The sequence below is a fragment of the Calidifontibacillus oryziterrae genome (assembly GCF_000331575.1).
In the GTDB taxonomy this organism is placed as follows: Bacteria; Bacillota; Bacilli; order Bacillales; family Bacillaceae_J; genus Calidifontibacillus_A; species Calidifontibacillus_A oryziterrae.
On record NZ_KB223527.1, the window covers coordinates 505,869 to 621,211 of the forward strand.

General features: G+C 36.4%; 128 protein-coding genes (2 of these 128 cut by a window edge). 12 read left to right on the forward strand and 116 right to left on the reverse strand.

The window, feature by feature from the left end; genetic code table 11:
* The 4 genes from D612_RS18315 to D612_RS0111045 all read right to left on the reverse strand — a co-directional run.
* Positions 1–1,198: the 5' portion of a sensor domain-containing protein gene (locus D612_RS18315; RefSeq protein WP_017755532.1), read on the reverse strand. The gene continues 506 nt to the left of window position 1, outside the view; 1,198 of the gene's 1,704 nt are visible here — the first part of the coding sequence; the start codon lies at positions 1,196–1,198; its stop codon lies beyond the left edge, outside the window.
* A 195-nt stretch (positions 1,199–1,393) separates the two neighbouring features.
* Positions 1,394–1,762: a universal stress protein gene (locus D612_RS18320; protein ID WP_071591171.1), complete on the reverse strand. Its 369-nt coding sequence runs from the start codon at positions 1,760–1,762 to the stop codon at positions 1,394–1,396.
* Between the two features lie 209 nt (positions 1,763–1,971).
* A complete protein-coding gene (locus tag D612_RS0111040) occupies positions 1,972–2,181 on the reverse strand; it encodes a YgaP family membrane protein (RefSeq protein WP_017755534.1) in 210 nt (69 codons plus the stop codon).
* A gap of 74 nt (positions 2,182–2,255) precedes the next feature.
* Complete coding sequence (locus D612_RS0111045) at positions 2,256–2,927, reverse strand: Crp/Fnr family transcriptional regulator (protein WP_017755535.1); 672 nt, start codon at positions 2,925–2,927, stop codon at positions 2,256–2,258.
* A 284-nt stretch (positions 2,928–3,211) separates the two neighbouring features.
* Here D612_RS0111045 and D612_RS19485 point away from each other — a divergent pair, with 284 nt between their 5' ends.
* Complete coding sequence (locus D612_RS19485) at positions 3,212–3,379, forward strand: hypothetical protein (protein ID WP_017755537.1); 168 nt, start codon at positions 3,212–3,214, stop codon at positions 3,377–3,379.
* Between the two features lie 27 nt (positions 3,380–3,406).
* On the opposite strand, the gene D612_RS0111060 is transcribed toward D612_RS19485, so the two are convergent.
* Both D612_RS0111060 and D612_RS0111070 read right to left on the reverse strand, forming a co-directional pair.
* A complete protein-coding gene (locus D612_RS0111060) occupies positions 3,407–3,682 on the reverse strand; it encodes a hypothetical protein (RefSeq protein WP_017755538.1) in 276 nt (91 codons plus the stop codon).
* 384 nt (positions 3,683–4,066) lie between these two features.
* Positions 4,067–5,071 (reverse strand): DUF2515 family protein, encoded by a 1,005-nt coding sequence (locus D612_RS0111070; RefSeq protein WP_233275018.1) that lies wholly within the window; start codon positions 5,069–5,071, stop codon positions 4,067–4,069.
* A 116-nt stretch (positions 5,072–5,187) separates the two neighbouring features.
* On the opposite strand from D612_RS0111070, the gene recU reads away from it, so the two are divergent.
* Both recU and D612_RS0111080 read left to right on the forward strand, forming a co-directional pair.
* The gene (gene recU, locus D612_RS0111075; RefSeq protein ID WP_017755541.1) at positions 5,188–5,793 is read left to right on the forward strand and encodes a Holliday junction resolvase RecU; all 606 of its coding nucleotides are present in this window, start codon (positions 5,188–5,190) and stop codon (positions 5,791–5,793) included.
* Positions 5,794–5,818: 25 nt separating this feature from the next.
* Positions 5,819–8,347, forward strand: a complete 2,529-nt coding sequence (locus tag D612_RS0111080; protein ID WP_017755542.1) for a transglycosylase domain-containing protein — start codon at positions 5,819–5,821, stop codon at positions 8,345–8,347.
* Positions 8,348–8,374: 27 nt separating this feature from the next.
* On the opposite strand, the gene D612_RS0111085 is transcribed toward D612_RS0111080, so the two are convergent.
* The 17 genes from D612_RS0111085 to D612_RS0111165 all read right to left on the reverse strand — a co-directional run bounded on the left by D612_RS0111085 (position 8,375) and on the right by D612_RS0111165 (position 24,686).
* The gene (locus tag D612_RS0111085; RefSeq protein WP_017755543.1) at positions 8,375–8,761 is read right to left on the reverse strand and encodes a YpoC family protein; all 387 of its coding nucleotides are present in this window, start codon (positions 8,759–8,761) and stop codon (positions 8,375–8,377) included.
* Positions 8,762–8,767: 6 nt separating this feature from the next.
* Positions 8,768–9,412, reverse strand: coding sequence for an endonuclease III (gene nth, locus D612_RS0111090; protein ID WP_017755544.1), 645 nt, complete (start codon positions 9,410–9,412; stop codon positions 8,768–8,770).
* Positions 9,413–9,723: 311 nt separating this feature from the next.
* Positions 9,724–10,422 carry a DnaD domain-containing protein gene (locus D612_RS0111095; protein WP_017755545.1) on the reverse strand — a complete coding sequence of 233 codons (699 nt, stop codon included), beginning with the start codon at positions 10,420–10,422 and terminating at the stop codon, positions 9,724–9,726.
* Positions 10,423–10,535: 113 nt separating this feature from the next.
* Positions 10,536–11,828 (reverse strand): asparagine--tRNA ligase, encoded by a 1,293-nt coding sequence (gene asnS / locus D612_RS0111100; RefSeq protein ID WP_017755546.1) that lies wholly within the window; start codon positions 11,826–11,828, stop codon positions 10,536–10,538.
* Between the two features lie 41 nt (positions 11,829–11,869).
* Complete coding sequence (locus tag D612_RS0111105) at positions 11,870–13,054, reverse strand: pyridoxal phosphate-dependent aminotransferase (protein WP_017755547.1); 1,185 nt, start codon at positions 13,052–13,054, stop codon at positions 11,870–11,872.
* A 14-nt stretch (positions 13,055–13,068) separates the two neighbouring features.
* Positions 13,069–13,587, reverse strand: coding sequence for a cell wall elongation regulator TseB-like domain-containing protein (locus tag D612_RS0111110; RefSeq protein ID WP_017755548.1), 519 nt, complete (start codon positions 13,585–13,587; stop codon positions 13,069–13,071).
* A 262-nt stretch (positions 13,588–13,849) separates the two neighbouring features.
* Positions 13,850–16,660 carry an ATP-dependent DNA helicase DinG gene (gene dinG / locus D612_RS0111115; RefSeq protein ID WP_017755549.1) on the reverse strand — a complete coding sequence of 937 codons (2,811 nt, stop codon included), beginning with the start codon at positions 16,658–16,660 and terminating at the stop codon, positions 13,850–13,852.
* A gap of 68 nt (positions 16,661–16,728) precedes the next feature.
* Positions 16,729–17,115, reverse strand: coding sequence for an aspartate 1-decarboxylase (gene panD / locus D612_RS0111120; RefSeq protein WP_017755550.1), 387 nt, complete (start codon positions 17,113–17,115; stop codon positions 16,729–16,731).
* 14 nt (positions 17,116–17,129) lie between these two features.
* Positions 17,130–17,975 carry a pantoate--beta-alanine ligase gene (gene panC, locus D612_RS0111125; RefSeq protein ID WP_017755551.1) on the reverse strand — a complete coding sequence of 282 codons (846 nt, stop codon included), beginning with the start codon at positions 17,973–17,975 and terminating at the stop codon, positions 17,130–17,132.
* Positions 17,976–17,979: 4 nt separating this feature from the next.
* Positions 17,980–18,813, reverse strand: a complete 834-nt coding sequence (gene panB / locus D612_RS0111130; protein ID WP_017755552.1) for a 3-methyl-2-oxobutanoate hydroxymethyltransferase — start codon at positions 18,811–18,813, stop codon at positions 17,980–17,982.
* 290 nt (positions 18,814–19,103) lie between these two features.
* A complete protein-coding gene (locus D612_RS0111135; RefSeq protein WP_017755553.1) occupies positions 19,104–20,084 on the reverse strand; it encodes a bifunctional biotin--[acetyl-CoA-carboxylase] synthetase/biotin operon repressor in 981 nt (326 codons plus the stop codon).
* Positions 20,054–21,271 (reverse strand): CCA tRNA nucleotidyltransferase, encoded by a 1,218-nt coding sequence (locus tag D612_RS0111140; RefSeq protein WP_017755554.1) that lies wholly within the window; start codon positions 21,269–21,271, stop codon positions 20,054–20,056. The genes D612_RS0111135 and D612_RS0111140 overlap by 31 nt, the downstream gene beginning before the upstream one ends.
* Before the next feature lie 5 nt (positions 21,272–21,276).
* Positions 21,277–22,413 carry an N-acetyl-alpha-D-glucosaminyl L-malate synthase BshA gene (gene bshA / locus D612_RS0111145; RefSeq protein ID WP_017755555.1) on the reverse strand — a complete coding sequence of 379 codons (1,137 nt, stop codon included), beginning with the start codon at positions 22,411–22,413 and terminating at the stop codon, positions 21,277–21,279.
* Complete coding sequence (gene bshB1, locus D612_RS0111150) at positions 22,410–23,129, reverse strand: bacillithiol biosynthesis deacetylase BshB1 (RefSeq protein ID WP_017755556.1); 720 nt, start codon at positions 23,127–23,129, stop codon at positions 22,410–22,412. Before bshB1 ends, bshA begins: the two co-directional genes overlap by 4 nt.
* Positions 23,130–23,144: 15 nt before the next feature.
* Complete coding sequence (mgsA, locus tag D612_RS0111155) at positions 23,145–23,543, reverse strand: methylglyoxal synthase (protein ID WP_017755557.1); 399 nt, start codon at positions 23,541–23,543, stop codon at positions 23,145–23,147.
* Between the two features lie 10 nt (positions 23,544–23,553).
* Entirely contained in the window at positions 23,554–24,354 is an 801-nt protein-coding gene (dapB, locus tag D612_RS0111160; protein WP_017755558.1) for a 4-hydroxy-tetrahydrodipicolinate reductase, read from the reverse strand.
* Entirely contained in the window at positions 24,354–24,686 is a 333-nt protein-coding gene (locus D612_RS0111165; RefSeq protein ID WP_017755559.1) for a nucleotide pyrophosphohydrolase, read from the reverse strand. The genes dapB and D612_RS0111165 overlap by 1 nt, the downstream gene beginning before the upstream one ends.
* 197 nt (positions 24,687–24,883) lie before the next feature.
* Between D612_RS0111165 and D612_RS0111170 the strand changes: the two genes are divergently transcribed.
* Positions 24,884–25,759, forward strand: coding sequence for a YitT family protein (locus tag D612_RS0111170; protein WP_017755560.1), 876 nt, complete (start codon positions 24,884–24,886; stop codon positions 25,757–25,759).
* Between the two features lie 27 nt (positions 25,760–25,786).
* On the opposite strand, the gene D612_RS0111175 is transcribed toward D612_RS0111170, so the two are convergent.
* The 38 genes from D612_RS0111175 to D612_RS0111360 all read right to left on the reverse strand — a co-directional run bounded on the left by D612_RS0111175 (position 25,787) and on the right by D612_RS0111360 (position 60,090).
* Positions 25,787–26,464 (reverse strand): zinc metallopeptidase, encoded by a 678-nt coding sequence (locus tag D612_RS0111175; protein ID WP_017755561.1) that lies wholly within the window; start codon positions 26,462–26,464, stop codon positions 25,787–25,789.
* Positions 26,465–26,535: 71 nt separating this feature from the next.
* Positions 26,536–27,318: a sporulation protein YpjB gene (gene ypjB, locus D612_RS0111180; protein ID WP_017755562.1), complete on the reverse strand. Its 783-nt coding sequence runs from the start codon at positions 27,316–27,318 to the stop codon at positions 26,536–26,538.
* 57 nt (positions 27,319–27,375) lie between these two features.
* Positions 27,376–27,969: a lipoprotein heptaprenylglyceryl N-acetyltransferase LhaT gene (gene lhaT, locus D612_RS0111185; RefSeq protein WP_017755563.1), complete on the reverse strand. Its 594-nt coding sequence runs from the start codon at positions 27,967–27,969 to the stop codon at positions 27,376–27,378.
* 115 nt (positions 27,970–28,084) lie between these two features.
* On the reverse strand, positions 28,085–28,852 hold the full coding sequence (locus D612_RS0111190; RefSeq protein ID WP_017755564.1) for a menaquinol-cytochrome c reductase cytochrome b/c subunit: 768 nt from the start codon (positions 28,850–28,852) through the stop codon (positions 28,085–28,087).
* A 31-nt stretch (positions 28,853–28,883) separates the two neighbouring features.
* Positions 28,884–29,558 carry a menaquinol-cytochrome c reductase cytochrome b subunit gene (gene qcrB, locus D612_RS0111195; protein ID WP_017755565.1) on the reverse strand — a complete coding sequence of 225 codons (675 nt, stop codon included), beginning with the start codon at positions 29,556–29,558 and terminating at the stop codon, positions 28,884–28,886.
* A gap of 14 nt (positions 29,559–29,572) precedes the next feature.
* Positions 29,573–30,073 (reverse strand): ubiquinol-cytochrome c reductase iron-sulfur subunit, encoded by a 501-nt coding sequence (locus tag D612_RS0111200; RefSeq protein WP_205619892.1) that lies wholly within the window; start codon positions 30,071–30,073, stop codon positions 29,573–29,575.
* Positions 30,074–30,210: 137 nt separating this feature from the next.
* Positions 30,211–30,675 carry a DUF2487 family protein gene (locus D612_RS0111205; RefSeq protein WP_017755567.1) on the reverse strand — a complete coding sequence of 155 codons (465 nt, stop codon included), beginning with the start codon at positions 30,673–30,675 and terminating at the stop codon, positions 30,211–30,213.
* A 98-nt stretch (positions 30,676–30,773) separates the two neighbouring features.
* A complete protein-coding gene (locus tag D612_RS0111210) occupies positions 30,774–31,337 on the reverse strand; it encodes a ReoY family proteolytic degradation factor (protein WP_017755568.1) in 564 nt (187 codons plus the stop codon).
* Positions 31,338–31,432: 95 nt separating this feature from the next.
* Positions 31,433–32,698 carry a tetratricopeptide repeat protein gene (locus D612_RS0111215; RefSeq protein ID WP_017755569.1) on the reverse strand — a complete coding sequence of 422 codons (1,266 nt, stop codon included), beginning with the start codon at positions 32,696–32,698 and terminating at the stop codon, positions 31,433–31,435.
* 88 nt (positions 32,699–32,786) lie between these two features.
* Entirely contained in the window at positions 32,787–33,698 is a 912-nt protein-coding gene (locus D612_RS0111220) for a hypothetical protein (protein ID WP_017755570.1), read from the reverse strand.
* 76 nt (positions 33,699–33,774) lie between these two features.
* Positions 33,775–35,076, reverse strand: a complete 1,302-nt coding sequence (gene aroA, locus D612_RS0111225) for a 3-phosphoshikimate 1-carboxyvinyltransferase (protein WP_017755571.1) — start codon at positions 35,074–35,076, stop codon at positions 33,775–33,777.
* A gap of 52 nt (positions 35,077–35,128) precedes the next feature.
* A complete protein-coding gene (locus D612_RS0111230) occupies positions 35,129–36,229 on the reverse strand; it encodes a prephenate dehydrogenase (RefSeq protein WP_017755572.1) in 1,101 nt (366 codons plus the stop codon).
* 12 nt (positions 36,230–36,241) lie between these two features.
* Positions 36,242–37,339: a histidinol-phosphate transaminase gene (gene hisC, locus D612_RS0111235; protein WP_017755573.1), complete on the reverse strand. Its 1,098-nt coding sequence runs from the start codon at positions 37,337–37,339 to the stop codon at positions 36,242–36,244.
* Between the two features lie 35 nt (positions 37,340–37,374).
* Entirely contained in the window at positions 37,375–38,187 is an 813-nt protein-coding gene (gene trpA / locus D612_RS0111240) for a tryptophan synthase subunit alpha (protein ID WP_017755574.1), read from the reverse strand.
* A 2-nt stretch (positions 38,188–38,189) separates the two neighbouring features.
* The gene (trpB, locus tag D612_RS0111245; protein WP_026092470.1) at positions 38,190–39,380 is read right to left on the reverse strand and encodes a tryptophan synthase subunit beta; all 1,191 of its coding nucleotides are present in this window, start codon (positions 39,378–39,380) and stop codon (positions 38,190–38,192) included.
* Entirely contained in the window at positions 39,380–40,024 is a 645-nt protein-coding gene (locus D612_RS0111250) for a phosphoribosylanthranilate isomerase (protein ID WP_017755576.1), read from the reverse strand. Before D612_RS0111250 ends, trpB begins: the two co-directional genes overlap by 1 nt.
* Positions 40,024–40,782 carry an indole-3-glycerol phosphate synthase TrpC gene (trpC, locus tag D612_RS0111255; protein ID WP_017755577.1) on the reverse strand — a complete coding sequence of 253 codons (759 nt, stop codon included), beginning with the start codon at positions 40,780–40,782 and terminating at the stop codon, positions 40,024–40,026. The genes D612_RS0111250 and trpC overlap by 1 nt, the downstream gene beginning before the upstream one ends.
* Positions 40,775–41,812 carry an anthranilate phosphoribosyltransferase gene (gene trpD, locus D612_RS0111260; protein WP_017755578.1) on the reverse strand — a complete coding sequence of 346 codons (1,038 nt, stop codon included), beginning with the start codon at positions 41,810–41,812 and terminating at the stop codon, positions 40,775–40,777. Before trpD ends, trpC begins: the two co-directional genes overlap by 8 nt.
* A complete protein-coding gene (gene trpE / locus D612_RS0111265) occupies positions 41,805–43,325 on the reverse strand; it encodes an anthranilate synthase component I (protein WP_017755579.1) in 1,521 nt (506 codons plus the stop codon). The genes trpD and trpE overlap by 8 nt, the downstream gene beginning before the upstream one ends.
* 341 nt (positions 43,326–43,666) lie before the next feature.
* A complete protein-coding gene (aroH, locus tag D612_RS0111270) occupies positions 43,667–44,035 on the reverse strand; it encodes a chorismate mutase (protein ID WP_017755580.1) in 369 nt (122 codons plus the stop codon).
* 3 nt (positions 44,036–44,038) lie between these two features.
* A complete protein-coding gene (aroB, locus tag D612_RS0111275; RefSeq protein ID WP_017755581.1) occupies positions 44,039–45,121 on the reverse strand; it encodes a 3-dehydroquinate synthase in 1,083 nt (360 codons plus the stop codon).
* A gap of 1 nt (position 45,122) precedes the next feature.
* Positions 45,123–46,295: a chorismate synthase gene (gene aroC, locus D612_RS0111280; protein ID WP_017755582.1), complete on the reverse strand. Its 1,173-nt coding sequence runs from the start codon at positions 46,293–46,295 to the stop codon at positions 45,123–45,125.
* A gap of 115 nt (positions 46,296–46,410) precedes the next feature.
* The gene (locus tag D612_RS0111285) at positions 46,411–47,184 is read right to left on the reverse strand and encodes a CheR family methyltransferase (RefSeq protein WP_026092471.1); all 774 of its coding nucleotides are present in this window, start codon (positions 47,182–47,184) and stop codon (positions 46,411–46,413) included.
* A 516-nt stretch (positions 47,185–47,700) separates the two neighbouring features.
* Positions 47,701–48,147: a nucleoside-diphosphate kinase gene (ndk, locus tag D612_RS0111290; RefSeq protein ID WP_017755584.1), complete on the reverse strand. Its 447-nt coding sequence runs from the start codon at positions 48,145–48,147 to the stop codon at positions 47,701–47,703.
* Positions 48,148–48,233: 86 nt separating this feature from the next.
* On the reverse strand, positions 48,234–49,196 hold the full coding sequence (hepT, locus tag D612_RS0111295) for a heptaprenyl diphosphate synthase component II (protein WP_017755585.1): 963 nt from the start codon (positions 49,194–49,196) through the stop codon (positions 48,234–48,236).
* 23 nt (positions 49,197–49,219) lie between these two features.
* Positions 49,220–49,933 (reverse strand): demethylmenaquinone methyltransferase, encoded by a 714-nt coding sequence (locus D612_RS0111300; RefSeq protein ID WP_017755586.1) that lies wholly within the window; start codon positions 49,931–49,933, stop codon positions 49,220–49,222.
* Positions 49,934–49,936: 3 nt separating this feature from the next.
* Positions 49,937–50,749 (reverse strand): heptaprenyl diphosphate synthase component 1, encoded by an 813-nt coding sequence (locus D612_RS0111305; RefSeq protein ID WP_017755587.1) that lies wholly within the window; start codon positions 50,747–50,749, stop codon positions 49,937–49,939.
* A gap of 79 nt (positions 50,750–50,828) precedes the next feature.
* Complete coding sequence (gene mtrB, locus D612_RS0111310; protein WP_017755588.1) at positions 50,829–51,059, reverse strand: trp RNA-binding attenuation protein MtrB; 231 nt, start codon at positions 51,057–51,059, stop codon at positions 50,829–50,831.
* Between the two features lie 87 nt (positions 51,060–51,146).
* Positions 51,147–51,704, reverse strand: a complete 558-nt coding sequence (gene folE / locus D612_RS0111315; protein WP_017755589.1) for a GTP cyclohydrolase I FolE — start codon at positions 51,702–51,704, stop codon at positions 51,147–51,149.
* Between the two features lie 252 nt (positions 51,705–51,956).
* Entirely contained in the window at positions 51,957–52,229 is a 273-nt protein-coding gene (locus tag D612_RS0111320; protein WP_017755590.1) for an HU family DNA-binding protein, read from the reverse strand.
* Positions 52,230–52,603: 374 nt separating this feature from the next.
* Positions 52,604–54,082 (reverse strand): stage IV sporulation protein A, encoded by a 1,479-nt coding sequence (gene spoIVA, locus D612_RS0111325; protein WP_017755591.1) that lies wholly within the window; start codon positions 54,080–54,082, stop codon positions 52,604–52,606.
* Between the two features lie 187 nt (positions 54,083–54,269).
* Positions 54,270–54,989: a hypothetical protein gene (locus tag D612_RS0111330; RefSeq protein ID WP_017755592.1), complete on the reverse strand. Its 720-nt coding sequence runs from the start codon at positions 54,987–54,989 to the stop codon at positions 54,270–54,272.
* Positions 54,990–55,029: 40 nt separating this feature from the next.
* Complete coding sequence (locus D612_RS0111335; RefSeq protein WP_017755593.1) at positions 55,030–55,230, reverse strand: DUF2768 domain-containing protein; 201 nt, start codon at positions 55,228–55,230, stop codon at positions 55,030–55,032.
* 567 nt (positions 55,231–55,797) lie between these two features.
* On the reverse strand, positions 55,798–56,832 hold the full coding sequence (locus D612_RS0111340; protein ID WP_017755594.1) for an NAD(P)H-dependent glycerol-3-phosphate dehydrogenase: 1,035 nt from the start codon (positions 56,830–56,832) through the stop codon (positions 55,798–55,800).
* Positions 56,833–56,926: 94 nt separating this feature from the next.
* Positions 56,927–58,237 carry a ribosome biogenesis GTPase Der gene (der, locus tag D612_RS0111345; RefSeq protein ID WP_017755595.1) on the reverse strand — a complete coding sequence of 437 codons (1,311 nt, stop codon included), beginning with the start codon at positions 58,235–58,237 and terminating at the stop codon, positions 56,927–56,929.
* A 159-nt stretch (positions 58,238–58,396) separates the two neighbouring features.
* Positions 58,397–58,582 carry a capping complex subunit for YIEGIA gene (locus D612_RS0111350; RefSeq protein WP_017755596.1) on the reverse strand — a complete coding sequence of 62 codons (186 nt, stop codon included), beginning with the start codon at positions 58,580–58,582 and terminating at the stop codon, positions 58,397–58,399.
* Entirely contained in the window at positions 58,579–59,475 is an 897-nt protein-coding gene (locus D612_RS0111355) for a YIEGIA family protein (RefSeq protein ID WP_017755597.1), read from the reverse strand. The genes D612_RS0111350 and D612_RS0111355 overlap by 4 nt, the downstream gene beginning before the upstream one ends.
* Positions 59,476–59,478: 3 nt before the next feature.
* Positions 59,479–60,090, reverse strand: coding sequence for a YphA family membrane protein (locus D612_RS0111360; protein WP_456058822.1), 612 nt, complete (start codon positions 60,088–60,090; stop codon positions 59,479–59,481).
* 115 nt (positions 60,091–60,205) lie between these two features.
* On the opposite strand from D612_RS0111360, the gene D612_RS19080 reads away from it, so the two are divergent.
* Positions 60,206–60,337 (forward strand): YpzI family protein, encoded by a 132-nt coding sequence (locus D612_RS19080; RefSeq protein ID WP_017755599.1) that lies wholly within the window; start codon positions 60,206–60,208, stop codon positions 60,335–60,337.
* Between the two features lie 20 nt (positions 60,338–60,357).
* On the opposite strand, the gene fni is transcribed toward D612_RS19080, so the two are convergent.
* The 14 genes from fni to D612_RS0111435 form a co-directional block, all read right to left on the reverse strand.
* Positions 60,358–61,419, reverse strand: coding sequence for a type 2 isopentenyl-diphosphate Delta-isomerase (fni, locus tag D612_RS0111370; protein ID WP_017755600.1), 1,062 nt, complete (start codon positions 61,417–61,419; stop codon positions 60,358–60,360).
* Positions 61,420–61,434: 15 nt separating this feature from the next.
* Positions 61,435–62,571 (reverse strand): 30S ribosomal protein S1, encoded by a 1,137-nt coding sequence (gene rpsA / locus D612_RS0111375; protein ID WP_017755601.1) that lies wholly within the window; start codon positions 62,569–62,571, stop codon positions 61,435–61,437.
* 129 nt (positions 62,572–62,700) lie between these two features.
* Positions 62,701–63,282 carry a lysophospholipid acyltransferase family protein gene (locus tag D612_RS0111380; protein WP_017755602.1) on the reverse strand — a complete coding sequence of 194 codons (582 nt, stop codon included), beginning with the start codon at positions 63,280–63,282 and terminating at the stop codon, positions 62,701–62,703.
* A 4-nt stretch (positions 63,283–63,286) separates the two neighbouring features.
* On the reverse strand, positions 63,287–63,955 hold the full coding sequence (cmk, locus tag D612_RS0111385) for a (d)CMP kinase (RefSeq protein ID WP_017755603.1): 669 nt from the start codon (positions 63,953–63,955) through the stop codon (positions 63,287–63,289).
* A gap of 64 nt (positions 63,956–64,019) precedes the next feature.
* The gene (locus D612_RS19645; protein ID WP_017755604.1) at positions 64,020–64,196 is read right to left on the reverse strand and encodes a YpfB family protein; all 177 of its coding nucleotides are present in this window, start codon (positions 64,194–64,196) and stop codon (positions 64,020–64,022) included.
* 58 nt (positions 64,197–64,254) lie between these two features.
* On the reverse strand, positions 64,255–64,911 hold the full coding sequence (locus tag D612_RS0111395; RefSeq protein ID WP_017755605.1) for a flagellar brake protein: 657 nt from the start codon (positions 64,909–64,911) through the stop codon (positions 64,255–64,257).
* 91 nt (positions 64,912–65,002) lie between these two features.
* Positions 65,003–66,352 (reverse strand): germination protein YpeB, encoded by a 1,350-nt coding sequence (gene ypeB, locus D612_RS0111400; RefSeq protein ID WP_017755606.1) that lies wholly within the window; start codon positions 66,350–66,352, stop codon positions 65,003–65,005.
* A 14-nt stretch (positions 66,353–66,366) separates the two neighbouring features.
* The gene (gene sleB / locus D612_RS0111405; protein ID WP_017755607.1) at positions 66,367–67,191 is read right to left on the reverse strand and encodes a spore cortex-lytic enzyme; all 825 of its coding nucleotides are present in this window, start codon (positions 67,189–67,191) and stop codon (positions 66,367–66,369) included.
* 165 nt (positions 67,192–67,356) lie between these two features.
* Positions 67,357–68,052, reverse strand: a complete 696-nt coding sequence (gene prsW / locus D612_RS0111410) for a glutamic-type intramembrane protease PrsW (protein ID WP_017755608.1) — start codon at positions 68,050–68,052, stop codon at positions 67,357–67,359.
* A gap of 94 nt (positions 68,053–68,146) precedes the next feature.
* Positions 68,147–69,112: an asparaginase gene (locus D612_RS0111415; protein WP_017755609.1), complete on the reverse strand. Its 966-nt coding sequence runs from the start codon at positions 69,110–69,112 to the stop codon at positions 68,147–68,149.
* 109 nt (positions 69,113–69,221) lie between these two features.
* Positions 69,222–70,208 (reverse strand): YpdA family putative bacillithiol disulfide reductase, encoded by a 987-nt coding sequence (locus tag D612_RS0111420; protein WP_017755610.1) that lies wholly within the window; start codon positions 70,206–70,208, stop codon positions 69,222–69,224.
* A 364-nt stretch (positions 70,209–70,572) separates the two neighbouring features.
* Complete coding sequence (locus tag D612_RS0111425; protein WP_017755611.1) at positions 70,573–71,838, reverse strand: Glu/Leu/Phe/Val family dehydrogenase; 1,266 nt, start codon at positions 71,836–71,838, stop codon at positions 70,573–70,575.
* 97 nt (positions 71,839–71,935) lie between these two features.
* Entirely contained in the window at positions 71,936–72,859 is a 924-nt protein-coding gene (locus tag D612_RS0111430) for a D-alanine--D-alanine ligase family protein (protein ID WP_017755612.1), read from the reverse strand.
* Positions 72,860–72,987: 128 nt separating this feature from the next.
* Positions 72,988–73,593: a genetic competence negative regulator gene (locus D612_RS0111435; RefSeq protein ID WP_017755613.1), complete on the reverse strand. Its 606-nt coding sequence runs from the start codon at positions 73,591–73,593 to the stop codon at positions 72,988–72,990.
* A 288-nt stretch (positions 73,594–73,881) separates the two neighbouring features.
* Here D612_RS0111435 and D612_RS0111440 point away from each other — a divergent pair, with 288 nt between their 5' ends.
* From D612_RS0111440 to cotJC, 3 genes are read left to right on the forward strand one after another with little or no spacing between them, the layout of a single operon-like run.
* Positions 73,882–74,118, forward strand: coding sequence for a spore coat associated protein CotJA (locus D612_RS0111440; protein ID WP_017755614.1), 237 nt, complete (start codon positions 73,882–73,884; stop codon positions 74,116–74,118).
* On the forward strand, positions 74,111–74,374 hold the full coding sequence (locus D612_RS0111445) for a spore coat protein CotJB (RefSeq protein ID WP_017755615.1): 264 nt from the start codon (positions 74,111–74,113) through the stop codon (positions 74,372–74,374). Before D612_RS0111440 ends, D612_RS0111445 begins: the two co-directional genes overlap by 8 nt.
* A gap of 48 nt (positions 74,375–74,422) precedes the next feature.
* Positions 74,423–74,992, forward strand: a complete 570-nt coding sequence (gene cotJC, locus D612_RS0111450) for a spore coat protein CotJC (protein WP_017755616.1) — start codon at positions 74,423–74,425, stop codon at positions 74,990–74,992.
* Positions 74,993–75,025: 33 nt separating this feature from the next.
* On the opposite strand, the gene D612_RS0111455 is transcribed toward cotJC, so the two are convergent.
* From D612_RS0111455 to D612_RS0111465, 3 genes are all read right to left on the reverse strand, one after another.
* Entirely contained in the window at positions 75,026–75,469 is a 444-nt protein-coding gene (locus tag D612_RS0111455) for a DUF2663 family protein (protein ID WP_017755617.1), read from the reverse strand.
* Positions 75,470–75,574: 105 nt separating this feature from the next.
* Positions 75,575–76,270 (reverse strand): LysM peptidoglycan-binding domain-containing protein, encoded by a 696-nt coding sequence (locus D612_RS0111460; RefSeq protein ID WP_017755618.1) that lies wholly within the window; start codon positions 76,268–76,270, stop codon positions 75,575–75,577.
* Positions 76,271–76,285: 15 nt separating this feature from the next.
* Positions 76,286–76,873 carry a CPBP family intramembrane glutamic endopeptidase gene (locus tag D612_RS0111465; RefSeq protein WP_017755619.1) on the reverse strand — a complete coding sequence of 196 codons (588 nt, stop codon included), beginning with the start codon at positions 76,871–76,873 and terminating at the stop codon, positions 76,286–76,288.
* Positions 76,874–77,106: 233 nt separating this feature from the next.
* Here D612_RS0111465 and D612_RS0111470 point away from each other — a divergent pair, with 233 nt between their 5' ends.
* Positions 77,107–77,355: a ferredoxin gene (locus D612_RS0111470; protein WP_017755620.1), complete on the forward strand. Its 249-nt coding sequence runs from the start codon at positions 77,107–77,109 to the stop codon at positions 77,353–77,355.
* A 149-nt stretch (positions 77,356–77,504) separates the two neighbouring features.
* A complete protein-coding gene (gene serA / locus D612_RS0111475; protein ID WP_017755621.1) occupies positions 77,505–79,079 on the forward strand; it encodes a phosphoglycerate dehydrogenase in 1,575 nt (524 codons plus the stop codon).
* A 236-nt stretch (positions 79,080–79,315) separates the two neighbouring features.
* Here the strand turns inward: serA and D612_RS0111485 are convergent, their stop codons facing one another.
* The 15 genes from D612_RS0111485 to D612_RS0111555 form a co-directional block, all read right to left on the reverse strand.
* Positions 79,316–80,518 carry a GerMN domain-containing protein gene (locus tag D612_RS0111485; RefSeq protein ID WP_017755623.1) on the reverse strand — a complete coding sequence of 401 codons (1,203 nt, stop codon included), beginning with the start codon at positions 80,516–80,518 and terminating at the stop codon, positions 79,316–79,318.
* On the reverse strand, positions 80,511–81,044 hold the full coding sequence (gene sigX, locus D612_RS0111490; RefSeq protein ID WP_017755624.1) for an RNA polymerase sigma factor SigX: 534 nt from the start codon (positions 81,042–81,044) through the stop codon (positions 80,511–80,513). Before sigX ends, D612_RS0111485 begins: the two co-directional genes overlap by 8 nt.
* Before the next feature lie 168 nt (positions 81,045–81,212).
* Positions 81,213–82,997, reverse strand: a complete 1,785-nt coding sequence (locus tag D612_RS0111495) for an ATP-binding protein (RefSeq protein WP_017755625.1) — start codon at positions 82,995–82,997, stop codon at positions 81,213–81,215.
* The gene (locus D612_RS0111500; protein WP_017755626.1) at positions 82,997–83,716 is read right to left on the reverse strand and encodes a response regulator transcription factor; all 720 of its coding nucleotides are present in this window, start codon (positions 83,714–83,716) and stop codon (positions 82,997–82,999) included. Before D612_RS0111500 ends, D612_RS0111495 begins: the two co-directional genes overlap by 1 nt.
* A 141-nt stretch (positions 83,717–83,857) precedes the next feature.
* Positions 83,858–85,042 carry a cytochrome c biogenesis protein CcsA gene (gene ccsA / locus D612_RS0111505; RefSeq protein WP_026092473.1) on the reverse strand — a complete coding sequence of 395 codons (1,185 nt, stop codon included), beginning with the start codon at positions 85,040–85,042 and terminating at the stop codon, positions 83,858–83,860.
* A 1-nt stretch (position 85,043) separates the two neighbouring features.
* Entirely contained in the window at positions 85,044–86,654 is a 1,611-nt protein-coding gene (gene resB / locus D612_RS0111510) for a cytochrome c biogenesis protein ResB (protein WP_017755628.1), read from the reverse strand.
* Positions 86,655–86,673: 19 nt separating this feature from the next.
* Positions 86,674–87,195 carry a thiol-disulfide oxidoreductase ResA gene (gene resA, locus D612_RS0111515; protein ID WP_017755629.1) on the reverse strand — a complete coding sequence of 174 codons (522 nt, stop codon included), beginning with the start codon at positions 87,193–87,195 and terminating at the stop codon, positions 86,674–86,676.
* 59 nt (positions 87,196–87,254) lie between these two features.
* The gene (locus tag D612_RS0111520; RefSeq protein WP_017755630.1) at positions 87,255–87,989 is read right to left on the reverse strand and encodes a pseudouridine synthase; all 735 of its coding nucleotides are present in this window, start codon (positions 87,987–87,989) and stop codon (positions 87,255–87,257) included.
* A 171-nt stretch (positions 87,990–88,160) separates the two neighbouring features.
* Positions 88,161–88,691 (reverse strand): spore maturation protein, encoded by a 531-nt coding sequence (locus tag D612_RS0111525; RefSeq protein WP_017755631.1) that lies wholly within the window; start codon positions 88,689–88,691, stop codon positions 88,161–88,163.
* Positions 88,691–89,287 (reverse strand): nucleoside recognition domain-containing protein, encoded by a 597-nt coding sequence (locus tag D612_RS0111530; RefSeq protein WP_017755632.1) that lies wholly within the window; start codon positions 89,285–89,287, stop codon positions 88,691–88,693. Before D612_RS0111530 ends, D612_RS0111525 begins: the two co-directional genes overlap by 1 nt.
* The gene (locus D612_RS0111535; RefSeq protein ID WP_017755633.1) at positions 89,280–90,422 is read right to left on the reverse strand and encodes a D-alanyl-D-alanine carboxypeptidase family protein; all 1,143 of its coding nucleotides are present in this window, start codon (positions 90,420–90,422) and stop codon (positions 89,280–89,282) included. The genes D612_RS0111530 and D612_RS0111535 overlap by 8 nt, the downstream gene beginning before the upstream one ends.
* Before the next feature lie 135 nt (positions 90,423–90,557).
* Positions 90,558–91,463 carry a superoxide dismutase gene (locus tag D612_RS0111540; RefSeq protein WP_017755634.1) on the reverse strand — a complete coding sequence of 302 codons (906 nt, stop codon included), beginning with the start codon at positions 91,461–91,463 and terminating at the stop codon, positions 90,558–90,560.
* Between the two features lie 385 nt (positions 91,464–91,848).
* On the reverse strand, positions 91,849–92,238 hold the full coding sequence (locus D612_RS0111545; protein WP_017755635.1) for a hypothetical protein: 390 nt from the start codon (positions 92,236–92,238) through the stop codon (positions 91,849–91,851).
* 41 nt (positions 92,239–92,279) lie between these two features.
* Positions 92,280–92,864 carry an SMC-Scp complex subunit ScpB gene (gene scpB, locus D612_RS0111550; RefSeq protein ID WP_017755636.1) on the reverse strand — a complete coding sequence of 195 codons (585 nt, stop codon included), beginning with the start codon at positions 92,862–92,864 and terminating at the stop codon, positions 92,280–92,282.
* Complete coding sequence (locus tag D612_RS0111555; protein WP_017755637.1) at positions 92,854–93,621, reverse strand: segregation/condensation protein A; 768 nt, start codon at positions 93,619–93,621, stop codon at positions 92,854–92,856. Before D612_RS0111555 ends, scpB begins: the two co-directional genes overlap by 11 nt.
* 199 nt (positions 93,622–93,820) lie before the next feature.
* On the opposite strand from D612_RS0111555, the gene D612_RS18325 reads away from it, so the two are divergent.
* The gene (locus D612_RS18325) at positions 93,821–93,916 is read left to right on the forward strand and encodes a YjcZ family sporulation protein (protein ID WP_017755638.1); all 96 of its coding nucleotides are present in this window, start codon (positions 93,821–93,823) and stop codon (positions 93,914–93,916) included.
* A gap of 97 nt (positions 93,917–94,013) precedes the next feature.
* Positions 94,014–94,553, forward strand: a complete 540-nt coding sequence (locus D612_RS0111565) for a DUF309 domain-containing protein (RefSeq protein ID WP_017755639.1) — start codon at positions 94,014–94,016, stop codon at positions 94,551–94,553.
* On the opposite strand, the gene D612_RS0111570 is transcribed toward D612_RS0111565, so the two are convergent.
* The 23 genes from D612_RS0111570 to D612_RS0111680 form a co-directional block, all read right to left on the reverse strand.
* A complete protein-coding gene (locus D612_RS0111570; protein ID WP_017755640.1) occupies positions 94,550–94,939 on the reverse strand; it encodes a GNAT family N-acetyltransferase in 390 nt (129 codons plus the stop codon). The two genes, D612_RS0111565 and D612_RS0111570, sit on opposite strands and share 4 nt — an antisense overlap.
* Before the next feature lie 167 nt (positions 94,940–95,106).
* Complete coding sequence (locus D612_RS18770; RefSeq protein ID WP_017755641.1) at positions 95,107–95,955, reverse strand: S-layer homology domain-containing protein; 849 nt, start codon at positions 95,953–95,955, stop codon at positions 95,107–95,109.
* Between the two features lie 116 nt (positions 95,956–96,071).
* Complete coding sequence (locus tag D612_RS0111580) at positions 96,072–96,509, reverse strand: peptidylprolyl isomerase (protein ID WP_017755642.1); 438 nt, start codon at positions 96,507–96,509, stop codon at positions 96,072–96,074.
* A gap of 135 nt (positions 96,510–96,644) precedes the next feature.
* Positions 96,645–97,115 (reverse strand): C40 family peptidase, encoded by a 471-nt coding sequence (locus D612_RS0111585; protein ID WP_017755643.1) that lies wholly within the window; start codon positions 97,113–97,115, stop codon positions 96,645–96,647.
* 217 nt (positions 97,116–97,332) lie between these two features.
* Entirely contained in the window at positions 97,333–98,997 is a 1,665-nt protein-coding gene (locus tag D612_RS0111590; RefSeq protein ID WP_017755644.1) for a glutamine--tRNA ligase/YqeY domain fusion protein, read from the reverse strand.
* A 495-nt stretch (positions 98,998–99,492) separates the two neighbouring features.
* Complete coding sequence (lysA, locus tag D612_RS0111595; protein ID WP_017755645.1) at positions 99,493–100,815, reverse strand: diaminopimelate decarboxylase; 1,323 nt, start codon at positions 100,813–100,815, stop codon at positions 99,493–99,495.
* 163 nt (positions 100,816–100,978) lie between these two features.
* Positions 100,979–102,484 carry a spore germination protein gene (locus D612_RS0111600; RefSeq protein ID WP_017755646.1) on the reverse strand — a complete coding sequence of 502 codons (1,506 nt, stop codon included), beginning with the start codon at positions 102,482–102,484 and terminating at the stop codon, positions 100,979–100,981.
* Positions 102,453–103,040 (reverse strand): stage V sporulation protein AE, encoded by a 588-nt coding sequence (locus tag D612_RS0111605; protein WP_017755647.1) that lies wholly within the window; start codon positions 103,038–103,040, stop codon positions 102,453–102,455. The genes D612_RS0111600 and D612_RS0111605 overlap by 32 nt, the downstream gene beginning before the upstream one ends.
* Positions 103,041–103,052: 12 nt before the next feature.
* Positions 103,053–103,406, reverse strand: a complete 354-nt coding sequence (gene spoVAE, locus D612_RS0111610) for a stage V sporulation protein AE (RefSeq protein ID WP_017755648.1) — start codon at positions 103,404–103,406, stop codon at positions 103,053–103,055.
* Positions 103,406–104,416 carry a stage V sporulation protein AD gene (spoVAD, locus tag D612_RS0111615; RefSeq protein ID WP_017755649.1) on the reverse strand — a complete coding sequence of 337 codons (1,011 nt, stop codon included), beginning with the start codon at positions 104,414–104,416 and terminating at the stop codon, positions 103,406–103,408. Before spoVAD ends, spoVAE begins: the two co-directional genes overlap by 1 nt.
* 36 nt (positions 104,417–104,452) lie before the next feature.
* Positions 104,453–104,911, reverse strand: coding sequence for a stage V sporulation protein AC (spoVAC, locus tag D612_RS0111620; protein ID WP_017755650.1), 459 nt, complete (start codon positions 104,909–104,911; stop codon positions 104,453–104,455).
* A gap of 31 nt (positions 104,912–104,942) precedes the next feature.
* The gene (locus D612_RS0111625; protein WP_017755651.1) at positions 104,943–105,386 is read right to left on the reverse strand and encodes a stage V sporulation protein AB; all 444 of its coding nucleotides are present in this window, start codon (positions 105,384–105,386) and stop codon (positions 104,943–104,945) included.
* Positions 105,376–105,999: a stage V sporulation protein AA gene (locus D612_RS0111630; protein WP_017755652.1), complete on the reverse strand. Its 624-nt coding sequence runs from the start codon at positions 105,997–105,999 to the stop codon at positions 105,376–105,378. Before D612_RS0111630 ends, D612_RS0111625 begins: the two co-directional genes overlap by 11 nt.
* A gap of 291 nt (positions 106,000–106,290) precedes the next feature.
* A complete protein-coding gene (sigF, locus tag D612_RS0111635; RefSeq protein WP_017755653.1) occupies positions 106,291–107,046 on the reverse strand; it encodes an RNA polymerase sporulation sigma factor SigF in 756 nt (251 codons plus the stop codon).
* A 12-nt stretch (positions 107,047–107,058) separates the two neighbouring features.
* On the reverse strand, positions 107,059–107,499 hold the full coding sequence (spoIIAB, locus tag D612_RS0111640; protein ID WP_017755654.1) for an anti-sigma F factor: 441 nt from the start codon (positions 107,497–107,499) through the stop codon (positions 107,059–107,061).
* A gap of 1 nt (position 107,500) precedes the next feature.
* On the reverse strand, positions 107,501–107,851 hold the full coding sequence (gene spoIIAA, locus D612_RS0111645; RefSeq protein ID WP_017755655.1) for an anti-sigma F factor antagonist: 351 nt from the start codon (positions 107,849–107,851) through the stop codon (positions 107,501–107,503).
* 106 nt (positions 107,852–107,957) lie between these two features.
* Positions 107,958–109,136 (reverse strand): D-alanyl-D-alanine carboxypeptidase family protein, encoded by a 1,179-nt coding sequence (locus tag D612_RS0111650; protein WP_017755656.1) that lies wholly within the window; start codon positions 109,134–109,136, stop codon positions 107,958–107,960.
* Positions 109,137–109,346: 210 nt separating this feature from the next.
* Positions 109,347–110,648 (reverse strand): pyrimidine-nucleoside phosphorylase, encoded by a 1,302-nt coding sequence (locus D612_RS0111655; protein WP_017755657.1) that lies wholly within the window; start codon positions 110,646–110,648, stop codon positions 109,347–109,349.
* A 25-nt stretch (positions 110,649–110,673) separates the two neighbouring features.
* Complete coding sequence (locus tag D612_RS0111660; RefSeq protein ID WP_017755658.1) at positions 110,674–111,495, reverse strand: purine-nucleoside phosphorylase; 822 nt, start codon at positions 111,493–111,495, stop codon at positions 110,674–110,676.
* A gap of 21 nt (positions 111,496–111,516) precedes the next feature.
* Positions 111,517–112,347 carry a purine-nucleoside phosphorylase gene (locus D612_RS0111665; RefSeq protein WP_017755659.1) on the reverse strand — a complete coding sequence of 277 codons (831 nt, stop codon included), beginning with the start codon at positions 112,345–112,347 and terminating at the stop codon, positions 111,517–111,519.
* Between the two features lie 23 nt (positions 112,348–112,370).
* Positions 112,371–113,543, reverse strand: a complete 1,173-nt coding sequence (deoB, locus tag D612_RS0111670) for a phosphopentomutase (RefSeq protein WP_017755660.1) — start codon at positions 113,541–113,543, stop codon at positions 112,371–112,373.
* Positions 113,544–113,614: 71 nt separating this feature from the next.
* Positions 113,615–113,842, reverse strand: a complete 228-nt coding sequence (locus D612_RS0111675; RefSeq protein WP_017755661.1) for a YqzK family protein — start codon at positions 113,840–113,842, stop codon at positions 113,615–113,617.
* Between the two features lie 236 nt (positions 113,843–114,078).
* On the reverse strand, positions 114,079–115,343 hold the 3' portion of the coding sequence (locus D612_RS0111680) for a glycine--tRNA ligase (RefSeq protein ID WP_017755662.1). It continues 124 nt past the right edge of the window; only the last 1,265 of its 1,389 coding nucleotides appear in the window; its start codon lies beyond the right edge, outside the window — the gene reads right to left on this strand; the stop codon is at positions 114,079–114,081.

A 115,343-nucleotide genomic window follows, 5' to 3' on the forward strand; every position in this document is an offset into this window, starting at 1 on the left:
TTACAAGTAACTTAATATCCTGACATGCCTTGTCAAGAACCCATTCTTCTATTGGAATAATTAACCCTGTTTCTTCAGCTATCGGAATAAAATCTGCAGGTGAGACGATTCCCCGTTCTGGGTGATTCCATCTTATAAGAGCTTCGTAACCAATAATGTTATTTGTTAAATAATCAAGCTGAGGTTGATAATAAAGCTCAAATTCATTTTTTGCTAAAGCAAGGCGAAGCTCTTTCTCTAATTTACTCTGAACGCTTTTATTTTGTAATGATTTATCATAAACGTGAATTTGACCTCTTTTTTCTTTGGCTTTATACATGGCTGCATCAGCCGACCGTAATAACTGGTCAAATGTGGTGCCATCATCAGGGTAGCAGGCTATACCAATACTTGTAGTTAAAGTATACATCTGCCCGGTAATTTTGATCGGATCTTTTATAAGTGATAATACTTCCCTAGCGATCGCTAATGCTTCATCAATATCTTTAATATCATGAATAAGGACAACAAACTCGTCTCCACCCATTCTTGCTACAAAATTGCACCTTGGCACCTGCTTAATTCGCTCTGCCACAGTTTTTAATACTTGGTCACCACATGAATGACCAAATTCATCATTTATAAATTTAAACTGATCAAGGTCAAAAAACAAAAGTGCACTTTTTTCATGTTTATCACTATAAACAAGCTCAACGAATTTCTTTTCAAAATAACGGCGATTTGGCAATCCTGTTACTTCATCATGAAAAGCTAAGTATTCGATAAGCTCCTCCTGCTTCTTTCGATTCGTAATTTCCCTCTCAAAGCCAAAATGGCCTTCAAAACGTCCTTCATCATCATAAAAAGCAATATACGTACCTTCAATAACAATATCTAATCCGTCACTTGTTTTTTCTTCAAATTCCAAGTGCAATTTGCCATTATCTAGCATCTTTCTCCATAAACTCTTTCCATACTCGACGTTATCCTTAAAAATTTGGCGAGGAGTTTTACCAAGCATTTCATCTCCACTAACACCATACTGATCTAAATACGCTTGGTTTATTTTCGTGATTTTTTGATTATCAAATATATGATCTAATACTTTCTCACGATCGACAGTTTCATTCCAGTAAATAGGTTTATCTAAAACCATAAAAAAGCAACCATCAACATTTTGAGAAAACATAACCTCTAACAAATAATTATAATCTAGCATAAAATCCTCACCCTGCTTGTGCGCTGAATAATATTGGTATTGCTTCCATTATACTACATTTGCACCATTATATATGTGTAAATATGTGAGAATTCTATGTCCCATTATTAAATGGTCTCACGTTGAAAACTACTATTTTCTATTAATTTGTTACCCTTTACTTAGTCATCTTAAACTTATTTTAGGATGGTTTGATTATGATGGAATGAACATAATTGGACAAGGTGCCATAGCTAATGTCGCCTGACTTACGCTACCCAACTTGCCACTTGAACCATTTCCATTCCCCCTAGAACCCATTACAATACAACGAACATCTTTTTCCTTTGCCTCTGTAATAATTTCCAAAGCAGGTGTGCCAACACGAATTTTTGAAGAATAGAGAACTCGTTCCTCTTCTAATAGAGCCGATGCTTCTCTTATTGTACTTTCTCCGAGTATTTGATGACTAGGCTGAATATTAATTAGGCGAATTTGGTCACCATAAGCCTTAGCCATCGTTATTGCAAATTTCAAAGCATTTGTTGCAATTATAGAGCCGTCTACAGGGACAACTATTTTCATACTCACAAGCACTACCCTCTTTCAACTATTATTTTTCTTACTTGTTTACCTACTTTCCTCAAGAATAACAAACGTTTACTAAAAAGAATAGATTTAAAAATAAATTTTCAAAACATTCATTAAATAATTACACCACAGGATCAAATTTTATAATTTCCTAGAGAATAAAAAAAGCACTATTACAAGTGCTTCTTTCATTACAAAACGTATTACATTTTAGCTGAGTTATTTTTTGAATTCGTATTAATTTTAAAAATTGGATATAGCGGACAAAATTTAATTATTGCTGTTAATAATAAGACTATACCTAGCAAGCCTATATATTTAATTCCACCATCTAAAATGAAAAGCAATGATAATAAAACTAAACCAAGAATGATGCGAATCACTCTATCAGCTGAACCAATATTCGCTTTCAAAATATCATCTCCTTTACATATTTATCTACAATATAAAGAATCAAAGTTTATTAATCAGTGACTAAGTCACATTGTCAAAATTCTGACAATTTTTCAGCAAGTAATAACCGATTAGTGATTCGAACTCTTCCTCGTGATATTTGTATAAATCCGTTTCGCTCAAGGCTTTTCATTATTCGGCTTACAACTTCCCTAGCGGTACCTAGCTCCGTCGCTATTTCATCATGAGTCTTTTCAATAATATCTCCATTTTCTTGTGTATGTGATAAAAGGAATTCTATTAATCTGTCGTCTGTCTTTCGAAAAATAATTTCATCCATTAGTGTTACTACTTCTAAAAATCGCTCTGACAATAGTCTATATACAAACTGCTGCAGTTCACTATTCCTAGCCAGAAGAGCTTTAAACTGTTTTACTGTCAAAATCACAACCTCTACTTCTTCCTCGACAGTCGCTGTTGCAGGGTAGGTTATACCAGAAAGAACACTAGATATCGTTAAAATGCAAGTATCTCCACGTTTGATTCGATATAATATTACTTCACGACCATTTTTGCCTATTTTCGAAACACGAATCCTCCCGCTTAGCAAAAATGCAACTCCACCACAATGATCCCCTTCATCAAAAACCTTTGTTCCTTTTGGATATACTTTAGTGACGAACAATGATTCGACGTCATTTTCGAAACGTATGTCTTTAAAAAAAGGAAATAATTTGAATATTGATGTAGTATATATTTTCTCCAAACAGGCCACTTCCTTTAAGCAAAAATGCTATATTCCCCTCACCATTAATATCTTACCATTATTTTACACGCTTTTACTGAGTATTTTTGTATGAAAAGGATAAAACATCAAATATTAAGAATGAAATCAAATAGTAAGGAGTGAATATCATGGGTAGAGGAAAAGCTTTTAACCATAAGAAAAAAGGACATGTTAGCCAACCACCAAAACATGCCGATAAAGAGCTTCAAGCTCGTGAGGTTGAGCGGAAATAAGGAAATTATTGAATAAGAGGTGTTCAATCTATGCCAAAGCCACGATTTCAAAGAGCAAATCAAAAAAATAGGGTAAATAACAAAGCTATCATTACAAATGAATTGGAGTTTTCAGAGGAATTAACTGAACCTACAATCCACTTTGATGAAATGAAGCCTGTTCCACAACCAAAAGATTATGATGAAATTGAGTATTAACAATTACGGCGGTGCCATCGACACCGCCTAGAACATAAAAATGCTAGCTACTCTTCTTAAAAAGGGTTGTTTTTTTACTTTATAGCTTTTGCTATCGACAACTTCTAAATCAGATTCATCTATTTTTGATAGAAGTTTCATTCGCTGTTCAATATGAGTTAACCGTAATTCGATTTCATCAAGTTCATTTCGATGCTGTAAAACTTGAACCATAACAACTTCGTCCGCTTTCGTAGTTAACTGCTTCTCAATACTATTTATTTTTATCAAAAGTTCATCAAACCGATCCTCAAAACGACTCATACTATCTATCCCCCTCGAATTATTTTACTACTTTAATTCGCGGTAGATTTTGATGTCCCTTCTAGCTTGACAAAACTAGTTTCTATTCGGCAAAAGAAGTGGATATAATCGAAAAAAATAAAGTTTCGACAGCTTTTTTTATATTTGCCTATTTGAATTAAAATCCAATTTTAGCCAACACTAAACACCAAGGAGGTGGACTGTTATGGCAAAAAATAAAAAAAACAAAAAAAAGAATGAAGGTTTAGCTGCTACTGAAGAAACAAAAACAGGCTATGGTGATAAAAAGCTAGAGGGCCCTAATCGCCCAGCTGAATAAATGACATGATTAATCCCACCACAATATCTTATTCGTGACTGACTGCCGAGACTTCTCGCTCATACTTATACCGGGGGGGTTCGGCTAGTCAATAAACGATCAAAGATCTCACTTTTTAAATAAATACAAGCATGAAGATGTTTTTGTTTTTTTTGAAACCATTTCGTTATATGATATTTTTTTGGTGGTTTTATCGTGCTAAACCAACGTTCCACCGATTTATTCTTTCTATACCAGTCATGAAAAACATGGCGTTCATGCTCGACAATTGGATAGACTTCTCGTAAGAGTGGAGTGCCTTTTTGTTTTTTTGTTAAATAGTATTGCTCATAATCATATCTAGAGCCAGTATGCTCGGTCCATTGCGCAAACTTTTTAAACTGCGAAAAATAATGATGATGAAATAATAACCACGCCAATTTCTTTCCTAACTCAATTCTTTCATTTAAATCTGAAAAATCATGAACAGAAAACCCATACAATTCCCCGTCAACCGTTGGAAATAATACACAACTATAATGCATCCAATCTTGAAAAAGGAAAGGTAGTGAATGAAATACCTTTCTCTTATAATACCAATGCTCAATAACTGGTTTTTGAATGACATTTTGTTCATTAACAATTAATGCTGTTAGTAACCTTTTCCTATCTTTTTGTTCCCAAAATCGTTGCCATTCATTTTGCATAAATAACGAAACACGAAAATATTGAAGTAGGTAAAAATGATTAGTCCTTTCTCGTTTGCATATTTCATAAAGCAATAATTGTGGAAAAGCGTCTAAAAAAATTAGCCAATTCGCACGTTCATATGTAAAGAATATTTGATCTCGTAAGCTTTGATTAATCATTTTAGGAAACCAAACACCTCGTAAATCCGTCATATTCCAGCCAGCATTCCTTGAAACCATACTTGCTAAAAAGGCCCATTCAATCTCAGGATTTCTAAAAAAAAATTGTTGATACAATTTTGTTCGGGTAATATTGTCAATATTTCCTTTAATTGTTGTATCACGAATATAAGCAACTATTTTATTTTCATAACTTCCTAGTTGACTATCCAAGTCTATCACCTCTCTTTTATCGTTTCCAATTCCGACAATATTAAGCACTTTGTTTTTACTATTAAAAATAGTGATCTTATGCTATATTTAGTATTTTAGAGGGACATTTAAGGTGGGGAAATTTAATGACCATTCGATATCCAAACGGACAGGCCTTCGTACCTGTTAATAAAACAAAAAATAATCAAAAACGTGGCCTATCCTATAGCAACCGCGGTATGACATTAGAGGACGATATTAATGAAACAAATGAATACTACTTGGCATGTGGAAAAGCGGTTATTCACAAGAAACCTACACCCATTCAAATCGTATCCGTGGATTATCCTAAAAGAAGTGCAGCTGTTATAAAAGAAGCTTACTTTAAACTGCAATCGACTACAGACTATAATGGAGTTTATCGTGGTAGATACATTGATTTTGAGGCAAAGGAAACAAAAAACAAAACATCGTTCCCCTTGAAAAATTTTCACGAACACCAAATAACCCATATGAAAGCAGTCCTTAAACAAAACGGTATATGCTTTGTATTGCTGCGATTCTCAACAACAGATGAAATATTTTTTTTAAAAGCTAACAGTTTATTTACCTACTGGGACGAACAGGAAAAAGGCGGCCGTAAGTCTATTCCAAAAGCAGATATTGAGCAGCTAGGCAACTTAATTCCAATAAGTTTGAATCCTAGGATTGACTATTTACAAATAATCGATCAAGTATATTTTGATTCGTAGACTGTATGAAAGGCAGGTCATTACTATGTCTGAAAAATATAGAACAAGACAGGAAAAACGTAATATTAAATCAAATAATAAGTCTAATAAAAAGATGGGTGCCCGCAAATTCCTACAGCGCCTATTTACGATTTTAATCATTTTAAGTTTAGTAGGTGTTATTGCTATTACTCTTGGCGCAATGGCTTTCATAAAGGATGCTCCAAAAATTGATGCAGCTTCGCTAGAAGTTCCTCAGTCTACTAAAGTCTACGACCGAGATAAAAATTTAATTGCAGAGCTCGGAGATGAAAAACGGACGACGATTACTTATCAAGAAATCCCGAAGATTCTTGAAGATGCTGTGCTAGCAACTGAAGATGTTCGTTTTTACGAACATATCGGGATTGACTTTAAGCGGATCGCCGGCGCTGTTATTGCGAATATTACAGACGGCTTCGGTTCTCAAGGTGCAAGTACGATTACCCAGCAAGTTGTAAAAAATGCGTTCCTATCACCGGAAAAAACTTGGAAACGAAAAATACAAGAGCAATATTTGGCTATACAATTAGATAGCAAATATTCAAAACAACAAATTTTAACGATGTATTTAAACAGGATTAACTATGGAAATCGAGCGTATGGAGCAGCCAAAGCTGCTGAAATATATTTTGGTAAAGAGCTAAAGGATTTAGAGCTCCACGAAGCAGCACTATTAGCTGGTCTCCCGCAACGACCAAATGGCTATGACCCATACAAATACCCTGAAGAAGCCGAGAAAAGACGAAATTTAGTTCTATCGTATATGGAAATGCACGGTAAAATCACTTCGGAACAGGCTGATGAAGCTAAAGCAATTCCTGTTACTAGTTATATCGTTGAAAAAAAAGAAAGCTCTAACCCACACGATGCCTTCATTGACCAAGTATTAGAGGAGATTGAACAAATCGAAGATATTGATATTCAATCTAGTGGTGTGAGTATTTACACGACATTAGACGCTAAAACACAATCATTTGTAGAAAAAGTTTTGAATACGGATGACTACATCACCTACCCAGATGAACGGTTTCAAGCTGGAATTGTAGTTCTTGATACGAAGACAGGTGAAGTGTTAGCAATAGGTGGAGGTCGTAACCAGAGTACATCGTATTTCGCTACAGATATTAAACGTCAGCCTGGATCGACAGCAAAGCCAATCTTTGATTACGGTCCGGCAATCGAATATTTAAAATGGTCAACGTACCATCAAATTGTTGACGAGCCTCATTCTTATACAAATGGCCCAGCTGTTAACAATTGGGATGGTGGTTATAAAGGACAAATGTCGATTCGAGACGCACTTGCTGATTCAAGGAATATTCCTGCCTTGAAAACGTTTCAAGAAGTAGGACCGGCTAAATCTCGTGCATTTGCAGCTAGTCTAGGCATTCAAGTTGAGGACAGAATTAATGAAGCATATAGTATTGGTGGCTTTAATGGGACTTCGCCACTCGATCAAGCTGGTGCATATAGCGCGTTTGGTAATAATGGTGTTTATACAAAACCACATACAATTTTAAAAATCGTCTTTCCTGATGGTCGAGAAATAAACATGAAGCCAGAATCGAAGGTCGTTATGAAGGAATATACTGCCTTTATGGTCACTGATATGTTAAAGTCTGTTATGCATTCAGGGACAGGTAGGTCAGCAAATGTATCCGGAGTCCACATTGCTGGTAAAACCGGAACAACTAACTATGAAAACGAAACACGACAAAAATACAACATTCCAAAGAGCGCAGTACCAGATAGTTGGTTTACTGGTTATTCACCAGATTATACGATATCAGTGTGGACGGGCTACAATGAGCATAGCAAAGAAAATTATATTTCTAGTAAGAACCAAGGAATATCGAAGCAGCTTTTCAAAGTGATCATGACTGAAATATCTAAAGGTAAAAAACAGAGGGATTTTGTAATGCCAACAAGCGTAATTAAATCTCCAGTTGTGAAAGGAAGTAACCCACCAATGTTACCTAGTACTCTTACACCTGAGGATATGATTGTTTATGAGTACTTTGTAAAGGGGACTGAACCGACTGAGGTTTCTGATGAATATGATACGTTACCACCGGTTGAAAATGCCGATATTCAATATTTTAGTGAGGCAAATTTGATTCAGCTATCTTGGAGCTACGACGAAAAGTTGCTTGAAAATGTATCCTTCGTCGTTAACCAAGCAATAAATAATGGTGAATTCACACCATATTGGACTGGAAAAGAACTAACCCTTGTAATTCCAGACCCTTATGTCAATTCAATTTACGGGTTTGAAATATATGCAATTGATGATGCGAATCCGGAATTAATAAGCGAACCTATTTTACTTGATGTTGAAACACTAACATTCGATGATTTTATTCCTGATATTAATGATCCATTAGATCCATTTGATCCAAATGAACCCGAAAAACCAAGAAACCCTAGTGATCCAGCGCCACCAAATGATAATATTAGTAATACTAAACCTGATGAAGGTGACTCTGACCAAGAGGAATTCGATCCAAGCTTCCTCGATGAGAATAGTAATTAATCAAAAATCCCGCTAGCTACAATGAGCTTAGCGGGTTTTCTCATCTCGAAATTGCATTAATACCATTTCTTTTTCAAATTGCTTTCGAAACTCTTCAAAAAGGGATGATAATTGAATGTATGAATGATAATGGGACGGTGAATCGAAGATAAAGGTCAACCTTTCCTTTACATTAATCGGCTTAATTGCAAGACTGTCAATGTTATCCTGCCAGCTTTCTGCTGCCAAATCAAAGAATCCATTCATTATATAAACTGCTTTAACGAAATTTTCCACATGTTTTAATATTGGTATTGTTACTGCCTGTTTATCTCTTTTCCTAAACAAATCGGCAATTCTATCTTTTTCCTCAAACCACAAATTGAAAATCGCTATTAAATCTTCAACCTTATTTCCGGATACATCACTGGACATAAGTCTTCACCTCTTCATTCTTTTTTTCCCTTCACGGCATACATCCAACAATGGGCAAATCTCGCACTGTGGATTTTGCGCCTTGCAATGGTAGCGCCCAAAGAATATTAAGAGATGGTGTGTTTCTCCCCATTGTGCTTGAGGTATCTTTTTCATTAACGTATTTTCAACTTCAAGAACTGAATCCTTCCATCTACAAATACCAAGTCTTTTGGATACTCTTTCAACATGGGTGTCAACGGCAATTGCAGGTTTGCCAAATGCTACAGAAACTACAACATTGGCCGTTTTTCTACCCACTCCCGGTAGCTTCATTAGTTCATCACGATCCTGAGGTACCTCGCCATTATAGTTTTCTAGTAACAACTGACATAGATTGCGAATATTTTTTGCTTTATTTCGAAATAAACCAATCGAACGGATATCTTGCTGTAGCTCTTCAAGAGATACCGCTAAATAATCCTCCGGTTTTTTATACTTTTCAAATAACGATTTTGTCACTTTATTTACAAGTGCATCTGTACATTGTGCAGATAATGCGACAGCAATAACAAGTTCAAATGGATTTGCATGGTTAAGTTCACAATGTGCATTTGGAAACATTTCCCCCATTGTATGTAAAACATGGTTTAGTTGACGTTTCGTTAGCATTTTCCTTACCCCCTAACAAGATAAAAGGTACTGTTGGTAAGTCTCACCTTTTCTATACAAAAGGACAATAGCGCAAGCGCCCTGATTAGCGATGTATAAACTAAGAGCGCATCGACTGAGATAAAGGAAACACGACGAGGGACTTAGTCGATGTTGACTTATCGCAAAAGAGATAAGCGAAGTTAACTAGTCGCTGGACGCTTGCGCTGGATGATTACTCTCTGCGCTATAGTATTGATCCACAGGATCAAATTTTATAATTTCCTAAACAATGAAAAAGCGAGCAAAAGATCTCTCGCTTCTATACTATATTATGAATCTAACCAATTGTAAAATGGAACAGCAGTAGTAGTCTGTTGTGCTTGTGTTTGCTGTTTTGAGCGCTGATGATTTCTAAATTTAATACCTTGTTCACGAGCTTGCTCTATAGTTTTAATCCCTTTCTTTTTCCACTCAAGTAAAATCCGATCAATATAACGAAAATTTAATTTCCCGCTTAAAACCGCTTCACGTAATGCCGCTTTAATGATAAGCGGATCATGTTCATCGTGGTCTAGCCACATTGTAATATTTTCACATTCTATTGGTGACAAAGGTCGACCGAACTCTTGCTCAAATATCGTAAATAGGTTTAATTCTTCTTGTTCCTTCTCAAGCCTCTTTTGCTTTGAATTCGACTCCAATAAAAAAAAGACGAGTTTTTCCCATAGAGGACGCAATGAATAACTTTCAGCAAATATTTCATTTTCGTGATTTTCTTCTATTTGTAGAAAACCACGCTGAATTAAAAACTTTAGTAATTCCATACAGCGCATTTCAGTAGTTGTCATTTTTTCTGAAAGCTCTTTAGGTGTCGGGAATGAATTACCACTTTCTAGCGAAGAATAGACATGTAATAATAGCATAAATTGTTCTTCATCTAAGCCTAATTTTTTATAATAGTTTAAAAGGAGCATCGGAATTGCAATACTACCCTCTGATAGCCAATCTATTAATTTTTCGTTTTCCATGTGATAAACACCTCAATATCTATTATAGCATGTCCAAAACATTTATTGTTTTTTGTTATCACATTATAAATGGAAAAACCCCGCTTTTAGCGAGGATTCATATGTCTGTAATATTATGGATAGAGACGATTTAACAACCGCGGGAATGGTATTGTTTCTCTAACGTGCTCTGCACCTGTTATCCAAGCAACCGTACGCTCAAGACCTAATCCAAAGCCAGAATGTGGAACAGATCCATATTTCCGTAAATCAAGGTACCATTCATATGACCCACCAGTTAAATTATGCTCGTCATAGCGTTGCTTCATAAGGTCTAAGTCATCGATACGTTGGGACCCGCCAATAATTTCACCATAGCCCTCTGGTGCAATTAAATCAGCACATAAAACGACTTCTGAACGGTTTGGATCAGGCTTCATATAAAAAGCTTTAATCTTTGCAGGATAATGAGTAATAAAAACTGGTTTTTCATATTCTTCGGCAATCGCTGCTTCATGTGGGGCACCAAAGTCTTCACCCCATTCAATATCATCAAAACCTTTTTTCTTTAATAGCTTAATCGCTTCATCATACGTAATCCGAGGAAAAGGAGGTTTTATGATTTCCAGCCTAGAAATATCACGTCCAAGTGTAGATAGCTCCAGCTTACAATTTGTTAATACTGCTTGAACAATATAGCTTACATATTGCTCTTGAATTTCAAGATTCTCGATATGTTCAACAAAAGCCATCTCTGGTTCAATCATCCAAAACTCAATTAAATGGCGCTTCGTTTTTGATTTTTCCGCACGGAAGGTTGGACCAAACGAAAACACTTTTCCTAACGCCATTGCAGCTGCTTCCATATATAGTTGACCACTTTGTGAAAGGTAGGCGTCCTCGTCAAAGTACTTTGTATGGAATAATTCACTCCCGCCCTCGGCTGAAGTCCCTGTCAAAATTGGCGGATCAATTTTAACAAAGCCGTTGTTATTAAAAAACTCATACGTAGCACGAATAATTTCATTTCTCACCTTCATGATTGCATGCTGCCGTTTCGAACGTAACCAAAGATGTCGATGGTCCATCAAAAATTCAACACCATGCTCTTTTGGTGTAATTGGATAATCAACAGATTCGTTAATGACCTCAATATTTGTTATAGAAAGCTCATAGCCAAAAGGTGATCGTTCATCTTCCCGTACTGTTCCTGTTACCCACAGCGACGATTCCTGAGTAAGCGATTTAGCTTTAGCAAAGATATCCTCACTTACCTCGGCTTTAACGACGACTCCTTGAATAAATCCAGTACCATCTCTAAGCTGTAAAAAGGCAATTTTGCCACTAGAACGCTTATTAGCAAGCCATGTTCCGATCGTAACATTTTGCCCTACATATTTACTTACCTGAGAAATTGTTGTTTTCACTAGTTGTTCCTCCTACTACGGCCAAAGTTCCTTGCACTATTTTACTTTATTTTATTATTCATAAACCTTTTTATTCTTGCTACTGCACTTTCAAGTAATTGTAACGATGTAGCATAGGATAAACGTACATTTTCTGGTGCCCCAAATCCAGATCCTGGAACTAGTGCCACCTTTTCTTCTTCTAATAAGGCTTTTACCCATGCATCAACATCTTTAAAACCAGTCATTTCCGCTGCCTTTTGGGCATTAGGGAATAAGTAAAATGCACCTTGTGGTTTAATACAAGTAAATCCTGGGATTTCAATTAATTGATCATAAATTTTATTTAATCGCTCTTCAAACGCTTTTTTCATCTCGGAAACAGGTTGTTGTGAGCCGTTATAGGCTGCAATTGCTCCATATTGTGCAGTTGAAGTCGGGTTTGAAGTACTATGACTTGCTAAATTGGTCATTGCCTTAATAATTGTACTACTTCCAGCTGCATAACCAATACGCCAGCCAGTCATAGAATGCGATTTAGAAACGCCATTAATAATAATTGTTTGCTCTTTTAGCTGTGGTGATAATTGGGCAATTGATATATGCTCATTGTCCCCATAAACTAACTTTTCATAAATTTCATCGGAAACAATCAATATTTTATGCTCAAGACAAACCTCACCTATCGCTCTCAACTCCTCAGCAGTATAAATCATCCCGGTCGGATTACTAGGAGAATTAATAATAACTGCTTTTGTTTTTGGAGTAATCGCTGCTTTTAACTGTTCAGGTGTAATTTTGAAACTATTTTCTTCTTTTCCTTCAACAAATACAGGAGTACCTTCTGCAAGCTTTACTTGCTCGGGATAGCTAACCCAAAATGGTGTCGGAATAATAACTTCATCACCTGGATCAACAATGACTTGAAAGAGCGTATATAAAGCATGCTTTGCACCAGTGCATACAATGATCTCACTTTGCTCATACGTAAGCTCTTGATCCCTCTTAAATTTTTCAATAATAGCTGCCTTTAATTCAACTAAACCGCCAGACGGTGTATATTTCGTATGCCCTTCATTCATAGATTTTGATGCCGCATCGATAATATGCTGTGGGGTGTTAAAGTCTGGTTCTCCAGCCCCTAGTCCAATTACGTCATGTCCTTCAGCTTTTAATGCTTTTGCTTTTGCTGTAATTTCTAGTGTTGCTGATGGTGTTAACGATGCTACACGATTTGCTAATTTCATTCTTCCATTTCCTCCTAAAAACGGTCTTTTTTCAAACTGTACCTTTTTACAAAAGATCCGTCAATAAATTTTATAAAATAATATGTATAACGGTTTTGTTGATCAATATACGTAACTTCCCAAAGCGGAATTATCTCGGTTTTTTCAGTACGATTGTCCTTCATAACCTCAGCACCGAGTCTAATGTCAATAATTTCCAAAGGATTTTGACTCTCCATAACGTGGCTTCTTACTTTTTCTTTTTTCCATCCTTGATTCACCAGTCTTGTTAACAGTTCCCCATCTTCACTAGCTGGCACCCATACGATCAAATCCTCATTATATTTTGACCGACCGTAAACAATATAATATGCTGAACTTCCATGATAGTATTCGACATCTGTGGCCTGTATTAAATTCGTGTGTTTCTTGGCATAAGAAATTGCATCTTGCTCTTCTTTTTTTAGCCCCCCGATACTTTCCATATAAATATATGATGCTTGCCATATAACAAAAATCAACAATAAGGAAATAAAAAATAGCCATTTTTTCATAATAATCCTCTATGTCGGGAAAATAGTGAAAATTGCTGTATTTGAATTGATATTCTCAAATGCCAAGCCATATTATCCTCCCCTATAAGCAAATTTTGTAACACATATGTTTTTTTCCGTTGTCTATAATAACAGTAATGTTACAAATCACTTCAACTTCATCTTTTCCATTATAACAAATAGTGTTATAAAAGCTTTAACTAAAATAACTCCTTCCCACACTTTTATGAGGCTGTCATGGCGACAATCTCTTTTTTTTATATTACAACCATTCATTAAGCTTTTTAACTAGTTCCGTCGTTTTTGCTTCATGAATATTAATTTGTGGTAACGCACTTATAAACTTTTTCCCGTAGCTTTTCGTTACAATACGCCGATCTAAAACAATTACTACACCACGATCATTTCGAGCACGCACAAGTCGACCAAATCCCTGTTTAAACCGTAATATTGCTTGGGGGAGATATAATTCCATGAACGCATTTTTACCAGCCTGCTTCAGTAACTCCGCCTTTGCCGCTAAAATCGGCTGGTCTGGGGGGGAGAAGGGTAATCGTACGATGACAATACAACTTAAAGCTTCTCCTGGAATATCAATACCTTCCCAAAAACTACTAGTACCAAACAAAATAGCTTGATCATACCTCTTAAAATTCTTTGTTAGTTTTTCACGACTTCCGCTAGATATTCCTTGCCCGATTAACACAAATGAGTCAAGAGCTGAAGATTGTTTAACAGCGTAATAAGTTTTTTCAAGCATATCAAAAGCAGTAAATAGGAGTAACATCCTTCCTTTTGTTATCCTTGCAATCTCAACTATTCTGTCAGCAATTTCTTTAATAAATTGCTCTTGATCTACATCTTTAATTTGTGGGACATCAGTCGGGATTAACAATTGAACTTGATCCTTATATGAAAATGGCGATGGAATTATTTTTGTTAACACTTCAAAGTCATTAAGTCCGATCCGCTCCTTTATATATTCAAACGAATTCTTTACAGCCAATGTAGCTGAAGTTAATATCACACTATCCTTCTTTGCGAACAATTGATCAGCTAAAATATCACTTGGATCGATAGGCTGTGAAAATAAATACGTTGAGTTTTGTGCACCTTTTGGTTCAGTTTCAATCCATGTTACTCGATTCATATGCACTTCATACAAGAGTTTACATAGATTATCCTTCAATACATCTAGGGAAGAGATGGTCGATTTACTGTCATTTAAATAACCCTGTTGAACATATGTTAGGTTATCTTTCTTATGTTCAATCGATCCCAAAAGGATAGTAAATGCTTCTTTGAAATCCTTCAAAACCTCTATTGTTGCATAGGCGTTATTTTTTACATCTTTCCAAACTACACCAGACTCTTTTGATATTTGATAGCGGTAACTGATACGGCCAATTTCATTTTTTATGGTATCATTTTTGCTTAAAGCAAAAGTACGAATGCTGCGGAAGAGCTCATCAATACTGCTCTTTAATTCACATAATTGTTCTTCGACACCTCTTACTGCTTTTAGTTGTTGAATATCTCCTTCCTTCGTAAGCTCGAAGAGCCTTTGTAATAAACCAGCGCCTTCAATCATACCGATCTGATTTAATAATGTTTGGATTGAAAGATAGTCTAGTTGAACACCTAAATGTTCACTTGCAGCATCCTCTAAGTGATGGGCTTCATCAATTACCAACTCAGAATATGCTGGTAACAACGAATATTCATGCTTCATATCCGCTAATAATAGTGCATGATTTGTAATAATAACATGTGCTATTTGTGCATGATTTCGATTTAATTGATAAAAACACCTTGAAAACCAAGGACAGTGAGAATTTGTACAAGATTGTGTATCGCTTTTTACTTTATTCCAAAATATCCTACCACCAGATGATAAATTTAGTTCATCAACGTCACCATTGACTGTTTCTGTTAGCCAAATCAAAATTTGGCATTTTGTTAAAACCGTATCGTAATTATCTGAGCTCGAATCAGCTAAATATTGTTCGAATTTACGTAAACATAAGTAATGATTGCGTCCTTTTAAAACAGCAGCCCGAATCGAAAAAGGCAAGGCCTCCCTCAATAGTTTCATTTCCTGAGAGATAATCTGTTCCTGCAGCTGAGTTGTATAAGTACTAATAACAATCGGACGGTTAAATTTCCGTGCAAACATTATTGAAGGTAGCAAATAAGCGATTGTTTTCCCTGTACCTGTTCCCGCTTCAAGCAAAGCATGAAAACGTTTTTGAAACGCTTTCTCAATTATTTCCATCATTTCTATTTGCCCAGGGCGAACTTCAATTTCTGGACGTATCCTTTGCAACCTTGATAACAATAACGTTTTGTCATCCAATTTGAAATCATTATTTGCATCTTCAGCTAAATAATTTTGCTTTTCTTTAGTCTTCAATGCCAACCCACGATACACATCATATTGATTTACTTCTTCAATTTCTACAGATTCTTGTTTTGCTTCAATCGCTTCGTTAATCAATGAACTATAGTCACTGTGAAGCTTTGCTGATAATGGTTTCAAATGCAATAACGTAGCTAATGGCAGGTTCCGAAGCTTCGTTAACAAATTTAATAATAAATAGGCCGTTACTTCAGCATCACTATCTGCACGATGGGGCTGATCATGCTCAATAGCAAATTCTGAAGCTAACTGGTTTAGTTTGTAACCGCTCAATGTAGGGTATAAAAATCTTGAAAGCTCCACCGTGTCAATGGAACGAATATCATTAAGTTCATAACCGCTATTTTCGAACTCGACTTTTAAAAAGGTAAGATCAAAAGGGACATTGTGGGCAACAAAATAAGATCCCGTTACCATTTCAAATAACATCGGCGCAATTAAAGAAAAAGATGGTGCCTTTTCCAGCATCATATCATCAATTCCAGTAAACTGCTTAATAAAAGGAGACAGCTTCACATTAGGATTGACAAAGCTTGAAAAACGTTCGATAATCTCACCATTTTCAATAAGAATTGCCCCAACTTGAATAATTTTATCAATCCCTACTTTATTTCCAGTTGTTTCTACATCTACTACAACAAATCGATTGTTCATTTTACGATCAGTTCCTTTGTTTGAAAAAAGCTTTCGCCAATTTTTAAGCGAAAGCTCTATAAGTATTATTATAATACAGTTGAAGCTGGTTCTGCATATATTAATTCTCTAATAGAATTATCTCTCTCATCCATAATTGCTACCTTCGGCTTATGGGTAGCAATTTTTTCTTCTGGAATTATTGCATAAGAAATAATGATAACAATATCGTCAGGTTGGACAAGACGAGCAGCAGCACCGTTTAGACAAACAACACCACTTCCACGTCTCCCAGGAATTACATATGTTTCAAGTCTTGCTCCATTATTATTATTCACGATTGCTACTTTTTCATTAGCATAAATACCGACAGCATCCATAATATCCTCATCGATCGTTATGCTGCCTACATAATTCAAATTCGCCTCAGTAACACGAGCACGGTGAATCTTTGCATTCATAAATGTTCTAAACAAACTTCATTTCCCCCTTAAATTTCAATCGTAATATTATCAATTAATCTTGCTTTTGAAAATTTCACTGCGATTGCGATGATCATTTTTCCTTTTGGTTCCATTAAAGGCAGTAACTGAGGATAGGAATATATCTCCACATAGTCAACAATCCCGCTTGTTTTCTCCTCAATATGCGCTTGAATTCCATTTTTTATTTTCCCTAAATCCCTTTCATTTGCATTTAATTTTTGCACCGCTTTTTGCAAGCTTTTATAGAGCTCAGGAGCTTCATTTCGTTCTTTATTGCTCAAATATACATTACGTGAGCTTTTGGCTAATCCATCTGCTTCACGAACTGTAGGAACGGGAACAAGCTCAATCGGGAAGTTGTAATCATGGATGAGTCCGTCCACTACTGCTACTTGTTGAGCATCCTTCATACCGAAATATGCCCGATCAGGCGTAACAATATTAAAAAGCTTCATTAACACTGTTGCAACACCATCAAAATGTCCCTTCCTTGACTTTCCGCATAGAACGTTGACGCGATCTTTAACCTTTACCGTAACAGACAGTTCTTTAGGGTACATTTCCTTCACATCCGGATAAAAAATTACATCAACCCCTGCTTTATTAGCTAATTGTTCATCCCGGGCAAAATCACGTGGGTATAGATCGAAATCTTCATTAGGGCCGAATTGTAAAGGATTTACAAATATACTCATCACTACTTTATCATTGTTTTTTCTAGCTTCATTTACTAAAGTCAAGTGCCCTTCATGTAAAAAACCCATTGTAGGTACATACCCAATCGTATTTCCTTCTGATCGAAATTGTTTCATTAGCTGTTGCATTTGTTTGATTGAACGAATGATTTCCATGTTATTATTTTCCTCCATATAAAGACTCGAGTTCGTCTTCTTTCATAGTAAAAGAATGTAGATCGTCAGGGAATATCCGTGCTTTTACTTCATTAACATATTGATTTAAAGCATTTTGAATGCTTTCATTTACATTTGCATATTGCTTTACAAATTTCGCGACATGTCCAAATCCATTTTGGATAATATCATGGTATACGAGCACTTGTCCATCCGTAAAATTTCCGGCTCCAATCCCGATTGTTGGGATAGAAACTGTTTTTGTTATCAAATCTGCAAGTTGCTTTGGAACACACTCTAAAACTAAAGCAAAAGCACCAGCACGTTCTACTTCCTTTGCCTCCTCAATAAGCTTTTTTGCTTGTTCATAATCCTTTCCTTGAACCTTATAACCACCAAGGACTCCAACCGACTGGGGAGTTAATCCTAGATGAGCGATAACTGGAACACCAGCTTGGGTAAGTCTCGATATTGTATAACAAACCTCGCCGGCACCCTCTAGCTTTAGGGCATGTGCACCACCTTCCTGAATTAATCGTCTCGCATTTACCATCGCATCCTCAATAGAAGTGTGATAACTCATAAAAGGCATATCAGTAACAATGAATGTATTTTTGGCACCACGGCACACTGCCTTTGTATGATGAATCATATCATCAATTGTTACAGGTAACGTCGAATCATAACCGAGAACTACCATCCCTAATGAATCTCCAATCAAAATCATATCAACATTTGCTTCTTCTGCTAGGCGAGCTGACGGATAATCATAAGCAGTCACCATGACAATCGGTTCCTTTTCTTGTTTCATTTTCATAAAGTTTGTTGTTGTTTTCATTTTTCTCCTCCTAATTTTTTCTAAGAGGAAATGATAACCGAATACCTTTAAAATAAAAAACTTCTTTCCATACGGAAAGAAGGATCAGAATTTGTTCGGTTTCATCTCCTGTCCTAGTCCGTCTTTCGGATCAAGGCAGTATTCATTTAAGGCTATGTTGTTTTATTAATGCACGTTTCATTTGCCCTACTTCAATTGCTGTATACAACTGGGGTGTAGTTCTTTCGATACTACCCACCGTAACATTGTTAGTATAACAGACTTGTTACCTTAAAATAAAGTAAAAATTTTTAGATAATTTCGATATCAGCGGAATAAATATGATGTATTTTGCCGTGATGATCCTGTAATAATAATACGCCGTCATCCGTAATCCCTAATGCTTTCCCTGTTAAAGTACCATTGAATGTCCGCGCTGTTATTTGTTTGCCGATACTAACAGCGTGGCTTTCCCATAAAAGCTTAACAACTTGAAATCCGTTCTCTAAATAATCACTATACAAATTTTCCATCTCTTTTAAAATAGCCTGCAATATTTCGGAGCGGTTCAATTTTGTTCCCTTCTCAATCGCAAGTGAAGTTGCCGTCTTTTTAAGATCATCGGGAAAATGTTCTGGCTGTTGATTTACATTAATCCCGATTCCAATAATAACGGCATGTATTTGATCAGTCTCTGCTTGTAATTCTGTCAATATTCCAACTAGCTTTTTGCCATTAAGCAAAATGTCATTGGGCCATTTAATCTCACATTGAATGCCAGTAGCAGCTTTAATGCCTCTTACTACACTTACCGCGGCGAGAAGCGTAAGCTGTGGTGCTTGCTGGGGCGGAATATTTGGTCTTAAGATAATATGAAACCAAATGCCACTATATTTCGGAGAAAACCAGGAACGGTCCAGTCTGCCTCTTCCTGCTACTTGTTCTTCAGCAACAACGATTGCGCCTTCAGGAGCTCCCTCATAAGAAAGCTTATGGGCAATTGTTCGCGTTGAAGGTACCGATTCTTCATAATGAACAAACCTGCCAAAAGTGTTTGTCTTCAAGCCAAGCTGGATTTCGTTACCACTAAGACGATCAGGCTTTGACAAAATTCGATATCCTTTTCTTTGGACGGCCTCAAGCTCAAAGCCATCCTTTCTCAAGTCTTCTATGTGCTTCCATATCGCTGTCCTTGAGCAGCCTAATGCTTCACTTAACATTTGCCCTGATAGAAATTCACCATCGTGATCGGAAAATAGTTTTAGCAATTGTTTTCGGATTGTCGACTGCATGCCGTTACCCACTCCCTTATTGCTGTCTTCTCATTCTTTACCTTATTTTCAACAACAGCTTGTTCGACTTTTTCAATCATTTCTGAAATCCATGGCCCACCTTCTTCTAGGTTATACCAATTTAACAGATCTTTCCCAGAAATTGCCAGCTCCTTTCTTGATGTTATCGGAAGCTTATTAGATAGTTCATTTACGTCATCAACTAATTTATCATAATCTTGGTTAGAAACAATGCTATATAATTTAATAATCGAATAGCAGACAGCTTTTCCATATTTATATACAAAATTCAATGTAAGTATTTGACTTTGCTCAAGCTCTTTTAGTCCATTACTATAAATTTTACATATTTTTATCCGCTCATTTGAGCATTTCCAGTTTTTAAAAAATTTATCAATATTTTCAATACGCAGAGTATGTACAAGTAATGACCAGTATTCCTCTATCGTATCTACTCTATTTTTGCACAACAATGCAAACTGTTGAAGTTCACAGCGCCTTTTTCCAAGGCATGGCAAATATTCATGTAAGCCTAGTTGAATAAGCTGCTCTAGTGCAGTATGATTCGCTTTTCCTATAAGGAGTTTATCAAATTCAGTCAAAATCCGTTCTATTGAAATTTTTGTAAGTAAAGTTGCATTATTTTTAATAGAATCCATTGTATTTTCAGATAACTTAAAATCTAATTGGCTCACAAATCGAAGAGCACGCATCATCCGAAGTGGGTCCTCACGGAACCGTTCATCTGGGTTGCCAACCGTTTGAATCAGCTTACGATTTATATCCTTCTTTCCTTCATATGGATCAATAATCATCCCATTCATATCCATTGCAATTGCATTTATCGTAAAATCACGGCGACTCAAGTCTTTTTTGAGGGATGAAACAAATTCAACGTAAGATGGATGCCTATAATCTGCATACTCCCCCTCTAAGCGAAATGTTGTGACCTCATAAGTTTCATTTTCTACTACCACAATTACCGTCCCATGTTCAATTCCTACTGGAATTGTATGGTCGAAAAGGCTTTGAACATGTTCAGGTCGTGCTGAAGTTGCAATATCAACATCGCCGATTGGACGTTTTAAAAGACTATCCCGAACAGAACCACCGACGAAATATGCCTCATGCCCTGTGTCTATTAATTTACGAAGGATTGGTTTTGCTTTTATAAATCGCTGATCCACTAGTTTTATTCCTCACTTATCGCCTTAAAATATATTTGTTCATATTGTTCAACTATTTTCTTTGGGTTGAAAAATATTTCAGCCCGTTGCATTGCAGCCTCACTAAATTTTTTATGTAATCCTTTATTTTCTAAAAGCATGATAGCTTTTTTAGCTATATCATTAATATTCCCTAATTCACAAATAAAGCCTGTTTCCCCATCTTCAATTACTTCGGGAATTCCTCCTATGTCTGTCCCAATACAAGGAACACCACAAGCCATTGCTTCTAATAACACAAGCCCAAAGCTTTCTTTTTCTGATAAAAGAAGTTTTAAATCACTGAATGAAAGAATTTCTTCAATATTTTCCTGTTTGCCAAGAAATAATACACGGTTTTCCAACCCTTTTTCCTTTACTTTTCTGCAAACGATCGTAAATTCTGGTCCATCTCCAACTAGAAGAAGCTTCGCCTTTACCTTTTTCTCAATAAGTGCGAAGGCTTCAATAACATCTGGCACTCGTTTTACATGACGGAAATTCGAAATATGGATAATAACCTTTTCGTCGTCCTCGATCCCATATTGCTTTCGTAAGTAATCCGTATCATGCTTATAATAAATTCGTTCATCGACAAAATTGTAAACCGGCTCAATATGTTTGACAGTTTCTACTAAACGATACGTCTCAGCTATTAAACTTTTAGATACAGCAGTAACATAATCTGACTGCTCGATTCCAAAACGAATAAGCTCCTGTAACGACGGATCATGGCCTAACACTGTGATATCTGTACCGTGTAATGTTGTTATTATTTTTAATTCTTCCCCGCCAACCATTTGCTTCGCTAAGTATGCGCTTATGGCATGAGGGATAGCATAATGAACATGTAACAAATTTAGGTTTTCACGTTTAGCCACCTCTGCCATTTTCGTTGCTAGTGATAAATCATAGGGTGGATATTTAAATACCGAATATTGATTAACATCGACCTCATGAAAGTACAAATTCGGGTACCATTTATTTAACCGAAAGGGTACACTAGATGCAATAAAATGAACCTCATGGCCTTTCTCAGCTAACAGCATACCGAGCTCTGTTGCAACTACACCAGAGCCGCCAACTGTTGGATAGCAAGTAATCCCAATTTTTAATTTCTTCATAGTTCCCCTCTTTTTATTAAATCATTGCTTAGTAAAAGTGGTTTACTCGTTTTAAACCCCTCTGCATAGGTCACGCCAACTTCTTTCCCAAATAATCGTTCCCTCGCCTTAACCGTTTCAATATAACCATTCGTTAGTGGCGTTTCAACGCTATCCTGTTGCCGCTGAAATTGACTCTTATATGCTTGCAACGCTTTTATCTTTTCTTCGATATTACCGCTAATATCAATGACAAAATCCGGATGATGAAACCCATTAATCATATAAAAGTAAAGGTTTGATATTTTATGTGCTAACAAATCACCTTCAACCTTATATTTTTTAATACCTGCAGAAAAAACCGCCTCACGTACTAATAATGCGCATTGTCCATGATCTGGATGGCGATCGATTTCATACGGTGCAAACACAAGCGTTGGTTTATATTGGCGAATTACCTTGGCAATTCCTCTTATTTTAGAATCATCAACAAAAAGACCACGATCAGGAAATCCAAGGTTTATTCGTGATGATACTCCAAGTATGGTTGCTGCTTCTTCAGCTTCTTGTTTTCTACTATCTACATTACCATTCGAAGAAAGCTCGGCCTTTGTTAAATCACATATTACGATGTTAAAACCTTCTTTAACATACTTAGCAATCGTACCTGCCATCCCAATTTCAACATCATCTGCATGGGCACCGATTGCTAGTATATCAACATTTTGACTGTTCATGTTTGACTACTCCTATTATTGTCCTTTAATCCTTCGCCAGCTAAAATCGCCTCGCTCTAATCCGTGAATTAATATTTCTGCAGTTCCCATATTAGATGCTAACGGAATATTATACACATCACAAAGCCTTAAAAGTGCCGATACATCAGGTTCATGTGGTTGTGCTGTTAACGGATCACGGAAAAAGATAACCATGTCGATTTCATTGTTTGCAATCATAGCACCAATCTGTTGGTCTCCACCTAAAGGACCTGATTGATATCGCTGAACAACAAGGCCTGTATTCTCAATTATCCGTTTCCCTGTTGTACCTGTTGCAAATAAATTGTGGTTTTCAAATAATAACTTGTAGGCTGTGACAAATTGGATCATAGCTTCTTTCTTATTGTCATGTGCTATTAAAGCAATATTCATCGTCCAACCCCTATTCTATAATGTTCTCTAAACCATATACTAAAATGTCAATCTTCATGATAGCTTCGACAGCAAGCTTTACGCCAGACATAAATGATGAGCGGTGAAGTGAATCATGGCGAATCGTTAATAGCTGCCCATTCCCTCCAAAAAGGACCTCTTGATGAGCCACTAGCCCTGGTAAACGAACACTATGTATATGCATACCATTAATTTTGCTACCTCTTGCACCTGTTATTGTTTCTTTTTCATTCGGATGTCCTTGATCTTTCTGCTGGCGAACCTTTGATATTAATTCAGCTGTTTTAATGGCTGTTCCAGATGGTGCATCAAGCTTTTGGTCATGATGCTGTTCAATAATTTCAATATCAGGAAAATACTTTGATGCCATTTGTGCAAATTTCATCATTAACACGGCTCCTATTGCAAAGTTAGGAGCAATAATTACACCGATGCCTTTTTGTTCTGCAGTCTTTGCTAATTCCAACAGCTCTACTTCATTGAAACCAGTTGTCCCCACTACAGGACGAATTCCATATTTAATTGCAGCCTCTGTATGCTTCCGACCAATTTCAGGTGTTGTAAGATCCACAAGCACGTCTGCCTGAATTTCTTGAAAGCAAAGGTCCACATCCTCATATATCGGTGCATCATACGCGGGTAGTCCATCAATTTCTGAGATCATCTTTCCACCATTTTTTCGGTCTATTGCTGCAACAAGTTCAAAATGTTCTGTTTCCTTAATTAGCTTTAAAGCTTCCATCCCCATTTTCCCGCGTGGTCCTGCTAAAATAATTTTAATTTTCTCCATTATTCACACTCTTTTCTCGTCCAACGCTCTTTATCTCGAGTTTTAAATTTATCCATCACTAAATCAAAAGATTCATCTAAGCTTATATTTAAAGAATTAGCAAAACAAATTAATACAAACAAAAGATCACCTAACTCTTGTTCAATAGTTTTTTCTTCTTCATCATGTTTTTTTGGCTTTTCACCATAATAATGATTGATTTCGCGAGATAGCTCCCCTAATTCTTCTGTCATTCTTGCAAGCATTGCCAGAGGACTAAAATATCCTTCCTTAAATTGGCTAATATATAGGTCTACCTCATGTTGCATTTCTTTCATTGTTTTGTCATTCAAGCAATTCACCTCATTTAGCTTGTCAAACTACTACTATCTCATGTTAGCTAAATTTATGAACTTTTACAAACAATTGGTACAATTATTTTTATTAATTAAGATACAGATGTGATTGAAATGACTATTTCTTCACATTTTTTCCAAACTAAACTATAATGAAAATGCTTTTTGTATGTACTTTTCAAGGAGGCATCATAATGAAACTAACAATTAAACCGTTGAATATTATTTTTATTTTATTTGGTTCAGCAATTTTTTCATTTGGAATTGTTCATTTTAATATGGAAAATAATTTAGCAGAGGGCGGATTTACGGGAATTACGTTACTTTTATATTTTTTATTTCATTTTGATCCCTCCGTAACAAACTTAATTCTAAATATTCCTCTATTCTTTATTGGCTGGAAGCTCCTTGGCAAAAATACATTTTTATATACGATAATAGGAACTGTCAGTGTGTCCGTATTTTTATGGATTTTTCAGCGATATCGCCCGTTTTCAATCCCTCTTCATGACGATATGACCCTTGCTGCATTGTTTGCTGGGGTATTTATAGGAATTGGACTTGGAATTATTTTTCGATTTGGTGGTACGACTGGCGGTGTCGATATTATAGCACGTCTTGTAAATAAATATAGCGGCTGGAGTATGGGGAAAACAATGTTCCTTTTTGATGCATGTGTGATTCTTCTATCGCTTATAACCTATTTAGACTATCGAGAAGCGATGTACACTCTTGTTGCCGTATTTGTAGGTGCAAAGGTTATTGATTTTATGCAAGAGGGTGCTTATTCTGCTCGTGGTGCAACTATCATATCTGAAAAAAATGACCAAATTGCACAATTAATTATGAATAATATGGAGCGCGGTGTCACAGTTCTAAAAGGAATTGGTCGATTTACTGGTAAAGAACGTAATATCCTTTATTGTGTTGTTGGTCGAAATGAGATCGTAAAACTAAAAAGCCTAATTATCTCTATTGATCCACATGCTTTCGTTGCTGTTAGTGAGGTACATGACGTTTTAGGAGAAGGATTTACACTTGACGAAAATAAAGAACCCTTGGAAAAATAAAGAGGCTGGAACCCCAGCCTTTACTATTTATTCTTCGTTTGTCATACCTGTATAAATCAAGATTAATCGAACTAACTCAAGAACTGCAACTAATGCCGCGGCAACATATGTTAATGCTGCTGCACTTAATACTTTTCTAGTTTCTCGTTCCTCATCATTTCGAATAATGCCTAAACCAACAATTTCATCCATTGCTCTGCTTGAGGCATTAAATTCAACTGGTAATGTCACGATTTGGAACAATACGGCTGCAGCCATTAAAATAATTCCTAACAATACAAAGCCAGTTGCTCCAGCTAAAAAGCCGATCAAAATTAAAATCCATGAAATATTAGAACCGAAATTCGCAACAGGTACTAAAGCATGTCTAAAGCGTAAAAATGCATAGTCTTGTGAATCTTGAAGCGCATGTCCAACCTCATGGGCAGCTACTGCGGCTCCAGCAACTGACGTTCCGTAATAATTATTTGTTGACAATCGAACTGTTTTATCACGTGGATCATAATGATCAGATAATACGCCATGTGTTTCCTCTACTCGAACATGGTATAAACCATTATCGTCAAGAATTTTTCTTGCCACCTGTGCACCCGTCATTCCTGAAGATGCTTGTATTTGTGAATATTTACGATATGCACTTTTCACCTTCATTTGTGCCCATAAAGGGATCAAAATGATAATGGCAAAGTATACTATAAAGCCCATCCTGCACATTCCTCCATTAATATATTTCTACCTATATTTTATTGAAAGAAATTTTTTTCGTCAATTAATAACTACGGACGGCCTTGATCCTTCATTTTAGAAATTCTTTCTCCTTTATATTTTCTCCAGGCTACATAAACTAATGTAACCAAAATTACACTACCTGTTGTCACCATCACCCAAACAAGAGAAGGGTCAGCCTGGTCGCCTCTTGTTTTTCCGAATAGATTATACATGTCCTCTTCCATCAATGTCATGTGTTCTTTCTTATTCTGTTCAGTTATTCGATCGTAAGTTTCAAGAAAACGAAGATGAGAATCTAGTCGTGAGATTACTTCAGGATCTAAGTCTAGTACTAAGCTTGGATAAATGGTATCAATAGCCACAGAAAATTGATTATATTGAAGTTTAAACTTTTCTGTGTCTCCACTTAATGCAAACTCTTTTAGATTGGCAAAACTTTGTAATACGGTCTCTTCCATTGCTCTCCACATTGGTTGATGTTCACTGTGTAGAGCGTCAAGGGCTAACCGAAGTTGAGTTACCTTCCTTATTCGTTCAGAATCACTTAGAGACACGGCGGTAACCGCTCTAATTGCCTCATCAGCACTAATCGTAATTACTCTTAAATCGTTCATTGAAATATTATCATCTTTAGGAAAATGTTTAACAAATTGCTCTGAAAAATTAGTTAACGTTTGCTTTGCCTCCGCATATTTCCCTTGCTTCGTCAGCAAGAGGGCTTTGTCTGTCATGCTATCAAAATCCGACCATGTTAACTCATTATTCGCAAATGCTATTTGCGATAAATATAATATTAGTACAAACATTACGGATATTATTTTCTTATTCATACTTGTCCCCCCTATATCTTTCTAAGATTTTATGTAGGAGAGGACAAGAGTAGAACATTAAATAAAGTTGGTTTTATAGCTATTCTTTCGAATGCAAAACCAGTAAGTAATGAAAAGAGAGATAATACTTAACCAAAATGTAAAGTACCCAATTTGTGAGGTATAATCACTTAGCATTTCGTATCTTGGCATCATACCAAACACATAATCAATGACATCATTATGTAATGTCCAAATACCAGCAATAATCAGATGCCACCACTGCAAGCGATAATAAGGCGCGTACAATACACCTTGAACAGCCATAGCAAAATGTGAAGCAATTAGCATATAACCTGTCCAGTGCAGTTCACCCGAAACCTGTAGAACTAGAACATTCATGACTACTGCCCATATACCATATTTAAATAACGTAACGATTGCCAACGCTTCTATTAGCGGCCAATTAGTGCCTAAAAGAAAAGCAATTATAACAAAAACAAAAAACAAGCTTGCTGTCGGGCTATCTGGGACAAAGATCAAAAAGTGTGACGGAGTTTCCGCTAGCTGTCCTTTATACCACCAATAGCCGTAAATGGTCCCAATTAAATTAATAAAGAGTAAGCACGATAACACCCATCTTTGCCCCAAAAGTTGAATCATTAATTTCATTTACTCATCTCCGAAAATTTATAAAATAGTTTATCTCATTGTACCAAACTTTTATAAACAAGAAAAAGCTGACTTTCGTTTGAAAGTCAGCTTTAATTGCTTCAATTCGCAAATATTACTCTGCACCAAGCTTGGAAATAAATTCTGCTACAGCTTGAAGTTCTTCGTCTGTGCCTTTCCATTGTCCCGGTGGCATAGTATTTTGTCCATTGACAGCGATATTAGAAATTTCTTCCGGTGTTAAACCAGTACCAACTAATGTAACACCTGCAGCTGTACCAGTTAAGTCAGCACCATGACACATTAAACAGCCACTTGCTTCTAATGCTTTATAGCCTGGATCTTCTGCGTCAAACTCAGCCGCTTCTTTAATTTGACCTTGTTGCGCAGCTGCTTCCCAGTCGTGAGTAGCAACTGATTGCCAAGTTAAGAAAATTGTCGCCGTAACAGCTAATAGCATTAAGCCAACTGCTACTGGACGTTTAGATGGGCGACGCTCCGGACCACGATCTAGGAATGGTGCTAATAACAATGCTCCAAACGCTAACCCTGGCATTACTAGAGCACCAATAACTGTGTAAGGACCTGATGCAAACTCATATTTTAATAGCTGATATAAGAACAAGAAATACCAGTCTGGTAACGGAATATAACTTGTATCTGTAGGATCAGCAATACGTTCAAGTGGTGATGGATGAGCGATCGTTAAACATAAATAACCGATTAAGAATACAGCTCCAACCATCCATTCTTTTAAAAGGAAATTCGGCCAAAACGCTTCCGTTTTCCCTGGATATTCGGAATAATCTTTAGGAATGTTAGGCTTTTTCTCAGCAGAAACGCGAGAATCCCCAACAAATTTCATACCTTTTCCGCGATGCATCGTCTTCCCTCCCTTTTATATAAATTGTATCTTACAACGGTCCTGAAATACCTTGCTTGCGAATCATCATAAAGTGGAATGCCATTAATCCAAATAATGCCGCAGGTAAGAAGAATACATGGATCGCAAAGAAACGAGTTAATGTTTGTGCACCAACGATTTCCGGACTTCCTGCAAGTAACGTTTTAACTGCAGTACCGATCACAGGTGTAGCTTCTGCAATTTGTAAACCAACCTTTGTTGCAAATAAAGCTTTCATATCCCATGGTAATAAGTATCCTGTGAATCCAAGGCCTAACATAACGAAGAAAATTAAAACCCCAACAATCCAGTTTAATTCTCTTGGCTTTTTATAAGCTCCTTGGAAAAACACACGTAATGTATGTAAGAACATCATTACAATAACTAAACTTGCTCCCCAGTGATGCATTCCACGTACAATTACGCCAAATGCCACTTCGTTTTGCAAGTAATAAACTGATTCCCAAGCATTTTTAATATCTGGTACGTAATACATTGTTAAGAACATACCTGATAATACTTGAATGACAGTTATGAAAAATGTAAGTCCGCCAAAACAGTATACAAATGCTGAAAAGTGATGAGCTGGGTTCACATGCTCTGGCACTTCATGGTCCGCAATATCACGCCATAGCGGCGTAATATCTAAACGCTCATCTACCCAATCATATATTTTATTAAGCATTTATTACGCCCCTCCTATGCTCGTGGTCTAGCTTTCCCTAAATATAATGTTCCACCTTCAACCTTTTGATCATAAAGGTCTAAAGGTGCAATTGGTGGTGTACCTGGTACGTTTGTACCGTCTTTTTCGTACAAGCCATCATGACATGGACAGAAAAACATATTCGCATGTTTTGGATCATTCCATGTTACTGTACAGCCAAGATGTTTACAAATCGGTGACATCGCAACAATCTCACCAGCATCGTTCTTATAGACCCATGCTGACATTGTAACATCTGACTCATACCATGCATCGACCTGATGAACTGTAAAGTCAAAACGTTGCGGCTCAGTAGTAAGTTTACTTTCCTCAACTACAGCAACGAATTCGCCTTCAGAGGCTGGCTTTAATACAGGGTCAATTGCAAAACGAACCATTGGAGAAAGCATTCCCGCAGCCATAAATCCTCCTACACCTGTTAATGTGTAGTTAAGAAATTGACGTCTAGACACTCGATTATCCTTACTCATCATTTTCCCCCCTCTATTTAAGGATAGTCCAACCGGACAAATTTAATATAAACACACATATTACTAGGACATACTCATGATAGCGTAAACTTGTCTTTTGGTCAATAAAATCCTGTCGAATTTCGTTATACATCATAGCATTATTTCTCTTTTTGCCACAGACTCATTACGATTGTTTGGATTTGCTTCATTTGTGATTTTACCAATTGTTCCAACGACTTTTTGTCGATCTCATAAATCGAAATAGATGGAATCCATAGCAGTGTTGCTTCTAAGTCTTTTTCATTGAGCTTCCAATCTGGATCAGCTGTTAACAACACAACATGCTTCACTTCCTCAGCAGTTAAATGTTTGTACCAAACGTTTAACCGTTCACATAAGCTTGCGTATTCTTCGTTTTTTAGATAAGTAAATGCAGATAATACAAGCAATCTGCCCTTATATTCCCTTTCAAGCTCCGTTGCAATTAGTGAAATAAACTCTCCCATTTCTACAATAGGCTTCACATCACCGCTTAATGTAATCGGAACTAAAGGGACAATAACGGTATCAACATATTCCTTCGCCTTTAAAAACATTTCAATATCTTTAGTAATCCACCTCATATGTAACTCTCCTTCACAATAAAACTACACCATACGACCTTATTAAACCATGTTTTAACGTAGTTTACCATTTCAGCAAATAAAAAACCTTCCTCACTTTAATCCGAGGAAGGTTTTCTCCGACCTAATAATTGATTTAACTGTTCAGAAAGTCTCATAAATTCTTCAATATCTTGCATATCTATTGCCTTATCAATTTCAGTTTGCAGCTTTTCTTTTTGAAATGAGATAATTGTTTCTTCAAGGAACCTTTGAGCTAATTGCTGATCTTGTTCATTAAATTGAAGATGCTTTGGAATGAAATGATTTTCCTCTAAAACAGCAACATATTGTGCGCAGGAGAAGGCTGACCTGAAATTTAGTTGAATATAAATGTCTTGATCGCGATTGAGACGAATGTCATGAAACGATTTTTCTGCATCTGTTGTCATAACATTTTCCTTGTAAAAGCGAAATGGAACATCGTCTACACAATGAGTAGACATAATGATCCCTCTCGGACAATATTCAGCTTGTTCAACAAAATGAACATTTTCTAACAATTGGTCATGACTCATCAAATAATTTAATATCCAAACGCATTCTCGTCTCTTCAATTGATAATGATTTAAAAACCAGCGAACAAACTCCTTCTTTTCATTGACAGAAACAGGGGTAGCCAAAAATATCCCTCCTCTGTGTTCTCTTCTCACCTGTTAATTTCTTTTTAATTCCAATAACTCCTTTAAAAACAATTAGACAATTTCATACAAAATCTTTACAATTCCTCCAACCGATAAAGCTCCTGTTCAATTTCTACATTTGCTGGATCAAGTACAAGAACTATTTTGAATATCTCCTTCGCTCTGTCTCGGTTTCCTTCTTCAAGTAGGAAATACCCGAAATCCTCTAAAAACTGAATATTCTCTTTAAAAGAAGTATATGCATTTTCGTAGTGAATTAATGCATGATTATAGTCATCTATGTGTTTTTTTGCTGTAGCTAAATCCCACTCAAATTGAGGATCAAATTCCCCTGTATCGATTGCACGCTCGATATTTTCAATTACTTTATCGTATTGGTAGCTATTTAAATAGTAGCTTGATAATAGATTAATTGCTTCGATATAGCCATTATCAACATTCGTCGCGTTCAGTAAGTATCCCTCTACTTCTTCATGTTTTTGTAATTTCATCGCCATTTTACCTGCATAAACAAGAAGCTCTTTATTATTAGGATCTAGTTCAAGTCCCTGTTGAATCGTCTTATAGCTTTCATTAAGTGCACCAATATGTTCATAGGCTTTTGCTAAATAAAGATAGAGCGCCACATATTCCTCATCTAGATCCTTAAGTTCATTCCACTTCGCGATCGCCAATTCATATCTTTCAAGCTGAAATGCTGTAAAAGCATAATGAAACAGGGCGTTTATTTCAATTCGTTGTTGTAGGCCTTTCTCATAATTTTCAAGTGCTTCTTCAAATTTACCAATGTGAACAAATGCATCTGCTAGGAGAATATAAATATTAATTTGCTCCACTTCACTACCATCAGCTAAAACCTTCTCATAATAAGGAATTGCTTTTTGATACTCACCTATGTCAGCATAAAATTGTCCTAGACCGAGATCAATTAACGATTCATTAGGTGCGAGCTTTTTGGCCATTAAAAGCTTCTGTTCAGCAGCTTCATCAAGACCTTGCATCTGTAGCAAATCAGCCATTATTACTAATGCTTGCAGGTATGCTGGATCACCTTCTTTAATCTCCTCTAAATATTCCAATGCATCTTCTTCATTATCCTGCTCAATTAAAATTTCCGCAGCATCAATGTACAGCTGTCCCTCGTCTGGATATAATTCTAGCAATTCGAAAATAATTTCTTTTGCTTCATCTAAAAATCCCCATTTCAAAAACAAGTCAGCAATTAACAGCTTATCATCGTGGTTTTTTACGCTTTCCTTTAATTTATACAAATGGTTTAACCCTTCATCTACTTGCCCGTTTTCTACTAAATTAATAGCTTCTTCAATCGCTTCATTCATTTGTTCAAATCTCCTCTTAACATTAAGCATTTACTTTCTTTGTGTAATGTATTTATTATCACTTTTATCTTTATTGTTATTATTATTGTTATGAAATGATCTCAATCGTTCCAAAAAGTCCTGGAATGTCAATTATTAATTCTACCCCAAAACCGGGGAAATAATTCATTTCGTCTTGAACTCTAAGTAATCTCCCTTTGTGAACGGTAATGATCGGATTACTTTTATCATAATCAAGTTTATTACAATCTTCAACTTTCTCGTGTTCTTCACCGTATATAAATAAATTGTAGTCAAGGTCATTACCAATTAACAGTTCCCCTTTTCTTGGATAAAGACCTATTTGTTTTAAAATAACCTTCGATAAGGGTGTTTCGCTTTTTGGAAAATGAATATAGGTTGGGATTCGATTTAGAGATGCAGACTTTTCCCAAAGATCCCTCTGCTCCTTAACGATTTTGTCATCAGTTCCAACCCAAAGCGGATAAATGGGAATTTGGTATTGATATTGCGCTTCCCTTAACCAACCCCATGGAATTGAATATATATTGGCCGATTGAGGAATATCTACGACAATAAAAGGAACTTTATTGCGTTTACATAATCGAACGATTGTAGGTGTTAATTTTTCAACGGATAAATGTACTCCAATTACATAATCTAGCGTACTATTTATCATTGCATGTCTCGCTTGTTTAATTTTTTTCTGAAACTCGCTTTCATAATGGATTCTCCAAGGAATTATTATAGTTGTGCACCCTTTTTTTATTAAATGTTTGAGCCGGTCTTTAAATTGTTGCAAGCTACTAATTGATGATAATTGAAAGTCGCAAAAGACATAGCCTGGAGTCATAAAATATGACGAAACATTCATCTGCAATGCTTTATACTTCTCCAACGACCTTCCATAATAAACAATTTTATTATTATCGATAAAAAACGAACGAATAGTTATGCCGTTGTCTGAAACGAAGTTTGCATGGTCAATAATATAATTCAAAGAAAAACGCCCCCCCTATCAAAGCTTGTACAAACATCCCTATAACAAGCTATGATAAGAAAAGGCGCTCTAGAACTCATATATTATTGTGTTGAATAAGTTGATCAAGATGTTGGAAGAAATTTGGATAGGAAACTGCGATTGCCTCTGGATTATGAAGAACAGCTTCAGATTTAGCGATAAGTGCAGCAATAGCAAGCATCATGCCAATACGATGGTCCCCATAGCTTTCGACAGCAGCTCCACAAAGAGCTTCCTTGCCATAAACAACCATGCCATCGTCAGTTGCTTCAATGTTGGCGCCCATTTTTTTAAGCTCCGAAACAACCGTATCTATCCGGTTTGTTTCCTTAACCTTTAATTCTTCAGCATCGCGAATCGTAGTCTTCCCTTCGGCTTGGGTTGCCAAAAGTGCTATTATAGGAATTTCATCAATTAATGTAGGAATTATATCCCCACCAATATCAATACCCTTAAGTTCTGATGTCACAATTGTTAAATCAGCTATTGGTTCACCATTTGCTGTGCGTTCATTAAATACGACTAAGTCCGCACCCATTCTTTTTAAAACCTCAATAATACCTGTACGAGTTGGATTCATACCAACATTTTTTAACGTAATCTTACTATTAGGTACGATTGCTCCCGCAACTAGTAAAAATGCTGCTGAGGAAATATCCCCGGGAACTTCGATGGTAGTACCTTTCAACTCTTGACCACCTTCGATAGAAACAGATAATCCTTCTCGAGTTATGTTCGCTCCAAATGCTGCAAGCATTCGTTCGGTATGATCTCTTGAAAGTGCAGGTTCAGTAACAGTTGTTGTTCCCTTAGACCCTAGTCCTGCTAACAAAATAGCGGATTTCACTTGAGCGCTTGCAACAGGTGATTCATAACGAATTCCTGTTGTATTCCCACCTCTAATTGATAACGGAGTATATTTTCCATTGTTACGACCATCAATACTGGCTCCCATTTGCCGGAGAGGGACGGTTACTCTTCCCATTGGCCTTTTCGCAATTGATTCATCACCAATGATGACCGAATGAAACGGCCTAGTTGCTAAAATCCCAAGCATTAATCTTGTCGTTGTACCTGAATTACCAACATCTAATATTTCAAACGGTTCTTTTAAACCATTAATACCATCAGATTGTATTTCAACATAGTCTCCCTCTTGATTTATGGTGACACCCATTTTTTTAAAGCAACTAATGGTACTTAAGCAATCCTCTCCCGGTAAAAATCCAGTAATTGTTGTTTTCCCTTTCGCAATAGAACCAAACATGACGGCACGATGGGAAATAGATTTATCACCTGGAACTTGAATGGTTCCATTTAAACTAGTTATATTGGTTACTAATGGTTGTGTAGTCAAGGTGGCACCCCCCTTTCCGTTGAACAAAAAATTGTTTAATATAGAGGCAACTTTATTCTATAAATGATTCAAATTGATGGCACTTGAGGCATTCCTGTGCCCGCTTACGATCATCCTCATTGCGGAAACTAAGTCGTAATACCCCCATGATGCCTTCTCTAGCTTCAATAATTCTTATATTTGTTATACTTATTTCTTCTTTTGCAAGAATTCCAGTAACAACGGAAATAATACCTGGAGTATCAGGAACATCAACATATAGATCATAAAACGATGGGATTGCACCTTTTTGTCTTATCGGCAGCCCATCGCGGAATTGCTTTGCTTCCTCAAAATACATATAAATTGCATTGCTATCTTTGGCTTCAATCATTTCTTTAACACGATCCATCTCATGCTGCCATTTACCTAACAGCTCAATAAGGGTTTCTTTATTATGCAAAAGAATATCACGCCACATGACAGGGCTGCTTGAGGCTATTCTTGTAATGTCCCTAAAACCACCCGCTGCTAAATTAGACACAGCCGAATTTTCTTCTTCTAGGATCGCAACCTGGTGAACTAAGCTGGCTGCAATAATATGAGGAAAATGGCTGATAGCTCCTGCAATTTGATCGTGCTCCTTTGCAGTTAAAATCAAAAAGTTTGCTTTTGTTCCTGCTAACCAATTTTTTAATTCAACAATCTTATCATCACGAACATCGTCGGTAGGTGTTAATACGTAAAATGCATTCTCAAATAAATGTGGACGTGCTGCGCTTACACCACTTTTATGTGAGCCAGCCATTGGATGACCACCGATAAAAGTAATCCCTTTCTCAAGAAGAAGGCTCGCTTTTTCAACAATCTGTTGTTTCGTACTACCAACATCAGTAATAATAACAGATCGTTTTAATTCAGTCCTAGAAAGCATCTCAATGATGTCTTCTGTTTGTTGTACAGGGGCAGAGATTACGATGAGATCCGCCTCTTTTGCTCCATCACAAATAGATGTAGAAATTTTATCAATTACTTGTAATGTTTTTGCCAAATTTAACCGTTCCTCATTTACATCATATCCTACAATCTCGACATGATCGTTTATCCGTTTTATTGCTAATGCAATAGAACCCCCGATTAAGCCGAGTCCAATTACAAAAACGCTTTTTTTCAATGAATAGACCTCCTACTTGGACTCAGCAAGCATTGCTTTTAATACATCAATAATTTCTTCGTTTTGCTGTTTACTACCAACTGTAATTCTGACACATGTAGGATAGCCTAAAGCTGTCCCTGAACGAACTATAAAGCCCTTTTTCAATAAGTATTCAAAGACCTCTTGACCAGATCGTTTGAAGTCTATCAATATAAAATTCCCTTGTGACGGAAAATATGACAGTCCCATTTCCTTACAAAATTCGTAATATTGCTCAAGTCCTTCTCTATTTGCTTTTGTACAGGCTAGGATAAATTGTTGATCATCAATCGCTGCTGAAACTGCTGCTTGGGCAAGTCGTGACGTATTGAATGGCCCGCGTGCAGGCTCAATCGCCTTAATTAAATCTGGATTTGCAACTCCATATCCTACTCGTAAAGAGGCAAGTCCATATGCTTTCGAAAAAGTACGAAGAACAATCACATTAGGATACTCATTTAAAAATGACAACGTATTAGGATAATCATCTGCAACGACATATTCCTTATAAGCCTCATCAACAACAATCAAGACATCATCCGGCACATTTTTAATAAAACGTAACAGTTTTTCTTCGCCTATATAAGTGCCTGTTGGATTATTAGGTGAGCAAACCCAAACAATTGCAGTATTTTCATCGATTGCAGTTAACATTCCATCTAAATCATGTTCACCATTTATATTTTCAATCTCACGTATTTCAGCACCTTCAATTACAGCGTTATGGCTGTATTGTGAGAATGTTGGCTTAGCCATTACTGTATTCGTACTCGGTGATAGGAGAGCGCGGCAAAGGATTGCTATAAGCTCATCTGAACCATTTCCAAAAATAATCTGGTCTTCACGGACGCCGGTTAAACCTGCAACCTTTTCGCGTAACGTTTTTGAATATCCATCAGGATACAAAGCCATTTCATCCACGCTTTTTATAATTGCTTCTTTCGCTTTTTCGGAACAACCAAACGGATTTTCATTTGAAGCTAGCTTGATTATTTTTTCAAGACCAAGCTCCCTTTTTACATCCTCTATTGGCTTCCCAGGCTGATAAGGTGTCAATCCAAATAATTGTTCCTTCACCTTTAATTTCATTGTTACCCCACCATTTCCACTAGTCTATTCTAGCTTTAAGCTTTTGGAATTTGAAAAATAGACTGGACTGTATCCTTTAAATCGTTGAGTGCTTTAGATCGTACTGGATCAATTTCACTTAGCAGTTGATCCCGAAGCTGTTCAATTTTATTCACAATTGCACTTCCAACAATTACACCGTCACAATGATCTTTTAATGCTTGAACCTGCTCGGACGAAGAAATTCCAAAGCCCACTGCAACTGGAATAGCACTCACTTCCTTTACCTTTTTCAAAAACGGTACGATATTGTTATTTAAATTACTTCTCATACCAGTAACGCCTAATGTCGAGACGCAATATAAAAAACCACTGGCATGCTTGGCAATTTTCTCAATTCGCTCGTTTGATGTAGGTGCAACTAAGGAAATGAATTCAATTCCTTCCTCAACGCTTCGTTTCCGAATATACTCACTTTCCTCAAACGGTATATCCGGTATTAACAATCCATCTATATCATTTTCCTTCGCTAAAGCAAAAAAGGATTCTATTCCTAATTGTAACACAGGATTATAATAGGTAAAGACTACAACAGGAATTTTCAATCCTTTTGCGCGCATCTTTGGGACAAGTGCCATCGCTTTTTTAAGCGTCATTTTTTCCTTTAAAGCACGAAGAGCAGCTCGTTGGATAACAGGCCCATCCGCTAATGGATCTGAATATGGAATACCTAATTCCAACACATGGGCTCCTGCCTCTTGTAAGGCAAGGGCAATTTCAATTGTCATCTCTTCATTAGGATCACCAGCCATGATAAAGGGAATAAATAATACATCTGTTTTTGGTAGTCTTTCTGTAAATGTAGTCATTCTTATACTTCCTCTCCAAAATATTGCATTAACGAGTGAACATCTTTATCGCCTCGCCCTGATAAACAAATAAGAATTGTTTCCTCTTTATTCATATTTCTTGCAATTTCGAATGCCTTTGCTAAAGCATGGGCAGATTCAATCGCTGGTATGATTCCTTCTTCCTTCGTCAATAGTGATAAAGCTTCTAACGCCTCACTATCGGTTACACTTTCATATTTAACTCTGCCAGTACTAGCTAAATGAGCATGCTCCGGTCCAATTCCAGGATAATCTAAGCCTGCAGAAATCGAATATGGCTCGAGGATTTGTCCGTTTTCATCCTGCAATAAGTATGTTAATGAGCCATGTATGACACCTAGTGTTCCTTTCGTGATTGTTGCCGCATGTAAATCGGTGTCTACACCTTTACCTGCTGCCTCAACCCCAACTAACTTAACATCATCATTTAAAAATGGATAAAACATGCCAATTGCATTACTTCCCCCGCCCACGCAGGCAACCACTGTAGTTGGTAATGATTCCTCCATTTTCAAAAATTGTTCCTTCGCCTCGTCGCCAATAATTCGTTGAAAATCACGGACCATTTTGGGATAAGGATGTGGGCCGACGACCGAACCAATTAAATAAAAGTGATCAACACAATGCTGCACCCAATAACGAATTGCTTCATTTGTAGCATCCTTTAATGTTCCGTTTCCGCTATAAACTGGAACAACCTCTGCTCCTAATAGCTTCATACGAAAAACATTGAGTCCTTGCCTCTTTATATCTTCCTCACCCATGAAAACTTTGCACTCTAGACCAAACTTTGCAGCAACTGTTGCAGCGGCAACACCATGCTGGCCTGCACCAGTTTCAGCAATAATTTTTGTTTTCCCCATTCTTTTCGCTAGTAGCGCCTGACCAACTGCATTGTTTAACTTATGAGCACCGGTGTGGTTTAGATCTTCACGTTTTAAATAAATTTTTGCCCCACCAAACTTTTTCGTCAAATTATCTGCAAATGTTAATGCTGTTGGACGTCCGGAATATTCCCTTAAAATCTGTTTATATTCCTCCATAAATATTTTATCATTCATTGCTTCTGCTAATGCCGATTCAAGCTCTTCAAGTGGAGCCATTAATGTTTCAGGGACAAATTTGCCCCCAAATTCTCCAAATCTACCATTTTCATCAGGAAAAACTTTCATCATTTTGCCTTCAACCTTTCTAGTAAAACTGTGATTTTATTTTTGTCTTTATGCCCTTCTGTTTCAATTCCACTTGCTAAATCAACTCCATCCGGACAATAGGCAACGACTTTCTCTACATTATCAGCTGTTATTCCACCAGCAATCAAACATGGAACTCCCTGCCTTTTCCCTTCTTCAACATATTGAGGAATAGCTTTCCAGTCAAAGCACTGGCCCGTCCCGCCCCATTCACCTTTTACTTTTGAATCAATCACATATCCATCAACTACTCCACGAAATTCTCTCATTGTAGCTAGGCCTGTCACCTGTTCGTGATGAATAGCTTTCCAAACAGTCAATCTAGTAATCTCTTTTATTTTCTGAATGTATTGTGGTGTCTCATTGCCATGAAATTGGAGAACTTGCAAAGGGACATATTTCAGCACGTCCAAAATTTCCTCTTCTTTCGGATTTACAAAAACTCCGACAATTTGCTGATAATGATGTTTTTCAAGCTGACTTAGCCAATTGCCACACTCCACCGGCTCAACTGTGCGTTTGCTTTCTGCAGCAAACACGATACCGATATAACGTACCCCACTTAAGAACGAATACTTTAAATCTTCAAGAGAATGATTACCACATAGCTTTACATCGATCATTATTGTTTAACTCCAAATAATTGTTGTATACCAGTCAGCGGCGTTTCCGCCCTCATTAAAGATTCGCCAACAAGAACTGCAGCTGCTCCCGCTTTGGCTACTCTTATAATATCTTCATAAGTAAATATCCCGCTTTCACTAACGAACAAGCTCTCTTTTGGAATATATGTCGAAATGGATTCTGTTTGGGCAATCGTCGTTTCAAACGTAGCAAGATTGCGGTTATTCACCCCAATAATTTTCGGGGTGAAAATTTTTAAAATTTGCTCTAAAATTTGATTTGAATGAACCTCAACTAGGCATTCAAGCCCAAGCTCATACGCCTGTTCATATAACTCAAAAAGTTTCGTAGCTTCCATCGCTTCACCAATTAATAGGATTGCATCTGCCCCAATCCGTTTACTTTCAAAAATTTGGATTGGATCAATAATAAAGTCCTTACGTAAAACCGGAATTGAAACTTCATTTTTTATTGCCGTTAAATAATCACGATGACCCTGAAAATAAACAGTATCTGTTAAAACGGAGATTGCATCTGCTCCACCATTCTGATAGTCTTTAGCAATCGAAATCGGATCAAAATCCTCTCTAATTACCCCTTTAGAGGGAGAGGCCTTCTTTACTTCTGCAATCAAGGCCACTTCTTTCCCTTTTTGTTTTAAGGCTTTATATAAAGAATACTGGCTGAATCGTCTCTCCGTTGGTAGCTCGAGCAGCGCAATTTCTTCTTTTTTTGTTTTTAGAATTTTATTAAGCATAATTTTGTTTCTCCTCTATGTGCTGAGATGTGTTACGAAGACGATTTAATTGTTGTAATGCAAGCCCTTGATCAATTGCAGCTTTTGCCATCTTAACACCGTCTTTAATAGATTTAGCCTTTTCTGCAGCATAAAGACCAACACCAGCGTTCAATAATACGATATTTGTTGCCCCCTTATTTCCCCTACCTGAAAGGACATCCTCTAGTACTCTAGCACTCTCAGAAACGCTTGAAACACGGATTTCATCCATTGTACCGCGTTCTAGTCCGAATTGTTCCGGTGTAATTACTGTTCTTGTGATCTTTCCATCATTTAACTCGACTATGTCACTTTCAGTTGTAATCGTACACTCGTCTAATCCATCACGTCCGGTTACGAGAAGCACCCGCTTAGAGCCTAATCGATGTAAAGCCTGAGCCATTTTGTCGGCAAATGTTGTATCATACACGCCAATCAATTGATATTTACAATTAGCTGGATTGGCAATCGGGCCTAAAATATTAAAAATTGTGCGAAAGCCAATATCCTTTCGAGGAGTAGCAGCATAGCGCATTGCAGCATGGTACAATGGAGCAAATAAAAAGCTCATTCCGTTTTCATTCATTGATTCTTTTGCTTCCTCAGGTGTTGCTTGAATATTAATTCCTAAATATTCGAGAACATCTGCACTTCCACTTGTAGAAGAAACCGCACGATTTCCATGTTTTGCTACCTTTACGCCAAGTGATGATAAAATGATCGTACTTGTAGTTGAAATATTAAAAGTTGAGGCACCATCACCACCGGTTCCACATGTATCAATGACAGATTCATCCTCATATTCAACATGTGTCATATGGGCTCGCATCGACTTCGAAAAACCGACTAATTCATCGACAGTTTCGCCTCTAAAACGCAATAACGAAATCAAACTAGCAATTTGCCCTTGTGAAGCTTTTCCAGTCATGATTTCATCCATTACGGATTGTGCTTCTTGTTCCGTTAACAATTCTCCATTAACACATTTATTTAAAATATTTTTAAACATACTGTTTTTCCCCCCGATAAAACATTTTTTCAGCAATCTGAATGGTTTTAATTAATGCACTTGCTTTATTAAGAGTTTCTTTGTATTCAAGCTCCGGGATTGAATCAGCTACTACACCAGCACCAGCTTGCACGTAGGCTTTACGATCTTTAAGAACAATTGTCCGGATTGCGATACAAGAATCGATATTTCCATCAAACCCAAGGTATGCAACTGTACCAGCATAAAGATTTCGAGCAGTTGGCTCAAGCTCTTGTAAAATTTGCATTGCCCGGATTTTCGGGGCACCTGAAACAGTTCCAGCTGGGAAGGCAGAAAATAAGGCATCAATTGGGTCAATCCCTTCCTTTAACACACCAGTAACTTTTGAGATTAGGTGCATCACATGCGAGAACTTCCCTAATTCCATTAAAACTGGTGTATTTACCGAACCGTACTTGGCAACACGACCAATATCATTTCTTGCTAAATCAACGAGCATATAATGCTCAGCACGTTCCTTTTGATCGGCAAACAGCTCCGCCGCTAAAGCCTCATCCTCCTCTTTAGACCGACCTCTTCTTCTTGTTCCAGCAATAGGATGAATTTCTAGGTGACCATTTTCAATTTGTATTAATCTTTCTGGTGAACTTCCAATTAACTCACAATCATCTAATTTCACATAAAACAAATATGGTGAAGGATTTATCATTCTTAAGACACGATATAATTCAAAGCCTTGAATATTTATCGGTATTTCAAATCGTTGTGATAACACAGCCTGAAATATATCCCCACTTTTTATATATTCTTTAATTGTATTCACATCTTTTAAGAAATTTTCTTTGACATAATTTGAGGTAACATTGCTAAAATCAGCCTCAATTGTCGGATCAATGATTTGCAAAAATTCCCTATTTACTTGCGAATTAAAAATTTGATCGAAAATTACATTAATTTTTTTCAAACAATTATCGTACAATTGTTGTTGTTCCTTCGTAGTTTCATTACCATTTAAACGAACAAGTTGAATAATGGTTAATTCCTTTTGGTCATGGTCAAAAGCTACCATTGTCTCACAAAACATAAACGAAAAACGTTTAAGCTTTAAATCATTATGGTTGTGTTCAGGAACCTTTTCGAATGTTGAAACAGAATCATAGCCCATTATTCCAACTGCACCACCCCAAAAAGGCAATGATAGGTCTGGCTTTTTGATCTGTAGCATTTCCAACGAACGTTGAAACGCCCCACGAAAAGTATTCGTAATCGAAACTGTTTGTTTCATTTGATTTTTGATAAAAAATACGCCATCCTTTTCTTCAACATATAAAAATGGTGTTAATCCGATAAAAGAATAACGTGACCAAGGTGAAGCTTCATCCTTACTTTCAAGCAAAAAACAAGCTTCCTCCTTCAAGCTTTGAAAAATTTGAATGGGCGTAATTGTATCAACAAAATACCGTTTAACAATTGGAATTGTAAGATGCTGTTTTGCATCTTCTAAAAATGTGGAACAATCATAAGTATTCAAAAAATCACCTCTCCATTTTTGTAATAAAGGTGGTTATCGTGACAATACCACCACCTTTTTAGTGAAAAGGGAACGGGTAATCCCGTAACGCCTTTTTATGGAGAATGAGGAGAATATTGAGGAATAAAAAATAAAACCCTAAGAACCAGCCTTCTTACTTAAATAGGCATGCATTCTTAGGGTAGATGTTTAATTATAAATGTATATTCCTTTCTCAACTCAACTATGCTACTCTCTCATTCTACCCTAGACAAAACTACTCCTAGCTTTGTCATCTAAGCTCTTCTCTAAACTAATTTCTAAAACTTATTAGCTATCATATTATAGTTTTCCTTTTATTGTCAACCTTTATTTTTTAAATCAGGTCTTAACACCTCAGCCCCATGTAAATAAACATGTTGAACTTGATCCTGCGCTAAACTCGTTTCAACCGTCATCATGATTCGGATGCATTTTGCCAACGAGTTTGGTACAGGGATTTCTCTCATACACATAACTGGTACATAAGCCCATCCCGTTATCAATCGTAATGCTTTTGCGGGAAATGTCGCATCTAAATCCTCTGTTACTGAAATGAGCACTTGGGCTACATCCTCTGGTCTAACATTATTTTTATTTATCATTTCAGCAATAAGTTCTTTTGTTGTGTCTACCATTTCCTCCGCGTTATTATGTTTGACAGTAGTTGCCCCTCTTACCCCACGAATCAATAACTACACCCCCTGTAGTTCTTTTTCTAAACAGTTTAATATAAATTGATCTTGAAGCTTTACTAGTTCAACCTTACCAATATCTTTCATTAACACCATTTGAATCGAACCTGCATGTGCCTTTTTATCCTTTTTCATTAATTGAATTAGGGCATCTTTATCAAGATTTTTCGGGATCTCAGGAAAATGGTATTGTTTGAACCATTTTCTAAAGCTTTCAAGGTCAAAATCCTTTTGATAATATTCTTCACTTAGACGAATTGCAAATAACATCCCAATTGCAACCGCATCCCCATGTGTAATCGTACCATATCCTAGGTTGGCCTCAAGCGCGTGCGCAAGTGTATGCCCAAAATTTAAAAAGGCACGAATACCATTTTCTTTTTCATCTTTTCCAACAACCTGAGCCTTAACAGAAATTCCTTTTGCTAATGCATATTGAAGTTTTTCGGAACGAAGATCAGCAAGAGAGGGAACTTCGTGAAGGAGCCAATTATAAAATTCTTTATCCCAGATTAATGCATGCTTAATTACTTCAGCAAAACCTGACCGCCATTGGTCCTCCGGCAGCGTCAATAACATTTCGATATCATATATAACAGCCTCTGGCTGATAAAAAGCACCGATCATATTTTTCCCTAGTGGATGGTTAATCGCAACCTTTCCACCAACAGAAGAGTCATGGGCCAACAATGTTGTTGGCATTTGAATAAATGGAATCCCTCTCATATAGGTAGCGGCAACAAATCCGGCTAAATCCCCAACAACACCACCACCCAGGGCAATAAGGACCGATTTACGGTCCAATTCGCATTCAAGTGCAAATGTAAGGCAATCATAGAAAACTTGAAATGATTTTGATTCTTCGCCGCTTGGAATGACATAGGAATAAACTCTTTCATATTGTGACAAAGATTTTTTTATGTCATTTAAAAATAAAGGTTCCACATTGGTATCCGTTATAATAAAAACAGACGAAAAATTTCGGTTCAGTTCATTCATTAATGATTGAATGTTAAAGCGAATTCCACTTCCAATATATAAAGGATATGTCTTTGAAGAAGTTGAAATCGTCAAAATTTCCATTTTAATAATTCCTCGCTCTTTCATTCCATTTTTTTATATTTTCTTTGATTAAATCAATCCGGTCCTTTCCAAATTGATCTACGATCGCTGTGGCTATCTCCCATGCTACAACCGCTTCAGCAACAACACTAGCTGCAGGAACAGCACAGCTATCAGAACGCTCGATACTTGCGGCAAAAGGTTCCTTCGTATCGATATCCACACTTTGCAATGGCTTATATAAAGTCGGAATTGGCTTCATTACTCCGCGAACAACAATAGGCATGCCATTTGTCATTCCGCCTTCAAAGCCACCATAATTGTTTGACTTTCTTGTAAAGCCATTAGCTTCGCTCCAAATAATCTCATCATGAACTTGACTACCAGGTCTTCTAGCAGCTTCAAAACCTATTCCAAATTCAACACCTTTGAAGGCATTAATACTAATAATTGCAGCAGCAATTTTTGCATCGAGCTTATGATCATAATGAACATAGCTTCCTACCCCGGCAGGTAAACCATCAACGATTACTTCAACAACGCCTCCTATCGAATCGCCTTCATCTTTTGCTTTATCAATAGCAGCCATCATTTTTTTCGCAGCCTCTTCATCTAAACAACGTACAGTCGATTGCTCAGTCCGTTCCTTTAAATCGTTTAAATCTTTAAATTGAACATTTTCGGCTTTAATACCACCTATTTCTAATACATGGCCCGCAACGGTAATTCCTAATTCAGAAAGAAGCTTTTTCGCTACAGCTCCAACGGCAACTCGTGTCGTCGTTTCTCTTGCAGAAGAGCGCTCCAGCACATTTCTCATATCTCGATGCCCATATTTAATTGCACCAACAAGATCTGCATGTCCTGGTCGTGGACGTGTAATTTTCCGCTTCACTTCCTCTTCTTCAGTTTCTGTTATTGGCTCTATGCCCATGATATTAGTCCAGTGCTTCCAATCGTCATTTTTCACTACTAGAGTAACAGGTGAGCCTAATGTTTTTCCGTGGCGAACACCACTAAGAATCTCAACTTGATCCTTCTCAATTAACATCCGTCCACCTCTCCCATGACCTTTTTGTCGTCGGGAAAGCTCACTATTTATATCTTCTGCAGTCAATTCTAAGTACGATGGTAACCCCTCTATAATTGCTGTCAATTGTGGGCCATGTGACTCGCCAGCCGTTACGTACCTCATTATCCTTCACCTCTTTAAAGCTTTTAAGTTTTAATATATCATAATGTATTGTATTTGTCGCCAATATATTTTTAAAAAAGGCTTCATCATTTTGTTGATGGAGCCTAAATAACCGTTATTTTGCTTTTCGATAAAAGAACGTATCCTCTGTTTCAAAGCCATATGCTGGAGGATTAAAAATTTGCTCAGTGCTACCAACAAAAAATATTCCACCAGGTCGTAGAGCAGCACTAAATTTTTTGTATAATAATTCCTTTGCATCTTCTGTAAAATAAATCAATACATTCCGGCAAACGATCAAGTCAAAATTACTATCAAATGAGTCCGCTAATAAGTTATGTTTTTTAAATGTAACGGTACGCTTTATTTCATCGTTTACCTTATAAAAAATTCCATCTTTTGTAAAATATTTCTTTTTTATATCATCCGGTACTTCCTGCAACGAGCGCTCTGGGTATATGCCTTTTTTGGCACGCTCCATAACTGTCTCATCGAGGTCAGTAGCCAAAACCTGAATTTGCGAAAGAGGCATGAACTTTGTAAGTATCATCGCAATTGTATAAGGCTCTTCACCTGTTGAGCAGGCAGCACTCCATACCTTCAAACGTTTGTTCTTCTCAAGCAGCTTAGGAATAATCTTTTTCTCTAGTACTTCCCATCGTTTACCATTCCGATAAAATTCAGACACATTAATCGTCATTCGATCTAAAAATTCATCAAACAAAGCACGGTCGGTCGACATTGCATTAAAAAATTCCTGAAAGCTTTTATATCCTTTTTTTTCATACAAAGACGTTAATCGTCTCTTCATTTGTGCTTCTTTATAACAGGCTAAATCAATGCCAGTTTTTTTAAGTACCTTGGTAATAAATTCTTGATAATCATTCATCATCTTTACGAACCCACTTCCTTTTCAACGCTACTAAACTATTATTAATCTCGACTTACCACTGCAAATTTCTACATATTTCTTTTATCATATCAGATGATATTTTATAGTTCTACTAAAAAATAACAACCAGCCAATATGACTGGTTGTTTCGAAATTTAATATTCACACAACGCACAGGACGTGCTAGTATTGGCGTTACGACTAAGTGTCGCGATGTTAGCAAATGCTTTTCTGTCGGGGCTACCCTAGGAGCTTCCGCTTTTCTATTTGTCTAGCTTCAGCTCCTAGCCCCTCGGATAAAATTTCTTCCCACATCGAAGTCAAAATCGGACTTCTTTTGTGGGAAGAGCATTTTTCTGTCGGGGCTACCCTAGGAGCTTCCGCTTTTCTATTTGTCTAGCTTCAGCTCCTAGCCCCTCGGATAAAATTTCTTCCCACATCGAAGTCAAAATCGGACTTCTTTTGTGGGAAGAGCATTTTTCTGTCGGGGCTACCCTAGGAGCTTCCGCTTTTCTAGTATACCCATTCGTCTACTTGTTTTGAGTAATCGCTAACTTCATTGCTATTAAACCAAAGGTTAATTTCACGCTCTGCACTTTCAGGTGAATCGGAACCATGGATTACGTTTTTACCCATTGTTAATCCGAAATCTCCGCGAATTGTTCCTGGCAATGCATCAGCCGGATTTGTTTTGCCCATCATTTGACGAGCTGTTGCAATTACGTTTTCACCTTCCCACACCATAGCAAAAACCGGACTTGAAGTGATAAAGTCCACTAATTCGCCAAAAAATGGGCGTTCTTTATGTTCAGCATAATGCTCTTCAGCTAATGCATTTGATACTGTCATTAATTTTGCACCTACAAGCTTGAATCCTTTGTTTTCAAAGCGAGATACAATTTCTCCAACAAGGTTGCGTTGTACACCATCTGGCTTAATCATAATAAATGTTCTTTCCACAAAAACCTCTCCAATCTATATGTATTAATAGTTTATATATGAAAACCATTACAAATTTTATCAAACTTTAGTAATGATGGCAATTTCTAAAATTTACGACGTCCAATATATTTTGCAATATTATATAATGCTGATTTTTCTTTACAATTAGGAAGGTCTTTTAACATCTTTAACGCTTTATATAAGTATCGATCACTTATTTCCTTAGAATATTCAATACCACCTGAGCTTTTGACTAGCGAAATGATGTGACTAGCTTTTTCAGTATCGTGAATATCAAAGTTTGTAATAATCTCATTACGTATTGTTTGATCACGCAAAGCATAAATAACAGGTAATGTTATGTTTCCTTGCAATAAATCACTACCCGCAGGCTTACCAAGCTCCTTTTCTGAACCTGTAAAATCTAAAATATCGTCGGTTATTTGAAAAGCCATTCCAACAAAATATCCATATTTGTACAGTTTCCTTTGAACATCGACAGGAGCCTCGGACGCGACAGCACCAAGTTCGCAGCTAATCGCAATTAATAATGCCGTTTTCCTTTTTATCCGACGGAAGTAGGTTCGTAAGTTTTGCTCCCAGTTAAATTTATCCTTTATTTGCTCAATTTCTCCTAAACAAAGTTCAACCATTGTTTTCGATAAAAGCATATGAGCTTCAGGTTTATTTATTTTTGTCATCAGTTCAACAGCTCTTGCAAATATATAATCACCGGTATACATCGCAATTCGATTGTCCCATTTTGCTTTGATTGTCTCTGCGCCTCTTCTTAATTCAGCATTATCGATTACATCATCGTGTACGAGTGAAGCTGTATGAATTAATTCAAGAGCAACAGCAACGTTTTTTATGACATCAATATTATAATTTCCAAATTTCCCCGATAGCAAAACAAATACTGGTCGAATTCGTTTTCCACCAGCCTGTAATAAATGCATTGAGGCTTCCTTGAGAACAGGGTGCTCGGACTGTATTGTTTCTTTTAAAGCTTGCTCAATGATATTTAAATCATGATTGATAAATGTATATAGCTTTTTTAATTTCATTCATTTCACCTTGAATTTTAAGCTTATTTAATAGCAGGTTTAATGCCGAGATGCATTGCCGCAACACCGCCAGTATATGCTTTGATTTGTACATTTTCAAGACCAGCTTTGTAAAACATATTTGCCAATTCTTTTTGTCCAGGAAAGTCTTTGGCAGATTCCTGTAACCATGAATATTCATCATAGCTTTTTGCAAATAATTTACCAAATAACGGCATAATATGACCGAAATAAAAATAATAAATCTGTCTAAACACTGGCAAAGTTGGCTGTGAAGTTTCCAAACAAACAACCTTTCCACCTGGCTTTACAACCCGAGTCATTTCCTTTAACACCTGCATATAATCTGGAACATTTCGTAATCCAAATCCGATAGTGACGTAATCAAAGGTATTATCCTCAAACGGAAGCTCCATAGCATTTCCATGGATAAGCTCTATATTTTTTAATTCTATGCCTTCGACTTTTTGTTGACCAATCTTCAGCATATTTTGGCTAAAATCTAGACCAACAACCTTTCCAGTTGCTCCAACCGCACTCGCTAATGCAATTGTCCAGTCTGCAGTTCCACAACATACATCCAAAGCTTGAGACCCTGGTTGAACGTTCATCCGTTGCATCGTATCTTTTCGCCATGCTTTATGACGTTGAAAACTAATTACCGAATTCATGACATCATACTTTTCAGATATTCTTTCAAAAACATTATGGACACGTTCTTCCTTTGAATACCCCACGCTTCACCCTTCTTTCACAGCTTTTTCCTTTGTGAGATCTAATTCATCGAAAAAAGCTCTTACTTTTTCATATAGAAAATCATAAAGAACTGAATTCCTTTGCAAAATTTTTTCAACATAACGGATGGAATGTTCTATCTGTGCATCAATTATGTGTAAAGTCTGCTTCGGATCACCTAACAATGATCCAACTTTTCTTTCAAGAATAGAACGAATTCCATCATGAACAATTGAAAACCCATTTACTTTGTATGTCCTTTTTTCTTGATTAAGTCTATTAATTAACAACAATTCTCTCGAAAGCTTTTGTAGTTCTGGACATTGTACATATTCTGCTATTTTTTGAATTAAGAGTGAATCGATAGAAGCTACATCATTCATTAGCTCATCTAAGTCATTTGGTTCCTTTTGGTATAGGGCAATTTTGTGTTCGTTAATTTCTTTGATTGCATTAGACAATACTCTAATCATCGGAATATCATCAATTAATGACAATAAATAATAATAGAGACCACTATAATAGTCCCCAGCTAATACCATTAATTGACGATTTTTCATCCGTTCATCATCATCTTCTAAATGCTGTATCGTAACCTGCTCATGCGTATCTAAAGCAACTTGAACTAACATCGTCGAAAGTATATATTGCTTTAATTTTTCAGGACACAAATTAGATTGTTTTAAGATAACATATAGTAATATCAATTTTTGCTCATCTATTATCGGGACATTAATAAACTTCATTAAATAAGGATGTTTGACCCGCCCGTCTATGTCCGCTTTTATTTGTTTAATCTCTGCATAGATGTCATTCACGTTCATCACCCTTGTCTTCTAAAAATGAGAAGAACAACTCTTTGGCTATATACATGCTACAGCTAGTTCACTTCTCTTCTTAAGCTTCTGTGTCAATTTCGCCATGAGCAGTCTGAATAACTGCTTTACCTCTGATCTTAATAGCTGAAGTATGCTCGGTAAACTGTGCGATCATGACTTCCCCTTTATCTAGTTTCTCAGAGTGATGAAATCTAGTATCAGTTCCTCTCGTCAAACCGATAACGTTTACACCATCAGCCTTTGCTTTAATGACAATAAAATCGTTATTTGTAGAAGATTGACTTTTCATCATAATTCCTCCTCGGAATCGGTGTCCGTACTCATAATAATATCTCATTTGCTAATGCAGATTGTCAATGCAAAATAGTAAATACAGCTATTCTTTAATCAACGACAAAACTTCTGCTCTTGAAGCAGCATCCTTTTCAAAACAACCTCTAACTGCGGATGTAATTGTCTTTGAACCTGGCTTTTGAACTCCCCGCATCGTCATACACATATGCTCCGCTTCAATAACGACCATAACGCCATATGGCTTCAGCTTTTCAACAATTGCATCCGCAATTGTTGTTGTAATTCTTTCCTGTAGCTGAGGCCTGCGGGCAACAGCTTCAACAGATCTTGCTAATTTACTTAAACCGACAACTTTTCCACCTTTCGGTATGTAGGCAACATGCGCTTTCCCAAAAAAAGGAACTAAATGATGCTCACACATAGAATAAAAAGGTATATCCTTTACAAGAACTAATTCCTCATGCTGCTCACTAAATATCGTATTAAAGTAATCCTTTGGATCCTGATGAATCCCAGCAAAAACCTCTTCATACATTTTCGCAACTCTCTTAGGTGTATCTAATAGTCCCTCCCGATTTGGATCTTCCCCTACAGCTTCAAGTATTAATCGAACAGCCTGTTCAATCTTTTCATAATTCACCAAAACTCCCCCTAAATTGCAATTAGATTTATCTTTTACTAATCATTGTAATCTAAATGTTTATATGTATTCGCTTAGTCCTTGTCCTATGTTTATTAGTGTTGTAATAACTAGTAAAATGTCTTTTTTATTTTTTCTTAAAAGGATTATAGTATAAAGATTCTAGCATATAGAGGAATCAATAGCAAAAAAAGAAGAGTCGCACAATGTGCGACCCTCTATTTAGCCCTATTGTCTAGATTATGTAATAAATTACTTAACAGCATCTTTAAGGGCTTTACCTGGTTTGAATGCTGGTACCTTGCTAGCAGGTATTTCGATTTCCTCACCAGTTTGTGGATTACGTCCTTTGCGAGCTGCACGCTCACGTACTTCAAAGTTACCAAATCCAATTAATTGAACTTTGTCACCTTGTTTTAACGCGCCCATAATAGCTTCGAAAACAGAATCAACAGCTTTAGTAGCATCCTTTTTTGATAACTCAGTACCTTCAGCCACTGCGTTAATTAAATCTGTCTTGTTCATGCCATTCACCTCCTCCCAAACACAAGATAGGTAATACTGGTATAAATATCAATTTCATAAAACTATCATAGAACTACTTTATGAGTTTTTTTGATAGTTTAAAATAGCTGTTATTACCTTTGTATACAGTTTTAACTGATTCTATACCTTTTAACAGCTATATTTATTAACATGCCTAATATTAACCGACATTTGAAGATAATTCAATATTTTTCCGTAGTTTTTTCGAATAAATAAGCTATTTTTACCAATTTTTTAAAATAATGTTCACGAATTCGGGCAATTTTTATATACTTAGTACTTTATTGCTATTACATACGACATTATTCGACAATAATTTCCGATAAAAAAAGACTCCAAGCTGGAGTCGAAAATTAAAGGATGATCGCAATTAAACCGCCCGAACCTTCATTAATAATTCTTTCAAGTGTTTCTTTTAGCTTATAGCGTGCATTTTCAGGCATTAAAGACAGCTTTGCTTGAATTCCTTCTCGTACAATTGAACTTAGAGACCGCCCAAAAATGTCTGAATTCCAAATTGAAAGTGGGTCATCCTCAAAATCTTGCATTAAGTAACGAACAAGCTCTTCACTTTGTTTTTCTGTTCCAATAATTGGAGCAAATTCAGATTCTACGTCGACTTTCACCATATGAATAGACGGGGCAACTGCTCGCAAACGAACGCCAAATCGTGATCCTTGACGTATAATTTCAGGTTCATCCAAGCTCATATCTTGTAAAGAAGGTGCTGCGATGCCATATCCTGTTTGTTTTACCATCTTTAGTGCATCAGAGACTTGATCATATTCTGATTTTGCATGTGCAAAATCTTGCATTAGCTGTAACAAATGATCCTTACCACGGATTTCTACACCTACGACTTCTTTTAAAATCTGATCATAAAGATCGTCTGGTGCGTAAAGATCTATTTCAGCAATTCCTTGCCCCATTTCTATTCCAGCTAAACTCGCCTGTTCGATAAAATCATATTCGCCAAAATGACCAACAACTCGATCAACATCCCTTAACCGCTTAATATCCTTAACCGTATTTTTAACTGCTTCTTGATAGCTTTGGCGGAGCCAATGTTCATCACGTAATACCATAACCCAACTTGGGAGATTAACATTAACCTCTAATACTGGAAATTCATACAATGTTTCTCTAAGTACATTTAGAACGTCTTGTTCACGCATACTTTCTACACTCATTGCCAGTACTGGAATATCATACGTTTCATTTAATTCCTGTCTTAACCGCTCAGTATCAGGGTGATGTGGGTGAACCGTATTTATAATCATAATAAACGGTTTTCCAACCTCTTTGAGTTCCCCGATTACTCTTGCTTCTGATTCAACATAATCAGCTCTTGGAATATCACCAATAGAACCATCAGTTGTTATTACCACTCCCAAGGTTGAATGCTCCTGAATCACTTTTCTTGTACCAATTTCGGCAGCCTCATGAAAAGGAATGGGCTCCTCGTACCATGGTGTATTTATCATTCTCGGACCGTTTTCGTCCTCGTAACCCTTTGCCCCTGGCACTGTGTAACCAACACAATCTACTAACCTTATATTGACCTCTAAGCCATCCCCAACATGTACTGAAACAGCTTGATTAGGAACAAACTTTGGCTCTGTCGTCATGATCGTACGACCTGCAGCACTTTGAGGTAACTCATCTTGAGCACGGGCTTTATCCGCTTCATTTGTTATACTTGGTAATACCACCAATTCCATGAACTTTTTTATAAAGGTAGATTTCCCTGTTCTAACAGCACCTACAACACCTAGATAAATATCGCCGCCAGTGCGTTCGGCAATATCCTTAAAAATATCTACTTTCTCCATTTTGAACCCCTCCCGTCTTTCGTTCTGGGTAACATACTAGTGATATAAATGTATGATGTTGTCCCAATTAAATATGACCAAAAAAAATATTTTGTGGTTTTTTTATAGAACTTTTCAATTTTAAAAGAAAAAAACCCTGCTCTCTAAAAAGTATTAATGAAGAGCAGGGTTCATGACAAAAATTAAGTTATTCGGTTAAAAAAATTGGTTCATTATCTTTGATTGTATACGGTACTGAAAAAGCAGGCACAAAGTCATAGTGATTAACTAAAAGCTCACGAATATCATCACCAGTTTGATAGTCATTCTCAAAAGTTTGTAAAGCCTCAAATAAATCCGGTGAATAATCAACAAATATTTCACCATTCGTATCTATAAATAACGATAAATTTTTTTGTGAATAAGGGCTTCTTACATATGGCGGGTTTTCCCCGTATCCTAATTTTTCATAATCTAACAAATAATAGCCCGGTACTAAAGTATCTTTAAAAGGTGGATAGCCGTTTTTTTCTTTATAAAACTTAATTCTTAGCTTCAGCTCACGAATTGGGTCAACAGAGGTTAAATCAAGCAATTTAACTGTCGGATCTGTTTCAACATTCACTAAAACATATTGAAAGATCCCACCACTTTCAAACGCACTTGCGGGTGCCTCGGCTAGGAACCTTGGGATTAGCTTGTTAAAATCAATGACATATTTTTGATAGATTGGTGTTGAACTTTCTTTCGTTTTAATTGGTAAGATCCCGTTCTCTGCCTGTTGAAATTGATCAACAGCATTTTGAACGATGTTCAATTGATCCTTATATGGAATTCTATTTTGCGCTAATTTTTCTTTTGGGTATAAACAACCAGAAAGCATAACGAGCATTAATAGCCAACTGATAATAATGGTAATCTTTTTCAAAATTAATCCTCCCCAAACTGCTTCTTATTAGGCAAGTCTGCTATTCTGGTACTGGTCCACTAAAAACTACATAAAAGATGATTAAACCCGAAATAATCATAAATAGATAGGCAAACACTGCGAATATATTTTTTAAAACTCCCTTTAATTTAAAACGACTTAAATAAATCATTAGTAGTGATAAAAACATTGCCGCAATTCCAGCAAATGAGATCCACATTTTTAATATACCAGGGGTCACCTTTATCTCTCCTTTATCTCCACTGTTACTTTAACAGTAATTATATGATCGCTATTTATGTAAAAATTAATTTATATTTTCTTAATCTCCTTACAAAATCGGAGAAATTATAACATAACTTGTCCAACAAAGCACGTAAGAAAACATAGAAAGACACAAATCCCCTCCCAAAATACAGGAATTCAGTTTTCTTTCTTATACTTCAGGAAGGTAAAATTTCAAATAGTAAAAAATAGTAGTAAAAAATAGTAAAAAAAGCTAAAGCATGGGGCAAATGCTTTAGCTAAGCAGACTAAATTTCCCTTAAAGACACAGCTCACAAATTTGATACGCTTTATACTATGCTACAGATTAATAGGTCGACTCATCAAAGCGCCTATCCTACCTTATTTTTATTCACAATAGTAAGTAAAAATCTTTAAAATAATCTCACCTTTTGCAACGAGTTCATCTTGGATTGATCCCCCTTGTTGTTAGCACTACCATACTATATGCAAATAGATGGTATTAGGTACCCATTAGCATCTAGTACAAGTTGTAAATGAATTCATTGTCTTGACTAATACCTTATGGCTGCTCACTAACAGAAATTGATATCTCTTCAACTTCATGGGTTCGTACTCTCCCCATTAAAGCGCCGGCTGCATCTTTCGGTTTTCGCTTATTAAATAAGATGTCATAAATCGCTTTTGTGATTGGCATATCAACCTTTTCCTTCTGTGCTAATTGAAAGGCCGCCTTAGTTGTTCTAACACCTTCCACAACCATCCCCATATTTTCCAATACTTCTTCTAAATCCTTCCCTTTTCCCAACAAGTTACCAGCCCGCCAATTGCGACTGTGAACACTTGTACACGTAACAATTAAATCCCCTACACCAGCTAACCCAGCAAAAGTTAACGGATTTGCTCCCATTTTTGTTCCAAGTCTAGCAATTTCAGCTAATCCTCTTGTCATTAAAGCAGCTTTCGCATTATCTCCATACCCGAGGCCATCTGATATCCCTGCACCTAAAGCGATAATATTTTTCAAAGCACCACCTAATTCAACGCCAATAATGTCCGGGTTCGTATAAACTCTAAAATTCTGATTCATAAATAAATCTTGAATAAATTCAGCAGCCTTTATATTTACAGATGATGAAGTGACTGTAGTTGGTTTTCTTTTACTTACTTCTTCAGCATGAGAAGGTCCTGATAATACGACAACGTCACTTAATAAGTGATCCGGAACTTCCTCTGTAATCATTTCGGAGATTCGTTTTAAAGTATCAGGTTCTATTCCTTTACTAACATGACAAATGATCACCTTTGAATCAAGGAGAGGGATTATTTTTCTCACAACTTCACGAATTGCTTTCGTTGGTACGGCTAAAATAACCGTATCCATACCATCCAAAGCCGATGATAACGACGTAAACCCAATAATATTATCAGGCAATTGAATATCTGGTAAATATTTTTTGTTTGTATGATCATTATTTATTTCATTAATTTGGTCATCACGGTGTCCCCATAATCGTACTTCATGGCCATTGTCTGCAAGCACCATTGCTAAAGCCGTGCCCCAGCTTCCTGCTCCGATCATTGCGCATTTCCCCATTTTTAACAGCTCCTTACACAAAAAATTATTACGTGGCGTTCCCGTTTATTATCTCTATTTTAATTGCCTTGCAAATGAATAATAGATATTTACTTTACTTTCGAGCACGGGCGATTATTTTGATCGGTGTACCAGTAAATTCAAACGCATCACGAATCCTATTTTCTAAAAAGCGCTCGTATGAAAAATGTAGTAAGTCTGGATCATTGACAAATATTACAAATGTTGGTGGTTTGACTGCAACCTGAGTTGCATAGTAAATCTTCAATCTCGTCCCACGGTCAGTTGGAGTTGGGTTCATAGCTACAGCATCCATAATGACATCATTCAATACATTTGTTTGCACACGCATATTATGATTTTCTGAAGCAACATTAATCATTGGTAAAAGGGTATGAATTCTCTTCTTAGTTTTTGCCGATAAGAAAACAATTGGTGCGTAGTCAAGAAATTGAAAGTTGTCTCTAATCGTTTCTTCAAATTTCTTCATCGTTTTTTCATCTTTATCAACAGCATCCCATTTATTTACAACGATAACGACTGCTCGTCCGGCATCATGAGCATATCCGGCAATTTTTTTATCTTGCTCAATGATCCCTCGTTCACCATCTAAAACAACAAGGACAACATCTGAGCGTTCTATCGCTTTTAGTGCACGGAGAACACTATATTTTTCAAGATTTTCATATACTTTGCCTCGTTTTCTCATTCCGGCAGTATCAATAATCACATACTCTTGCCCATCACGAGTTAGCCTTGTATCAATTGCATCACGAGTTGTCCCTTCAATTTCACTAACTATTACTCTTTCTTCACCTAAAATGGCATTAACTAGAGAAGATTTCCCGACATTCGGACGTCCAATTAGGCAAAACTGGATGGTTGAATCATCATAATCGTCCTCTGCTTTTGTTGGGAAATGGTTTACAACTTCATCTAATAAATCCCCTAAACCAAGACCATGAGACCCGGATATCGGATATGGCTCTCCACAGCCTAGTGAATAAAACTCATATATGAACTCCTTCATTTCTGGATTATCAATTTTATTTACAGCCAGTACAACAGGTTTTTTAGAGCGAAATAATAACTTTGCAACCTCTTCATCGGCTGCTGTAATCCCCTCGCGTCCATTCACCATGAAAATAATAACATCTGCTTCCTCTATCGCAATTTCTGCTTGTTGACGCATTTGAACTAATAAAGGTTCGTCACCTACTTCAATCCCGCCTGTGTCAATAATATTAAATGTATTGTTCAACCATTCTGCAGAGCTATATATTCGATCCCTTGTAACACCTGGTACATCTTCAACGATCGAGATCCGCTCTCCAACAACACGATTAAAGATGGTTGACTTCCCAACATTTGGCCGGCCAACAATTGCAACAACTGGTTTTGCCACTCGTATCCTCTCCTTCCAGGACATTTCAACACACATAATCCATTTATTTATTACGAGTTATTAGGTCGTTTATAATAATCTCCTTACCAATTAAATAATCTTACCAAATCTAAACATCGCTAACAACATTTTCATTTGAAAAGATTTCTTTTTGACTAATTAGTGCTTTACTATAACATATACTTCATCCGTTAGCCTATGGGCGATGCCATCTAATATTGCCTCTAAATTAGCGGCGACATGTTCCATTTCATCTTTAGTTTCGCAAGTGAAAACGGCCGTTGCGCCGTTTACTTTATCTTTATTTGTTGTAATAATCGCCAAAATATACTTTTCTAAACTCATTGTAGCCTTCTCCCCTTTTTATTTGCTTTCGCTTCCGTAGGCATGCGTATAGCGTTTTCGAGAACAGGAACCTCACCAATGACAGCCTTTGCTTTCTGAATATCTTTTTCTTGTGGCAATATAAATACACCTACGCGACCATCATCTAAATCTCTTTTCGCAAGTGGTACTAAAGCCGGTGTTCCTGAATCACGAAACACCCCTAAGGCAACAGACACGTCATGTAAAATTGCTTGACGTTGTCCAAGGTTTGCAATCGTTGAACGGACATTAAAATTTTTCGGTTTTAAAATAAAACCCATTCCATACTTTAAAATTTCATCCTGCCGTTGAGGCAAACCAATATTCATTATATAAATGTTATCAATATAAAGGCCGGGACCTTCAAACCTTAATTCATGATGTTCAATCTCAACGATTTCTTTTAATTTTCCACCTGTCATCAACATTTTTGAAAGGAATAGACATATAAAACCTGCAATAATTGCTGCCCACCAAGAAATTACTAAATATACAAGGGTTGTTAGGAACGATGTGAATATCACCAAGTAATTTCGGCCTTCAAAAGCAACTGCAATCCCTTCTATGTACGTATTGCCTCTTGGGACTAATTCATAACTATCAAGCTCTGTCAAAGTATTTCTCTCCATATTGCGGACTTCACGAAATTGTGAGGCAGCAACTGTTAAAAATGTAATCGCTGTAAAATCTTGTTCCATAATCGAAGGAACTGCAACTGTACCGAGTCCTGCTGCAATAAAGCCTAATGCAATATGAATAACTTTTCCATGTAAATAGGTAGGATATTGACGATAATCCGTTTTTAACATATAGAGCCGCGAAAGTGTACCAATTACAACACCAAACAAAATTGGATATGTATATTCATTCATCAGTTAACCCTGCCTTTCCTTAATTCCTTTATAAAAGGTAGCCTCAAAGTAAACGGCGATCCGTTCCAATATATTCCAAATTACAATTAATAACATCATAATTGCTAAACTATCTAAAAATTGAAATGAACCAATTTCGTACCGAAAAGAAAAGGTAGAGAGTATAAAAGAATATAATAACTCACCATTTGAAACACCAATTATCGTGATTACAATACGATCTTGTTTATCTTTAATAAGCATTAGCGTTAAATAAACGATAGCAAATGCCAACATCCATTTCCGGTTAAAGATTAACCAAACTGGATCAAACAATTCAAACAAATGAAAGCCAACATATCCAACCGTAATAATGAGTGTGCAAATAGAATAATAATATATGGTTAAGCTACTCTTTTTGGCCATTACGAAGAAACTAAAAATAAACAGCAGTAAAAACGTAAATCGAAAAGAAAATTCACCTAACTGCAATGTTTGGGAACTGCAAATAATTGCTCCTAAAACAACAAAACTTACTAACGTTCTGACCTTTGTCTTTTTCATAAAAAAAGTTGACAAAACCCAAACTATCCAAGCAACCCAATAAAAATATATCCCTTCCACTTCAATCACCATCCATCAAACATTATGACTCAAATGTTGTCATTTCATTCCAACTAGTAGGAATAATGAGATAAGAGTTGCAAAATACTAGTAAAGACGGACATTAATTTGAAAGGGGTACATGGAAATGGGACGTGATCGCCAAGAAACGAAGTTAATAAAATCAGGAAGAGTTCAATCAGACCGTGATCAAAGTTTGAATAATAAAGGGGCTACCATCCTTGAAGGGCCCGACGAAGCAAGAGAACGAAACAAATAAGGCTGTCCTAATGGACAGCCTTATTTAAATGACTTACGTAAACTATATAATCTTGTATCTATACCTCGTTCATGAAGCCAGTGATGAGTTTTGCCACTTATAATAATGGGCGCTTTTTGAAGTTGAGAAATGCTAGTTACACCTAAAGCAGTCATTATAACTTTTAAATTCGATTTTAACATGTTAATTTCATTTATTAATGAGTCTTCACCTTTTGTTGAAAGCAGTTTCAAAAAATATCCAGCAAATGAGGTAGCAGATGCTCCCAAGGATATTGACTTCGCAATATCTAACGAATTTCTCAAACCTCCTGATGAAATAACAGATACAAGTGGAGCCTGTAATGTTACCTCTACAAGTGAAGCTGCAGTCGGAATACCCCAATTATTAAAAAATGATAGCTCAATGTCGCGACGCTTATTTTCAATCCTTGCAAAATTCGTTCCACCATAGCCACCAACATCAATAATAGATACTCCTGCATTTAAAATTTTCACTACAGTTTCACGACTTATACCGAATCCGACTTCTTTAATAATAATTGGCACTTCTAATTGGGTAGCCATTTCCTCAAGTCTTGTTAAAACTCCCCTAAAATCACGGTCACCTTCAGGCATTGTTAACTCTTGAATAACATTTAAATGAATTTGTAGAGCATTTGCTTCCAGCATTTCAACAGCAAGCTTTGCCTCCTCAACAGTTGCCTCACTGCCAAGGTTTGCAAATACTATACCAGTTGGATTTTCCTTACGGATGATCTGGTACGTTTTAACCTCATTACAATTTTTTAAGGCAGCCATTTGGGAGCCAACAGCTATTGGAAGCTGACACTCCCTTGCAACCATTGCTAAACTGCGGTTTATTTCAGTTGTTTGTGCACCACCGCCACCTGTCATTGCATTGATTATAATAGGCGAACTTAAAGTAAGTTCGCCTATTCTTGTGTTTAATGATACTTCATCAATAGAAATCTCTGGAATGCTTTGATGTACAAATTGAATGTCATCTAAACCGTGATCATGAGCTTGTTCGATTGCTAATGCATGCTGGATATGTTGTAGTTTTCGTTCGGCTCTTGTCACATAATCACTTCTTTGCTATTTTAATTTTTTTAATTGATCACCAATCATATCCCCTAATGAAAAGCCAGAGGATGCCTCTTCTTCTTGTTGGTAATTTTTATAATCCTCTTGAATATGATCCTCAAGTAATTCGCGAATACTTAAAGAGATCCGTTGTTGTTGTTTATTGATCTCTAATACTTTTACTTTGACAATTTCTCCTTCTTTTAATACTTCGTGAGGTGTAGCAATATGACGATTTGATATTTGTGAAATATGAACAAGCCCCTCAACATTTGGAGCTACTTCAACAAATGCACCAAAATTAACTAAGCGTTTTATCTTCCCTTCGACGATATCACCTGGCACAAGTTCAAGCATATCCCATGGACCAGGTAAGGTTTCTTTAATTGATAGTGATACTCTTTCATTTTCTTTATCAACTGCAAGTACCTTCACTTTTACCGTCTGTCCTTCCTCCACAACATCAGAAGGTTTTTCAACATGATTGTGGGCTAATTGTGATATATGTACTAAACCGTCAATCCCACCGATGTCTACAAATACACCAAAATCAGTTAATCTTTGTACTACACCTTCGATTACTTGGCCTACATGTAAAGAATCAAATGTTTGTTGTTTCTTAGCTGCAATTTCATCGTCAAGTACAGCTCGATGAGAGAGAATTACGCGATTTTTTTCCTGATCTAGTTCAACAACCTTTAATCGCAAAAGCTGACCTTTATATTCTGAAAAATCCTCAACAAAATGACGCTCAACAAGCGACGCCGGAATAAATCCACGGATTCCAACGTCAACAACTAAACCACCTTTAACAACATCCTTAACCTCAGCTTCGAAAACCTCACCATTTTCAAACTTTTTTTCAAGATTATCCCATGCTTTTTCAGCATCTATAGCTTTTTTTGATAGGATGATCTCCTCTTCGGCAACTTTAATAACTTTTAATATAAGCTCATCATTAACACTTACAACATCGCTAGATTTTTCAATATGTAAACTTGCCAACTCACTAATTGGTACAATTCCTTCAACTTTATAACCGATATCTACTAAAACATGCTTGTCTTCGACTTTTGTTACCTTGCCACTAACAGTATCCCCTACTGTAAATGATTTTACGCTTACATCTTGATTCATTTCTTCCGTCATGAAAACAACCTCCTCAATCAACAAACACCAGTCTGCTTTTCCTGAATTTTGAACTGAAAAATATCCTTTTTTCTAACTTCTAATAAACGCTACATTTTGTCAAGTATATTGTATAGTTATTACAATGTATTAACGATTATTTCTAATTAATTCAGCTATACTGTTCATAATAATATCAGTCGCTTCCTGTGGGGATGCTTTATGCGCACGAATTGGTTCAAAATCAAGCGGCTCTCCATATATTACTTTTATTCTAGTAAATCGTTTATACGGTCCGATGATCGCACATGGTACGATGATTGCATTGGATCTAAGTGCAAAAAATCCTGCCCCGGCAAGACCTTGACCAACCTCTCCAGTTTTACTACGAGTACCTTCTGGGAATAATCCCAGTACCCGACCTTCCTTCAATAAAGATAGTCCCTTTTTTAGAGCACCTCGATCACTCATTCCACGTTTTACTGGAAATGCTCTAATTCCTCGGAGTATTGTTTTTAAAACAGGGATGTTAAATAGTTCATCTTTAGCCATAAAGCTAATATCTCTAGGACATGTAACCCCTACAAGTGGTGGGTCATTATTTGAAATATGATTACTACATAGCAACACTCCACCCTCTTTAGGAATATTTTCTGTGCCAATTACTTCAACCTTATAAAGGGATTTATAATAAATACTGCATAATGATTTCCCAATCGTATAAAGCTCCATAGCATCATATCCTTTCTTTAATCAATTGGATGATTTTATCAATTACCTGGTCAATCGTTAAAGATGTAGTATCAATTTCAATAGCATCGACTGCTTTTTTTAACGGAGCAATAGTTCTTTCTGAATCAACCTTATCTCTCATAGCAATCTCTTCCTTCAATTTCTCTAAATCTACTTGAAATCCCTTCTGTAAATTTTCTTCATATCTTCTTTTTGCTCGTTCTTCAACTGAGGCAACCATAAAAACCTTTACTTCTGCATTTGGCAGTACATGTGTACCGATATCACGACCGTCCATAACAACTCCGCCTCCAACAGCCATTTGTTGTTGTCTTTCAACCATTAATTTGCGAATGCCAGCAAGCTTTGCGACATTTGATACATTATTTGTTACTTCGTTTGATCGTATTTCTTCCGTAACATCGTCCCCATCAACAAGGACACGTTGCACTTCGCCATTAGGTTGTAGCTCAATTCTAGTTTTTTCTAATAATTCAACGAGTGACTGTTCGTCTTCTAAGTTTATTTTATGTTTCAATGCTTTATACGTTATGGCACGGTACATCGCACCTGTATCTATGTATATATATGAACATTCTTTCGCAATCTGCCTTGCAACTGTACTTTTCCCCGCTGCTGCTGGCCCATCAATCGCAATCGAAATCTTTTTCAACGAAAACACCCTCTTTATGTAATATGTGCTAAAAATGAAATAAAAGCAGGCTAACCTGCTTTGTTTATCGATTCATTGTTTCAACAATTTCAGTATATTGATCTTTCATTACACCCTCATAGTAAATAATCTTATTTAAATAAGGAGCTAACGACTGATAAGATAATAACCATTGACTAATGATTAAAAGAATAAAATGCAGGACGATAAATCTAAGTATATATTTTTCGATGATTCTCATAATAGACACCCAACCATTTTTTTGATTAGTGTCCCTCACAACATTAAAAAGTATACGTTTAATACCCTTTTTTCCGATCCATTAGCTGGCGATCAAAGCAATACCTTGTAATTTGCTGTTTTTGTGTTTCGTTTAAATCTACAAATTGTATCGGTGCTTTATCACGGCTACCACCTGTACCATTAATGATCCGAATGATTTTACTTAAAGTTTTTATATAAAAATACTCCCCATTTGACAAAGGTAATACTATATAACACATAAATTCAGTCTGTGGTTTTAGTTGATGCTTAGGTGGAAGAATAATCGATGCCCCGCCAGCACTTATGTCTGCTGTTACCGTTGTAAATGCCTCAAATTCAGCGTTTAGTGGATGGACGGCCACATCAACATTGGCATCAACACGAACAAATTCTCTCCTTTGAATTCGAACTAACTTATCATTTCCTGGGTAATTGATTACTAGCATCGGAATATTTGCCTTTTTCCGTGCAAGTATCTCCGAATCAAACATATAGATTGCACTATCCTTCGCATAAAAAGATACTTTTATTTCCGTCCCATCAAGTAAAAAGGCTGTTTTCCCCGTCTTCTCATTTATAGGATAATCTATGAATAAATAGTTATCTTTTTTTTCAACAACCTTACACTTAAAACGTTGTCGCTCCTCTGAATATTTTAATTCTATAAAAATTTTATCTCCAATATTCAGCACTTTAAACCCCTCCGATACTCTCCTACTGTTTATTATCTCATGGAATAAAAAAAAGAAAAAGTCTATGAAACGACTTTTCCTAAATTTTAAATTATATTTTTTGATAGATTGGTTCCGCATTTTTTAGCTTCTCGACTTTTTCCTCAGTTCCATCCTTCGCATTTATATAGATACGGTACGTATCGTTATCTATTGTACCTAAAAATTCGTAGCATAGAACTTCATCACCATTCGTGCTATTAATAACAACCAACCGTTTTTCCATAACCATGACGCTTTTGTTAATTTTCTTAGATGCATCCTCTTCATTAATTACTGGCTTAGGTAGATTACGCTCATGATGTGACATTAAATACTCTTCGGCTGAAAATCCAACAATGTCCCCATTATCTAATGCAACTTTTATTCGGATCGAATCAGGATATATTCGAACATTGTCTACCTTTGAAACAAATGTAAAAACACCGATTGAATCGTATTGAGCACTCTCAAAAAGCTCTAAGTCTTTAAAGTTATGCTGATTTAAATATTTTTTTGCCTTTTCAGTTGCTTCGTTAAGACTTAGTTTTTGTTTTGATATTTCACGGTCATTAATTGCCCAAATCGGATAACCGCCTTTTTTTGTAATGTCAATATATATTTGGGAATCCTGCTTGGGCGAATTAATTGTCAAGCTATAAAATCCATAATCTGATCCATCTCCGTTTTCTTCAACACTAACCTTAACATCCTCCTCTATCGAAAGAAACTTTTTAGCAGCTATTGTAGCCTGTTCCGCAGTTATCTCTTTTCCTGCTATATATTGAAAGTTTTCATCTTTTTCCGCTTTCATTTGCGAAAATTCAGGACCAAATTCAGATTCAGAATAGCCCTCCACATTTTTCTCAACCGTTTTAAACCCATCGATAATGGTGTTATCCATGTTCGTATCTTCAGTAGCTAAAGCAAGCTCTACATCCATCCATCTTAAATTGTTTTCAATGACTTGATGTTGAACTTTTCTCAACTCCTGTTGAATTTCTGTAGCGTGACTATATAACTGTTTTAAAGTTTTATATTCACTGTCTGTTAAAGGGTCCTTTTCTAAGTCTCGTATGGCTGTTTGGTAAGAGAAATCTCCAATTTTCGATAAAAATTCTTCTGTTTTGTTAAAGGGCAAAAGTGCTAATGGCAATTGCCCAACATTGGATTGAGCCTCTGCAGTTATTCGCCACACCTCTGCAAGTGTTGGAGAAAGCTGACTACGAGAATTCATAGCTAATGTAGTGCCAATTTTATCCTGCAATAAATCAAGCTCATACGTTAACTCATGAAAAGCCCGTTGATAATTGTTTTCTGCTTGGATAAGAACCGCATTTTTCTCCTGATGCTCTTTGTAACCCCAAATGCCAGTACCAATTACTATAATTCCAAAAAAAACAAGTAAAATTGTTCGGAGCAAGAAAAGTCACCTACCTATTTACAAAAAATGTGTTTTCCAATTTTTTTGATTTGCGGCCGTCCCCAAATCCATGCTGAAGTTGCCGTGTCAGGATTAAAATAATAAATGGCATTCCCGGTTGGATCCCACCCGTTAATGGCATCAATGACAGCTTTTTTTGATATTTCATTTGGTGTTAGCCAAATTTGGCCGTCAGCAACCGCTGTAAATGCCCCAGGCTCAAAAATAACTCCAGAAACAGAATTAGGAAAAGCTGGTGCATTTACGCGATTTAAAATAACTGCCGCAACAGCAACTTGACCTATATATGGTTCTCCTCTTGCTTCACCGTGAACCGCGTTTGCCATGAGCTGGATATCATTTTGTGAGTACCCATTTGGCATATTTACCGCTGTAGGTGTAGCAGGCGTTTGTGTTGTCGTTCTTGTATTCTGTTGCGGGTTTGTTTTCACTTGCTGTTCTTTTGGTGTACCTCCATAATACGTAAATTCATTTCCTTTATTAATTTGGGTTTTTACATGCCACTCATCATATTTTGAAGCATTTGCTAATTTTAGTTTTGTAGTCGGACCAGCTAACCCATCAATCGGCAATCCAAATTCAGACTGAAAATTGCGAAGCGCCCAATATGTACCCCAACCAAATACACCATCAATTTTACCTTTATAAAAGCCTAAATATTGTAGCCTTGCCTGTAGTTCTATTACATCTTCACCAACAGAACCTATTTGAATAACCTGGGGTGAAAATGCGTTTACTTTATCGTCAACAGTTGATGAGGATATTCCAATAATTATCGTTAAGAGTACTAAAATTGAAATTGTATATTTAGACCGCATTATACCTGTCCATCCTCCTTTAACAATGATTACTATTTGTATTTTCTGTTTAAACTGCTATTTTATTCATTAGAAAAACACGATGCCGAAACAGCAATTATTGCTGTCGTTTCTTAATTTCCTAAACCATAAAAAAACCGCCCCACATATTGGGACGGCGCATGCCTATTGAGAAATATTATGATTTTCCTTCAACGAAGTTATGAGCGTAGGGTCATCGAGTTGATTTGCCTCTTTCACTTTACGTAAAGCTTTTATCCATAATAAAATCATAAATGGTACCATAATAAACAACCAGTTTTTGGCTGCGGATAATAGGATAAAATCATAGGTTCCATGCAATAAAATCGGCATAAATAAAGAAAGAGTAATCCATGTTATTCTTGTAGAGCTATTTTCAAACTTAGCTCTGCCTAAATAAAAACCCATTAAAACACCAATAAGGGCATGGCTTGAAACAGGAAGCAACGCTCTACCAAAAGCAAATTCTATTCCATTTGCAAATAAATACAAAATATTTTCAACTGTTGCGAATCCTAACGATACGGAGACAGCATAGACAATTCCATCATATCGTTCATTAAAAACAGCATGTTTAAAAACTGTGAAATACAAGATAAACCATTTAAAGAACTCTTCCAATAACCCTGATAAAACAAATGCATTGCTCCAATGATTGACTAGTAACCCTTCTGTCATAAAGGCATACTGAATAAACATAATCGGAAAAACTAACAATGCACCTAGTATAAATGTTCTCAATACCATGCCTATCGGTTCGACATCATATTTATCTTTTAAATAAAAATAGCAAAGCAAAGCAAGACCAGGAGCAATCCCGCTTGAAATTATAGCTATCATAAGTTAAAATAATCCTTTCTAAAAGCATTATTTTTCACCTTTTATCGTAACACGATATACATATTAGTTAAAGAGAAAGAGTTTTCAGAAAGTATCAATATAAGAATTCTTTTTCTACGTCGGTGATATCACTTGCTAATAAAACTGCTAACTTTAATCTTGCTTTCTTACTATCATAATCTCTCCCAAGGATAACACCGTGTGCTTTTAAATCCTGTGTGCTTCCTTTATAATCATAAACAGTATGAACTTCTCCTTCCTCCGCACTTGTTGTTACGACAATAATTATTCCATTTTGAATTGCTTTCTTAATAGAGTCCATCATTTTGGGCGCGACCTGTCCTCTTCCTACACCTTCTAATACAATCCCTTTTACATTGGTATTTATACAGCAATCAATAAACTTCCCATCTGCATCTAAATAGGCTTTAATAATTTCAACTTGTGGTAAAGGTTTTACAACACTATAGTAATCACGTTCTAAAGGCTTTTGATAAATATATACCCTTTCACCATCTATAATACCTAAATAACCAAACCCAAATGAATTAAATCCTTGTAAGTTCGAAGCATGTACTTTTTTAACATACTTAGCTGAAAATATCCTTTCATTAAATACTACAACTGTTCCAAATCCTCTTAACCTATCGTCACAAGCTGCATAAATAGAATGTCTAATATTAATATATACATCACTACCTAATTGATCTATTGCACGCTGTGAACCGGTTATCACCACTGGTCTATTGTCCGAAATCGTTAAATCTAAAAAGTACGCTGTTTCTTCAAGACTGTCTGTACCATGAGTTATAACAACTCCATCAATATCTTTACTCTTGAATATATCTTGAATTTGATTTTTAAGAATTATTAAATGCTCAAAGGTGACATGCATACTTGGTAATTGAAATAATGAATGTATTACTACTTCTATTCCCTCCGGTAATCCGCTAAGAGTTACAACCTCCTCACCAGTCAATTCTCCCGACACATACATCCCCTTTTCATTTTTCTTACTTGCTACTGTTCCACCAGTAGTAAGTAAAGCTACTTTTTTCATGACAATCATCCTTTTAGTAAGCAGTCTATCTATCTACATTTTGTTATTATTGTTACTTTTCTTCATCTTATTCTTGACTAAAACGAAAAAACTCTCATTGACTGAGAGTTTAACACAATTTTTTTGTAATTTGATTGGCAATTTGTTCACCATGAAAGCGACCATTTTCAATAAAAATTTCATTAGCGTTATTACCTGCAGCAATAACCCCTGCGATGAAGGCTCCCTTTACATTCGTTTCCATTGTTTGTGGATCATAAATCGGTCTCCCCGTGCTTTCATCAACGTCGATACCTATTTTTTGTAAGAATGTGTGGTCAGGTTTATAACCTGTCATAGCTAACACAAAATCATTTTTTAACACTTTCACGTCACCGTTTACAGTATATACAACTTCATTCTCTGTTATTTTCTGTACATTTGCATTATATTCCATCGTAACATAACCGTTTCGAACGAACGATTCAAATTCAGGTAGAATCCAAGGCTTTATACTTCCAGAAAACTGTGCACCGCGATATAGGACCGTAATCGTCTTTGCGCCTGCCTTGTGCAGTTCTAAGGCTGCATCTATCGCTGAATTTTTGCCCCCAATAATAACTACATCTGTATCATAGTAAGGGTGGGCCTCTTTAAAATAATGAGTTACCTTTGGGAGATCCTCACCGGGAATATTCAAATAATTAGGATTATCATAATAGCCAGTTGCAATGACAACATATGGGGTTTCATATTTACATTGTTCTCCATTCATTTTAACCGTATGAACGATAAAATCATTGTTGTTTACCTTTTCGATTTGAAGAACCCTTTCAAACGTATTAACATTTAGAGCTTTTCTTTTTACTACTTCCCGATAATACGCAAGCGCTTGATTTCTCGTTGGCTTTCTTTGCTCAGAAACAAATGGTACATCACCAATCTCGAGTCTTTCACTTGTACTAAAAAATGTTTGATGAGTAGGGAACTCATAAACCGCATTAACAACATTTCCTTTTTCAATGACAAGCGGGTTTAAGCCTTTTTCCTGAAGAGCTATCGCTGCTGCCAATCCACATGGACCGCCTCCAACAATAATTACATCCTCTTTAGTCATATTGTCCTCCTTCAGTATTGCCTTCTATTCTCCAATTTTAATGATAGGGAAATTACAATTAACATGCAAGAACAAAAGCCATAGGCGCCCTGCTTAGCTACGTATAAACTAAGATCGCATCGACTGAGATAAACAAAACATGTCGAGGGACGAGTCGATGTTGACTTATCGCAAAAGAGATGAGCGAAGTTTACTAGTAGCTAAGGCGCTTGCGCTGGACGACTACTCTCTGTGCTATAGTATTTATCCACAGGATCAAATTTTATAATTTCCTAAACAAGAACAAAAGAAGCTGCCCAAAGGTCAGTCATTTTGACTTGGGCAGCTTCTTATCTATGTTTATCATTTTAATTAAGACTTACATTTAAATCCAACCTCTGAAACGTGAGGCCTCGGCCATCTTCCGAACTCCTACCATATACGCAGCTAACCTCATATCAACCTTACGGTTTTGGGATGTTTCGTATACATTATTAAAGGCTTTTACCATTACCTTTTGTAGCTTCTCTTCTACTTCTTCCTCTGACCAATAATATCCTTGATTGTTTTGCACCCATTCAAAATAGGAAACTGTTACTCCGCCAGCACTTGCTAGCACATCTGGAACAAGGAGAATATTCCGGTCTGTTAATATTTTTGTCGCTTCTAGTGTTGTCGGTCCATTTGCAGCTTCTACTACAATTTTCGCTTTAATATTATTTGCATTTTCTTCGGTTATTTGATTTTCAATCGCTGCAGGTACTAAAATATCACATTCTAATTCTAATAATTCTTTATTAGTAATTGTATTTTTAAATAACTTAGTTACCGTTCCAAAACTATCACGACGATCTAATAAATAATCAATATCTAAGCCTTTTGGATCATGGAGTGCACCATATGCATCAGAAATACCGATAACTTTTGCACCTGCATCATGCATAAATTTAGCTAAGAAGCTACCTGCATTACCAAAGCCTTGAACGACAACCTTTGCACCTTTAATATCTATACCTTTTTTCTTTAATGCTTCATAGATACAAATAGTTACTCCTTTTGCAGTTGCTGATTCACGACCATGTGATCCGCCAAGTACTAATGGTTTTCCAGTAATGAAGCCTGGATTGTTAAATTCATCGATCCTGCTATATTCATCCATCATCCACGCCATTATTTGAGAATTTGTAAATACATCTGGTGCTGGTATATCCTTAGTAGGACCAACGATTTGACTAATTGCTCGGACATATCCACGGCTCAAATTTTCCAACTCTCGAAAAGACATTTCACGAGGATCACAAACGATACCACCTTTACCACCACCATATGGCAAATCAACAATTCCACATTTTAAACTCATCCAAATTGATAAAGCCTTTACTTCTTTCTCCGTTACACCTGGATGAAATCGAACTCCACCTTTAGTTGGCCCGACAGCATCATTATGCTGTGCGCGGTAGCCTGTATATATTTTTATTGATCCATCATCCATTCGTATCGGAATTCGAACCGTCATCATCCGCAATGGCTCTTTTAAAAGGTCATAGACTTCTTGTGAATATCCAAGTTTATCTAATGCATTTTTAATAACGGTTTGAGTGGATCGTAATACATCATGTTTGTCTTCGTTCCCTGCTTTGTCGGCTACCATGAATTAACCTCCCATTATTTTACCAATTAATTATGGTTATTTTTTGCTTACATTTAAATAGTATACATATCGTTTTTATTGTTGCAATGGTTTTGAACTATTTTAATTCTTTAACTGTTAACTGAACTAATTTCTCGATCATATCCTCATAACTTAAACCCATTTCACGAGCGGCATCAGGAAATAAACTTGTTGGCGTCATACCTGGCAACGTATTAACCTCTAACACTACCGGTAAGCTCCCATCAAATGGCACGATAAAGTCTGTTCGAGAATATGTTTTGCACCCCAAGGTTTGATGAGCTAGGACTGCATTTTTTTGTAAGTAATCCGTTATTTCATCACTAACTCTCGCAGGAATAATATGGTCACTCATTCCTGGTGCATATTTGGATTCATAATCGTAATATTTATTTTTTGGAACAATTTCAATTACTGGTAATGCTTGTTCCTTCCCTAATTCACCTAGCACAGCAACCGTTACTTCCATTCCACCAATAAATTCCTCTATTAAAACGTCATCATCATATTTGAATGCATCATCTATTCCCTGTAATAACTCTTGTTCATTATGAGCTATGGTTAAGCCTATCGTTGAACCCTCACGTACAGGTTTCACAACTGCTGGAAAGGTTAATTCAAATGAAAATTGATTACGATTATAAGTCGCACGGTAAATAGTTTGGTCTTTGGCAACTCGAATGCCTTCTCTTTCAAACATACGTTTTGATTTTACTTTATCCATTGCAAGAGCTGATCCTAAAACACCTGAGCCGACATAAGGAATATTAAGCATATCTAAAAAACCTTGAAGTCTACCATCTTCACCAAAGCGCCCATGTAGTGCAATGAATACAAGGTCTACGTCTAAATTTATAAGCTCATGTAGTCTACTTGGATTAAAATCAATCCCAACGACCTCGTATCCCTTTTTCTGTAATGCATTCATTACTCCTTTTCCAGAAGAAAGTGATACGTCACGCTCTGCAGATGTTCCACCATATAATACTGCAATTCTCATAACCGTTTTTTCACTCCTTAAGTGTACTCAACTACTATTTTATTCCTTTATTTAAGAGTAGTACGTAATTATATATTAATAATGTAATAACACTATCATAACATTTGCAAACGAGTTTCCTGCATCTTTTATTCACTACTTTTCAAAATAAAATAATTATATACTTGTTCGATCGCTTTTTCTTTCATTAATTCCTTACCATACTCGATCACACGATAAATAGTAATTGTTGCTGGAGAACCGAATTCTGACAAGAGGGCAATGATATTTTCAGTATTATGACCATTTAGCTCAAATTCTTGTATTTCTAGATAAAATTGATCTTGATAAGAATACAACTTACCATCTGTAATCCCTAATAAAAATAAGCGGGAACTTAACGAAATTATATCTTCAAATGAGTAAAACTCATAAAAAATATCATCACTTTCATCCACGGTTACTTGCATTTCAATATAGTCATCATTATATTCATCATCTTGTTCCTCAACCGAAGTGTCTTTTGTCACTATTATGACCATTCCTTGAGCCTGCAGAGAGTATACCTCAATTGCGATCGGGCCATCAGCTTCAAAGCCTAGTTCATCGCTAGCTTCATTCATCATATCGCGAAAAAGTTGATGAACCTTTTGATTATCATGCCATAAATCCTCCTTCGTTAACCCTCGTTCTCTAAGGTCATCAAAGGTAAGAAAAATTTTAATTTTATTATAATTTAATCGTTCTAGCCTCATGAGCCACCCTCCCTTACCATCAACTCTCATACAATCTCATCATTAGTATATGGAGTGTTTCTTAAGATGGTTCTTATTGTAGGAATTTTAACCTCCATCTTACACTGTGAAAGAGGTGATAGACAAGCATTTTTATTTGCCACAAAGGCATAATTTAAATTTTTTGACATAAAACAACCACTACAACCCATAAAATGAAGTGACTTCGCATGCCATCATATACGCTCCTAATACCATTGAACTTTGATGCCATGTGTTCAGACCTTACTATATAAAGGAGGACAAAAAATGTTTACTACAAGGAAAAGTTGGTATCCTTTTGTGAGTCCTTTCGATCCTTGCCCACCAATTACTTGTAAACAATATGTGACACCGCCAAACTTATATATTCCATTCCAACCACCTGGTATGCAGCAATTCACACCAAAACAAGCCTTATATGCAGGAACACTTTGGCCAGCGTTTTATGACCCATTTTTTAATTCCCGCGAAATGAAAATGAGGGAGGCGGACACTGATGCATAAACAACTGTCACAGGAATATTACCTGCTCTTAGAAGAGTTACAAGCGATTGATTTTGTTCTTGTGGAATTAACATTATATCTAGATACACATCCAAATGATCTCCAAGCGATTGAACAGTTTAATCAATGTGCGCAAAAAAGAAAACAAATTGCAAAACAGTATGAATCCAAGTTTGGTCCTCTTCTTCAATTTGGTCATAGTTATTCACGATATCCATGGGATTGGAAAGATACTCCATGGCCATGGCAGGTGTAATTGAATACTTAGCAGCAAATAAAAAAGAAACTGGGGGGAACAAAAGTTATGTGGATTTACGAAAAAAAGCTACAATATCCCGTAAGGGTTAGTCAATGTAATCCGATGTTAGCGAAGTTTCTTATTGAGCAGTATGGTGGAGCGGATGGCGAACTTGCTGCAGCTCTCCGCTATTTAAATCAAAGATATTCGATTCCGGATAAAGTAGTTGGATTATTAACAGATATTGGAACAGAGGAATTTGCCCATCTCGAAATGATCGCTACAATGGTATATAAGCTAACGAAGGATGCTACACCTGAACAAATGAAGGCTGCTGGTTTAGCACCTCATTATGCTGATCATGATAATGCGCTATATTATCATAACGCTGCTGGTGTGCCATTTACTGTAACATACATTCAAGCAAAAGGTGATCCAATTACAGATTTATACGAGGATATTGCTGCGGAGGAAAAAGCGAGAGCTACCTATCAATGGTTAATTAATTTATCTGATGACCCGGATATAAATGATAGTCTTCGTTTTCTTCGTGAAAGGGAAATCATTCATTCCCAACGGTTCCAGGAAGCGGTTGAAATACTTAAGGAAGAGCGAGACAAGAAAAAATACTTTTAAATAAACGAAAGCGCCCGACTAGGCGCCTTCGTTTTATTTTGGGTTTTCATAATATAAATTGATATCGTATTTCTCCCTCATTTCCTGAAAAAAAATATGCCGATTTTGCCACCTTTCTCCTTCAGGCCACAATTCCTCTGCCCTTTGAATCATTTCACAGCGTAATGAATGATATTCTTGTTCTGCTTTTTCGGACTTCTGTTTTAAAGCATTTATGCGAAAATGAGTGGTAACCACAATTAAAATGAGAAAATAATGATTTACGTTGTTGATTAATTGTGAAATTAGTAAGTTGTACTGATTCCAATTTGGAACAATAGTAAAAATAGTGATGTAGGCAAGTAATAACGTTGCTGAAGCAATATAAAGTAAATTGAAAATCTTCAGTTCCCTTTCTTTTTTCGTCAGTTTCAATTTTAATTTTTGTAAATCATTGATCATAATCTTTCCGACTTCATCCATGTTTGGGTTCTCCATAATCTTCACTCCAATTTAAATTACCTTATCATAATAAATGATATTCCATAGTACAACTGCTAGAACAAAAAAACCTTAAGATATCCTTTTAAGATATTCTTAAGGCTACTTCTTTTCGGTAACGGGAATTTTTAATTTTTGTCCGGAATAGACGGTACCGTTTGCATCAAGGCCATTTGCTTTCTTTATAATTGCCTCGCCATTTCTATTGTGAAAATAGTTCATTGATATACGATATAAAGTCTCACCTGGTTTCACAGTATGGATAATATAAGATGTATCATCAGCAGGCTGAACACTTTCTGAAGTCTCTTCAGTACGTTTGCTACCTTGTTGATCGTCATGATTAACACTCAATTCTTTAGTGGGAGTCTCACTTTCGATTTGATTCTTAGGCTCAAAAATATCAGGCGTATTCTCGTCTTTTTCGGGCGCAAACTCATATTCATCCTTTACCTCAGGTTCTACTGGCTCTGTATTTTCCATTTCTACGACATCAACAATAGAATTATCTAATGGCTCTGATTTTGTTTCTTCGAAATCATTTTCCCAATACAAATGATAAATTGGAATGAAACAAACAATTAAAATAAAGACTAATGCCAAAAATCGTACGATTGGATAACGAATTCGGATTTTTGTCTTCTTGTCTTCTTTATGCCGGTGAACCTCACTTCGTGGTGGTAATTTGGAAACATCAATCATTTCGTTTTGTTTATTTTCAACAATCAAATGATTATCTTCCATTCTTTTTCTTAGCGCTTCAGCCTGATCAAAAGAATCTTGATTTTTTGATGACATAACAATCACCTCTGATTATGAAACATTTCTAGTTTTTTGAAAGCGTAAAATTAAAGCAGAAGCAAAATCTATTAGAAAATGCATAAATATCGTTACATTTATATTTGCAGTCAGTTCATAAATCCAACCAATAAAAAAACTTAAACTAACGACCGCTGTAAATAATACCCATTTATATAAGTAGCGGATATGTAAAATTGCAAAAATAGAACTAGCAATAATTAAACCAAAATGAGTTTGAATCATTCCGCGAAAAAAAAATTCCTCAGAGAAAGCGACTAACATACATATGATAAAGCTATGCCATACCGGTCTGTTTTTAAAAACTTTCTCGTTAATTCCCCCATCGTCGTACATTTCCCTAGGGAGAACTTTCATTAATATAACATCTATTCCTATAACAATAATAGCACTTCCACCGCCAAATAGAAGAATTTCTTTTATATCCCACTTCCAAATATGTAAAAATGATGCTAAATCCCCAAACAAAAAAAATCCCAGGACTATGGCAAGTAATAAAATGGAAAATTGAGTGAAATACAGGTGAAAAAGTACTTCTTTGTCCTTCATATTTTGAATTAACTCAACTTGACGATTTCCCATTCCCTTATCACCACATTAAAAATAATTGTTTATATTATTTTATCTTACTATCCTTTGCTTTAACTAGTAAAAATGTAAGAATAATGATATGAATATTTTTCTAATAAGGTTTAAAAAACATTCTCAATGCACTTTACTATTGAAAAGTTTGAGAAAGCGATTTACAATGTTTATGAGTATTAAAAATAGCTCTATGGGGTTATAAAATTTTATAAATTGTGGGAGGTTATTTCATGGCAAAGTATACGATTGTTGACAAAGAAACTTGTATTGCGTGTGGAGCATGTGGAGCTGCAGCTCCGGACATCTACGATTATGATGATGATGGCATTGCATATGTAACATTAGATGACAACCAAGGTATCGTTGAAATACCAGATGTATTAGTGGATGATATGATGGATGCTTTCGAAGGATGTCCAACTGATTCAATCAAAGTTGCTGACGAAGCATTTGATGGCAACCCTAATAAATTTGAATAAGAAATACATAAAACCTCTCAACTAAGTTGAGAGGTTTTTTCCTATTTTTGTATATAATCGTTTCACATTTCATTACCGTAAACCCGCATTGACACTTGTTTTTAATTATGTTAAATTATCAAAAAATTAATGCAAAGAGGGGTATGACTATGTACAAAATACTAGTATCAGATGTAATGAGTCCTGAAGGCTTATCACCTTTGCTAAATGCCGACAATATTGAAGTAGTTCAGAAAAAAGTAACAGAAGTAAAAGACGAATTGGACCAATTTAGTGCTTTATTAGTTCGTAGTGCAACGAAAGTTACCGATGAATTGTTAGATCAAATGAAAAATCTTAAAATAGTTGCACGAGCTGGTGTAGGTGTTGATAACATTAATATTGATGCTGCAACGAAACATGGTGTTGTTGTTGTAAATGCCCCTGATGGAAATACCATTTCAACTGCTGAACATACATTCGCAATGATGGCTTCATTAGTTCGGAAAATCCCTCAAGCGGTTGCATCTACTAAAGCTGGCAAATGGGAAAGAAAGCTATTTGAAGGAACTGAACTTTATGGAAAGTCACTAGGCATTATCGGTTTTGGTAGAATTGGTACTGAGTTGTCAAAACGAGCGCAAGCATTTGGAATGACCGTTCGCGTCTACGATCCGTTTTTAACTCAGGCAAGGGCTGACAAGCTAAATGTGGAATCTGTTACTTTAGATGAGATATTAGTGAAATCTGACATTATTACTGTTCATACTCCTTTGACAAAAGACACAAAAGGTCTATTAAACCATGAAACCATTGGAAAAACTAAACATGGCGTTTTTTTACTAAATTGTGCACGCGGTGGTATAATCGACGAAGAAGCTTTAGTTGACTATTTGGAAAGTGGCCATATAGCTGGAGCAGCACTTGATGTATTTGTGCAAGAGCCAACCCCAAATGAACGATTACTAAATCAAAAAAATCTAATTTGCACTCCACATTTAGGTGCTTCAACTGTGGAAGCACAATTAAATGTTGCCGAACAGGTTTCTCAAGAGGTTCTAAATTTTTTAAATGGAAATCCTGTAGCAAACTCTATTAACCTACCAACAATTTCGAAAGAACTATATCAACAAATACAACCCTATTATGAGCTTTCTAAAAGCATGGGATCACTAATTTCTCAATGTATGAAAGAGCCAATCCAAGAGATGGAAATTTCTTATGGTGGTAAAATTGCAGATCTTGATACAACACTTTTAACTAGAGTTTTATTAGCCGGTTTCTTACGTCCACGTGTTGATACTTTTGTTAATGAGGTAAATGCAACAATGGTTGCAAAGCAACGAGGAATTAGCTATGCTGAACGAATTTCCAATGATACAAATGGCTATTCGAATATTATCACTGTCAAAGTAAAAGGTGACCGTTCGTCGTTCTATATTAAAGGGACTTATGTAAGTGAATATGGTCCACGAATTGTAAATATGAATGGCTTTAACATAGACTTTAATCCTACTGGTAACCTTCTGTATACCCAACATGCCGACAAACCGGGAATGATCGGAAAAGTAGGAAATATCCTAGGAGATCATGGAATAAATATTGCTACGATGCAAGTGGGAAGAAAAGAAGCAGGCGGAGAGGCGATCATGATGCTTTCCTTTGATAAGCCTGTCGAGGACACAATTGTTGACAACCTTGCAAGAATAGAAGGTATGGAATCCATCAAAAAAATTGAGCTTTAAGGAACAAAAGCGCAAGCGCCCCGCTTAGCGACGAATAAACCGGAGCACATCGCCTGAGATAAAGGAAACACGACGAGGAACGAGTCGATGTTGACTTATCGCAAAAGAGATGAGCGAAGTTTACTAGTCGCTGGGCGAGGGAGCTGGATTCCAAAGCACAAAATTATATACTTTCTTTCTTATCTTTTAAATCTTTTAAAAAAAGAGGAAGCTGGCAAAAAACCAGCTTCCTCTTTTTAGTATCCCATTGGGTTGACAGCAATCGGTACATGTATAGGTTTACTTAGTTCGTATGGTCCGATTATATCTACTGCTGCATTTTCAAATTGCACTGCATCAAATCCAAATTCTTTTGCTGTCATTAATATAGCCTCAATCATAATTTTATACTTTGACTCATTCATTAAGGGGGTTCCGTCTTCGAATGCTATCGTAACCTTTCCACTTTCATTTTCAATGATGACATTCGAAAACTGTACTTCTTCCGGAATTGATGGTGTAACCTCTCGAATCTCCAGATCAGTTGTTGATTTCATCGCAGCTAAAGCCTTTGTAAAATCATTCTCTCTCGGAAATGGTACTAAAAACGGCTGTATTTGCTCATTCGGTTGGTATAGATAATACACATTTTCAGTTTCCTCATTTGTAAGATTTAACTCATTTAAATCGCCATAATTCCCTAGCGTAATACCTGGTTTCCCTGCTGTCGTAAATTCAACTACATCGTACCCAAGCTGTCTAAAGGTTTCCTTGACGGTTGCTATAAAAATAACTTCCATCGCTGAACCTTTTCCAAACGAATGGTCTGCAGGAACATCAAGAATTATCTTTTTGTCTCCATTCGTTGTTTGCCCTTCACTTAACGATACGTCCTCAAGTATATATTGTGATAATCCCCACTCCTGCTCATTTAAGAGCTCATTTATCGTTTCGACTTGAGCTAATTTTTCACCTTTCGGCACTGTAAAACTTAGTGGGACAACAAACATTATGTTTTCATCAGGTACAGCTACAGTTATCACCTCTTCCTGCTCTGGAATAACAGAAAGTACCCTAGATTCAGATTCAGGCGCTATACTAAATAGCCGCATTTCAGCTCCCAATTGACCAGCTTCATTTTCTATCGGTGCTTTATCTTTCGCAATTGGTTCCTCCATTAACTTAACCTGTGAATTCTCCATCGTGCTATTTTGTTGAAGGAACGACGGAACTACTAATGCAAGTAATAATAGTGCTGCAACTGAAGCAAATGCTGGAACAATCCATGAAGGTTTTTGTTTTTTTCTATTCTTGTAAGTAGGTCTATCCTCTGCTATTTTCTCTTCTAAACTTGAGGAGATACTTGCAAATAGCTGTTCGGGAGTCTGGTGATCCCTTACTTTTGGCATGCTTTGGAGTAATTGTTCTAGTTTGTTTTCATCAAAAGTAAACTTATCCATTTGGTATCCCCTCCTTTTTATAGACTTCCTCCATTAACGTTCTTAATACCTTAAGTCCTCGATGTTGAGTTGTTTTGACCTTGCTTTCTGTCCACCCTAAAACATCAGCTGTTTCTGAAATTGAAAATGATTGAATATAGCGAAGTACAAGGACAAGCTTTTGATCTACTGTACAATTTTCCATACACTTATACATAAGTCTAATTTGTTCATTTTGCATGGCGATCTCTTCCGGAAGTGGTGATTCATCCTTGAGCAAATAATGAACAGTTTCTTCATCAATAGCAGTACCATGTGCTGTTCTCTTTTGTTTTCGAAACCAATCTATCGCCACATGCCTAGCAATTGAAAAAAGCCATGTTTTTTCACTACTTCTTCCCTCAAATCGATTGTAGGATTTGAGTACTTTAATATATACCTCTTGAACGAGATCTTCAGCTAGTTCCCTACTTTTTACCATATAAAATAAAAACTGAAAAAGGTCGTGATGGTAACTATCATACAACCTTTGAAAAATGTCTCTCATGGTAGTTGAACCCTCCCGTTCTCTCATTTAGTCGCCCAGAAAAAGAAAAAGTTACATTTCAACCATCAAAAAACCCTTCCAACTTATAACATTTTACTATATTACAAGAGATAAAAAAAGAAAGGATATTAAGTCTCCTTCCTTCCAATTCAATCTATATACAAATTTTTATGAGCGTGGTATAAAAAATGAAAACGTAGTACCCTCTCCTAACCTACTATGAACAGAAATTTCACCATTATGGGTTTCAACGATATTTTTCGCAATTGCAAGTCCAAGTCCAGTGCCAGAACGGCCTCTTGTTCTTGCTTTATCAGCCTTATAAAAACGTTCAAACACATAAGGCAAATCCTCTTCCGGAATTCCCGAACCTGAGTCCTCGATAGAGATAAAAATACCTTCATCCCTAGAATCCACAACAAGTGAAACAACTCCACCTTCACCTGTATGACGGATCGCATTGTCAATTAGATTCGTCAATACTTGTTCAATCCGGTCCCCATCAATCTTTATTACATCATCTTTATCTTTAACATGTGCTTTTAACTCCACCCCATGTTCTTTTGTAACACCTTGAAATTTCCGGATAATTCTCTCAAAGTATGGTGCGATTGGGATTTCTTCTAAATGTAACTTCATATTACCTGATTCCATTCGTGCGAGATCAAGCAGCTCGTTAACTAAGCGTCCCATACGTAGAGATTCATCATAGATGATTTGAGCAATTTCTCTTTTTTCTTGATCCGTACTAGCGATATCATCAACGATTGCTTCACTATAACCTTGAAGCATCGACAAAGGTGTTCGTAATTCGTGAGATACATTGGCAATGAAATCGTCACGAAGCTTATCTAGCTTCCTTTCTTCTGTCATATCCCGTAATACAGCAACTGCTCCACGCACTGCCTCTTGATCATATAATGGAGTCATTAATATGACCCAGCTTCTGCCTTGTGCGGATATTTCTACAAGTTGTTCCTTTTCTGTTAGAATTACCTTCTCAAGGATACCTTTCATTTTCGTAGGCAGCTTTTGCACATCCTCGTTATCAAGCTCATTTTCATAATTGAATGATTGTAAGAATCGCTTTGCTGGTGGATTCGAAATAAGAATGTCACCATAGCGATTTAACGTAATAACCCCATCTGCCATACTGCTTAATATGCTCGTCAATTGTTCCTTTTCTTGATTTAATGCTTCAATATGAAATTCTAATTGCCTTCCCATACGATTAAAGGCTAATGCTAATTCACCAATCTCATCATGTGTTAAGATTGGAACCTTTGAGTTAAACTTACCTTTTGCCATTTCAAAGGCTGCTTCTCTCATAATTCTTAACGGTGCCGTAACCCTTGATGAAAGGAAGAAAGCAAAAATCGTTGTCAAAACAATCGCAATTCCAGCACTTAAAAGAATCATTTTCGTTGTTTCTTTTGATGTTTGACCTACTACATCTAATGATTGATAAAGAAAGACAGCACCTTTTTTTTCCCCTATTCGACTTATTGGTACACCAACAATTAATATTTCATTATACATTTCATTACTTTTGTTAATAATATTTGGTGGATAGACAATTTTTGTAGCTTTTTCTCCATCTGTCATAACCATCGCTAAGTCAACATCGTTTTTTATAAAATCTATTGGTAAATCTGCTAATTTTTCGTCATTAGGAGAATACCAATATTGACCATCCTCATCAATTACAACCCCTTTAGACGATGGATCAATAATCGCCCATGCAATTGAAAAGGCTAAGTCACGTTGTTCATACTCCTCTAAGACCGTAGAAATCCTTGTTGCAATTTCATTTAACTCCTCTCCAGCATCATTCACATGGAGGGTCTCAAAAAATTGTAACAAAAGTACGGTTAATATAAACAACACAAATGATACTAATAAAAGAATTGTAAACCATAGTTTACCAACAACACTTTTCCATAACCAAAACATTACTCGGACACTACCTCAAATTTATAGCCCACACCCCAAACTGTAACGATCATTTTTGCAGCACTTGACGATACTTTGTTTAGTTTTTCTCTTAACCGTTTTACATGAGTATCAACTGTACGCAAATCCCCAAAAAATTCATAATGCCAAACTTCCTTTAATAATTGTTCACGGTCAAATACTTTGTCTGGTGCCTTTGCCAAGAAGTACAGAAGTTCATATTCCTTTGGCGTTAAACTTACGTCTTTCCCGTCTGCTGTGACACGATGAGCGTCATTGTCTATCGTTAAATGCGGATACACAATCACATCTTTTGTAGACGTTTCCGTTTGTAAAAACTTTGTTGGCGATGATCTTCGAAGTAACGCTTTTACCCGCAGTACAACTTCACGTGGGCTAAAAGGTTTTACAATATAATCATCCGTTCCAACTTCAAAGCCTTGGACTCGATTTGTTTCTTCACCTTTTGCGGTTAGCATAATAATCGGGGTAGCCTTTTTCTCTCGCAATTGTTTACAAACCTCAAGTCCATCCATCCCAGGCATCATAATATCTAATAATATTAAATCATAGTCAAACGAGGTAGCTTTCACTAAGGCTTCCTCACCATTTTCTGCTTCCTCAATTGTATAATCTTCCCTTTCAAGATACATACGTAATAAGCGGCGAATTCTTTCTTCATCATCAACAATTAAAATTTTCGAGTTTTGATTTTCCATTGAATTAATTCCCCCTTCAAAAAAGGACAGTGTATGTAATCAATTTCTTTTAGGGATGGAATCCCTTTTCATTATTATGACACAAAAATAAATTTTTTGTTAGGTAGTTTAAAAACACTATATTTATTTTATATAAAAATTTTATCCTGCATAGGAATGTAATCCCGAAATAACTAAATTAACAGCTACTAAATTAAACATAATAATTGCAAAACCGACTACAGCTAGCCATGCTGATTTCTCCCCGTGCCAGCCTTTTGATAGGCGTAAATGCAGAAATGCTGCATAAAACAACCATGTAATAAGAGCCCAAACTTCCTTAGGGTCCCAACCCCAAAATCTCGTCCATGCTACTTGTGCCCAAATCATAGCGAAAATAAGAGCACCTAATGTAAAAACAGGGAAACCAATGGTAACCGAGCGGTAGCTTATTTCATCAACTAAATCTGGATTAACTCCTTTTAATAGTGGTTGAATAGCGGCAGCAATTCGCTTACGCAAAATAAGCCGGACAAAACAATATAATATCAAACCGGAAGCTAACGACCAGAGAACAGTATTAAATTTTCTTGGTGCATTCTCACCATTCATCCAAGCCGGTGTTTCAAACAAAGGACCGAAGCCCTCAGTTAATTTTTCACCGTCAATTGGTCCAGCAATCGCTGGCATATTGTATACTAATTCTGACTCTTTCCCAGATTCGCTTATCCATTTAAACGTCATTTCATAATCCATTGCTTTAAATGTTGTCGTTACAATTACAAAGCCAACAACACTTACGAGCGAATATAAAATAAATTCCAACCAAAAGGTACGTTTAGTAGCCTTTGTTTGGTCTACGACAAGGATTAAATATATGAGTCCCGCACCAAAGCTGACCGCCAATATTGCTTCTCCTAATGCTGCTGTTGTTACATGAATGTAGAGCCAATGGCTTTGCAATGCAGGAATAAGTGGTGATATTTCCTTTGAAAACATACTTGCAAAACCAATTATTAACACTGCAACCGGCATAATAAAAGCGCCGACTATAGAATTTTTATAGATAAAATAAATCATAATATACGATAGAACAAGCATCATCCCAAAAAACGCAGTGTATTCAAACATATTACTAACAGGGGCATGCCCACCAATAATCCATCTTATTACAAAAAAACCAGTTTGTGCAAAAAAACCAATCACTGTCACGATGATCCCTAATTTTGCCCATCTACTAGTGTTTGCACTTGAATGTTTGTCTCTTATCGAAGCTGCAAAAAAAACGGTAGCAACTAAATATAAAATAAACGCCACGTAAAGTAAATTACCACTGAGCTCTACCAAGTTATTCAACCCCTTCCTCCTGCTTTTCCGTTTGGTCTACTGGAATTGGTAAGCTTGTCCCTGTGAAAATAGCAGCTATTTCCTTTTTCAAACCATACCAGTTTTTATTTGTATGTGCTGCTACTAAAATCCTATTCTCAGTTGTTTGAATCCAAATACGGCGATGATTCCAATAGCTGCCCTGTATTACTCCAAACATAAAAATAATCCCACCAGCAATAATTATTCCTAACGTACGATCAAGACGAACTGTTAATCCCGTCGCATTTCTCATCTTAATATCTTCAAATTCCATTTTGAAAAGATTTTCTCCTAATGGCTCGGCATTCGTCTGAATACCTACAAAGCTAACTTCCCCTTCTGGAACCTTTGGAGAATACATTTTGAAAATAAAAGCAGGATTATCTGGTAATCGGTTCCTAGTAGACGGATTTCCTTCTTCATCAAAATAAAAATTCGGAAAATATTCCATTAGTTCAATTTTATAGCCATTCCCAAGTTCGTATAACTGCTCTGGATTCTCTAAGTTAATCTCTATACTTGATACTTTCGTATCCGTTGCTTTTTCAACAAGTCTAAATGTCATTTTATATAACTCATTCAACTTATATGTTGTTTGATAAATTGCATAGCCCGCAAATTTTAATGGGTGATTGACTCGAATTTCCTGCTCTTGTATCTGTTTTAAATCAGGTTCTTTACCGGGGACAATTTTATCTGTTCTTTCATAAAGGATCGCGTTTGTTTGATAATTTTTGGCCATCCCCATACCGACATTGAAATTATCATCCTCATCATAAACTTCCATGATGAATTCCTTATTTTCTAAATAATATTTTCCTTCCGTACCTGGGATGAGCTTCGTTTCACCATCTCGCAGCCAAAGTACATCATCAATGTACATACCCGGGAAAAAGCGAAGCATACAGCCTATTAGAAAAATAATGAGACCGACGTGATTTACATATGGTCCCCAGCGAGAAAAGCGACCCTTTTCAGCTAGAATATGACCATTTTCATGGCGGACACGATAGTTTTTCTTCCTCAACGATGCAAGCCAATGCTCTTGTTCTTCCTGCGTTGCCACCTGCGCTTTCGTTTCCCCATACAACCTTTGTCTTTTTAAAAATTTCGAATCGCGTTTTACACCTTGCTTTTTCAACGCCTTATATAAAGGTACTACACGGTCTAGGGAACAAATGACGAGGGATATCGCTATTGATGCCACCATAATCATGTACCACCAGGAACTATATAAATTGTGGAAACCAAGCTGATAATAAAACATACCTAATATACCGTATTCCTGTTCGTAAAAAACTTCAGGAGGTATTGTAGGTGGTATGTACATCTCCTGAGGAAATAGGGTTCCTAAAGCTGAGGCAACTAAAGTAATGACAATCAGCCAGACCCCGACTTTCACTGAAGAGAAGAAATTCCAAATCATATCTATGATTGTTTTTTTATAAGTTTGTGATCGTCTTGCGCTACCTTCATAACGCATGTCTATTAATTTAATTTCATCCTGTAATTCAAATGGTTTTCCACACGATTCACAAAAAACTGTTCCATGTGGATTTACATGTCCACACTCACATTTAACCTTATCCATATTTACCCCCAGCTACAACCTATGGTTTAATTCTCTCCATATGACTCTGAATTATCTGATCAGACATTGACCCCTTAATGATGTCGATAATTTTCCCATCTTTATCTATTAAAAATGTCGTTGGCAAAGGATCAACCCCATATGCTTCCATTATTTCTGTTGTTTCATCAATAACAATAGGAAACGTTAAACCTTTACGTTCCACAAAGTTCTCAACAGATAGCTTTGTTTCAGCAACGTTAATAGCTAATACTTCCACACCCTGATCTTTATAAGTCTTATATTGGTTTTCCATATATGGCATTTCTTCTTCACACGGTGGACACCAAGTCGCCCAAAAATTTAAGAAAACACCTTTCCCACGGTATTGATCGAATTCTATTTCATTTCCAGCTAAATCAGTAATCACAAAATTCGGGGCCATATCCCCCTTTCCAACTAGTACTTTTTCTGTAAAGAAACTAGAATATAACGTATAGCCTAAAGCACCAACTAAAATCAATAGGATGATTGTTCGAACGATAAGCCGCTTGCTTTTCACCTATAACCTCTCCCGTATGTAGTTTTTTTAATTATAGCAATTACCATTTGAACATAGTGTTAATATTGTGAACGTTGTGTGACAGCCAAATTACGAAGCTGCTTAACCTCGTGAGGAGTAAGCTCTCGATAATCTCCCGGGCTCAACCCTTTCAAGTCTAAAAATCCATATCGTTCTCTCTTTAGTTTTTGAACCTTATAACCGATTGCTTCAAACATCCTGCGAACTTGACGATTTTTCCCTTCATGTATAATCATTTGAACGATTGAAGTACCTTTTTTTCTATCTACAGATAGGAGTTTTACTTTTGCTGGTGCAGTTTTACCATCTTCAAGGTTGACCCCTCTTTCCAATTTTGTTAACTGTTCTCTAGTAGGGATCCCATTTACTTTCGCAACATAAAGCTTCTCAATATTATATTTTGGATGCATAAGAAGATTTGCGAGCTCCCCGTCATTGGTGAGTAAAAGCAGTCCAGATGTATGGTAATCTAAACGGCCAATTGGAAATATTCTTCGCTCCTCCATTGGGAAAAGATCAGTAACAACCTTCCGCCCCTTATCATCAGAAACTGCTGATATTACTTCCCTAGGCTTATAAAGCAAATAGTAGACAGGCTCTTCTCTAGTAATTGGAATACCATCCACTTCAATTTTATCGTTTCCTGAAACTTTCGTTCCAAGCTCTTTTACAACTATGCCGTTTACTTTAATTTTGCCTTCTAAAATAAGCTGTTCTGCCTTTCTTCTTGATGTTACACCGGCATGAGCAATTACTTTTTGTAAGCGTTCCACACTATCACCTCAAAATCCATCTTACTTGTATCATTCCCAATTCACAAGCTACAACTTCTAAAATTGTTAGAAAAACTCGGTTGACGTTAGTTATAAGTCTAACAGAGCTAATAATTATGAACAAAAAAAGGATGAGTGGCCATCATCTAGGCCTACTGCATCCTAATTTCATTAAGAAAATACAATTGTAATAACAACAATTGCTGTGATTATACCAACAAGGTCTGCAAGGAGCCCAACCTTCAAAGCATCTCCCATTTTTCGGATTCCGACAGCACCAAAATAAACAGTTAATATGTATAAGGTTGTATCTGTACTCCCCTGCATCGTCGATGCTAGTCTGCCAATTAAAGAATCTGGACCGTGCGTTGCAATTAAATCAGATGTCATTCCTAATGCGGCAGTCCCAGAGATCGGCCTGATTATTGCTAAAGGAACTATATCAGCAGGGACGCCTATATATAATAATAACGGTCTAATCATATTGATAAAATATTCTAATGCACCAGATTCCCTGAAAACTGTTATTGCAACTAACATTCCAACGAGAAATGGGATAATTGAAAAGGCAATTTCTATCCCTTCTCTCCCGCCATCTACAAATGCTTCATATGTTGGTACTCTTTTGATTGTGGAATAAATTAGTATGAATCCAATCATCACCGGAATAAGCCATAACGAAATTAATGTAATAACGTTCATTATCTTTTCCCCTCTCTTCTATTACGGCGATAAAAAAAATATCGGTCTATTAAAATTGCCGCAGTAGTGGAGAAAAAAGTTGCAACTAGAGTTGGTCCGACAATATCTGTTGGACTTACTGAACCATAATTCATTCTAATCGCAATAACAGTTGTTGGAATAAGCGTTAAACTTGAAGTATTAATTGCTAAAAACGTAATCATTGAACGACTAGCATAGTCTTTATTTCCATTTAAAACCTTTAATTGCTCCATTGCTTTAATTCCCATTGGTGTTGCAGCATTACCAAGTCCAAATAAATTTGAAATCATGTTAGAGAGAATATATCCCATTGCCGGATGATCTTTCGGTACCTCCGGAAATAGCCTCGTTACAAAAGGTTGAAAAAGTCTAGAGAGCCCTCTTAATATGCCAGCCTGTTGGGCAATATTCATTAATCCCAACCAAAATACTAGAATGCTAATTAAGCCAATACAGATGGTTACTGCTTCTTTCGCACCCTTGAAAATAGCCTCATTTACGGCACCCATTGTTCCGTTTATCATCGCAAACACAATCCCAATAATAAACATGACAACCCAAATTATATTAACCATTAGATCTGACCCCTATCATAGAAAGGAAAAGATCTTTTATCGTTGAAAACCATTTTTGTTTTTCTACATTTCCTTTACTATCGTAAAATAACGGTAACTCACCAATGTTCTCTCCATTTAACATAATTATCAATTTTCCGCAAGGTGCAGGAACTTTCCCATCCTCCAGCCACGAAGAATTCGGTTTGATTAATGTAATATTTACCTCAATATCATCTTCTTCACTACTCGTTAATGGATATAAAAAATCGCGCCGTACTATAACTTTTCCTTTATAGAACTCGTCATCAATGGATTCTACAACACCTTTGTTAACAACTCGAAGAAGATCATATTGTCCAAATCCCCATTTAAACATCGCAATATGATCATTCCAATCATCAGGACCATTTAGAGTAACAGCAATCAAATGGTGATTTTCTTTTGAAGCAGTTGATACTAAGGTTCGTTTAGCCCTTTTGGTAAATCCTGTTTTCCCACCTGTTGAAAATTCATACCTCGTAAGTAGCTTGTTTTTATTTGTCCATTTACGATCCCATTTTTCATCTGGATTTGGAGCATAATGTACTTTTGTCCCAGCTATTTTACGATATGTTTCATTATTCATCGCATATTGCGTAAGTATTGCCATATCATATGCAGTTGAATAATGGTTCTCATGGTCATCTAATCCATGTGGGTTGGCAAATTGTGAATTTCTCATTCCGATTTCTTGTGCTTTTTGATTCATAAGAAAAACAAAACCTTCGACACTTCCGCCAACATGTTCAGCAATCGCAACGGCAGCATCATTACCGGATCGTAGCATTAGCCCATAAACTAAATCCTCTAATTTTATTTGCTCACCCTGTTTTAAATAAATTGAGGATCCTTCTGTGTAAACAGCACGTTTACTAACCTTAACGGACTCATTTAATTTCCCCGATTCAATGGCTATTATTGCGGTCATGATTTTAGTTATACTTGCAATTCTCATTTTCTTGTTTGCGCCCTTTTCATAAAGGACACGACCTGATTCTTGATCCATTAAAATTGCCGTATGTGCAGAGACATTTGAAAAAGCAGCTCCTTTTATTGGATTAAGAGTCAAAATTAATGCTATTCCAATATGTAGCAATAGTAATTTTTTTAACAACTTCACGGTTCTCCACGTCCTTAACATGTTGTTTGTACAAGTTTATGCAGGACATGGTCGGATATGATAAGAAGCACAATATTTACCTAAACAGGTAATACTGCGCTTCCTTCCGCTACTGATATTTAAATTTTCTTAAAATGGTTTCCATTTTATTTTCTTAGCTTCTAAAAATCGGTTGGAAACATCATTCCAGTTCACGACATTCCACCATTGATCCACATATTGTTTTTTCTCATTTAAATATTGCAAGTAATAGGCATGCTCCCACACATCGAGGACAAGCAATGGAATTGTATCCCATTGCGTATAATGTTGATGCTTTTCCGATTGTAAAATTTCTAGCCGATGTGACCGTGGAGACCAAACTAATATTGCCCAACCAACACCTTCTACTTTGTTTGCTGCTTCAGTGAAATGACTTTTGAATTGATCAAAGCCACCAAAATTTTCTTCAATTTGTTTAAGTAATTGTCCTTTAGGTCTTCCACCTCCATTGGGCTTCATATTATTCCAAAAAATGGTGTGTAAATAATGGCCAGAACCATGAAAAGCAGCTTCTCGTTCCCAATGCTTAAGCAATTCAAAATCATTATTTTCCCTTGCGGTTTCCATCATTTTTTCAGATTTATTTAACCCATCTACATAGCTTTTATGGTGTTTATCATGGTGAAGTTTCATGATTTGTTCTGAGATATAGGGTTCAAGTGCATCATAAGGATAAGGTAAAGGCGGAAGTTTATGCTCCCCAATACCAACTGCAACACTGTTTCCTCTTGTTATTTCTAACTCAACATTTTGAATTGATGTTACATCTTCATATATGTCACGAACTTGATCCTCTATTACAGAAAGTATCTCCTCTCCTGCATTTGCTTCTTTTAAGTAAGCATCAATATCCTTTAAGCATCGTTCCATGTTTGTTTTCCACTCTTCATATGTTTTCTCGTCTACATTATAATTACGTAAAACCTCGTCAACTTGTATGAACCACTTTTTTACATCTAACAAATATTGTTGATAGTCTTTGTGAACAGCCATTTGTATCTCCTTCCGCTTTTCTAATCGGTTTATTTTATGGTTTGAAGGTTCAATTTGTGATTTGTGAAAGAGAACAAAAACACGATAGCTGCTCGAAAGCTAAGGAAATATAAAACATTAGCATCTTATATTAACCGACTAAAAGAACAAAAGCTATAGGCGCCCTGATTAGCGACGTATAAACTAAGAGCGCATCGACTGAGATAAACAAAACACGTCGAGGGACTTAGTCGATGTTGACTTATCGCAAAAGAGATGAGCGAAGTTTACTAGTCGCTAGGCGCTTGCGCTGGACGACTACTCTCTGTGCTATAGTATTTATCCACAGGATCAAATTTTATAATTTCCTAAACAAAAAAAAAGCCATAGCGGGGTCATTCGCCCGTTATGCCTTTATTTCATACCCATTTTTATTTATTGCTGCTACGATATCTGGTAACTTTTCATAATCAATACTCTCACAAAGCTCCGCCAACTCTTTTTTAGAATTTATATAAACTCTCTTTTGATTTATTAATTCCGGCTTACTTAACAAGCAGATTAGTCCAATAATATCCTTAAAGAAAATCGCTTGTTCACCATTATGAAAAAGAGGTTCACTTTCGAAAGGTACAAACTCTGTAAAAATTTCATCAAAATAGCGTAAATATAAAAGATGAAAAGTCTTTTCCACTCCATTTTCAAAATATGTAACCTCGGATCGATTAAAAAAATCCTCAGACGTATTTGCTTGTGCTTTTTCTAGCTCATAGCCATGAATTTTTTTAATGTTCATACGTTTCCCCCATCCCTTTTTAACTACTATAGTAACACAGCTTAGTCATTAAATGTTTCTTGAAATTTTTCAAAAAATAAATCCGCTTCCTTCTGAACCTCTGATTCATCAATTTTTTCAGGCAAAGGCGGAAGCTCTTCAAGTGCTTTTAAACCAAAATATTCAAGAAAGTCCTTAGTTGTACCGTAAAGAAACGCTCTACCTGTTCCTTCTGCTCGTCCAACTTCTTTAATCAATGATTTTGACATCAATGTTGCGAGCGGCCTTTCAGTCTTCACTCCTCGGATTTCCTCAATTTCAGCCCTAGTAATCGGTTGTTTATATGCGATAATTGCTAATGTTTCAAGGGCAGCTTGTGATAATGTTGAAGAGGCTGGTGATTCTACGAGACGTTTAAAATAATCGGCATGTTCCCGTTTCGTTGTTAATTGATAAACTCCTGCAACCTCAACAATATCGATTCCTCTAGATTTTTGTTCATAGTCACATTTTAAGCCCTCTATTAACTCAACTGCCATGATTTCACTAATTTGAAGAACATCAGCTAATTGCTTAATATCTATTCCTTCATCACCAACTATAAATAGCAGCCCTTCTGTTACGGCCTTCATTTGCTCAAGGTCCATAAGCAACTCTTCCTTTCATGCTGTATATGTATATATCCTCAAAATTATTCTTCTGTTCACAATGTACAGCCCTATTTTTCATTAACTCTAAAATTGCTAAAAACGTTACAACTACATGCCCACGCTCATAAATGGGAAAAAGTGAATAAAAGCTTCTTTTTCCGCCATTCTTTTCGAGATCGCTTAAAATTTCTTCCATTCTTTGTTGAATTGGAATTTCCTGACGTTGCACTTTCGTAAACTTTGGCTCCCTTAGCCTTTTTCGTTTTAATAATTGCTGAAAAGCACTTAACATATCATAAATAGATACATCTAGCACTGGTTTTTCATTTCTATCATCTATAAATGCAGCTAAATTCCCAGGAGGTCTAGTATACAACTGGCTTCTATCTAGTTCATATTCCTTTAATTGTGAAGCGGCCTCCTTAAATTTTCGATATTCAAGTAAGCGCCTCATTAATTCTTCACGAGGATCTTCTATAAATTCATCCCCCTCAATTCCGAGGTCTAAATCTATGGATTCTTCGTTTTTCGGAAGAAGCATTTTACTTTTAATTGCCAAAAGTGTAGCAGCCATTACTAAATACTCACTTGCAACATCGAGCTTCAACTCTTGCATCGTATGTATATACCGTAAATATTGCTCTGTAAGCTGAGCCATCGGGATATCGTATATATCTATTTCATATCGATTTATTAAATGTAATAAAAGGTCTAACGGACCCTCAAACGCATCTAGCTTAACACTGTATTCCATTAACATCCCACCAAGAATAAATTCAACTATTTTTATAATATCAAAATTTTATTAATTTCTATAGTATGTGGATAAAATATACAGTTAACTGCCTAATTTAATAATTTTTCATAAATACTGATAAAAGCCCATACAGATTTTTAACAATATCATATGTTAATACCGTAAGCTAACAAAAAAATAAAGGAGGATGTTATTTATGGGTGGAGCAGCAGGAGTCGGATATGGTTCAGGATTTGCATTAATCGTTGTATTATTTATACTGTTAATCATCGTAGGGGCAGCTTGGTATTAAAAAATACATTAGGAAGTGCCAAAATTGGGCACTTCTTTTTAATTTGTGGTATATAAGTAAGTAGTATTTACAAATAGTTTAAGGAGCTGATTTTTTATTGTTTCCTAATGCATATATAAATTACCTTGTTTTTTTTCATGGGCCAAGGGATTATTTTGAATGTCATGAAGTATTAGAAGAGTATTGGAAACAAAACAAGGATGAAGGACGAGACTCTATCTGGGTGGGGCTTATTCAAGTAGCCGTAGCCTTCTATCACCACAGAAATAATAACTTTAATGGTTCAGCTCGATTATTAAAAAAGGCACTCTCAAATCTTAAAAACAAGAAAGAAGCACTATCCCATCTAGGCATAGAATATGAAAATTTAATTATGATTCTTAATAGAAGATTGTGTGAAATAGAAAAAAAGCAGACTTACTATAGTTTAAATATACCTATTGCAGACAAAAATCTACTGCAAACCTGCATGAAATGCTGTGAACAAATGGGGTTTAAATGGGATGAACCTAGTGATATATTAAACCTCAATCTTATTCAAAAGCATAAACTACGAGATCGCACAATGATTATTGAAGAAAGGAAAAAGCAAATTCAAAAGAAACAAAATGAGAAAATAAATAGACCCCATTCCTAGTCTGAAATAGGGTCTATATGGTCTTCACATAACTCCTTGGACTGATCGCACTTCTCGAAGAATTCAATTGTATACTCATTGGGTTTTATTTCCTTAATACTACCTAATTGACGACTTAATTCATTAAGCATTTTTTTCCCTTTGCCTTGTCCTCTAAAGGATGGGTTAATACTTAAATGATGAAGCTCAGCTACATTTCCATCAATTTTAATTCCTATTGCCCCGATAATGTCTTCATCCTCTTTGTACAAAAATAACTGCCAGCTTCCATCTGCCTCATAAAGCTTAATTGTATTTTGTAGTTTTTTTAGATCCTTTTCTGATGGCATGAAGGAGAGAAGACCCATAGCCAGCTTCTCATAGTTTTTTTTATAACGAATTAACATGTTAATCCCTCTTTTAATACATAGCATATTTTGCCTGTTTCAAGATATTTTAACCGATTCATTGTATGTAATCAATGCTAAATTAGAAAAAAGGGCTACTGCCATAATATTGACGTAATTAAAATTCAAGAAGGAGGTTGAGTAAAATAACCTCCTTCTCGTTTATATTATGATGCTGGAGTTCCAGTTGTTCCTGTAGTATCATTCACTCCGTTTGTACCATTTGTACCATTTGTGCCATTTGTGCCATTTGTGCCATTTGCACCAGTTTCTTCTGTACCATCAATAGTGATATAACCGTTTCTCACTATTTTCATTAAAATCGAAGCCATTTGTTCCCTTGTTAATGTTTGGCCAAAACCAAATTTATTATCCCCAACACCATTCATTAAGCCAAGTTCTCTCGCTGAATTAATATCATTTACATAAGGATTATCTTTACCAACATCCGTGAAATTAGCAACATTACCGCCTAATCCAGGTGTTTGATTTTCAGTACGAGATCCAGTCTCAGGATCCTCCCCATCAGTAGTACCTGGGGATGTATCATCCGTTTCTGGAGTCTCATTTCCATCGGTTACTGGCGATTCGTTCCCATCGGTTACTGGCGTTTCATTCCCGTCAGTTCCTGGCGTTTCATTCCCGTCAGTTCCTGGTGCTTCATTCCCGTCAGTCCCTGGTGCTTCATTTCCATCAGTTCCTGGCGTTTCATTCCCGTCAGTCCCTGGTGCTTCATTTCCATCAGTTCCTGGTGCTTCATTTCCATCAGTTCCTGGTGCTTCATTTCCATCAGTTCCTGGTGCTTCATTTCCATCAGTTCCTGGCGTTTCTATAATAGGTGCATTAGGATTTTCATCATTTACATTTAATATCCCCATATCTGTTCTATTATCATACCCAACCGGAGTTAAATTCTCATTTCTGTCATTTCTTGCTTCATCAGTTGCAACCCCACAACCTGTAAGAGCTGCAACAATTGCTGCAGTTGACAATACATTGACCAATTTTTTGTTCAATGTTAATTCCCCCTTTCAATTATTATCATCTCAATTATGGGGGTTTTTATATCTGTAATTTGTATGGTAAAAAAGAAAATAACCCCTGTCATAATGACAAGAGTTACCATGTATAATTAGTCTTCATCCCATACTTTTACTTCTTTCATTATATCACCTTGACGGATTCTTAACACAGTATCCATACCATCGATAACTTGACCAAAAACTGTATGTACGCCATCTAAATGTGGTTGTGCTTCATGAACAAGAAAGAATTGGCTTCCGCCAGTATCTTTCCCTGCATGAGCCATTGATAAAGCTCCAGGCTTGTGCTTATGAGGATTGCCTTCTGTTTCACATTTTATCGTATAACCTGGTCCACCCATCCCATTCCCGTATGGACAGCCACCTTGTGCCACAAATCCTTGAATAACTCTGTGAAATGTTAGACCATTATAAAACCCTTCATTTGCTAATTTTTCAAAATTTGCTACCGTACCTGGAGCCTCATTTGGGAATAATTCTATTACTATCTTTTCTCCATTTTCAAACTCGATCGATGCTTTTTTCATTAGTCAGCCACCTCCTATTTTATTCTTTTTTATTCTACACTATTAAATCGTAAAAAGACAAAAAACAACTCCAATGGACCTAAAACAAAAAAAGAAAAAGCAGAACCTACGGCTCTACTTGGCTACTATGTATTTTTAGTTATTAATTATTCGCTTTGCTCCAACATAGCGTGAACCCCAATAATAAGGATCATTAATACTAGAGGTCATAACGCCTTTGTTTGATGCAGAGTGAATAAACTCATTGTTTCCTTTATAAATTCCAACATGAGATATTCCTGAACCCGACGTATTAAAAAAAACTAAATCGCCTGCTTTTAAGTCCGCCTTTTTAACACTTTCACCAAGCGTGTATTGCCCTCTGGAAGTCCGTTGGTCATTTAACGAAACGCCAACTTCGTCAAAAACATATTTTACAAATCCAGAGCAATCAAAACCTTTTGGAGATGAACCAGCATCTTTATATGGAACACCTATGTATTGTGTTGCACTTTCAATAATGCTTCCAGCCATATCTTCACTTTCTTCACTGGATGCCATTGTATTTGTGCTAAACACTGTTAGTAGTAAAAAGGTGGCAAAGAATAAAGTAAATACTTTTTTCACACTTTCACCTCCTGATGATAGATGATGTTTTCTTTACCATTCTTCTTATTTCTACATTAAGGCGAAAAATCCTGTCGTTTCATAATAAAAAAATTATAGAATTTTAATTTTTCATAAATTGTCCACATTTTTGGTATGAAATGGATAGAACAAAAGCGCAAAATTATATGCTTTCTTATCTTTTTAAAAAAACTGCCCCCGAAGAGACAGTTTTTTGTTAAAGTTTAAATGAACTTTTTAAAGATACGATACGATTAAAAACAAGCTTATCCGGTGTAGAAACTTTCGGATCTACATTAAAATATCCATGTCTAAAAAATTGAAATTTATCATTTGCACGAGCATTTTTCATATTTGGTTCAACATATCCATTTATAAGCTCGAGAGAATCAGGATTTACATAATCGAGAAATGTTTTTCCTTCCATTTCCTCTTTTTCTTGTTCATCTAATATCAGCGGCTCATACAATCTAAACTCTGCAGGTTGAGCATGAGTTGCTTCAACCCAATGTATTGTCCCCTTTACTTTACGCCCTGTAAATCCAGTTCCACTTTTTGTCTCAGGATCATATGTGCAATGGAGCTCGACAACTCTACCAGATTCATCTTTAATATAATCGTGACATTTAATGAAATAAGCATGTTTTAGACGGACTTCGTTTCCAGGAAATAATCTGAAATACTTTTTTGGTGGTTCTTCCATAAAATCATCCTGCTCAATGTAAATCTCTCGAGAAAACGGAATTTTCCGGTTACCCATATCTGGATTTTCAGGATTGTTTTCTGCATCAAGCCACTCGACCTGACCTTCAGGATAATTCGTAATTACAACTTTTAACGGCCTAATTACCCCCATTGTTCGTGGAGCTTTGAGCTTTAAATCTTCACGTACAAAATGCTCGAGCATTTGAACATCTACTGTGCTGAAGCTCTTCGCAACACCAATCTCGCGACAAAAAGCAACGATAGCCTCTGGAGTATAACCTTTTCGTCTAAATCCAGAAATAGTTGGCATTCTTGGATCATCCCAGCCATCCACATATTTTTCATCAACAAGCTGCTTTAGCTTGCGCTTACTCATTACTGTGTTTGTTAAATTTAGACGTGCAAATTCAATTTGCTTTGGCTGTGACTGCATTTCACATTCTTGAACAATCCAATCATAAAGCGGTCTATGATCCTCAAATTCTAATGTACAAATCGAATGGGTCACGCCCTCAATCGCATCCTCTAGCGGATGGGCAAAATCATACATTGGGTAAATGCACCAATTATCCCCAGTATTATGATGTGGAGCATGAAAAATTCTATAGAGAACAGGGTCTCTCATATTAATATTGGGTGATGTCATATCAATTTTGGCTCGAAGTACCTTCGCACCATTTTCAAATTCTCCAGCTCTCATCCTCTTAAATAAATCGAGATTTTCTTCAATGGAACGATTTCGGAAGGGACTTTCTTTCCCTGGAGCCTTTAATGTTCCTCTCATTTCCCGTATTTCTTCAGGAGTTGAATCATCTACATATGCTTTTCCTTTTTCAATCAATTTTATTGCTCTTTCATACATCTCTTCGAAATAATCTGAAGCAAAAAACAGGTTGTCCCAATCATAACCAAGCCACTTTACATCTTCTTTAATAGATTCTACATATTCTGTATCTTCCTTTAATGGATTCGTATCATCAAAACGCAAATTTGTCTTTCCGTTAAACTCTTTAGCTAGCTCAAAATTTAATACAATTGATTTCGCATGACCAATATGTAAATATCCATTAGGTTCAGGTGGAAATCTCGTTACGATTTCGTCATATTTCCCTTTTTCTAAATCCTCAATCACGATATTTTTTATAAAATTAGATGAGGTATGTAAATTTTCTTCCATTACACTCAACCTTTCATGTTTAATCCAAATAATACTGTTTTTATTTATATCATAAAATTTCTTGCATTACCATGTTTATACGATTGAATGTAAATAATTTAAAACTGACTGTCTTTTTATAAGTCAACGGACATGAGGTTCGTTATTTAGTGAAAAAAGTCTTGTTTGTGAATTTAATGGACATACGTTCCGCTATTCGATATAAAGACAGGCATTTTTTTATTATTTTAAGCGAATAAAGGATCTGGTGTCCGCTAAAATTTGTATTGTGCATATTTTACACAAATAGAGGATCTGAAGTCCGGATAGTATTTTTATTTAATCAATATGGAAATATTACCACCAACGTAAATAAAATGCATTAATACATCAGAACTTCAACAACGAAAAAAAACAATAAAAAAAGAGGCTCTAATAATAAACTGCACCTACTATTGCAAGTTTATTTAGCAACCTCATTTTGACTTAACTCATTTTGACTTAACTCATTTTGACTTAACTCATTTTTAACTTCGTTTTATATGGTAAATCTAATCGAATTAAATCATCTAAACTTTCACGCTTAACGACTAATTGTGCTTCACCATTTTCAACAAAAACAACAGCTGGCCTGGAAATACGATTATAGTTGTTTGCCATAGAGTACCCATATGCTCCTGTACAAAATACCGCTAATATGTCACCTGCATTTGCTTTTGGTATTGGCAAGTCCCAAATTAACATATCACCAGATTCACAACACTTACCGGCAATCGATACTGTCTCTTCAACTTCATCATTGACCCGATTAGCGAGAACTGCTTCATATTTTGCCTGATATAAAGCGGGACGTAAGTTATCGGCCATACCACCATCAACAGATAAATACTTCCTAACATTCGGAATCTCTTTGGTTGAACCAACCGAATATAGTGTTGTGCCTGCATCAGCAACTATTGAGCGACCGGGTTCAATCCAAATTTCAGGCATGTCTATTTTTAAAATATCAACATGTGACTTTACTTTATCGATAATTTCAGCAACATACTTTTCTGGTGGAATTGGATCGTCCTCTTCAGTATAGCGAATTCCGAAACCACCACCTAAATTTAAAACCTTTGGAGCAAAATTTAGTTCGTTTGTCCATTTTTCAATGGCATTAAATATTTTATCAACAGTCATTAAAAAACCGGTTGTTTCAAATATTTGCGAGCCAATATGACTATGAATTCCTATAAGATCCAGATGCGCAGAATTTCTTGTAATCTCAATTGCTTTTTCTACTTGGCCTGTTGAAAGATCAAATCCAAATTTAGAATCAACTTGGCCGGTCATAATATAATCATGTGTATGTGCTTCTATCCCTGGGGATATACGTAGTAAAACGGATACTCTTTTATTTGCCTCTGCTGCAAGCTGCTCTAATAGACTAAGCTCGTAAAAATTATCTGCAACAAAACAGCCTATCCCAGCATCAATGCCCATTTTAATTTCATCAACGCTTTTATTGTTTCCATGGAAATGAATGCGGTCTACTGGAAAGTTCGCAGCTAATGCAGTATATAACTCACCTGCAGAAACAACGTCTAAACTTAATCGCTCTTCCGCAACTAAATTAATCATTGCAATCGTTGAAAATGCTTTACTAGCATAGGCTACTTGTGCTTTTACCCCATTTTTTTCAAACGTTTGTTTAAAAGCTCGTGCTCGATTTCTTATTAGTGCTACATCATAGACAAACAATGGTGTTCCATATTGCTTCGCTAATTGGGTAGTATCAACACCACCAATTTCTAAGTGCCCTACTTCATTTATAGTGCTTGTTCCATGCAAAAACATACACTTCCCCCTTGCTTTATACCTAATCATATAGATAAGGAAAGACAGCTTGGGCGCTGTCTCTCCTGCGATTTCTTAATTATAATAAATCTAATTTAACATAGAACTCACTATGATGCAATAGATGGTTTCATTACATTTCCCAATGAAAATTTAAATTTGATTAACTTAAAACGGGCTTTCTAGTTGGTTGTTTTCTTTCATTTTTGGGCTTTGTAATTTTAGGTCTAGTTTTATTAACAGGAACTGATACTCGGAGTAAGATCTGTATTAATGCTTTAGGATCAAAAGGAATAAACGGCCATAGGTAAGGTGTTTCAAGTGATTTGACTGAAACCAAAAACAACAAATACAAGGTTGTGCCAATTACGAATCCAGGGACATCAAAGAAGAAAACAGCTAGTAGAAGAAATATCTTTACAATTTTATTCGCAACACCTAACTCATAGCTTGGAGTTGCAAACGAACCAATCGCACCTACAGCTATATACAAAATGACCTCCGCAGAAAAAAGTCCGACATCAATGGCAATTTGTCCAATTAACACAGCTGCTATTAAGCCCATTGCAGTTGAAAGTGGTGTCGGTGTATGAATCGCAGCCATCCTTAATAGATCAATGCCAAAATCAGCTATTAATAATTGAATAATAATTGGAACTGTTGCCTCTTCATTTGGACCTATAAATTTCAATGCAGCAGGGAGTAAATCTGGATTTTTGACATATAGGTACCAAAGTGGAATTAAAAAAACAGAAGCAATCATACCTATAAAGCGAACCCACCTTAAGAATGCACCAATTGCGGGGGTTTGACGATATTCCTCTGCATGTTGTACATGATGAAAAAAAGTTGTAGGGGTTATAATCACACTTGGAGATGTGTCAACCATAATGATGACATGTCCTTCGAAAAGATGAGTAGCCGCTACGTCGGGCCGTTCCGTATAACGTACAAGTGGATATGGATTCCAGCCTTGTTTAACAAGAAATTCTTCGATAGTCTTATCTGCCATTGGAATACCATCTATTTCAATTTGCATTAATTCTTTTTTTATGATTTCAACTAGGTTCGGATCAGCAACGTCCTGCAAATATGCAATGCATATATCAGTTTTAGAACGCTCACCAACTTGGACAATTTCGTGCCTTAACCGCTCATCACGTATACGTCTTCTAGTTAGAGCAGTATTAACGATAATATTCTCTGTATAACCATCTCTTGCTCCCCTTACTACTTTTTCCGTATCCGGTTCTTGAGGGTCTCGTCCAGGATAGCTTCTAACATCAACAATAAACCCACAATTTTCACCTTCAACTAGAATAATAATGAGCCCGGAAAGTAATTGATCGACAACTTTATCCATATCTCTAGCAGTTTCAACCTGCTGATGTGTAAGGCGATTATCAATTACATCTTTCACATTGACTCTAATACTTCTTTCATTATCATTTATTTCTACGAGTTCTCTTAATAGTTCGAGAATAAGAGCTGAATCACATAAACCATTTAAAAAGTATAAATGTATTTCTTTTTTTAATACTTTAATTTTTCGAACCCCTAAATCAAAGCTTGTTCCAACACCAATTCGTTCTTTTAAGTAACGCTCATTTTCTGTTATTGTTGTAGAAATCAACTGCTTATTCGTATCCAGATTGGCCACGGGTGTCATAAAAGCCACTCCTTTCCAAAATAAGTTCAACCGCTCTTGTTGTGATTGGGCAACCATTTTTTACGGAATCATATCTAGCCATTTTCCCAATATCACCTATGCCGACTATAATTGGAACATCAATTTGATCAAGTATATACACAGTATCACCGTTTATTCGTCCACGTTCGATATCGGGAACCCCACTTTTATCTACACCATATTCAGTCAAATTACCATCACGATCAATTGATACATCTACACGACTCCATTCAGTATGTCTTGTTCTAGAAGCAACGGCGATCACACCTAACACGTTAATATCCGGATGATTCGCGACATAATTTAACGCTCTTTCTCCACTTCCTTCACCTAGTAATCCACTATCATCAAACATTAAAAACACCGGATCACTCAAGGCTTTTTTCACTAGACGTACCATTTCTTCCCCAGTTATTGTTGTAGGATTACCTGCTGATTGTGAAATACAACGTCCGCCAATTTTTTTTGCTATTAACTGGATTGCATGATGAGCGTAATCATCACCATCAGTTACTAATATTACCTTTCGTTTCATAATCGGATCACCCTACCCTTTAGGTTGAAAGATAAGTGCTACTAGAAATGAAAACAAAATAACTGAAGAAATAACTGACGAAGTAAGCTGAAAAATGCCCATCCCTATGCCAATAAACCCGTGCTCACCAGCTTCAACCATCGCACCATGTAATAATGAATGACCAAAACTTGTTAGCGGAATTGTTGCCCCTGCACCAGCAAATTCAATTAATTTATCGTACAAACCAAATCCATCAAGAATGACACCAATTACTACAAAGGAGCTCATCACATGTGCAGGTGTTAACTTAAATTGATCAAGTAATATTTGACCAACGAAGCATAATAAACCACCTACTATAAATGCTGTCACATAATCCGCCACTAGCTTTCAACCCTTTCAAAAACAACACCATGAGCAATTGTTGGAATCGTCTCGTTCTGCTGAACCATTATTGGATTTAATAATGCCCCTGTTGCAATTACTAATACTCGTTTAAGATTGCCAGCGATCAGTTCCTTCATTAAGTATCCGTAAGTTACAACGGCAGAGCATGCACAACCACTTCCACCAGCAAACACACCTTGATCCTTTCTATATACCATCAAGCCACAGTCATTGTAGTTAGTTTGAATGTTAAACCCTTCTCCTAGTAACATTTGTCTTAAAATGGGTGCCCCCACACTAGATAAATCCCCTGTAACAATTAGATCATAATCTCTGGGAGTCCTGTTCAAATCATGAAAATGCGCTACTATCGTATCAGCAGCTGCAGGAGCCATTGCAGAACCCATATCAAGGGGATTTTTAATACCATAATCAACTACCTTTCCTATTGTTGCTGCCGTAATTTTCACAGCTCCCTTTTCTTTACTTAGAATGATTGCGCCTGACCCTGTTACGGTACAATTGGCTGTATCAGGCTTTTGCCCAGCAAATTCTGTTGGGTAGCGAAATTGGCGTTCCGCTGTTGCCTTATGGCTACTTACTGCAGTCAATATTTTATTAGCAAAGCCCCCATCAATTAATGATGAAGCAACCGCTAGTGTTTCCATTGAAGTTGAACAAGCTGCAAACATACATAAAAAAGGAATTTGATTTTCTCTTGCTACATAATTTGCGGTAACGTTTTGGTTTAATAAGTCACCTGCTAAAAATAAATCAATATCCTCTGATTTTAGATTTACTTTTCCTAAGCAACATTCAATTGCGGAATTCATTAATTTTCTCTCTGCCATCTCCCAATTTTTTTCACCACAATGTAAATCATCATATTTTATATCGAATGTATGTCCAAGCGGACCTGCCGCTTCTTTAGGTCCTACTGCAGTTCCTGTTGAATAAATAAAAACATCATTTTGAAACAGCCAAGATTGCTTCCCTACAAATCTCATCTTGACCACCCTTTTTATCAGATCTAATTTGTTTTATTATGATAGTAAATATTTAATGGTATAGCGAAGAAAACCAGTTACCGTAGCTGCTACAACTCCATAAACAATAACCGCCCCTGCTATTTTAAACATATTATTTGCGATCCCTAATACGATACCTTCACTTTTATGCTCTAGTGCGGCACTTGTCATAGCATTCGCAAAGCCGGTTATGAGAACAATGGACCCTGCACCAGCAAACTGACCAAGCTTATCATAAACACCAAATCCTGTTAATAATGCCGTTAGCAAAATTAATGTTGCAAGTGTGGGATTAATAGCTGTTTTTTCTGTAAAATCAAATAGTTCAATATACATGTTTTGAAGAGCTTGACCAAATAGACAGATCAAACCACCTATAATAAAAGCTTTCCCACCATTTTTGATTATTGAAGGTTTAGGCTGAAAAGGCTTAATTTGTGATAAATAATTTTCTTTTGTAATTTTTTCATCCATATCCTTTCCTCCAATTTTCCAATGGCAAAATTTACGAATGACGTAAAATATCAACAAAATAAACCCAGTGAAACAAAGATCCCAATACTTTTCCTAATACAATTGCCATTAAAAGAAAAATGATTTTTTCTTGTATACCTAATCTTTTCGCTAAGATTGGGAAAACATTTAATACTTCAGTCAATGCCGCAGCAAGCATCCCTACAAAGATCCCATCAGCAAGCCCGATTGGTATTAAGAATAAAGAGGATATGCTATGAATCGTCTCGTTTAAATAAATCCAACAACCTGTTGTTGCTCCAAGTACAACGCTCCATTCGTATGCGCGAATATACTTCATTGTCTTCGTTAATTGAGTCAGTCTAGGGATAATTCCTAGAACGGTAAGAAATGCGACAAACCCCGAACCAACTGCTACCCCTCCTGCAAAACCAACCAAAATGATAAAAAGAATTTCCACAATATCATGGGTCATTACTTAGCCTCTTAATGGTTTCTTTATTTTCCTTGATGATCACATACTGATCTAGATCTTGCTGGTATTTAAACATTTCAACTTCAAGTGGGCTTGGTTCTTCGTTCAAGCGTTTTTTAAAGAGATGATTAAAAAAAATAATCATACCAATACCAAGTCCTAATGAATAAGGAATTTGTAATAGCAGTGGCTTAAAAATTTCCTCTCCAGTAATAATGTAAGCTAACTTTTGATGAACTTGCTGCATCGAAACGTCCTCATGAAAGTTCATGATCGCCATAGCGGAACCAATAAATAATAGAAACCACACAATAGCAAGGAATCCAAACGTATATTTTTTTTTCTTATTTACAACTTCAACAATAGTTTGAGTAGGTCCAACTGTTTGGATGTCGATTGCCGAGTTAAAGCTTTGAATCTTCTGAATAACCTTCATTACATCAATAACAACAATATTCTCATCACTTTCATCAATAAAATAAAGAGGCATATTAATTATTTGATCCCCATTTTCGGTTGTACTAACAATTTGGGCAATATCACCAATCGTTATAGTAGAATGTGGCGAAACCAGCACTCGTTGTCTCATCCGAATGTAAATAGCTTCCTCCATTCTCTACACCTCGCAATATGTTCCCTTTATAGGTTAGTATGCTTGTGGGACACGAGGATCATGCGATTCGTAATGAAGCCAATAATTGGCACAAAAAAGCCACGTAACCATTCACTATCGTTCATTACGTGGCTTTTTGATTTTCAATTGTCTAGCTTTCGCTTTTCTATCGGCTAGCTCCAGCACCTATCCCCTCGGATAAAATTTCTTCCCACAACGAAGTCAAAGGCGGACTTCTTTTGTGGGAAGAGCATTTTTCTGTCGGGGCTGACCAAGGTTGCTTTCGCTTTTCTACCCCATTTGTTCTTTCATTTGTTGAAGTATTTTTTTCTCTAAGCGTGAAACCTGAACTTGGGAAATCCCTAATCGACCAGCAACCTCTGATTGGGTTTGATCTTTATAGTACCGTAAATATACGATTAATCTTTCCCGTTCATCTAATCCTCTAATAGCCTCCTGTAAAGCAATTTTGTCAAACCACTTTGTTTCAGAATGATCTGCAATTTGATCTAGTAAAGTAATCGGGTCCCCATCATTTTCATAGACTGTCTCATGTATTGATGAAGGCGTCCGGCTCGCTTCTTGTGCCAACACAACCTCCTCAGGAGATAATTCAAGTTCCTCAGCAATTTCAAGGACAGTAGGTGATCGACCAAATTTTTTGGTCAAATCATCCTTTAATTTTCTAATTTTATTCCCAGTTTCTTTCAGTGAGCGACTTACCTTTACTGTTCCATCATCTCTGATAAATCGCTGAATTTCTCCAATAATCATAGGCACGGCGTATGTAGAAAATTTCACGTCATATGATAAGTCAAATTTATCAACTGATTTTAATAACCCTATACAACCGATTTGAAACAAATCATCAGGTTCATAGCCCCTGTTAATAAAGCGTTGCACAACAGACCATACGAGTCGCATATTTTTCTGAACAATCAAGTCACGTGCTTCCTGATTGCCTTGTTGGCTTTTCTCTATCAGTTCTTTTATTTCATGATCTTTTAGGTACGTTTCGCTCTTTTGTTTTTTGACCTCCACATCCATAGGCAGATCTCCTTAATTACTTAACGCTTTACTTTTAGTTAAATATTTAGTCATTTTAATCGTCGTACCCATATTTTCATTAGTCTCAACAACCATTTCATCCATGAAGTTTTCCATGATGGTAAAGCCCATTCCAGAACGTTCTAGCTCTGGTTTTGTTGTAAATAGAGGCTGTCTTGCTTCATCTAAATTTCGAATCCCAATTCCCTCATCCTTAATCGTTAAATAAACAGCACCATCATCTAGTGTAACAGAAATGTATACTTGTCCATCTGGATTGTTTTCATAGCCATGAATAATAGAATTTGTAACAGCTTCTGATACGACTGTTTTAATTTCAGTTAATTCATCCAATGTAGGATCTAACTGTGCTATAAAAGCAGCAACTGTAACCCTTGCAAATGATTCGTTCTGACTTAGTGCAGAAAACTTTAATTCCATTGTATTTTCCATTTTAGGCCACCCCCAATGTTTGTAAGGCATATTTTTCATCATCGACTAGGCGAATGATTTTAAATAAACCCGACATATCAAAAAGTCGTTTAATCGCGGGAGAAATAGAGCATACGACCATTTCCCCACCTAGACTTTGAATCTGTTTATAGCGGCCTAAAATGACACCTAAGCCAGAGCTATCCATGAAGGTTAACTCCTGCAAATTCAATACGATGTGTTGAATATTATTTTTTTCAATTTTTTCTGATACCTGTTCGCGCAGATCTTCTGCTGTGTGATGATCAAGTTCACCCTTCAAGCGGATCAATAGCACACTTTCTTTTGTCACTAACTCAATGTCAAGACTCACTTTGAACTCCTCCTAATTGCTGGTCATAGTGAGTCTTTTCTATACCGTTTGAGTAAATTCCTGCTACATGACAAAACTAGTTAAATTCCATTAAAATTCCACATAATTAGCTCGTTTTTTTTGCAAAATCCCCAATTGTTCTTTTAAATAAATGCCACCAAGATGCAACAGCAACTTCTTCCGCAGCAACAATTGGACTTTCTAACAGGATCTTCTCACCCTTCTTTAATAAAAGCTTTCCAATTTCATCACCTTTTTGTATTGGAGCTTCAATGTTCTCATTGATGACAATTTCATGGACAACATCGTCTACAGTTTCACCTTTTTTAGTCAAAATTGAAATTTGTTCAGATGTTACAGCTTCAACCTTTGCTTGACTTCCCTTCGATACAGAAATTTTTACTAGCGGCTGATTGCGATCAAACATTGGATGTGTGCGATATTGACTAAAAGCATAGTCTAACATTTTCGAAACCTGACCATTTCGCTCTTTTGGTGTAGCCGCTCCCATTACAACAGCAATCACTCTCATACCATCTTTCTTCGCCGTTGCCGTTAGACAATATTTGGCTTCACTTGTATAGCCAGTTTTTATTCCGTCTACACCTGGATAAAACTTAACGAGTCGATTGGTATTTACTAACCAAAACTTTTTATCTGTATTTTCACGTAAATAATCTTCATATTTCCCAGTATATTTTGTTATGATGTCATCGTATTTTAACAATTCTTTCGCTATTAATGCCATATCACGAGAAGTACTATAATGTTCCTCAGCAGGTAAGCCAGTTGCGTTTTTAAAACTAGTATTTTTCAATCCAAGCATACGAGCTTTCTCATTCATCATTTCAATGAAGCCATCATTAGATCCAGCAATATGCTCTGCCATCGCTACAGACGCATCATTACCGGATGCAATCGCAATTCCTTTTAACATTTCATCGACTGTCATTTCTTCTCCTGCTTCAAGGAAGATTTGCGATCCTCCCATTGAGGCAGCATATTCACTAGTTCTTACCTTATCATCGAGTTTTATTTGCCCTTCATCAATCGCTTCCATAATTAGAAGCATCGTCATAATTTTTGTCATACTTGCTGGTGGAAGTTTCCTATCAGCGTCCTTTTCATATAGAACTGTTCCAGTATCTCTTTCAATTAGAATTGCTGAAGCGGCTTTATCAGCCAATTCCACTTTTCGCTCTTCAGCAAATCCTGAAAATCCAGACGAAATGTAAATCGAAAATACCAATAAAAAACTTGAAGCTACCTTTTGTAATCGCTTCACATGAATCTCCCTCCTTTTTATCAAGCGGACTAATCATAAATACAAAAACTACATATTGAACATTTTTCCCATAATTTATCTTTTTATACCATTTTTCCCAACCGTTAAATTTATTAATTTTTTATAAAACATTAACCATTTCCTATAAAAAAATAGGTATAAAATGACCAAACAGATCATTTTATACCTATTTCATTAATAGATTTTTCATTAATAGATTGCATCATAAATTAATGGTGGTGGGGTAACTTTTTCATGAGATATTGTAAATGATTTTTCAAGTAACTCAACAACTGTGTGAATATCCTCAGCATTACTATGGATAGTTACCAATGATTCTCCCTTTTTAACCAAGTCTCCTATCTTCTTATGCAAGACTAGACCAACTGCTAGATCAATCGTTGAATCCTTTGTTGCCCGACCGGCGCCTAAAAGCATGGCTGCTTTACCAACCTCGTCAGCAACAATATTGGTTATCCAACCGTCTTGACTTGCCTCAAATTTATATTGAAATGATGCACTTGGAAGTTTCTGAAGATCTTCAACTACTGAAGGGTCCCCACCCTGTGCTGCTAAAAATGTTTTAAATTTATCTATTGCTTTCCCTGACTGAATGGCTTCCTCTAATAAATTCCTTGCCTCTTCGAGAGTTTTAGCCTTTTCTGCTAACAACACCATATTGCTTCCTAACGTTAAACACAGTTCTTGTAAATCAAGAGGACCTTCACCCCGTAGTGTTGCAATAGCTTCCTTTACTTCTAATGCATTTCCGATTGCATATCCTAACGGCTGACTCATATCAGAGATGATTGCCATTGTTTTTCGACCAACATTATTCCCAATCTCAACCATTGCTTGAGCAAGCTCTTTCGCATCATCTAGGTCCTTCATAAATGCACCTGCACCCGTTTTCACATCCAGAACAATCGCATCTGCACCTGCAGCGATTTTTTTGCTCATAATCGAACTAGCGATTAACGGTATTGAATTAACAGTAGCCGTTACATCACGAAGACTATACAATTTTTTATCTGCCGGGGTCAAGTTTCCACTTTGACCTATAACTGCAATTTTGTTTTTATTGACAAGATCGATAAAATCCTTATTGCTTATTTCTACATGAAAGCCGTTTACTGCTTCTAGTTTATCAATCGTGCCGCCAGTATGTCCTAAACCCCGACCAGACATTTTTGCAACGGGTACACCAACAGAGGCAACAAGAGGAGCTAACACTAATGTCGTTGTATCTCCTACTCCACCGGTTGAATGTTTATCAACCTTAATTCCATCAATAAGTGACAAATCAATTTTATCACCTGAATTAACCATTGCCATTGTTAAGTGTGCTCGTTCTATATTTGTCATCCCTTTAAAATAGATAGCCATTGCCAAAGCACTCATCTGATAATCTGGTATTGTATTGTTCGTGTACCCATTAATAATGAAATCAATTTCTTCCTTTGTAAGTTCTTTACCATCACGCTTTTTTTGAATTAAGTCAACCATCCTCATATGAATAACTCCTTCACAGCTTAGCTTAAATAGCAGTAATTATTTCTTTCACAAGGCTAATAAACTTAGGTTTTGTCCGATTGGCAACTTCTACAACTTGTTCATGGGTAAGTGGTTCTAACTCTTCACCAATTGCCATGTCTGTTACACACGAAATTCCTAATACCCTCATCCGCATATGACTTGCCACAATTACCTCTGAGACAGTTGACATCCCAATCGCATCCCCACCAATGTTGCGAAGCATAATTGATTCAGCTGGAGTCGAATAAGTTGGACCTGAAATCCCAACATAAACTCCTTGCTTAACATCAATATTAAGCTTCACAGCAACTTCTTTTGCTAGATTTACTAACTCTGGTGTATAGGCACGACTCATGTCCGGAAAACGTGCCCCTAATTCGTCTTCATTTGGACCAATTAATGGATTATATCCTGTCATATTTAGATGGTCCGTTATGATCATAAGATCACCTGGTTGGAAGCTAGAATTCATACCACCACAGGCATTTGTAACAATTAATGTTTCAACACCTAATCCCTTCATAACACGAACGGGAAAGGTTACTTGCTGCATCGAATAGCCTTCATAATAGTGAAACCGACCTTGCATTGCAACAACGGTTCTGCCTTGAAGTGTTCCGATAATTAATTTCCCTGCATGCCCTTCTACGGTTGATACAGGGAAATGAGGTATGGCGGAAAAATCAATTTTTACGGAATCTTCTATTTCCTCAGCTAATTCACCTAACCCGGATCCTAAAATTAATCCTATAGATGGCTTATTTGGCGCTTGAGTTTGAATATATGCAGTAGCTTCCTTCATTTTTGATAAAATGTTTTCCATTTTATTAACCTCCTTTTCAACCTATAGTGCTTTAACGATTCCTTTTACCAACGTGAGAAATTGTTGTTTCACTTTTTCCGTCGTTTCAATCACTTCTTCATGGGACAGAGGCTGATCTAAGATTCCTGCCGCCATATTAGAAATACAAGAAATACCTAATACTTCAATGCCAGCATGTCTAGCAACAATAACCTCGGGAACGGTGGACATACCAACACAATCGCCCCCTAATATTCTTGTCATACGTATTTCTGCAGGCGTTTCATAGCTGGGGCCAGTATTTCCAAAATAAACTCCTTCTTTAATAGGAATATTTAAGCTTGCCGCAACCTGTTTTGCTACAGTCCTTAGCTTTCCTGAATAAGCTTCGGACATATCAGGAAAACGGACACCTAATTCGAGATCGTTAGGACCGATTAATGGATTTTGCCCTGTAAAGTTTATATGATCTTTAATAATCATTAAATCACCTGGCTCAAAGGACGTGTTTACACCGCCAGCTGCATTCGTAACAATTAATTTTTCAACACCTATTGCTTTCATAACGCGTACTGGAAAAGTGACCTTATCAAGGGAATATCCTTCGTAAAAGTGAAATCTTCCTTGCATTGTTATAACTTGAATGCCTTGAAGTTTCCCAATCACTAGCTGTCCCTTATGACCTTCAACAGTTGAAACAGGAAATTCTGGAATTTCCTCATATGGTATATTTACGGGATTTTCAATTTCTTCAGCTAACACTCCTAACCCTGATCCTAAAATCAAGCCAACCTTTGGGGCATCGTTTATTTTTGATTGAATATATGTAACTGCTTTCTTAATCGATTCATTACTCACTTTATTTTGTTTCATTTTATTTTGACTCCTTTTTAAATCTAAATTAATTTTAAGAAGCTTGTCCCATATTTAGGCATCGACACACCAAAATTATCAGCAATTGTTGCTCCAATATCAGCAAATGTTTTTGAAATTGGCAGTTCTTTTCCGACAGTAATTCCCTTATGATAAACAAGAAGAGGTACATACTCTCGCGTATGGTCTGTACCATGGTGCACTGGATCATTTCCATGATCAGCAGTAATCATTAACAAGTCATCTATTTTCATTTCCTGTAGGACTTCTGTTAAGCGCTCATCGAATTCCTCTAGTGCTTTTCCGTAACCACGAGGATCTCGGCGGTGGCCAAAATTCGCATCGAAATCAACTAGATTTAAAAAACTAATGCCGGAAAAATCCATTTTGAATGTTTGCATTAACTTATCCATACCATCCATATTTGATATCGTTCGTAACGACTTGGTAACCCCTTCACCATCATAAATATCGGATATCTTTCCAACAGCAATTACATCAAAGTTTGAATCTTTTAATTCATTCATAACAGTTCGTCCAAAAGGCTTTAACGCATAATCATGGCGATTTGCTGTTCGTTTTAAGCTATCCGGTTCTCCAATAAATGGCCGTGCGATGATCCTGCCTACCATATATTTTTCGTCTAATGTTAACTCACGGGCTGTCTCGCAAATTTGATATAACTCATCCAATGGTACAACATTCTCATGAGCCGCAATTTGCAGGACTGAATCTGCTGAAGTATAAACAATAATACTACCTGTTTCAATATGCTCCTTACCAAGCTCCTTAATAATTTCAGTTCCTGAAGCTGGCTTATTTCCAATTACCTTTCGTCCTGTTTGTTTTTCAATCTCTTGAATTAATTCAGCTGGAAATCCGTTTGGAAATGTGCGAAATGGTTTGTCAATGTATAGACCCATTATTTCCCAATGTCCTGTCATCGTGTCCTTTCCAACAGATGCTTCCTGCATTTTCGTAAAATGCGCCAATGGATTAGATGCTTTCGGTACACCTTTTATTTCTTTTATGTTACTAAGACCGAGTTTTGCCATATTTGGCATATATAATCCATTCATATATTCAGCTATATGGCCGAGTGTGTCAGCTCCCTTATCGCCAAAGCTTTCTGCATCAGGCGCTTCTCCGATTCCAACAGAGTCCATAACTATTAGAAAAATTCGCTTAAATTTCATTTGTATTCCCCCTCGTAGACAATAATCCTCCCAATGTAATTTGCCCAAGTGTTGGTTTTTAAACTCCTTCCTTACTCACCATTTTGATAATAATACAGTAACCGTTCAAACCATGTTGTTTCCTCGTGGTGCGCTCCACCTGATACTTTAAGCGCTCCACCATCCGGCTCATCGTAGCGGTGATATTGCTCGTATTCTTGATTAATCCACAAAATCCCATAATAAAAAAGGAGTGTACAGCCTGTAAATAATATAAAAACTTTAACTGTATCATAGACTACTCTTACAAAAGAACTCATATCTCATCCTCCACAAACTTTAAAAAGTCGCTCGATGTACAACCTCTATTAAAAAGATATGTCAAGAATGAGAAATTTTATACATGAAAGAAATTGCTGGAAATTGCCTATCTTTAAGGTATCGAAATAATTTAAATTTGTAAATATAAAGAAAACTTGATTGGCGGGCCATAAAGGCAAGGAGCCTACCCACTATTTTGGGGTAGACTCCTTTTGAATGAACATATAAAGTTCTGTTAGAATTTCGTTTTATTTTCAATAAACTCCTTCAACTGTGCGATTGGAAGACGCTTTTGTTCCATTGTATCACGATCACGAACTGTTACCATATTATCCTCTTTGGAATCAAAATCATATGTTATGCAGAAAGGAGTTCCTATTTCATCATGACGACGATATCGTTTCCCAATAGAACCAGACTCATCAAAATCAACCATGAAATGATTAGAAAGCTCTGCAAATATAGAACGCGCATCATCAGACAATTTCTTTGACAGCGGTAAAACCGCAGCCTTGTAAGGTGCCAATGCTGGATGGAAATGCATCACGGAGCGTGATGTTCCATCGCTAAGATGTTCTTCATCATAAGCATCGATTAAAAATGCTAATGTTACCCGATCTGCTCCTAACGATGGTTCAATACAATATGGTATAAAACGATCATTCGTTTCTTGATCGTGATAATTAAAATCCTCTCCAGAAAACTGCATGTGCTGTTTTAAGTCATAATCTGTTCTAGATGCAATCCCCCAAAGCTCTCCCCAACCAAACGGGAATTTATACTCAATATCAGTTGTTGCGTTACTATAATGTGACAGTTCATCTGCTGAATGCTCACGAAGACGGATATTTCCCTTTGTCATTCCTAAAGCAAGTAACCAATTTTCACAGAACTTCTGCCAATAATCATGCCACTCTAGTTCTTCTCCCGGCTTACAGAAAAATTCAAGCTCCATTTGCTCAAATTCTCTCGTACGGAAGGTAAAGTTGCCTGGAGTTATCTCATTACGAAAGCTTTTGCCGATTTGCGCGATTCCAAAAGGTAGTTTTTTTCTCATTGTTCGTTGGACATTTTTAAAATTCACAAAAATTCCTTGAGCAGTTTCGGGACGTAGAAAGATTTCATTTGCACTTGATTCTGTTACACCCTGATGTGTTTTAAACATTAGGTTAAACTGGCGAATAGAAGTAAAGTCTTTGCTTCCACAATCTGGACATGAAATTTCATGTTCCTTTATCAAATCTTCCATTTTTTTGAATGGCAAGCCGTCTACAATCATTTCAATGCCTTTTTCGTCCAAAGCATTTTCAATTAATTTATCAGCACGGTGACGTGATTTACACTCTTTACAGTCAATCATTGGGTCATTGAAATTACCTATATGCCCTGAAGCTTCCCATGTTTTCGGATTCATAAGGATAGCAGCATCTAGACCTACATTGTATGGGGAAGCTTGAACAAATTTATTCCACCACGCTTTTTTAATGTTATTTTTAAGTT

Excerpts from the sequence above, each read along its gene's own strand:
- D612_RS18320 (WP_071591171.1), bottom strand. The coding sequence starts at position 1,762 with ATGAAAATAGTTGTCCCTGTAGACGGCTCTATAATTGCAACAAATGCT.
- D612_RS19485 (WP_017755537.1), top strand. The coding sequence starts at position 3,212 with ATGCCAAAGCCACGATTTCAAAGAGCAAATCAAAAAAATAGGGTAAAT.
- D612_RS0111060 (WP_017755538.1), bottom strand. The coding sequence starts at position 3,682 with ATGAGTCGTTTTGAGGATCGGTTTGATGAACTTTTGATAAAAATAAAT.
- recU (WP_017755541.1), top strand. The coding sequence starts at position 5,188 with ATGACCATTCGATATCCAAACGGACAGGCCTTCGTACCTGTTAATAAA.
- D612_RS0111080 (WP_017755542.1), top strand. The coding sequence starts at position 5,819 with ATGTCTGAAAAATATAGAACAAGACAGGAAAAACGTAATATTAAATCA.
- D612_RS0111085 (WP_017755543.1), bottom strand. The coding sequence starts at position 8,761 with ATGTCCAGTGATGTATCCGGAAATAAGGTTGAAGATTTAATAGCGATT.
- nth (WP_017755544.1), bottom strand. The coding sequence starts at position 9,412 with ATGCTAACGAAACGTCAACTAAACCATGTTTTACATACAATGGGGGAA.
- D612_RS0111095 (WP_017755545.1), bottom strand. The coding sequence starts at position 10,422 with ATGGAAAACGAAAAATTAATAGATTGGCTATCAGAGGGTAGTATTGCA.
- D612_RS0111105 (WP_017755547.1), bottom strand. The coding sequence starts at position 13,054 with ATGAAATTAGCAAATCGTGTAGCATCGTTAACACCATCAGCAACACTA.
- D612_RS0111110 (WP_017755548.1), bottom strand. The coding sequence starts at position 13,587 with ATGAAAAAATGGCTATTTTTTATTTCCTTATTGTTGATTTTTGTTATA.
- dinG (WP_017755549.1), bottom strand. The coding sequence starts at position 16,660 with ATGAACAATCGATTTGTTGTAGTAGATGTAGAAACAACTGGAAATAAA.
- panC (WP_017755551.1), bottom strand. The coding sequence starts at position 17,975 with ATGGAAATCATTCGTTCAATCAAACAAATGCAACAGCTAATGAAACAA.
- panB (WP_017755552.1), bottom strand. The coding sequence starts at position 18,813 with ATGAAAACAACAACAAACTTTATGAAAATGAAACAAGAAAAGGAACCG.
- D612_RS0111135 (WP_017755553.1), bottom strand. The coding sequence starts at position 20,084 with ATGCAGTCGACAATCCGAAAACAATTGCTAAAACTATTTTCCGATCAC.
- bshA (WP_017755555.1), bottom strand. The coding sequence starts at position 22,413 with ATGAAGAAATTAAAAATTGGGATTACTTGCTATCCAACAGTTGGCGGC.
- bshB1 (WP_017755556.1), bottom strand. The coding sequence starts at position 23,129 with ATGAACAGTCAAAATGTTGATATACTAGCAATCGGTGCCCATGCAGAT.
- mgsA (WP_017755557.1), bottom strand. The coding sequence starts at position 23,543 with ATGAATATTGCTTTAATAGCACATGACAATAAGAAAGAAGCTATGATC.
- dapB (WP_017755558.1), bottom strand. The coding sequence starts at position 24,354 with ATGGAGAAAATTAAAATTATTTTAGCAGGACCACGCGGGAAAATGGGG.
- D612_RS0111170 (WP_017755560.1), top strand. The coding sequence starts at position 24,884 with ATGAAACTAACAATTAAACCGTTGAATATTATTTTTATTTTATTTGGT.
- D612_RS0111175 (WP_017755561.1), bottom strand. The coding sequence starts at position 26,464 with ATGGGCTTTATAGTATACTTTGCCATTATCATTTTGATCCCTTTATGG.
- ypjB (WP_017755562.1), bottom strand. The coding sequence starts at position 27,318 with ATGAATAAGAAAATAATATCCGTAATGTTTGTACTAATATTATATTTA.
- lhaT (WP_017755563.1), bottom strand. The coding sequence starts at position 27,969 with ATGAAATTAATGATTCAACTTTTGGGGCAAAGATGGGTGTTATCGTGC.
- D612_RS0111190 (WP_017755564.1), bottom strand. The coding sequence starts at position 28,852 with ATGCATCGCGGAAAAGGTATGAAATTTGTTGGGGATTCTCGCGTTTCT.
- qcrB (WP_017755565.1), bottom strand. The coding sequence starts at position 29,558 with ATGCTTAATAAAATATATGATTGGGTAGATGAGCGTTTAGATATTACG.
- D612_RS0111200 (WP_205619892.1), bottom strand. The coding sequence starts at position 30,073 with ATGATGAGTAAGGATAATCGAGTGTCTAGACGTCAATTTCTTAACTAC.
- D612_RS0111205 (WP_017755567.1), bottom strand. The coding sequence starts at position 30,675 with ATGAGGTGGATTACTAAAGATATTGAAATGTTTTTAAAGGCGAAGGAA.
- D612_RS0111215 (WP_017755569.1), bottom strand. The coding sequence starts at position 32,698 with ATGAATGAAGCGATTGAAGAAGCTATTAATTTAGTAGAAAACGGGCAA.
- hisC (WP_017755573.1), bottom strand. The coding sequence starts at position 37,339 with ATGAAATTAAAGGTGAAGGAACAATTATTTGGATTGACACCTTATCAG.
- trpA (WP_017755574.1), bottom strand. The coding sequence starts at position 38,187 with ATGACTACATTTACAGAAAGACTACCAAAAACAGATGTATTATTTATT.
- trpB (WP_026092470.1), bottom strand. The coding sequence starts at position 39,380 with ATGAAAGTTTTTCCTGATGAAAATGGTAGATTTGGAGAATTTGGGGGC.
- D612_RS0111250 (WP_017755576.1), bottom strand. The coding sequence starts at position 40,024 with ATGATCGATGTAAAGCTATGTGGTAATCATTCTCTTGAAGATTTAAAG.
- trpC (WP_017755577.1), bottom strand. The coding sequence starts at position 40,782 with ATGCTTAATAAAATTCTAAAAACAAAAAAAGAAGAAATTGCGCTGCTC.
- trpD (WP_017755578.1), bottom strand. The coding sequence starts at position 41,812 with ATGTTTAAAAATATTTTAAATAAATGTGTTAATGGAGAATTGTTAACG.
- aroB (WP_017755581.1), bottom strand. The coding sequence starts at position 45,121 with ATGGAAATTTTGACGATTTCAACTTCTTCAAAGACATATCCTTTATAT.
- aroC (WP_017755582.1), bottom strand. The coding sequence starts at position 46,295 with ATGAGGTACGTAACGGCTGGCGAGTCACATGGCCCACAATTGACAGCA.
- D612_RS0111285 (WP_026092471.1), bottom strand. The coding sequence starts at position 47,184 with ATGAATGATTATCAAGAATTTATTACCAAGGTACTTAAAAAAACTGGC.
- hepT (WP_017755585.1), bottom strand. The coding sequence starts at position 49,196 with ATGAAATTAAAAAAGCTATATACATTTATCAATCATGATTTAAATATC.
- mtrB (WP_017755588.1), bottom strand. The coding sequence starts at position 51,059 with ATGAAAAGTCAATCTTCTACAAATAACGATTTTATTGTCATTAAAGCA.
- D612_RS0111320 (WP_017755590.1), bottom strand. The coding sequence starts at position 52,229 with ATGAACAAGACAGATTTAATTAACGCAGTGGCTGAAGGTACTGAGTTA.
- spoIVA (WP_017755591.1), bottom strand. The coding sequence starts at position 54,082 with ATGGAGAAAGTAGATATTTTTAAGGATATTGCCGAACGCACTGGCGGC.
- D612_RS0111340 (WP_017755594.1), bottom strand. The coding sequence starts at position 56,832 with ATGGGGAAATGCGCAATGATCGGAGCAGGAAGCTGGGGCACGGCTTTA.
- D612_RS0111350 (WP_017755596.1), bottom strand. The coding sequence starts at position 58,582 with ATGAGTTTAGAAAAGTATATTTTGGCGATTATTACAACAAATAAAGAT.
- D612_RS0111355 (WP_017755597.1), bottom strand. The coding sequence starts at position 59,475 with ATGAATGAATATACATATCCAATTTTGTTTGGTGTTGTAATTGGTACA.
- D612_RS0111360 (WP_456058822.1), bottom strand. The coding sequence starts at position 60,090 with ATGGTGATTGAAGTGGAAGGGATATATTTTTATTGGGTTGCTTGGATA.
- D612_RS19080 (WP_017755599.1), top strand. The coding sequence starts at position 60,206 with ATGGGACGTGATCGCCAAGAAACGAAGTTAATAAAATCAGGAAGAGTT.
- rpsA (WP_017755601.1), bottom strand. The coding sequence starts at position 62,571 with ATGACGGAAGAAATGAATCAAGATGTAAGCGTAAAATCATTTACAGTA.
- D612_RS0111380 (WP_017755602.1), bottom strand. The coding sequence starts at position 63,282 with ATGGAGCTTTATACGATTGGGAAATCATTATGCAGTATTTATTATAAA.
- D612_RS19645 (WP_017755604.1), bottom strand. The coding sequence starts at position 64,196 with ATGAGAATCATCGAAAAATATATACTTAGATTTATCGTCCTGCATTTT.
- sleB (WP_017755607.1), bottom strand. The coding sequence starts at position 67,191 with ATGCGGTCTAAATATACAATTTCAATTTTAGTACTCTTAACGATAATT.
- prsW (WP_017755608.1), bottom strand. The coding sequence starts at position 68,052 with ATGATAGCTATAATTTCAAGCGGGATTGCTCCTGGTCTTGCTTTGCTT.
- D612_RS0111415 (WP_017755609.1), bottom strand. The coding sequence starts at position 69,112 with ATGAAAAAAGTAGCTTTACTTACTACTGGTGGAACAGTAGCAAGTAAG.
- D612_RS0111420 (WP_017755610.1), bottom strand. The coding sequence starts at position 70,208 with ATGACTAAAGAGGATGTAATTATTGTTGGAGGCGGTCCATGTGGATTG.
- D612_RS0111425 (WP_017755611.1), bottom strand. The coding sequence starts at position 71,838 with ATGGTAGCCGACAAAGCAGGGAACGAAGACAAACATGATGTATTACGA.
- D612_RS0111430 (WP_017755612.1), bottom strand. The coding sequence starts at position 72,859 with ATGAGAATTGCAGTATTATATGGTGGAACATCTGCAGAGCGTGACGTA.
- D612_RS0111435 (WP_017755613.1), bottom strand. The coding sequence starts at position 73,593 with ATGAGGCTAGAACGATTAAATTATAATAAAATTAAAATTTTTCTTACC.
- D612_RS0111440 (WP_017755614.1), top strand. The coding sequence starts at position 73,882 with ATGTTTACTACAAGGAAAAGTTGGTATCCTTTTGTGAGTCCTTTCGAT.
- D612_RS0111445 (WP_017755615.1), top strand. The coding sequence starts at position 74,111 with ATGCATAAACAACTGTCACAGGAATATTACCTGCTCTTAGAAGAGTTA.
- cotJC (WP_017755616.1), top strand. The coding sequence starts at position 74,423 with ATGTGGATTTACGAAAAAAAGCTACAATATCCCGTAAGGGTTAGTCAA.
- D612_RS0111455 (WP_017755617.1), bottom strand. The coding sequence starts at position 75,469 with ATGGAGAACCCAAACATGGATGAAGTCGGAAAGATTATGATCAATGAT.
- D612_RS0111460 (WP_017755618.1), bottom strand. The coding sequence starts at position 76,270 with ATGTCATCAAAAAATCAAGATTCTTTTGATCAGGCTGAAGCGCTAAGA.
- D612_RS0111465 (WP_017755619.1), bottom strand. The coding sequence starts at position 76,873 with ATGGGAAATCGTCAAGTTGAGTTAATTCAAAATATGAAGGACAAAGAA.
- D612_RS0111470 (WP_017755620.1), top strand. The coding sequence starts at position 77,107 with ATGGCAAAGTATACGATTGTTGACAAAGAAACTTGTATTGCGTGTGGA.
- serA (WP_017755621.1), top strand. The coding sequence starts at position 77,505 with ATGTACAAAATACTAGTATCAGATGTAATGAGTCCTGAAGGCTTATCA.
- D612_RS0111485 (WP_017755623.1), bottom strand. The coding sequence starts at position 80,518 with ATGGATAAGTTTACTTTTGATGAAAACAAACTAGAACAATTACTCCAA.
- sigX (WP_017755624.1), bottom strand. The coding sequence starts at position 81,044 with ATGAGAGACATTTTTCAAAGGTTGTATGATAGTTACCATCACGACCTT.
- D612_RS0111495 (WP_017755625.1), bottom strand. The coding sequence starts at position 82,997 with ATGTTTTGGTTATGGAAAAGTGTTGTTGGTAAACTATGGTTTACAATT.
- D612_RS0111500 (WP_017755626.1), bottom strand. The coding sequence starts at position 83,716 with ATGGAAAATCAAAACTCGAAAATTTTAATTGTTGATGATGAAGAAAGA.
- resB (WP_017755628.1), bottom strand. The coding sequence starts at position 86,654 with ATGGATAAGGTTAAATGTGAGTGTGGACATGTAAATCCACATGGAACA.
- D612_RS0111525 (WP_017755631.1), bottom strand. The coding sequence starts at position 88,691 with ATGAACGTTATTACATTAATTTCGTTATGGCTTATTCCGGTGATGATT.
- D612_RS0111530 (WP_017755632.1), bottom strand. The coding sequence starts at position 89,287 with ATGGTTAATATAATTTGGGTTGTCATGTTTATTATTGGGATTGTGTTT.
- D612_RS0111540 (WP_017755634.1), bottom strand. The coding sequence starts at position 91,463 with ATGGCTGTTCACAAAGACTATCAACAATATTTGTTAGATGTAAAAAAG.
- D612_RS0111545 (WP_017755635.1), bottom strand. The coding sequence starts at position 92,238 with ATGAACATTAAAAAAATTCATGGCTATGAGCTAGAAAAAGCACAAGCA.
- scpB (WP_017755636.1), bottom strand. The coding sequence starts at position 92,864 with ATGGACCTTGAGCAAATGAAGGCCGTAACAGAAGGGCTGCTATTTATA.
- D612_RS0111555 (WP_017755637.1), bottom strand. The coding sequence starts at position 93,621 with ATGGAATACAGTGTTAAGCTAGATGCGTTTGAGGGTCCGTTAGACCTT.
- D612_RS18325 (WP_017755638.1), top strand. The coding sequence starts at position 93,821 with ATGGGTGGAGCAGCAGGAGTCGGATATGGTTCAGGATTTGCATTAATC.
- D612_RS0111570 (WP_017755640.1), bottom strand. The coding sequence starts at position 94,939 with ATGTTAATTCGTTATAAAAAAAACTATGAGAAGCTGGCTATGGGTCTT.
- D612_RS0111580 (WP_017755642.1), bottom strand. The coding sequence starts at position 96,509 with ATGAAAAAAGCATCGATCGAGTTTGAAAATGGAGAAAAGATAGTAATA.
- D612_RS0111590 (WP_017755644.1), bottom strand. The coding sequence starts at position 98,997 with ATGGAAGAAAATTTACATACCTCATCTAATTTTATAAAAAATATCGTG.
- lysA (WP_017755645.1), bottom strand. The coding sequence starts at position 100,815 with ATGTTTTTGCATGGAACAAGCACTATAAATGAAGTAGGGCACTTAGAA.
- D612_RS0111600 (WP_017755646.1), bottom strand. The coding sequence starts at position 102,484 with ATGACACCCGTGGCCAATCTGGATACGAATAAGCAGTTGATTTCTACA.
- D612_RS0111605 (WP_017755647.1), bottom strand. The coding sequence starts at position 103,040 with ATGAAACGAAAGGTAATATTAGTAACTGATGGTGATGATTACGCTCAT.
- spoVAD (WP_017755649.1), bottom strand. The coding sequence starts at position 104,416 with ATGAGATTTGTAGGGAAGCAATCTTGGCTGTTTCAAAATGATGTTTTT.
- spoVAC (WP_017755650.1), bottom strand. The coding sequence starts at position 104,911 with ATGGATGAAAAAATTACAAAAGAAAATTATTTATCACAAATTAAGCCT.
- D612_RS0111625 (WP_017755651.1), bottom strand. The coding sequence starts at position 105,386 with ATGACCCATGATATTGTGGAAATTCTTTTTATCATTTTGGTTGGTTTT.
- D612_RS0111630 (WP_017755652.1), bottom strand. The coding sequence starts at position 105,999 with ATGGAGGAAGCTATTTACATTCGGATGAGACAACGAGTGCTGGTTTCG.
- sigF (WP_017755653.1), bottom strand. The coding sequence starts at position 107,046 with ATGGATGTGGAGGTCAAAAAACAAAAGAGCGAAACGTACCTAAAAGAT.
- spoIIAB (WP_017755654.1), bottom strand. The coding sequence starts at position 107,499 with ATGGAAAATACAATGGAATTAAAGTTTTCTGCACTAAGTCAGAACGAA.
- D612_RS0111655 (WP_017755657.1), bottom strand. The coding sequence starts at position 110,648 with ATGAGGATGGTTGACTTAATTCAAAAAAAGCGTGATGGTAAAGAACTT.
- D612_RS0111660 (WP_017755658.1), bottom strand. The coding sequence starts at position 111,495 with ATGGAAAACATTTTATCAAAAATGAAGGAAGCTACTGCATATATTCAA.
- D612_RS0111665 (WP_017755659.1), bottom strand. The coding sequence starts at position 112,347 with ATGAAACAAAATAAAGTGAGTAATGAATCGATTAAGAAAGCAGTTACA.
- deoB (WP_017755660.1), bottom strand. The coding sequence starts at position 113,543 with ATGAAATTTAAGCGAATTTTTCTAATAGTTATGGACTCTGTTGGAATC.
- D612_RS0111675 (WP_017755661.1), bottom strand. The coding sequence starts at position 113,842 with ATGAGTTCTTTTGTAAGAGTAGTCTATGATACAGTTAAAGTTTTTATA.